The organism is Rickettsia fournieri (genome assembly GCF_900243065.1).
Taxonomy (GTDB): domain Bacteria; phylum Pseudomonadota; class Alphaproteobacteria; order Rickettsiales; family Rickettsiaceae; genus Rickettsia; species Rickettsia rickettsii.
Genome location: NZ_LT978484.1, coordinates 220,515 through 335,857, shown reverse-complemented (window position 1 = coordinate 335,857; position 115,343 = coordinate 220,515). Strand labels below are relative to the sequence as shown.

Here is a 115,343-nt window from a genome sequence, read left to right as displayed (position 1 = left end):
AATTTAATAGAGATTTGTTTACAGAGTTAGGATTTTTATTAACAAATTTCTCTAAGCTATTAAAGTTGTTAAAACCACTAATCGTTTTAAATTAAAACATATGGCATTCATAAATTCAGAGAATTGATTTTTGGCAATTCCTATATATCTAACCCGTTTATTATCTTTTGAAAATACCCTCTCAAAAGGTGCTCTGATTTTCGTATAATATTTATCAAGGTCAAAATTCTTATCTTTCATATTATTTTTCTTTATTGAGCAAAGATGGAACCCCTTTTTAGCTGCTGCATTCTTGGCAGAGATTGTACAATAACCTTTATCAACATATGTAGCACCGGAGCTTGGCATAACATGCTTAAAACCTTTGCTATCAGTAACATTTGCAGGGGTAACTGCAACCTTATTGATCATTCCTGATTGAATATCGACACTCACATGTTTTTTATAACCATACCAAAATTTATTTGCTCCCTTACAGCCAATTTTAGCTTGTTTATCCTTTACAACCTTAGGCAGAGTCTCATTATTCAATTTATCATATTTTTGTGTTCTTAGTTTATCACGTTCCTCCCAAAGATTAGCTTTTGAGATTAAATGAGAAGCATCTACAAAGGTAAATACTTCACCCATATAGCCTTGTGCTCGTAGTTGATCTCGGAATTTTACAAATATTTTTGATAGTAAATTAGTGCCTATTTTTTTACGTATTTTACTAAATACACTATAATCAGGCGTCTTCTCTGTAAGAGCAAAATCACAAAACCATTTTGCCGCTGTGCTATCAGCTAAATAACGTTCCAATTCCCGATCCGATAAGTCTTCCATAAATTGCAGCAGCAAACATTTAAACAGCCTCACTATACCATAGCCTTTATAGTTAGCTTCGCATTCTACTGCTAATAACTCAGCTTCAACTGCTTTAAAATTGAATAAACTTTTGAATTTACGATATTGATGATCCACACTTATTAACTCATCTAAACTTACCATTATCATTTGATACTCAGACATATGAACATATTTTTTGTTTTTTTTAATTATACCTGCTATCCTCTCATCTCGCAACAGTCCCATAATGTAACAGGTGATGAAGATGAAGCTTTAGGCGAACATCTCGTGCGTCCCGTATCCGATGCAATAGTATTATACCAAATAATATAAAGTAAATTTACGTTGCCTTAACATGGAACAATGTCATTCTTGTGAAGACAGGAATTCAGTAACTAAAAGATACAAATATATTTAATTTTTCATATTAAAAGCTTGGATAATGTCGCTTTTTTCTAGATTCCCGCTTTCGCGGGAATGACATACTCAAATTTTAGCTAGAATGATATTTGAGATTTAGAGAACTCTAAGATTTTATATTTTCCTGCTCCATTGCTTTTTTACGCATTTCTAAATATTCTTCTTTAGTCATTATTTTTTTGGGAGCTACATAATCTAAAAATACTTTTCCGTTTAGATGATCGATTTCATGCTGGATAACTCTTGCTAAAAATCCTTCTGCGATACCTTGAATTTGATTGCCATTTATATCATATGCGTGATAATGAATTTTCTTGAATCTTGCTACCGGTCCTGTAGCATTTTCAACAGAAAAGCATCCCTCGTAATCTTCATGTTTATCAATACCTATCGGTTTATATGAGGGGTTAATACAAATAGTTTTAGGCATTGTATCCTTAAGGTCAGGACGCCATTTTTTTAACTCTGCATCTTCATGTACTGCAAATATTATTATACATTTTGATATGCCTATTTGCGGTGCAGCAAGTCCTGCACAATTTTCTTCTTGATCATATTTCTTTTCTAAAATAGATATATCACGTAAATCTTCTGAAGATAAAGGAAAGTTTAAAGTTTTTGCCTTTATTCTAATAGTTTTATCCTCTGAACTATTTAAGGTTTGAATGTTCAAAGTTACATATTGCGGTAATGAAATATTGTTTTCATTTTTCATATTACTTTTACAACCTGTTATAAAAATTATAGCAGTTAATAATAGAGCTGTTTTTAATTTGGACATATATTTTATTATAATATATAAATAGAAAATTATAGATAGAAACTAAAATCAAGTAAATAAATTGTCATATTACTTTTACGCATCCTATAGTTAATAATTTTATTTAATTTCTTTTGAGAAAAAATCAATAGGTTTGACTTTTCTAACATATTCTAGTAGAATATTTATCTTCAAAATAAATAGAAAAATTTAATTTATGAATACTCCCAAAAGTGACAATTATCTCTCGGAACTAAGCAAGGTAATTTGGCCTATAGAAAGATATGAAAATAAGAAGTTTCTTCCTATGGCGTTTATGATGTTCTGTATTTTATTAAACTACTCAACGCTTCGTTCAATTAAAGACGGGTTTGTAGTAACGGATATAGGGGCAGAAGCAATAAGTTTCTTAAAAACATATATAGTACTACCTTCTGCCGTAATCGCTATGGTAATTTATGTTAAGCTCTGCGATATTTTAAAGCAAGAAAACGTGTTTTATGTTATTACTTCATTTTTCTTAGGGTATTTTGCATTATTTGCGTTTGTTCTTTACCCCTACCCTGATTTAGTTCATCCTGATCCTGAAACCATAGAATCTTGGAGTTTAGCTTATCCTAATTTCAAATGGTTTATAAGAATAGTTGGGAAATGGAGTTTTGCATCTTTTTATACTATGGCAGAGCTTTGGGGAACAATTATGCTTAGTTTATTATTTTGGCAATTTGCTAACCAAATTACTAAAACCGATGAAGCTAAACGTTTTTACTCAATGTTTGGTTTACTTGCTAATTTAGCATTGCCTGTAACATCCGTAATTATTGGATATTGCTTGCATGAAAAAACTCAAATAGTTGCAGAACATCTAAAATTTGTGCCTTTATTTGTTATAATGATAACAAGTAGCTTTTTGGTAATATTAACATATAGATGGATGAATAAAAACGTTCTAACCGATCCTAGACTTTATGATCCGGCATTAGTAAAAGAAAAGAAAGCTAAAGCTAAAATGTCATTAATAGACAGTTTTAAAATGATCTTTACTTCTAAGTATGTAGGTTATATTGCATTGTTACTTATTGCTTACGGTGTTTCAGTAAATTTAGTTGAAGGTGTTTGGAAATCCAAAGTAAAAGAATTATATCCGACTAAAGAGGCTTATACTATATATATGGGTAAGTTCCAATTTTATCAGGGTTGGGTTGCAATTGCTTTCATGCTTATAGGTAGTAATATTTTAAGAAAAGTATCATGGTTAACTGCAGCTATGATAACTCCATTAATGATGTTAATTACCGGTGCAGCGTTTTTTGCATTTATCTTTTTTGATAGTGTTATTGCTATGCATTTAACAGGTATTCTTGCTTCAGGTCCTTTAGCACTTGCTGTTATGATCGGTATGATTCAAAATGTTTTAAGTAAAGGTGTAAAATATTCTTTATTTGATGCCACTAAAAACATGGCGTATATTCCGCTTGATAAGGATTTACGAGTAAAAGGGCAAGCTGCTGTTGAAGTTATCGGAGGAAGATTTGGTAAATCAGGCGGTGCTATTATTCAATCTACATTCTTTATTTTATTTCCTGCATTTGGTTTTGTAGAGGCAACTCCTTATTTTGCTTCTATATTCTTTGTAATAGTAATATTATGGATATATGCCGTTAAAGGTTTAAATAAAGAGTATAAAGTTTTGGTAAATAAAACCGAAAAATAGAATTTGTTAAAATTTAATATTATAAAAAAAAACAAGTTTAAGAGTCTAGCAGTAAATAAATTTTCATTAATAATTAAAGAGCTTTTTTGCTACAAATTATAAGATTTTTGAAAGAATATTATTCATATTTCACAAAAATCTTATAATTTGTAGCAAAAAAGCTCTTTAATTATTAATGAAAATTTATTTACTGCTAGACTCTTAAACTTGCTTTTTTTATAGTCGGAGAGTTTATAATATGACAAATACAAGATCCAAAATTAAAACTCCAAGATCGCCATATGTAAAAAAATATAATAGTTGGCGAGTAAGGATTTTGTATTCTATTATTATAGGTTACGCAACTTTTTATTTTTGTCGTCAGAATTTTAATATAGCAACTCCTGCTATAAGAGAATATTTTGGGGTTACTAAAACACAAATTGGCTGGATATTAACTGCTTCATCTATTATGTATGGAGTTAGTAAAGCGTGTAACGGGTTTATTAGCGATAAAGTTAATGCTCGGATATTTATGGTTTTGGGTCTTTTATTTGTCGGGATCATTACTATGCTAATAGGTTTTTCAGATTCTTTATGGCTTATAGGAATTTTATGGATAGCCAGTAACTGGTTTCAATCTATGGGCTGGCCTCCTGCAACAAAGATGCTTACTCACTGGTTCGCTTCAAAAGAACTTGGAACTAAATGGGCTATGGGTGCAACTTCTAATCAAATAGGTGGTGCCCTTGCTATGATAAGCTGCGGTTATTTAATCGATAAATTTGATTGGAGAGCTGCCTTTTTTGTCCCAGGTGTAGTTGCTTGTGTAGTATCGCTTTTTTTATATAATAGGCTTCGTAATTCTCCAAAAGAAGTAGGTTTATCTACTGTAGAGGAATATAAAGAATATCCGCCTGAAGCTATAGGAGATTATGAGAAGCTATTAACTCCACAATTACTTAAAATGGTCTTTTGTAATAAGCTAATATGGTATGTTTGTTTAGCAAACATGTTTGTTTATATAATACGTTCCGGAGTAATTTATTGGGCTCCAACATTTTTAAAAGATTTACGTAATATAAGTCTTGCAAATGCAGGCTTACAAATCGGTTTATATGAAATGATAGGTATCCCAGGGGCATTAATAGCAGGTGTTTTATCTGATAAACTATTTCAAGGTCGTCGAGGTCCTGTTGCATCCATATGTATGGTATTGCTTAGCTTATTGTTAGTCTTGTTTTGGAAACTTCCTATTCACAGTGAATTATTAAGTATAGTAATTCTTTCTTTAATAGGCTTTTTTGTTTCAGGACCTCAGCTCCTTGTAGGTATAGCAGCTGCTGATTTTAGTACCCGTCAGGCTGTTGGTACGGCTAATGGATTATCAGGGTTATTTGGTTATTTAGGAGCGGCTATTGCGGGAGTCGGTGTAGGATGGATTAGCGATAATTATGGTTGGAATGGGGTATTTATATTTTTCAGTATTTCTGCTCTTTTAGGAGGAGGATTATTTGCTTTAATATGGAATCGTTCAGCTAAAAAATACATTTAATAATTATAATAAATAGGTTACAAAATGACAATACAATATACTTTTTCAATGATTAAGCCTGATGCTATCAAAAGGAATAAAATAGGGCAAGTTAATACTTACTTAGAAAATGCCGGTTTAAAAATAGTGGCTCAGAAAATGAAATTTTTAACTAAATATGAAGCTGCATGTTTTTATGATGAGCATAGAGCAAGACCGTTTTTTAATAGCTTAGTTGAATATATTACTTCAGGAGCGGTAGTACTTCAAGTGCTTAAGGGGGAGGATGCTATAACTTTAAACCGCACCGTTATGGGTGCAACTAATCCTGCTGAAGCTGAAGCAGGCACTATTAGAAAAGATTTAGGTGAATCAATTGAGGCTAATAGTATTCATGGTTCAGATAGTGAAAATAGTGCGAAAAGAGAAATCGAATTTTTCTTTAATAAATCTGAAATTATAGAATAATTAATGCTAAAATATGACGTAATAGTTATAGGCGGTGGACATGCAGGCGTAGAAGCAGCCGCTGCCTCTGCACGTCTTGGAGTTCCTACTCTCTTAATTACGTTAAAACCGGAAAATTTAGGCGAAATGTCTTGCAATCCAGCAATCGGTGGCATTGCAAAAGGCACATTAGTTAAAGAAATCGATGCACTTGATGGGTTAATGGGTTATGTTATAGACCAAGCCGGTATACATTATAAAATGCTGAATGAGACTAGAGGACCAGCAGTTTGGGGACCTAGAGCTCAAGCTGATCGAAAGCTTTATAAAAAAGCGATGTATCAAATATTAACAAATTATCCTAATCTAGATATATTATATGGAAAAGTGGAAGATATAGAAATTAAATCTTCTAAAATTGAAGCGGTTATTTTAAATAACGGTAGCAAAATTCTTTGTCAAAAAATTATATTAACTACAGGTACTTTTCTATCAGGTCTTATTCATATTGGACAAAAAAAAATTCCTGCCGGTAGAGTAGATGAAGAGCCTTCGTATGGATTATCAAATACATTAAAACAAATAGGTTTTAAACTGGCTCGTTTAAAAACAGGTACACCGCCTCGCATTGATGGACGTACTATTGATTATAGTAAAACAATTTTACAACCCGGCGATAAAATTCCTCGTCCTTTTTCTGAATTAACAAATATTGTTAATGTTTCTCAGATAAATTGTTTTATCACAAAAACAACCTCAGAAACTCATTATATTATACGTGAGAATCTTGATAAATCCGCAATGTATTCAGGGCAAATAGAAGGAATAGGACCGCGATATTGTCCTTCTATTGAAGATAAAATAGTCAGATTTAGTACAAAATCAGAACATCGTATATTTTTAGAACCTGAAGGGTTAGATGATTATACGATTTATCCAAACGGTATTTCTACTTCTTTGCCTGAAGATGTGCAACATAAATTAATCAAAACAATACCAGGATTAGAAAATGTAAAGATTTTACGTCCAGGTTATGCTATAGAATATGATTATGTTGATCCACGTGAAATAAGTGTTACGCTAGAGACAAAAAAAATAGCTGGATTGTATTTGGCCGGGCAAATTAACGGTACTACAGGATATGAGGAAGCCGCAGGGCAAGGTATAATAGCCGGTATAAATGCTGCTTTAGCAGTAAAAGATCAAGCACCGTTTATGTTAACAAGAGCAAACAGTTATATTGGAGTAATGATTGACGATTTAACAACATTTGGTACTATAGAACCTTATCGTATGTTTACTTCTCGCTCAGAATATAGATTATCTTTAAGAGCAGATAACTCTGATTTACGTTTAACGGAATTAGGTATGAACATTGGAGTCGTATCAGAAAAACGTAAAAAAATATTCACAAAAAAATGTGAAGATATAGAAAAAATAAAATCATTATTAAATACCTTGTCTTTAACTACTAGTAAACTTGCTAAAATGGGTATACAGGTTGCACAGGATGGTACATATAAAACAGTATTAGACTTATTTAAAATACCTAATTTTAATGTTGAACAAGCTATTAAAATTTTTCCTATGCTTAAAGAAACACAAAATAATAACATTTTGCAATTACTCTATATTGAAGCAAAATATGCTTCATATTTAACTAGACAACACGCAGATATTAATTTATTTCAAAGTGAAGAGGCGCAGTTCATACCTAAAAATATTGACTATTTTAAAATACCAAGTATATCATTAGAGATACAGGAAAAACTTTCTTCCTATAAACCTACTACTATTGGTGTAGCACGTCGAATTCCAGGGATTACACCTGCAGCAATTACGGCTATTATAATTTATTTAAAAACTAAATATAGTGATGGAAGTTCCACGTGAAATAATTGAAAAGTTAGAAATTTTTCAAAAGTTAGTTAAAAAATGGAATAAATCAATCAATCTTGTATCGGATAATACTATACATAATTTTTGGCAACGTCATATATTAGACTCATTACAATTAATACAATATATTGATAATAAAGACATACATTTGGTTGATATAGGAAGCGGTTCCGGTTTGCCTGGTATAGTATTATCTATAGCGGGGGTAACGCAAGTAAGTTTAATAGAAGCTGATTTACGTAAATGTATATTTTTAGAAAAAGCATCAAAGATATCAAATAATAACATACAAATAATCAATCAAAGAATAGAAAAAGTAGAAATAGATTGTAGTATATTAACTTGTAGAGCTTTCTCTAACTTAAATACAATATTTAATTGCATAAAAAATATTTCAGTACGAGAAAAATTTTTGTTATTAAAAGGAAAAAATTATTTAACTGAAATAGTAGAAGCTAAAGAGAGATGGTTATTTGGTTATTTAATACATCAAAGTATTACTTGTGAAGAAGGGAAAATTCTAGAAGTTAGTAATTTAACAAAAATGATATGAAAGTAATTGCTATTGTTAATCAAAAAGGAGGGGTAGCTAAAACTACAACTACTGTAAATTTAGCTACAGCTTTTGCTGCTGTAAATAAAAAAATTTTAGTTATAGATCTTGATCCTCAAGGGAATAGTAGTACCGGTTTTGGAATTAGTCAGCAACAACGCAAAAATACTATATACCCAGTATTAACAAATTTAATAGAATTGCAAGATGCAATAATTTCTACAGATATACCAAATTTAGAAATAATTACTTCAAACACTAATCTATCTGCGGCTGAATTAGACTTAACAAAATTAAAGGACCGAGAATATATTTTAATGAAGCTATTGGCAGAAATAAAAATATTATATGATTATATAATTATTGATTGCCCTCCTTCATTAAATTTATTAACGGTAAACGCTTTAGTTGCAAGCGATGAAGTACTGATTCCAATGCAATGTGATTTTTATTCTTTAGAAGGATTAAGTCATTTGTTAAAAACAATTGAAATTGTAGAGAAAAAATTAAATCCTAAGATAAAGATTGCAGGTATATTATTTACAATGTATGATAAGCGTAATCGTTTAACTGAACAAGTAGAAGATGATGTTAGAAAATGCTTAGGAGAATTAGTATTTAAAACCGTTATTCCAAGAAATATTAAACTATCTGAAGCTCCTTCATATGGAAAACCGGCTATTATATATGATTATAAATGTTCGGGAGCAGTTGCATATATAGAACTTACAAAAGAAATCTTAGAAAGATATGGCGAAAAATAAAGGACTAGGAAGAGGATTATCTTCATTACTTGGAGAAGAAGTTATTTCTATAGAATCAGAAATAGTACAAATAATCAATATTGATAAAATAAGACCAAACGAAAATCAGCCTAGAAAAAACTTTGAATATGATAAAATAAAAGAATTAGCAGATTCTATATTGAATAATGGTTTATTACAGCCTATTATTGTTGATAATAATTTCCAAATTATAGCAGGAGAGCGACGTTGGCGTGCATGTAAATTAGCAAAAGTTTTAGAGATACCGGTAATTATAAAAAATTTAGATGCTAGAGAGAGTATGGAAATAGCATTAATTGAGAACATACAAAGAACTGATTTAACAGTGATGGAAGAAGCTCGTGGCTTTAAATATTTAATAGAAAATTTTAATTATACGGCAGAAAAATTAGCTGAAAGGCTTGGTAAAAGTCGTAGTCATATAGCTAATTTAGTAAGGCTTAATAATTTGCCGCAGTCTATTCAAGATAAAGTAAATGAAAATATACTAAGTATGGGTCAAGCTCGGTGTTTAATAAATCATGAACATGCAGAAGTAATAGCCGATCATATTATAAATAATGATTTAAATGTACGTCAAACAGAAGAACTAGTAAGACAATGGTATAAGAATGAGTATACAAAATCCCAGAACAATAATAACAAAATAGGAAAGCGTTTTTTAAAGGACAAAGCTACGGATAATGATTTAGAATTATTAGTAAAAGCTTTATCAGAAAAATTTGGTATAAAAATAACAATAGAAAATTATCCATTAGGCGGAAAATTAATATTTCATTATAAAGATTTGGAAGAATTAGACTTGATATTATTAAAATTAAATTAAAATGCCAGCATTTTATTTCTTAAGATAAATATCTAAACGAGAAAAACAATGATAGAAATTACAATTTCTGATTTTGAATTATATGATCATAGAGCAATAAATTCATACAATACAGTAGTAAATATATATATATCAGTGTAAAATAATAATATAAGGAAATAAGTAATTTATGTCATATCAATATGTTTATGAAATGGTTGGTTTAAGCAAAATTATAAATGGTAAACGAATTTTAAAAGAAACAAATTTATCATTTTTACCAAAAGCTAAGATCGGTATAATAGGTCCAAATGGAGCGGGCAAATCGACTTTATTAAAAATAATGGCAGGTATTGATAAAGAGTTTGAAGGTAAAGCAACAGCTAAAATTGGTATAAAAGTAGGATATTTACCTCAAGAACCGTATCTTGATGCTAGTAAAAATGTTTTTGATAATATCATAGAAGGTCTTCATGAAAAGAAAAAACTTATTGATGAATTTAATTATATAAGTAACAAATTTGCTGCTGAAATCACTGATGAAGAAATGCAAAAGCTTTTTGATAAACAAGCAGAATTGCAAGAAAAAATAGACAATTGTGATGGATGGAATCTAGAACGTGAAATAGAGATCGCAATGCTTGCTTTACGTTGCCCACCAAAAGAAGCAGATATTACAAAAATTTCCGGTGGAGAAAAAAGAAGAGTGGCTTTATGTAAATTGCTTTTAGAGAAACCTGATATGTTGTTACTTGATGAACCTACAAATCATTTGGATGCAGAATCAGTTTCTTGGCTTGAGGATTATTTAAAGCATTATGAAGGTACTGTAATAGTAATTACCCATGATCGTTATTTTTTAGATAATGTTACAGAATGGATATTAGAAATAGATCGTGGAAATTGTATACCGTGGGAATCAAATTATAGTTCTTGGCTTGAGCAGAAGCAAAAAAAATTAGCTTTAGAAAGTAAAGAAGACGATGATAGAAAAAAACAATTGAATCGTGAACTTGAATGGATTCGTCAAACTCCAAAAGCTAGACAATCAAAAAATAAAGCACGTATTACAGCATATCAAGAGTTATTAAATAAACAACAAGAACAAAAAACTGATCCTACTCAAATAATTATACCTAACGGACCTCGTTTAGGTGATCTTGTTATTGAAGCAGAACATATAGCTAAAAAATTTAATAATAAAATATTATTATCAGATTTTAGTTTTAAAGTTCCACGTGGAGCTATTGTAGGAATTATTGGACCGAATGGAGCAGGTAAGTCTACTTTGTTTAATATTATTACAGGTAAAATAATGCCAGATAGTGGTTCTATTAAAATTGGTCAAACGGTAAAATTAGGTTATGTCGATCAATCACGGGATCATTTAGATGATAATAAGACTATATGGGAAGAAATTTCAGAAGGTCTAGATGAATTACAACTTGGTAATAGAATAATTAAAAGTAGAGCTTATTGTGCAGCTTTTAATTTTAGAGGCGGTGATCAACAAAAAAAAGTTGGACAACTTTCAGGTGGAGAACGTAACAGAGTACATTTGGCAAAATTACTAAAAGAAGGAGCAAATGTTATATTATTAGATGAGCCGTCTAATGATTTAGATATTGATACGTTAAGAGCGCTTGAAGATGCTATTTTAGATTTTGCAGGTTGTGTATTAGTGATTAGTCATGATAGATGGTTTTTAGATAGAATAACCACTCATATTATATCATATGATAAAGAAAATAATGCTACATGGTTTGAAGGAAATTATCAAGATTATCATGAATATATGCTAAATACTAACGGGGAAAGTATTTTAAATCCAAAATATAAACATAAGAAATTAATATAAATATGTCTTTAACGCAAATATTATTAATTTTGTTTGTAGGAATATTGGTAACAAAACCGCATGATATTTTTATAATTATTAAAGAATTAAAAAAAATAAAAGCGTATTTAATTAATATTAAGTCATCTATTGTAAAAAATATAGATGAACCGTTAGAAACAGAGCAGGTAAATTTTTATTTAAAAAAAATTATTAACCTAGAAGGTTATTATCATGGTAGTTATGATTTAACAACAATAAAAGAAAAATATTATACACTAATAATTAATAATGACTTAATAGAAAATGAATCAGTACCTGATATAACAGAGAAACACTAATCCGTGCCTCGTTCAATTAATTAAATCTAAGAATTATGCAAAAAGTAGTAAAACTTAACAATATCAAAATAGGAAATGATTTACCGTTTGTTCTAATTACAGGGCCTTGTCAGATTGAAGGAAAAGATCATGCGTTGTTTATGGCAGAAAAACTTGTTAAATTAACTAGCAAGCTTGAGATTCCATTTATTTATAAATCTTCTTTTGATAAAGCTAATAGAACTTCCGTACATGGGATTAGAGGACTTGGTATTGAGAAAGGTTTAGAAATTTTATCAAAAGTAAAATCTGAATTCGATTGCCCTATTGTTACTGATGTTCATTCAGAGAGTCAATGTACCGAAACAGCCGAAGTAGCAGATATTTTACAAATTCCGGCATTTTTATGTAGACAAACCGACTTGCTTCAAGCTGCAGCAAAAACAGGTAAAATAGTAAAAGTAAAAAAAGGACAGTTTCTAGCTCCGTGGGATATGAAAAATGTGCAAACAAAACTAGAAGCTTTTGGAGTAAAGGATATATTATTTACAGAGCGAGGAGCATGTTTTGGCTATAATAACTTGGTATCTGATATGCGTAGTCTTGCAATAATGGCAGAGTTAAATGTACCTGTAGTTTTTGATGCCACACATTCCGTTCAGCAACCGGGCGGGTTAGGAGGCAGTACCGGCGGAGAAAGAAAATATGTAGAGTTACTTGCAAAGGCGGCAACTTCTGTAGGTATCGCCGGTATGTATATGGAAGTACATCAAGACCCCGATAACGCTCCAAGCGACGGTCCATGTATGATGAAGTTGGATAATCTAGAATCCATTCTTATCAAACTAAAAAAATATGATAAAATTACAAAAGAAAAATAACTTCAAATTTTACCTTTAAAAATATATATATAAATATCCCCTATTAATTCAATTTTAAAATAGAAGTAATAATTTTTTACAATATAAAAAATAGAACTTTCTTATCGTTAGAATTTCACAAATTCGCCTTTAAATCTTTGTTGTAAATTTACTTATTTAGAATTTTTTTAAATAGTATTAATATTTATTTATTCAGCTTATAGATCAAAGATGTTTTTATTTGTATAAATGCAAATAATTTGTAGGTATAATTATTATATGGAATCAAATAAAAGCAGTTGGCAGTACACTGCTTGGTAGTCCTAAACAGGAACGAGTAATATAAAATTAAAACCTTATCAAGTAACCGATAATGTAGAATCTAATAAAGAACAAAAAAAATATTATAAAGAAGCATTAGAATGGCTTGATAAACTTACGGGATCGCAAGCTGAGCATATTATTATATCTATAAATGAAATAAAAGCCAATGCTCATTATTATTTAGGTATGATCTATGAAAATAGTAAATCGGAATTAGATTGGTTTAGAGCAATAAGAGAATATATTAGTGCTCTGGAAATTGAGAAAGATTTTAACTTTCTCTATAACCATGATACCGTACATTTTTAGCAATATTTGTAAAAAAATAGGTGGATTATTTTAAATTTAGGGAGATTCTATAAGGACGAAAATAAAAGCGAAATAGTAATTAAATTGCTTCTTGAAGCAATAAAATATTTCAAGGTAAGTTTAAGTATAGACCCGATAGAAGAGTGTAGTTTTATTCTTAGAGAAATTTTTAACATCCCTAAGAATAAAAAAGAAGTAGAGAATTATCTATCTTTAAAAAAAGATCTTTATATATCTTTAGGAGAATTTTTATTTAAATTAAATTTAATACCGCTAGCTGCTTTTGAATATTTAAAGTCTGCAAGTATAGCTAGCCCTCAGGAAGAACAAAAATTATTGTTAAAAGTTCATAAAGTTTATAGTACGGAGATGGAGGAAAATACTGCTTTTATACGCTCAATGCTTGACAAAGGTAAGATGGAAGATCTGAGTATAGTTACTAAAGAGGCTGACAGAACAAAATTTTTAAGTGATACACAGACTATAATAAATGATTTTGTTTCACTGCCGGAGCCGCAAGCCAAGGAGTGGCCAGAAGTACAACAAAATCAAAATGAGCAATTGACTAATGATCAACAAGAAGTAAATAAATGCTGATTAATACAGGACATAGGCATTGGGTAAATATGAGATAATGATACAAATAAGATAATATTTACTTATAATGATCCTTTGGGCAGATCGTTAAATGATCGTCCTGACTTAGTAAAACTTATTACCGAGGTTTGCTCTGATGCAGAAATAATGGATTTAAAAACTCAACAACAAGAAGAAGGAAATACTTCGGACTGCGGAGTTTTGGTATGTGATGAGTTAATAAGACAATTTCAAGGTCTTAAAATTCTCTCTACGGAGCAATGTAAAGGACAAGGACTAAATTTAAGAAAATCTCAAGTTTGAAACATTAAAACAAAGTTTAATAGCTCTCAACAAGTCCAAGAACAACATGTTTATATTAACATTAGATAATAATGCTTCAGATAACGAAGAAGATAAAGATAATAACGTTAATAGTAATGAAGTAGAGCGTCCTCCTTATGATAATAATGACGAAGTTTAGGTAGGTGGAGCAACTATGCAACTTAATGATTAACATTAAAAGTTTGACGTTGCGATGTCATTCTAATAACAATGCCCGAGTCAATCATTTTTTTTGTGTAAGTTCATTTTTTATTTTCCAATAAATCATATTTAAAATTCCCACAAAGTATTTCAAATTGATTTAAAGCTAATGACCAATCTTTTATAGGCATAGTCCATTTTTTAGCCGCATTTTGCAAGGCTAAAAATATTATCTTTTGAATTGATTTATCATCTGGAAATACACCTTTATTTTTAATAATTTTCCTAATTTGACGATTTATAGACTCTATGGTATTCGTGGTATAAATCACCTTTCTAATCTCCTCAGGAAAGGCAAAAAATGGTATTATTCCTGACCAACTACGCTGCCAAATATCAGAAATTACTGGATATTTTTTATCCCATTTTACACTAAATTGTTGCAGTTTTAAACGAGCCATTTCTTCGTTATTTGCCGTGTAAGTTTGTTTTAAATCTGATGTTACCTCTTTTAAATCCTTATGTGACACGTACTTTACTGAATTGCGTACCATATGCACTATACATAGTTGTACTATAGTAGCAGGAAATATGCTACTGATAGCCTCAGAAAAACCTTTTAAACCATCAACGCAAGCAACATAAATTTGTTCTACACCTCGATTCTTTAATTCAGTTATACTTGCATCCAAAATTTAGAGCCTTCATTTTTTCCTATCCAAATGCCCAATAACTCCTTCTTGCCTTCTATATTAACCGCAATTGCCAAATATACAGCTTTATTTATTACTATATGATTATCTCTAGATTTAACATATATGCAATCCAAATACAATATTGGGTATATCCTATCTAAATAGCGATTTTGCCACCTAGTTACCTCCTCTAGTACTCCATCTGTTATGGTTGATATTAAATCACTAGATACTTCAGTTTGATATATTTCTTCTAAGTGACCACGAATCTCACTNATAACTGAATTAAAGAATCGAGGTGTAGAACAAATTTATGTTGCTTGCGTTGATGGTTTAAAAGGTTTTTCTGAGGCTATCAGTAGCATATTTCCTGCTACTATAGTACAACTATGTATAGTGCATATGGTACGCAATTCAGTAAAGTACGTGTCACATAAGGATTTAAAAGAGGTAACATCAGATTTAAAACAAATTTACACGGCAAATAACGAAGAAATGGCTCGTTTAAAACTGCAACAATTTAGTGTAAAATGGGATAAAAAATATCCAGTAATTTCTGATATTTGGCAGCGTAGTTGGTCAGGAATAATACCATTTTTTGCCTTTCCTGAGGAGATTAGAAAGGTGATTTATACCACGAATACCATAGAGTCTATAAATCGTCAAATTAGGAAAATTATTAAAAATAAAGGTGTATTTCCAGATGATAAATCAATTCAAAAGATAATATTTTTAGCCTTGCAAAATGCGGCTAAAAAATGGACTATGCCTATAAAAGATTGGTCATTAGCTTTAAATCAATTTGAAATACTTTGTGGGAATTTTAAATATGATTTATTGGAAAATAAAAAATGAACTTACACAAAAAAAATGATTGACTCTTTAAATCTGATGTTACCTCTTTTAAATCCTTATGTGACACGTACTTTACTGAATTGCGTACCATATGCACTATACATAGTTGTACTATAGTAGCAGGAAATATGCTACTGATAGCCTCAGAAAAACCTTTTAAACCATCAACGCAAGCAACATAAATTTGTTCTACACCTCGATTCTTTAATTCAGTTATTACTTGCATCCAAAATTTAGAGCCTTCATTTTTTCCTATCCAAATGCCCAATAACTCCTTCTTGCCTTCTATATTAACCGCAATTGCCAAATATACAGCTTTATTTATTACTATATGATTATCTCTAGATTTAACATATATGCAATCCAAATACAATATTGGGTATATCCTATCTAAATAGCGATTTTGCCACCTAGTTACCTCCTCTAGTACTCCATCTGTTATGGTTGATATTAAATCACTAGATACTTCAGTTTGATATATTTCTTCTAAGTGACCACGAATCTCACTGACTGTCATACCTCTACCATAAAGTGAAATTACCTTCTCATCAAATCCATTAAATCTCCTCAGCCCTTTTGGTATTAATTGTGGATTATACTCACCTTCCCGGTCTCTTGGTACTTCTAATGTCAACTTACGACCATCATCATCAATTACTGTCTTTTCATAGCTACCATTACGACGATTATTGTCTACTTTTTCTACTTTACTATGCTTTGAGTAGCCCAATTCATGATCTAACTCACTTGCTAATATTTTCTCAACTATTTGTTTCTTTAGCTGTTGAAATAAACCATCTCGACCAAATAACTCTGATGGGTCTGCTTTTGATAATAATTCTTCTACTAGCTGATTACTTATGTTTAATTTTTCTTTATCTTTACCTATTTCTTTAGCCATAATTTCCCTTTGTTTTAGTTACTTCTTTTTACAGTAATCTCTTACTGCTTTTTTTGCAACTTACACAAATTTTATTATAGACTCAAAATAATTTTAGAAATGTCTATAGAATTTAATATAAAAGAAAAAATTTATATCATTTTATGTACGTTTTTTACAGTCCTTATTATAGTAGGGAAACTTAATATATCAAAAATTTGTTTACCTTAATATTTTTAATTTTTATATTCTTGAATTATCTATAGGAGCAATTTTTTACCCGTTAACTTTTTTATTAACGGATTTAATAGCTGAGTTTTACGGTAAAGAAAGAGCCAATTTTTGTGTAAAGCTTGCTATTATTTTTAATATAATAGTAGTTTTAATAATAAGTCTCATGGATAAATTGGAAGCTACTAATATCTTGTTTAGCATCAACTTTTGCCTGTTATATAGCTCAACTTGTTGATATTAATATCTATTTATGGATATGTAAAATTACTAAAGGTAAATATTTATGGATAAGAAATAATTTTAGTACGGCAATTTCTTTATTTATCGATACTTTTATTGTAATTGGGATTATGAGCTTATTTAATATTTTTCCTTTTGACCAATTAGGTCATCTTGTACTTAATAGCTATTCATTTAAACTATTTTTTACTATATTTAGTACTCCAGTATTCTATGCAGGAGTTTGGTTAATAAGCTTATTCATTAAGAAAGGATAAGCTCTTAGGAAAAGCTTATCCTTATTTAAATTTTCTATTGGTGATTTACAAATTGACTTTTAGTTTAATAAGTCCTTGATGGCTTTGATACTTTCTATGCGTATAATAATTATACTCAAGTAGAACATTGATATTTTTTCTACTCATAAGTATATTACTACCGATATTATATCCAAGCTTAGGTTGTTTTAGTGTAATAATTGTTTCTTGTAATGTTTGTCCTTTAAAAGTCGCTTTTGCATTAACTTTTGTATTTTTATTATTGAAGTGATACTCAATATTACCATACAAACTTGGTGTTAATACTATATTGTTTTTGGTCACTATAGGCTTAAACACTATTTTACCGCCAAGGCTACTTTCAAATAATTGATTTGATTTCTTTTGAATCATGAGATTTTCTATATCTACATTATACTCTTTATAGTTGCTAGCTCTTGAATAATCATATTGAAAACCGATATTAGGAATAAAATGTAAATCGTATTTTGTACGATATTGATAATTTAATAAAGTTTGAAAACTTAAATTATTGTTTTGATATTTTCCAATTATATTATTAATACTTTTAGATCTATTCTTAATATAATTATGACCGTAAGATGTTATAGCCTGCAATGAGAAACCTTTAATTAGTTCTTTTAGACCGTAAATGCTTAAAAGATGACCGTTAACTACTGTTTTCCCTAGTTTTTTATTATATTTAATTTGGGATCCCAAACGGCTATAAGCTATTCCTATAACATCATGACTATTGATGAATTCAGCATCAGTCCCGATAGTTATGCCGGTTGTACGATTTTGATATTTTGGAATATTCTTCCAAGTGCTTTGTTTGTTGATGCCGTATAAGCCGCTAATCCATACCCCTCTGTTTATACTAGTTTCTTCATCACCGGCCCCTATTGCAGTAACCTTTAATCTATCACTTATATTATAGTGAACAGGTTTGTGAAGAGTTGAAGTCGCCTTAACTAATATTGCTACTTTCCCACTAGTATCATCAGATACCTGTTGTCTCTGTGTCGCCTCATTTTGTTCTGTAATTGCTTCAGTTTTGAATGACACATCGATAGCTTCATCTTCGCTTTCTAAAACTATATCTTTTTTTAATTCTTCGTCAGTGGTGCTATTGCTTTCTTCTAATTCTTCTTCATCAGTTGCATACCCTTCATCGTCTTCATCACTAGATCTTAATGCTAGAAGTGATTTTTTGTCATCTGATGATTTATCATTTTTGCTATCGTTAGAACTCAATAATCTCGGTGATAAAGCGGTTGTTGAATCAGATTGCTCTGACTTTAAATCAGATTGCTCTGACTTTGAATCAGATTGCTCTGACTTTGAATCAGATTGCTCTGACTTTTTATTGCTATCTTCAGGTTGTGTATCATCCTTTGTTGAGGATTCGTCATTTGTAGCTTTGTTTTCTTGTTGGAATAATCGTAATTTTTTCGAATCTAAACGTCCTATTTTCTTTTTATTGTTACTATTTTCTGATTGAATATCACTACCATATTTTTGTTCTAGTTCAGTAGACTCTGCTAGTACTTGTTTAACAAATAGAAACAATTCTTTATCTTTTGTTAATTCCAAAAGTTTAGAAGTATAAATATTATGTATTTCTTGCCCTATTTCAGTTCTAGGACCTATAAAATCAGAGTGAGCAGTATTAAATACCTCTTTTACCGCTTCTTCTGGATATTTTGTCAATAGCTGTGTATAAATATTATGTACTTCTTGCCCTATTTCAGTTCTAGGACCTATAAAATCAGAGTGAGCGGAAGTAACCGCCTCCGTTAATTTTTTGCTAAGTATAATATTATTTTCAGCATATTTAATAAATTCTTTATCTTTTGTTAATTCCAAAAGTTTAGAAGTATAAATATTATGTACTTCTTGCCCTATTTCAGTTCTAGGACCTATAAATCTAGAGTGCATAGTGTCGACTGCTTCTTGGATTTTTTCAAAATACTTATTATTTTGATGAGCTTTAGATAAATTTTTTGAATGCTCCAATGCTACTGATTCCACTATAGCTTTTTTAAATAAATCGGCATCGGAGTATTTTGCTTTATGTCCTGCTGATTTTTGTCCTGATAAAGTAAATTCTTCATATCTTAAAGCTATATCGGAGCTAAAGTGATAAATTTTTGGAGTTGTTTTAAAAGTAGATGTATTTGTATTGGATTGAGTAATCCCTAAACTTTTTAGATAAGCTAATTCCCAATCTTGTGAATCAGGCAGTGGCGGTGGTGGCATGTTTCCGGTATGGATGGGTTTTTTAGCTTTTTCTTGCGAGCACTCTTTAATAGCTTTTAATATCATAGGCCCCTTTAATTTACTAGCAAGAATGCTTATTTGTTCATTGCTCATGTCTGTAAATGAAGGCAAAGCTGATCTTAATTGATCTAAATTATTATTACCTGTTAGTTTGATAGTAGAAGCTTTTAAAAGCTCTTTTAATAATTCGGGGGCTTTTTCCTTTACTATAGTAATAAACTCATTGTGAGGTAAATTTGCTGTAATTAATTCTTCAAATTTTATTGTGTTTAAAATAGCTGTTCTTAAATCATCAAGTTTAGCCTGTGCTTGATCAGAATTAATTATTTTTCTTAAGTTTGTATCTTCTGTTATTAAAAAATTAGCTTGTTGTACTATAGTTAATATATTAGGGTTGTTAATTAACTCTTCGACTCTATTGCCAAATATATCTTGATCGAAGTTTTTTGCATTAGTATAGGTAAATACTAATTGTTCAAACGGATTTTGTTTGCTCTGTAACTCTCTAATCAATTCTGATTTATTGAATTCAAGTTTAATAGGTCTCTTTAATTCTTCAGATATTTTACATGACGATAATAAAATACGTTTTACTGCATCATCAGTGTCTTCATTGAAAAGATTTTTAATTATCTCTTCGCTTGTTATTGTTTTCTTACCATTTACGGTTATATCTTTTATATACTGGTCTTGAACAAGGGTGTTAAAAGCTTCTTTAGCTTTTTCTGCGATTTCAGGGGTTGAAATGCTAAATAAATTTACAAGAGTTTTCTCGTCAGCTCCTTGGTTGGCGTATGATTCTGTTAATATTTGACGTATAACATTTGTAAGATCAGCTTGTCTTTTTATAAGCTGATCTTGTAAATCATTAGCTTTTGTACCTCCTGTCTCAGTTCTATATTCTGCATATAGTTTGGCATAAGCTGTATCTGGCGTGCTTCTGTCTGTGCTGGTTGCACTAGAAGCTGTAGGTTGAAGTGGTGCTTTTGATTGAACAGTAGTATTGCGAGTAAACTGAATATATAATGAATGTATGTGAGGATATTCTGCTTGTAACTGATTTAAATCAAAATGGTTAGAGTTGCTACTAAAGCCTTGAGAATTTAAGGGAGGTGGTGGGGGTGGCATGCTTCCATTTAGCGGTAGAGGTGGTGGATTCGGAATGCCGCTTTGTGTTTGTTCTAAATTATTTGCATTATTACCTACTGCTAACCCTAAAATTTTATTGGTTTCATTGCTGAGTTTACTATCAGATAATATTACTTTAATTACTGAATTTAATGTGTGGTTATTTACTTCTTTGGCTAGTTTTATCATATCGTCTTTAGTTAAACTATCTCTTATTAGCCCTTTATTTTTTAGTTCTATATTTATTTCTTTTACTATTTCTGGTGTTAAAATATAGAGGCTTTTTACAATATAGGGTTGCATTCTGTTTTTTAACTCTAATTGCAGAGTTAAAAAGTTTTCTACTGAACTCTTATCTTTACTTGCTGCTAGTTTGATAAGATCTAATCGTGCCTTTTCTTCAAATTGACTATTAGATATATTTCGTGTTGCATAGTCTTGAATTCTTTCAGCAAATATAGTTTTTTCTTCAGAAGAACTATTTTCTAATAATTCTTTTAAAATAGGTCTATTTTTAACGTCAATATTGGTATTGAAATCTAATTGTCCCTTATCATTGCTAAATAATACCCTTTGAATAGTATCATCATTAAAATCACTTAAGATAGTCGTTACTGCTTCTTGTTTATAAATACTATCTACTTGAAGAGTTAATGCTGCTATAGGATCTGTTTTAATAAGATTTTTAAAGTCTTCAATATTTTCTTCTTGTTGTATTATTCTATTTAGATTGTGTTGAGAGTGCGTTAATTTACCCTTACTTTCTTTAGTATTAAAGTGCTTTTTAAAAGTACTTATAGGATCAAAAAAATATTGTTGTTTCTTTTTTCTACCCGTGAAAATCCCTGAAGATGTTCCTGTATTATTTATACCTTTATGTGGTCTATAATTATGGTTGTTTTCATTGTTGTTTAGCAACTGGTTTGCTGCTATTCCGGCTCTTATTTGGTCTATATAAGAATTTGCTTTTACTACCCCTATCTTAAATTCATTCATTAATTCGTCAGCGTTAGGGATAATATTATTATCTATATAGTACGATTTTTTACCAAGCATCATCTGAGTTGCTATTGATGCGATATAGTTTGTTGCCTCACCTTTATCAGCACCAAACCTCTTTTTTAACTCTTTTTCTGTAGGAATATGGCTATCGGCTATATATTGTAGCTTTTCTTTGTCCATAACTTTAAGTCTTATTGACTTAATATAGCCGTCTCTATTATCATCACGAGATATACCAAACCTCTTTTTTAACTCTTTTTCTGTAGGAATATGGCTATCGGCTATATATTGTCCCTTTGCGTTTTCCATAATTTCAGTTCTTATTGAAGCAACAAAAGATTCTGCATCATCTTTATTCATGTTAAGAGCAGTCCTTACTTCTTGCATTTCAGGGATAATATCATTATCAACATAATGTTTGTATTTAATATCTCTGTTTATTGAGCTGATATATAGTTCGATTATTGCTTTTTTGTCTTTTTCTGCACGACGTACCTTTTGATTGTGTTCTACATTATTGTCTATTTTGCTAGGGTCATAACTTATTCCAAGATTTGTTGCTGCTTCTATATCTGTAGGAACTACACCTTGATTAATATATTCTTGTTTTTTTGTATCAAAATCTTGTTGTTTTACTCTTTCGATGTATAATAAAATTTCAGCTCTTGCTTGTCTTGCTTTATGTCTAGTATTATATAAAAAACTTGATAAATCTGTTTCCTTATACTTTATTCCTAGATCATCTTGTGCTTGAGTAAAACTAGGAACTAAATCTGCTTCTTGCCATTTTTTGATTTTTTCATTTGGAGTCAAATCTTTCCAAATATTTTGTTGCTGTGTTGAATTGTGCTTTTCCCATGCCGGGATTTTACTAACTAAATCTTTAAAGCTTGCCGCTCTAGCACTTGTACTTAAAAAGCTACTAGTCAACAAACATGTTGACATGAAAAAAGTTAAAACATATTTTTTTGAGTGGGAATTTTGTAAATTCATTCAAACCTCGATTAGTTATTATTTTTAAAATACAAACGAGGCGAGTTATATAATATTTGTTAACCTATGTAAACTATTAATTACTAATTTTTGTTAACCAATGAATTTTCTAGCCAAAATGTGTTTAATATATCACATGCTAATGTATACTCCAAATTTTAAACTTTTTTCAAAAGGAGTATGTAATAATACTTTTGAAAGAAATGTACTTCAGTTTTTGGTAAATAAAATATGCAAATTCAATTTCACTTATATAACACTCTTAGCCGTACTAAGGAGGTTTTTAATCCTCAAGATCAAGCTAACGTAAAAATGTATGTATGTGGACCGACTGTTTATGATAATCCTCATATAGGCAATAGTAGGTCGGGAGTAGTATATGATTTACTTTATCGTATAGTTATAAAAATATTCGGTGAGAAGGCAGTAAAATATGTACGTAACATTACGGATGTTGACGATAAAATTATCGATAGAGCTGCACTACTTGGTGTTACTATTGATGAGTTGACTGATAAAGTTACGAAAGAGTTTCATAAAAATATGGCATATTTAGGTTGTATGCTACCTAGTATTGAGCCGAAAGCTACAAAACATATTGATGTAATGATCGCAATAATAGAACGCTTAATAGCAAAAGATCACGCATATATTGCTGATAATCATGTTTATTTTGATGTTTTATCAGCGCCAAATTATACGGAATTATCTAACCGCAATTTAGAAGAAATGTTTGAGGGAGTGCATGTAGAAAATAGTAAAACCAAAAAAAATCCACAAGATTTTGTATTATGGAAACCGGCAAAGCAAAATGAATCGGCAAATATGAATTTTGAAAGCCCCTGGGGACTTGGTCGCCCTGGATGGCATATTGAATGTTCAGCCATGAGCTACAAATATTTAGGTGAGAATTTTGATATTCACGGCGGCGGAGCAGATTTAATCTTTCCGCATCATACCAATGAGATTGCTCAAAGTAGATGTGCTTTTCCAAATTCTACCTATGCTAAATATTGGGTACATAATGGGTTTCTAACGGTTAACGGTGAGAAAATGAGTAAATCTCTTGGTAATTTTATTACCGTAAGGGATTTAATGGATAAGCAAATTCAAGGAGAAGTAGTAAGGTTATTTTTATTAAGTAGTCACTATAGGCGTCCTCTTGATTATAATGATAAAGCTATAGAAGATGCTAAGAAAACTTTAGATTATTGGTATAGAGCTATAGAAAATATTAATGTGCAGAAAATAGATTTACCTCATGATTTCATGCAAAGCTTACTTGATGATATAAATACGCCGCTTGCTGTTAAAATCATTAATGACTACGCTAAAGTTGTTTTTATTTCTAAAACTGAAGAAGAAAGGCAGCTTAACGCCTCTGCTATTATTACTTGTGCTAATTTTATTGGTTTAATGAATAAGACTCCACACGAGTGGTTTAATAGCGGTGTGGATAAACTCTATATAAATGAGCTTGTAAATAAGCGTTTGGAAGCAAAAAAACAAAAAAATTGGTTATTAGCCGATCAAATTCGTAACCAGTTATTAGAGGAAAAAATAATTCTAGAAGATCAACCTGATGGTACTACTATTTGGCGAAAAGAATAAAAGCTTGTAAATTACGCAATATGCGTATATAATTATAGGCTTGTAAGTCGTCATTGCGAGGAAATTATGTAATAATTGACGAAGCAATCTCACAGGATATTTGATGAGATTGCCACGCAGCCTACGGCTGCTCGCAATGACGATTATCCAAAACTTAAGTAAAAAATTCACACGTAAGATATATGTTAGTTCATTAGAATGGACATCTTACGGAGGTATAAACTAACAATTAGGAGAATTTAAAAATGTCAAAAATACCATCTGTTAACATTAAAGCATTATTAGATGCGGGCGTGCATTTCGGTCACAAGACCTCACGTTGGAATCCTAAAATGGCATCTTACATATATGGTGAACGTGATGATGTTCATATAATCGATTTAAGACAAAGTGTCGCTTTAATGAACGTTGCTTTGAATGCAATATATGAAACCGTAAAAAAAGACGGTAAAATATTATTTGTAAGTACTAAAATACAGGCAAGCGATATTATAGCGGAATATGCCGAAAAATGCGGGCAGTATTACGTAAATCATAGATGGCTTGGTGGTATGCTAACTAACTGGAAAACTATTGCGGGTTCAATAGAAAAGCTAAATAAGTTAGACAAAACCTTAGAAAACGAAGAAGCACTTATGGGTTATACTAAGAAAGAGATACTCGATATGAGCCGTAAGAAAGATAAATTACTTCTATCTCTTGCCGGTATTAGAAATCTTAATTCTAAACCTGATCTTCTAGTAGTTATTGACACTAATAAAGAGCATATCGCAATTAATGAAGCGGTAAAGCTTAATGTTCCTATAGTTGCAGTAGTTGATACTAATTCTAATCCTGATAATGTAGATTATCCGATTCCGGGTAATGATGATTCTATAAGATCAATAAGACTTTATTGTAGTTTATTTGCAGATGCGGCATTACAAGGACTTGAAGAATCAATGAAAGCTTCAGGAGTTGATATGGGTGCTATGCAAGAGCATACAGATAAGGCGTTAACTTCTAAAAATGTTTCTAAATTAAAACAAGCTAAAAAATTCTCTAAAACGAAAAATATTGATGAAGAGACAAATACAGAATTTGAGCAAGCATTAAATGATGCCGATGAAAATAAAAATTCTTATAATGCATAAGTGTTGTTGCATGGATAGGCTTTTCCATTGTTATCCCGCGACTTGATCGCGGGATCCAGCTTAAAATACTAATATTAGTATTTTAAATTGTTTTTATGGACCCCAGGAGCAAGCCACGGGGTGACACCGAGGTCGTTCTTCGAGCTACAACCCAAGCCAAATATAATAATTAAGGAGAAAGTAAGGTATGAGTGAAATAAATATAAGTGCTGCAGCGGTTAAAGAATTAAGAGAAAAAACTGGTGCAGGTATGATGGACTGCAAAAAAGCATTAATAGAAACCAGCGGTAATTTTGAAGAAGCTATTGATTTTCTTCGTAAGAAAGGTTTAGCTGCTGCTGCAAAGAAAGCCGGACGCATTGCTTCTGAAGGTTTAACTGCTGCAAAAGTTGATGGGCTTACCGGAGTGGTAATTGAAGTAAATTCCGAAACGGATTTTGTTGCTAGAAATGAGCAGTTTCAGGATCTAGTTAAGGATATTGCAAATCTTGCAGTAATTGCAAAAACTATAGACACGCTAAAAACATTTAAAATGCAAAGCGGTAAATCAGTTGAAGAAGAAATTATAGAAAATATCGCTACAATCGGTGAAAATTTAACATTACGTCGTATGGATATATTAGAGATATCTGAAGGAGCAATCGGTTCGTACGTGCATAATGAAGTTGTACCGAATTTAGGAAAAATTTCCGTATTAGTAGGTCTTGCGTCTAACGCAAAAGATAAAGCAAAACTAGAAGCTTTAGCTAAACAAATTGCTGTTCATGTAGCAGGAAATAACCCGCAAAGTATAGATGATTCAAGCTTGGATCAAGCACTCGTAGAGCGTGAGAGAAAAGTATTTTTTGAAAAATCTAAAGAAGAAGGAAAGCCTGATAATATTATAGAAAAAATGGTAGAAGGTAGAATACGTAAATTCTTCTCGGAAGTTGTATTGCTTCAGCAAAATTTCTTATTTGAACCTAAACTTACCGTTGCGGAAGTAATTAAAAATGCTGAAAAAGAACTCGGTGCAGAAATTAAAATCGCCAAATTTATTAGATACGAACTTGGTGAAGGTATAGAATATGAAGAAAAAAACTTTGCCGATGAAGTAGCTGCCATTACGCAAGGTTAATGGGCTTGTTTCATAGCTTCAATGTCATTCCCGCGTGGATACCAAATCGTCATTGCAAGCATGTGTTGTTGTGTAGACACAATTCTATCCTGTCATCCCGCGACTTGATCGCAGGATCCAGTAAAAATATAAAAACAACTAGTATTAGTTATTTTTATGAATACCGTGGTCAAACCACGGTATGACACCGAATGCGTTTTTCTATCCACGCAATAATACCTTCCCGTGGTCAATTGAACTAGGTGACAGTAAAAAACTCGTGAATACTTACTCACACCTTTTCAAAGCAAACAAAGGCAAATTTAGGATAAGTGCTTATTCTAAACTCGTATTTATAATATCTCTCTAACTACAATCAACTATCTATTAATAAATAATTTTCGGTTTTTTACTTTATAATAAAAGATTTATATTGACTTAATCATAGAAAATCTTACATTAATTGTTATTATTAGTTTAAATGAAGAGCGTTTTATGTCAAGGACAAAAGAGGAATATGCTGCACAAATTTATGCTGTCAAAGAGCATCGTAGGAGACAAGCTAATTATAGTGATAATGATGCCGAATTACTTGGAGTTATTATAGTATGTGCCGGTTATGCATGTTATAAAGCAGTAGAAGGGGCAGTAAAAGTTACCGTCACAGGAAGTAAAATTATAGAAAACGCCTATAAGATAGGAAGTGGACAAATAGCAGTACTCGGTACTGATGCCGAAAGTAAAATAACTTATATAACAAAGCATCCTTCGTCTCGAGGTAATACGAGTACTCCCACTCAGTCGATGACAACTCATCCTGTAGATCCTTTAGAGCAAAATCCCCCTAATACTCCTACCTCTAAAAGAGAAAAGGCTAAAATATACGGAAAAAAACTGGTAGATAGTACAAAGATTGGAGCTAAAACCCTTTCAAACGCTTATAAAGTGACAACCGGTACAATAGAAGTCGTCGGTCCAGGAAGTGATTTTAACAGTAACGGTAAGGAAAAATTTATATTTTCTGAACCTACTAAGCGTAAAGTTGTTCAAAAAGAATTTAAAACCGAAAACGGTTATAAGTGCGGTATTGTGTTGGAAGAGGCAATTGAAGCTTCCTTAACATTAAGATTGAATAACAAGTGTATAGTTAAGATTAAAGAATTTAGAAGCATGATTGTCCCTGATACTACAGAAGATACAGGAGACACTTTTGATATTTCGCTAATTTTAAAATATTCTGATGGGGCAAACATGCCTAAAGCAGATTCTGCTTTTTTAAAGATACATTACGGTAGAGACGGAAAATTAAATAAGTTATCGTTGCCAAACCCACCTATAATTTTTCATAACCAATGGTATCCGGCCTTAACCGTTTATAAAGGTGAATTATGTTCTTTGCCTATAAGTAGTGGTATTATAGGTATTTGAATAAGAAAATACTAGAAAATAACGGAAGTATAGAAATCAGTCACGTAGATCCTGAATTTACTATAGAGCTTTTAGGAGAATAAGAGTTTTTAGTTAAATTCTATCAAAGAAACTTCGTAATTACTTTTAAATATTCATCTAGGACTTTTTGGTTGTCCTTAACAAATTTTAAAGCATTTTCGCGGTAAGCTGTAAGTTCTAGAGTATTATTAGACCTGAGTAGATATGTTAGTTTAATTAGTAAATCTTCACCGTTTTTGATTTGGATAGCTGCTTCATTTTGCAGTACGCCTTTAGCGATATCGGTGTTTTTGCTCATATCGGGACCGAATATAATACAATTAGAGAAATATGCTGCTTCTAAAATATTATGCCCGCCTTGTTTAAAAGAACCGCCGATAAAAGAAATTGTAGATACAGAAAAAAATAGTCCCATTTCGCCGAACCTATCAACTATATAAAGATCATCGCTTAAAACAGGTAAATCATTTTGCGACTTAGCGGTAGCGGATAAATTATGTGACTTACAATTATCGATAATTGATTTAACTCGCTCAGGATGTCTTGGAATTAAGATAATATAGCAGTCTAAAAACTGCTCTTTTAGGTTTTTGATTATAGGCAAAATCACCTCTTCATCTTCGGGGTGAGTGCTGGCAAATAGCACGACTCGCCTATTGTCTAAATGTAAGCTTAATTTTGATAACTCTTCTTGATTGACCGGAAGTTTTTCGTTGGCAAATTTAATATTGCCTAAATTCACTGCATCTGATACGCCAAGTTCATTGAATTTTTGTAAGTCACGCTCGCTTTGCACGATAATTTTACTGCAATTTTTGAGAATAAGCTGAAAAAAGCTTTTTCTTTTTAGCCAAGCTTTAAACGATTGATCGGAAATACGAGCATTAACTAGTAGTAATTTACACTGCTTTGCTCCCTCATTAATAGTACACGGCCATAATTCCGATTCTATAAAAATGCCTAAATCAGGTTGCCAATTTCTTAAAAATTTTCGAGTAAAAATAATATTATCTATCGGTAAAAATTGGTGAACTGCTATTTTAGGTAATTTGGTAGTTAATATTTTAGCGGAGCTGTTAGTCCAAGAAGTGACTAGAAAACGAACGTCAGGGTAGCGTTTACTTATATTATGTATTAATGTTAAAGCTACCATAGACTCGCCAACGCTTGCTGCATGAATCCATATCAGCCTTCGTGTATAACTTGCTTCTAAAGGTAATTTATACGTCGGTCCTAACCCTTCATCCTCACGTATTAGTGTATACGCTGTGGTTCGCAGTGAAGTGTCTCCTTTAAATTCCTCTTTATTAGCGGACGTTTGCACGAAGTCTAATAAATCGTCTTGTCTGTGTTTGCCAATAGCAAAACGCTCTTGGATGCGTCTTATATCTTCTTTACCTATTAACAAACGTATAAGAATTATGATAAAATAAACAGGTAATAATATAAAGCTTAAAGCATAATATAATAACATCATTGCTTTAAACTCTCTGTTAAGCTTGCTAATTGTTTTTCAAGGCTTATATGGTTTTGTATTTTATCATTTGTGAGTTCTAAAGGCAAGCCAACTATGATTTTAATGGTACCAAACGGTAGGGGTATTATTAATTTATCCCAACTTTTTAATCTGAAACATCTAGAAGTGGAGCTGACTATAGTAATAAGTTTTGTGTTATATCTATAGGCAATTTCGGTAATACCGCTATTTACTTTATATACCGGTCCTTTAGGACCGTCCGGCGTGACTATTATATTTGCACCTTGAGATAACTTACCTATAATATTACGTAAAGCTCCAATTGGATTTTTATTAGTAGAACCTACTATCACTCTGCAACCGAATTTTCCTACTAGATCGTTTAAAATTTTTCCGTCTAAATGCGGTGATATTAAAGCATAGAGATTTCTATGTCCTATAAACATAGCCGGACTTAAGGCAAGCATATTATGCCAAAATGCAAAGATTACCCCTTGTTCGTTTAGGAATTTTTCCTTATTGCCGTTATCGTAAAATATAAATTTCTGCTTTGAAGTAAAGTAAACAAAACGCAAATACCAATATAGTAAAATAGTAATTATACTAAGTACGTATTTATTATTTTTTAAAAATTTTTTAAAAACTTTCCGCATTATTTTTTTGTTGGTTTAGGTGGCTTTTTAACTTTTCCGTCATTGCGAGGAAATTACGAAGTAAGTGACGAAGCAGTCTCAGGATATTTGATGAGATTGTCACGCAGCCTATGGTTGCTCGCAATGACGATGTGGTATCCATGCAAAGCCTTAAGCAGGAATGACATCGATTGTTCTCTCAATTCTAATACAAGCTTTTTCTAGCTCTTCCATAGAAGTAGCATAAGAAATTCTAAAATATCCCTCTAAGCCGAAAGCGATACCAGGTACTACGGCAACTTTTGCTTCTTCAAGTAAATATTCGGCAAAATCATTACTATTTGCAATAATTGTTCCTGATTTAGTTTTATGCCCAAATATTTTATCGCATTTAACAAATAAGTAAAACGCTCCTTCCGGCTTATAGCATTCAAAATATTTTACTCTTTTCAAAATTGATAAAGCAAGATCACGCTTTTTTTGACAATTTAAAGCATTAGGCTTTATATAATCTTGAGGACCGTTTAATGCTTCAATAGCAGCCATTTGACTTATTGAACAAGGGTTTGAAGTACTTTGCGACTGAATAATAGTCATTGCTTTAATCAAAGCTTTAGAGCCTGCACCGTAGCCTATACGCCAACCCGTCATAGAATAAGCTTTAGATACTCCGTTTACGGTAAATATTCTCTTTTTTAAATCAGGTGCTATTTGGGCTAATGTATAAAATTTAAAATCATCAAAAGTAATATGCTCGTAAATATCATCGGACATTACGTTTACATGTGAATATTTTCTTAAAACTTTAGCAATATTTTCTAGTGCTTCAAAATTATAGCTTGCACCTGTTGGATTACTAGGTGAGTTAATAATAAGCCACTTAGTTTTATCCGTAATTGAACGTTCTAAAGCTTCTGCACTTAATTTAAAGTTATTTTCAATTCCGCAATTTACAAAAACAGGTGTTCCTGTGCTAAGTGCAACCATATCAGGATATGAAACCCAATAGGGTGCTGGAATAATTACCTCATCCCCTTGGTCTAAAGATGCCATAAACAAATTATATATAACTTGCTTACCGCCGGTGCTTACTATTATTTCATCAAGTTCGTAATCTATATTATTTTCACGTTTGAATTTGTCTTTTATTGCTTGCTTTAAAAGAGGCATACCCTCAACGTTAGTATATTTAGTAAAGCCGTCTTTAATCGCTTTAATCGCCGCTTCCTTAATATTGTCAGGCGTATCAAAATCAGGCTCACCGGCACCGAGTGTGATAATATCAACTCCCGCTTTTTTAAGTTCAAGAGTTTTTTTAACGACTGCAAGGGTCGGCGACGGTTTTATAGAACTTAGCCTCGTAGAAATAATTGACATAATTTGAGTCCGTATTAAATGAAAGCTATAGTAAAATCGGTAATTTCAAGAAATAAATATTAATTCTTATAATGAAATCTACAATTATATATTATAATTTGTTTAGTATTGACAGAATATATTAGTCTATGTTCGTGGTTAATTCTACGTGACCATAAACCTGATAATATATGTTTTAAAGGTTCGGGCTTACCTATACCTGTAAACGATGCTTCTTGGATATTTTTTATTAGAAGTTTAATACGTTCATATTTTTTAATATCGTATTTTTTCCAATACACTAAATCCTCCGCTGCTTCTAGTGTCCACTCAATCTCAATCATCTAAATTAACTTTAGCAAACTCTCCTCTTTTTGCTTGTTCGATAGATTTTTTTATTCGATTTGCATTAGCCAGATTAGATAATAAATATAATGTTTCTTTTGTAGATTCATATTCTTCTTCGGTTAAAAGAATAATATTCTTATGATTCTTTCTTTTAATAAGATAAGGGACATGATCGTTTTCTACGGTATTTAGTACAGAGCTTAAGTTTTTTCTAAATGAAGTGCCGCTAATTGAGTTCATGAGCTACCTACTGATGTACATATAACATGTACATCCTAGCTTCAATGCCATTAATTTACAAGTAAAATTATTATTTTATTTAAAAATTTATCAATATATGCTTTATTATAGTAAGTAATATTAATTTAGTAATTAAACTATGCTCGGTAAAATAAAAGACAAAATCAAACATTATTGCTTAACTATAATAAATGTACCGAATTTTATTAAGAATAAAATTTTAGAATTTAAAAATTATATAAGTGATTGTAAATATAAATTCTCTCATTTAACCGAAACTAATTATCAACTTGGACTCGATCATTTATATAGAGGTAATTTAAATGATGCATTACTTAGGTTTAAACTAGTCGATAAATTTTTTAATCCTAATGATTCTAAAGTATATTCTCAACTCGGATGGGTTTATTTTTTAAAAAATAATTACAGGCAAGCTATAGAATATTTAGAAAAATCTAATGAAAAATATAAAACTATATTTATAAATTTTTTGAAAAATTATAAGGATATTATTGAAATACCTCAAGAAATTTGTGGAAAATATCGTGATTTAACTGCACAATATTATCCTACTATTTTTAATAACGATAAAAATATCCATCTTCCGTATAGGTTTGTTAATGAAGCACTTAAGCAGATATCTGATTTACCGGATAATTACTCTATTTTGGAACTTGGAAGTAATATAGGGCTTGTAGGTTATGAAATACAAAAACGTTTTCCGGAACGTTTTACTTTAACCGGTGTAGAAGTTTCTGCTTTAATGAATAAGTTACAAGAAACATATTACCCGAACACTAAAATTTACGATCAAATATATAATATTGCTATCGATGAATTTTTAAAACAAAACTCTAATAAATTTGATATTATTTTTAGTTTTTGCGGATTATCGTTTACTAACAATTTAATAGAATATTTTAATTTAATATACTCATCTCTTAATAAACAAGGGTATTTTGCCCTTTGTTTACCGAATGCGACGAAGACACAATTTTCAGTAAAACGCAAAGAATTTATTTTTAACTTGAATGAAATAAATAATTTTTTACAAAAACATAATTTTACCATATTAACTTCGGAAGAAATAATACTAGCGGAAAACAATAAATATAGTATTATTATTTGTAAGAAAACAGCATAAATCAATGAGAATATTAATTATATTATCCATTATTTTATGTTCATTATCGATAAGAGCTGATCTTGAATATGTTGATAATGACATATATAAATATAATGGTGGAAGCAATGAAAACGGTTGCGTGGAAGTTTATGATCCATATGAAAAATTTAACCGTAAAGTGTTTGTATTTAATTCTGTGTTAGATTATATAATATTGCGTCCTTTAGCGATAGGTTATAAGAACATCACGAATGATTACGTAAAAGCACGCGTTAATAGTTTCGTCAGTAATGTCGATACACCGCTTACTGCGGTAAATTACGGGCTTCAGTTAAATTACGATAAAACTATGAAAAGCGTTTGGCGGTTTTTCATTAACACTACGCTTGGCATAGGCGGTTTATTTGACGTGGCAGGTAAAGTAGGTTTGCCGTCTGATCGTCAAACTTTCGGTAGTACCCTCGCACATTATGGAGTTGCCCCAGGTCCTTATTTAGTATTGCCGATAATCGGTAGTACTAACGCAAGAGATATGACGGATTCGGTAATTACTAATTATGCTCTTAATCCATTAATGTACTACACTCATAATGATTTTGACTTAGGAGTACTAGCAGTTAGTAAAATAAACGATCGATATGTTGTATTACCGTTTAGTGATTATGTGATGAAGAATTCTACCGATCCTTATTTGGCTATTAGATCAGCATTACATCGTGCTCGTGAAGCATCGGTTCAATATCCTGAAAATTTTAAATGTCCTAAACCCAAGAATTAATGAAATTAAAGAGGATTATATGCAAAAAATTATTACAGGTTTATTTTTATTAGTGATGACGTTTTCCGCTTATTCTAATGAAAAAGTGCCTGCCGGTTTGAACAGTTACGTTACTAATTTAGTAAATGAAGCTTCTAGTATATTAAACGATAGTAAATTATCTGAGCGAGTAAAAATTGCTAAAGCACGTGAGTTAATGTCTCAGAACCTAGATTTTGATTGGATGGCTAAATATACATTAGGCAGAAATGGGATAAAAACTTTATCAGGTGGGCAGGTTCAGGAATTCATCAAAGTTTACTCTAAATATGTTACTAAATCTTATACTGATTTAATAAAAGATTATAAAGGCAAACAGCCTAAAATAGTAGGAGTTCGTCCTTTAAGCTCAACCGATTTTATGGTTGCTATGAATATCATTAGTAATAAAGAGCAAGACCCTATTAAAGTAGAATATCTTGTACGTGAAATGAAAGGAAACGGAAAAGACGTTTTTAAAGTTTCTGATATAATTACGGAAGGTGTAAGTCTTATTGGAGCTCAACAAGACGAGTTTACCAATACTTTAAAAAATCAAGGCTTTAAGGCACTAATACAAAAATTAGAAAGTCGTTCTTAAGCTTATTTCACTGTCATCTTAAATCGTCATTGTGAGGAGGTATTGTTGTGTAGACACCTCGTCGTCATTGCGAGGAAATTGCATAGCAATTGACGAAGCAATCTCAGGAGTTTGTTATTATTGTATGAGATTGCCACGCAACAAAGCCCGCTCGCTAATAGCGTTAAACAACATAAATCATTCACATGAAAATCTTAGCAGACAGTAGTAATAAGTTACTTGCAACGCGTTTAGCTATAGCATTAAATATTAAATATATTGAGCCGAAAATTACCTATTTCAATGATTCCGAAATAAAAGTAGAAATTCAAAAATCGTTTCATAATGAAGATATAATCATAGTACAATCCATATCAAAACCCGTTAATGATCGCTTAATTGAGTTGTTTTTGCTAGTAGATGCAGCAAAAAAAGCGGGAGCAAATCGAATAATTTTAGTAATGCCTTATTTTTGGTTATGCAAGGCAAGATAATATAAATTCTCAAAATATAATTCCTGCTAAGTTAATAGCAGATTTTTTAGAGAAGCTCGGAGTAAACCATGTAATTACTATTGATTTACACTCCGATAAAATAGAGAAATTTTTTAATATTCCTGTTTCTAATCTTGAACCTATAAATTTATATATCCCGTTTTTAAGAACTTATAGCAATTTCGTTATAGTTACACCTGATAAAGGAAGTATCAATCGAGTTCAAAAAATTAGTAATTTACTAAATATAGATTCAGCTTATATAAACAAAGAAATGGATATAAATAATAATTGCGAGATGATATCAATAACAGGTAGTGTAAAGGGCAAAAATTGCATATTGATGATATTATAGATAGTGGAGAAACAATCGTAAAAGCAGCGAGATTTTTAAAAGAACATTCGACTTTATCGGTTAGTGCTTTTATAACTCATGCAGTGCTTTCTGCCGGTTCTAAAAATTCGATAATAGACCTCTTGGAGAACGAAGCTAATAAAGAGGAATTTGTAGGAAACACGGAACGCAGCACCGCAGCGTACACTTTAGTACGTGAGGATGCGAGTACTGGATTGACGTACAAATTACCTTTAGAAGCAAGTTATGTAAGAGGTCTAATAGACAATATTTTTATCACGGATACTATAGAAACAAGTGACTTATCTACAAAATTTCATATAATATCCGTATTGTCTATCATCGTAAAAGAGTTAATAAATATACTATGAGCTTGTGTACTGTAGAAATAAATCTATCTACAATAAAAAATAATTACCTTTTATTACAAGATATTTGCAAAACCTCATTAGTCGGTGCTGCCGTTAAAGCTAACGGTTACGGTCTTGGAGCAGTACAAATTTCTAAAGCTTTAATAGAAGAAAATTGTAGGCATTTTTTTGTGGCCTCAAGTGAAGAAGGAGTGAATTTACGCAACGCTTTAGGATTAGATGTTAATATTTTAGTTCTTAACGGCGTTTTTGAACATGATGCTTTAGAGCTGATAAAATATAATTTAACACCTGTCCTAAATAACTTAAAACAAATAGAAATTTGGCAAAAATTTAGTAATTTGAAAAACCGATTATTGCCTTGTTATTTACATTTCAATACGGGGATTAATCGTCTTGGCTTAAGCTCTGATGAGATAGAGCAGCTAATTAATGATCGTGATTTGTTAAAAGGGCTAGATTTACAATATATTATAAGCCATCTAGCTATATCCGAGGAAATAGATAATCCTTATAATCTAGAACAATTAAACAGATTTAAAGCTTATTTACAATATTTCCCAAACGTCAAAGCAAGCCTTGCTAATTCCGGCGGCATATTTTTAGGACAGGATTACCATTTTGATTTAGCAAGACCGGGGGCAGCCTTATATGGTCTTAATCCCTTAACAAAGAATCCCGTAACCTTAAAAGCTCCTATAATTCACTTACAGAATTTGACACTAGATAGCCATATCGGTTATAATATGACTTTTACAACTAAGCGTGATAGTGTCATTGCAACGTTACCGCTTGGTTATGCTGATGGGTTTAGTCGTAATTTTAGCAATCAAGGTGAAGTATTTATTAACAGTCGCAGCGTTCCTATAGTAGGGCGGGTATCGATGGATTTAATAAATATCGATGTTACCGATCTACCACCGTCCGAGATTTTTCTAGGGCAGGAAGCGGAAATTATCGGAAATTATTGCACGCCCGATAAAATAGCGAGTATTATAGGTACTATCGGGTATGAGGTATTAACTAACCTTGGTAGTAGATATAAAAGAAAGTATATCGGGTAGATATCTGTGTCATACCATGGCTTGACCACGGTATCCAGAAAAAAATTAAAAAAGACTGGTTCCCGCGATCAAGTCGCGGGATGACATTATAGGTTACTGGATTCCTACTTTCGCAGAAATGACATAGCGTACTTAAATAGAAAAAATACAAATGTTATTCAATATAGCTAATTCGGTCGGTAAACGTACTGTAAAGTTTGCACAAAGTGTAGGTAGTTTCTCTCTATTTAGCTTTGCTGCCGTTAGCAGTATCATAAGACCGCCTTTATATTTGAGTTTAATCATCAGACAATTATTATTTATCGGGTTTCACTCGCTTCCGGTTGTTGCGATGACGACTTTTTTCTCAGGTGCGGTACTTGCATTACAGAGCTATATCGGTTTTTCCCGTTTCTCAGCTGAAAGCTCTATTGCAACGGTAGTAGTATTGTCGCTGACTAGAGAGCTTGGACCTGTCTTAGCTGGACTAATGGTAGCGGGAAGAGTTGGGGCATCAATCGCCGCCGAAATAGCCACAATGAGAGTAACAGAGCAGGTAGATGCTTTATATACTTTATCTACCGATCCTATTAAATATTTAGTTTTTCCAAGAGTAATAACAGCTATTATTACAATGCCTTGTCTTGTTTTAATCGGGGATATAATTGGTGTTATGGGCGGTTATTTGGTAGGGGTATATAAACTTGATTTTAATAGTGCAGCTTATTTAACCAGTACTTTTCAGTATTTAGAACCGATTGACGTAATTTCTGGTCTTGTTAAAGCGGGAGTTTTTGGGTTTATTATTTCTATAATAAGTTGCTATAGCGGCTATTATTCAGGTAAAGGGGCTAAGGGAGTTGGAAGAGCAACTACCTCGGCAGTAGTGAATTCTTCTATCCTGATCTTAATCAGTAATTATTTAATAACTGAATTATTTTTTAAAGTATAGGTATACTCGTTTAATTTGGAAAAGAGCTAGGCGTTTTATATTTTTTGATCCTCACGTACGTTTATGTACGCTGCGGTCAAAAAATATAAAACAACAAAACCAATTTTTCAAATTAAACGAGTATACAGTTTTTTTGTTTATTTGGAGTATGCATGAGTGTAGAAGAATTTAAAATTAAAATTCGGTCATTATATAAATCATTTGCTAATCATAAGGTGTTAGACGGAATAGATTTGGATGTAAAAAAGGGCAGTTCATTAGTTATTTTAGGTGGTTCCGGTAGCGGCAAATCAGTTCTAATTAAAAATATAGTAGGATTGATTAAACCTGATAAAGGTAAAATTTTTATTGATAATGTAGAAATCCAAGATATCTCAAGTAAACAAAAATTTGAGATTATGGATGGTATAGGTTTTTTATTCCAAGGCGGAGCATTATTTGACTCCTTAAATATACGTGATAATATTACTTTCGAGACTAAAAAATTATCTAAGAAAGAAAAAAACGACCTTGCCGGTGCAAAGCTTAATTCCGTTGGTTTATCCCCTAGAATACTCGAGCTTTACCCTGCCGAATTATCGGGAGGAATGCAAAAAAGAGTAGCCCTTGCTAGGGCTATTTGTAGTACACCGTCGATTTTATTTCTTGATGAACCGACCACAGGGCTTGATCCTATCATGGCAAATGTTATCAACGAATTAATTATAAAAATCCAAGAAGAGTTAGAGGCAACTACGATTACTATAACTCATGATATGATTAGTGCCGCAAAAATAGCTAAAGAAGTAGCTATGATTTATCAAGGAAAAATTAAATGGTACGGTAGTAAAGATGAAATGCGTAATAGTGATAATCCTTATTTAAAACAATTTATAAATGGATTAACTACTGGGCCTATAGAGGTATAAAATGTTTAAGAACTTATTATGTATAATAATATTTCTAGGTATAAATCTAAATGTTTATGCTATAAATTCTAGCTCTTATACGACAGATGATATACTAAAAATAGTAATTATTCTTGGAATAGTTATTTTAATTTTTAGTCCTGCAAAATTCCGTATAATCGTTATCGGTACTATGTTAGGCTTGTCTTGTGCCTATTTCACGTATAAATACATCGTACCTATCTTTATTTCTTTACTAAATGGACCATAAAGATAAATATTGCTATTAGTGATGCCCCACATCTCTTCTATTTTCTCTTCTAATAGTATCAATTTAATATTCTACAATTAATCTAAAGCTCTAACTCCCCCGTGATAGCCATCTAATTCAAAAGAATTGGGATGTATATTTTTACATGCATCTAAACCTATTATATTAATCATATTAGTATTATTATCAATACCATTAAGTAGTACGAATATCTTCCAAGTATTTAGATGATTCAGGCGAATCATTACCTCCAATTATTCGCACTTTTATTAAATCTTGTTCTATCAATTCATTCTGATTAAAGTCAGTAATTAATTGCTCTAACTGTTGTGAATTAATATTTCTAGCTAATGCTATTTTATTTAATTTTATGGAAAAGAAACTACAGGCAATCTCTTCATTTAAATCTTTAGTATAAATTACTAAATCATCATTTATATCAAAAATTTTATATTCTTGTGAGTTAATTTCAATTTGCATAGTTTATTTACTTTGTTGATTATTTTTGTGTAAAGCAATATTTTTATTGGGAAGAGTATAGCTAGGTGCAGCTATTTTTGTCTTAGTACTTATATTTTTTTAATATCTTATCACTTGTTAAGTTTAATTTTGGTTCATTTTTTGTTTTATTACTACTAAAAATATTTATGAACAAATCTTTTATTTTTTGTACACTTTTTTGTATCTAGGATTTTTTAATATTACTATCTTGTTGGTAGGTAGAATGAGTAAGTGCTAATGTTTTATTAATTTCTGAACGTACACTTTCCAACGGATTTAAATTGTTAGATAATAAATAATCAGTTTTAGCTATTAAATTATTTACAATTTTTGTTTGTTCTTGATCATTTAGATTCAATTCGTGAACTCGATTACTAATATTTTTAGTTACTACATTTTTTACTAATTTTGGATTAGTTTTTTGAATTTCCTCTGCTACTTTAGTAAGTGGTCTTGATATTTGATTAGATTGCCATTTGTCCATAGAATTAGGATTTTGATTAGATCCTAATAAATATTGCTGAATAATATGTTTTTGTTGGATTTCATTTAAAGAGCGATTAGGTATATTTTTATTTTTAGTTAAATCAAAAGCTTTATAAAGTACAGGAGTATTACTTCCTATACTTAAATGTACTTGTCTAGCAGCGGTTGTTTTATCCTCTCTACCCGGAACAGTTACATGTTATTGGATCAAATATAATTCCTAATGGGGCTCCCTTGTCTTCTATATCTGTAGATTTTATATTTACGTTAAAGTGGTTATTTAATTCTTGTGTTACTTTACGAATATTACCATCTGATACCGCAATTGATACTGCAGATCTATCACACCCTCCTACTAAATAAGCTTCTAATTTAGTATTAGGAGGAAAGTGGCTTATTACATCATGTGTTAAAGAACTAGCATCAGTAAATCTGTCAACATGGGCTAATGCAGTTTTTTTAGTTAATGGATCATGTAAAATTACAGCAACGCATTGTTGAATGTTATCAGTGCCTATCTTTTCTTTATCAGAAAAACCAACTTTATACTGTTCCACACGAACAGCTTCATAATCAACTATACCTTGCTGTAATGAGTAAGCATATGCATACTGCGCTATTGAATTTTCTTTACGGTTTTGAATTTTATAAGCAGCTCCTAAAGCTAATCTTGCCATTAATTCTTTAGCTTGGTCATTATTAGCTTGGCTAATGTTCCTTGTTGTTGATGTGCAGTGACTATAATTCTTTGTATGAATTTTCTACATTATAATATTTCTTTGCTTCAAAAGAATTCTCTATGCTATCTTGAAATTGTTGAATAGCATTATCAAACAGTCCCAGTTGTTGATAGCTACGTCCTATCATAGTATTAGATATAGGAAAGAAAATTACTGTCAGTTTGACCTATAGCAATTTGTTCAGCTTGTTGTAGTGGTTTAAGAGCAACAAGATGATTGTCTTTGCTATATAATTTTAATCCTTCATTATACAAAAAGCTGCTTGATTATGATCAATTTGCTCCTTTATACTTAATGGTTTTGGAGTAAGATTACTAATATATTCAGGAAAACTTGAAGGCAACTCTCCTAATTTTTTAATTAGTCCGGTGATATTACCTTGAACTGGATTCCCATTAATAAGCATAGATTTATAATAGTTTAATTAATTTATATTTTTATATAAAACTCTGTTATTTAATAAAAATCAAGCATTAGCTAATACGTAGCTACAAAATAATTATCTCTTGACACTAGGGGAGTATTGCTTTATATTCTTTATCTATTGTATATACTCGATGAACTTCAAAAATTGGCTACGTCGTTCTACAAGATCTGCGGTGCTCACGTATTAAGTATACGCTCCGCTCCTCGGCTTGTGAACTCTTAGCGCTTTTTGAAGTTCATCTTCGTATATGACTCTTCATTTACTTGAAGTATATTTTATAAGTTTTAAGGTATTTAGCTTATGTCTCGTAAGTGCGAACTCACAGGTGTGGGTGTTTTATACGGCAACAATGTATCACATTCTCAGCGTAAAACTAGAAGACGTTTTGAACCTAATCTAAGGTCGGTTAAGTTTACAAGTGATATAACAGCCGGGGAATATAGATTATCGGTTAATGCTAGATGTATTAGTTCAGTGGAAAAAGCCGGGGGTTTTGATGCATATATTCTAAAAGCCGATGATAATGTTTTATCAAGTAACGCTAGAGCTATTAAGAAAAAAATAATTCAGACTAAAACAGCAAAATCATTATGAAAAGCGGTATACATCCAGAATATAAAAAGTTTTTGATTAAAGTAGGAAGCGATGTTTTTGAAACAATGTCTACTCATCCTACAGGTGAAATTTTAATGGATGTTGATTTTAGAAAGCATCCGGCATGGAATAAAGATTCCGGAAATGTAGTAAATCAATCGAACAAAAGTATTAGTGATTTCAATAAAAGATTCTCAGGTCTTTCTTTCGGTAGTAAGAAAGAAGCTAGCTAGGCTTTGTTTGTGGATAACAAATCGTCATTGCGAGGAAATTGCATAGCAATTGACGAAGCAATCTAGTAAACAATTCTGATTTATAGAATTTTTTTATTATTTTTTCTGGGTTGCCGTGCAGTCTACGACTACTCGGTATCTACGCAAGAATGACACTAACAATATTCACGTAGTATTGGACTAAGTCAAAATATAACATAGATAAATCGTCAATTCAATTATTGCGGGGTGGAGCAGCTCGGTAGCTCGTCAGGCTCATAACCTGAAGGTCGTTGGTTCAAATCCAGCCCCCGCTACCATATTTTTTAATGTCATGCTAGCTCACTTATAGTGTTATTGAAGTCTGCTGATGCCATTCCTAACTCAGTGTTGTTGCATGGTTTGGTTTTTCTGTCATTGCGAGAAGGCATTATTTCGTGGTTCGGTAAAATTCGCTGTGTTACCCCGTGGCTTGCACGGGGTCCATAAAAACAATAAAAAATACTAATAATTTTAGTATTTTTAACTGGATCCCGTGGTCAAGCCACGGGGTAACACAGCGAATTTTACCGAACCACGAAATAATGCCTTCTCGCAATGACGACTTGGTATTCACGCAGGCAATGCCTAATTACATCCAATACGAAAGCAAATTATGACTACTCAGAAAATAGTGCCTACAAAATCAACTGATGGCAGTAAGCTTTTTCGTCATCAAGCTAAATTTGTAGTCGGTGCTATGAATATAAATCAAATCCCCAATTTTTCATTACCGGAAATTGCTTTTGTCGGTAAGTCAAATGTCGGCAAATCAAGCCTAATAAACACGATATGTAATAATAAAAATCTTGCTAAAGTTTCTAATACTCCAGGGCGTACTAGGCAAATCAATTTCTTTAACCTTGCAGATAAACTTATTATAGTTGACCTTCCCGGTTATGGTTTTGCTAATGTTCCTATATCAGTCAAAGAGCAGTGGGGAGTGTTAATTAGTTATTATTTACGAAATAGTTATAATTTAAGGTTAGTTAACTTATTGATTGATTCAAGAAGGGGTATAAAAGAAAATGATAAGAAAGTAGCTGATCTATTATTTGCAAATAAAAGAGAATTTCAAATTATTTTCACAAAATCCGATAAAGTTACGGATCATAAAAACCTTAACGATGAAGCACAGAATTTTCTTGCAACTTTAAACTACTCATGTAATGTTATGTATGTAAGCAGCAGGAGTAAAGAAGGTGCAAGAGAACTTAAAGCTAGTTTGGCAAAATGCATCAAACCTCAAAAATAAAGAGGTAGATAGTATTTCTTCATTAAATAACATTGCTATAATTAAGAATATAATAAAGTGTAGTAGTGAGTTGAAGAATCAAGCAATAGTTCTAAAATTACCTGCTACTATTATTATTGACGATAAATTATTTACGGCTTTTATTGAATCTGTTAGATTGCTTGAGATGTGCGGTGCTAAAATATATATAGTAACAAAGTTAAGTAGTATAGGTTGTTATGCAGTTGGTATTTCAGGTAAGGATGCTAATTTACTGCAAGCAAAAAAATCAAAACTATCTTACCGAAAAATTGTAAATCATGATGTTATAAATATTGGTTTTTTAAGCGAGCCTATTATGATTAATCCAGAAATTTTATTAAATTTTGCTTTTATTAAATTTTGCAGATAATAATATTATACCCGTGATAGCACCGTTTGCGAGCGACGATCAGGAGAAAACGCATTTATTAAATGTTAACTTAACGGTAGCAACAATTACTTCTGCATTAAGTGCAGAACATTTAATATTGCCATATGAGATATTACAGGTATCCGAGACGTTTCCGTATAATATAAAAATACGAGATATTAACTTGTTGAAATCAATGTTAGATGATAGTAATAATTTCATCGAAGAAGCATTAATTAAGATAGCAGTTAATGCCCTTGAAAATAATAATGGTTACGTACATTTTGTGAATAGTGAAGCACCGAATTCAATATTGTCAACTATGTTTGATATTAATATAAATTAATAGAGGTTTTTTATGGCAGGAGCATTAGCATCCGATCTTTTATTTGTAGGGTTAACTAGACCGCCGATGATATTTGGAGTAAGTATTAAGTTTGCTGCATTAAATATGATAATGACGATGATAGTATTTATTTGGAATAACGGCATTATGGTTTTATTCATTGCAGCTGCTTTGCATTTGGTAGCTTATATTATATGTTTTAAAGAACCGAGATTCATAGAGCTATATTTAAATAAAATGTCAAGAACTAGCCAATGTCCTAATAAATTTTACTACGGAGCAAATTCGTATAATATTTGAGTTTTATGTCATTCCCGAGTAGGCGGGAATCCAGTAACATTTAATGTCATATCGCGCCTTGATCGCGGTATCTTAGGACACAGTCTGTGATACAAGATCCCGTGGTCGTAGCCACGGGATGACAACAAAAAATCTGGATTCTGCCTACGCGGGAATGACATGAAAAGAGGTATAACTGACAAAATAAATCAAAATAGTTAAATCAGGTGAGGTAATGAAATTATTTAGAACTAGAGCAGCTAAAGAATTAAGGTCTAAACAAGAAAGACCCACTTCGCATTTTATTCCTTATAAATGTCATTGGGATAGTAATACTATTTTAACAAAAGATAATTCTTTATTACAAGTTATTAAAATAAATGGATTTTCTTTTGAAACTGCTGATGATGAAGATCTAGACATTAAAAAGAATATCAGAAATGCCTTACTTAAAAATATGGCTTCGGGAAATATCATTATGTATTTCCATACTATTAGAAGACGTAAAGCAGTAATATTTGACGATACGGAATTTACTTATGATCCTACCGTAAAAGTCCCTAATGATTTTATTACTTATTTAGGTGCAGAATGGCGTAAGAAACATGCTGGGGCTAGGTCGTTTTTTAACGAATTATATGTTAGTATTTTATATAAGCCTGATACTGGCGGTGTTGCTATAGTTGAGTATTTTCTAAAGAAGCTTAGACAGAAATCTAATAAAACCGCTTGGGAAAACGACATGAAAGAGATGAAAGAAAATCTTCAAGAAATGTCAACTAGAGTGATTAATACATTCAGAAGTTACGGAGCAAGATTACTTGGAGTTCGTCAAACGCAGTCAGGTAGTTATTGTGAAATTTTAGAATTCCTTTCATCTTTAATCAATTGCGGCGATTCACCGGGTCCTATAGCATTACCGCGTGGTACTATTGACGAATATTTACCGACTCATCGCTTATTTTTTGATTCTCGTACTATTGAAGCAAGAAGTCCGCTTGGCAAGAAATATGCCGGAATGATCAGTATACTTGAATACGGTCCTAATACTTCGGCAGGAATTTTTGATGGATTCCTGCAAATGCCTTTTGAATTTGTTATGACGCAAAGCTTTGTTTTTGTTAATAGAACAGTAGCGATCGGTAAAATGCAATTACAGCAAAATAGAATGATACAATCCGGTGATAAAGCGACTTCACAAATTGCTGAAATTAATACGGCCCTTGATATGGCCACTAGCGGTGATATCGCTTTCGGTGAGCATCATTTATCGCTTTTATGTTCCGCAAATAATATTAAAGCTTTGGAAGATATATTGTCAATGGCAGCAGTTGAGCTTTCTAATTCAGGAATTCAGCCGGTTAGAGAAAAAGTTAACATGGAACCTAGCTATTGGGGACAGTTGCCGGGAAATATAGATTATATAGTGCGTAAATCCACTATAAATACTCTTAATATGGCTAGCTTTGCCTCACAACATAATTATCCGCTCGGTAAAATTAGAGATAACCATTGGGGAGAATATGTCACAGTACTTGATACTACTTCAGGTACACCGTTTTATTTTAATTTCCATGTAAGAGATGTTGGACATACTCTCATTATCGGTCCAACCGGTGCCGGTAAAACAGTTCTGATGAATTTCTTATGTGCTGAAGCACAAAAATTCAAACCTCGTATGTTCTTTTTTGATAAAGATCGAGGAGCAGAAATATTTATACGTGCTTTAAACGGAGTTTATACAGTAATTAATCCGGGTTTAAAATGCAACTTTAACCCTTTACAGCTTGAAGATACTAGTGAGAATAGAACGTTTATTTTAGAGTGGCTTCGCGTGCTTGTAACTTCTAACGGTGAAAGTTTAACTGCACAAGATAATAAAATCTTATCTCAAGCGGTAAGCGGTAATTTTAGATTAGCAAAACAAGACAGAAGGCTTAGTAATGTTATAGCATTTCTTGGTATTGATACACCAAATAGTTTGGCAAGTAGGATTGCAATGTGGGTTGGTAAAGGTTCACACGCTAAGATATTTGACAATGAAATAGATGATATTGATTTACAAAAAGCAAGAGTATTCGGTTTTGATATGACTGAATTACTTAAAGATCCTGTAAGCCTTGCACCGGTATTACTATATATTTTCCATCGTATTAATATCTCTTTAGATGGGCAGAAAACTATGATAGTACTTGATGAAGCATGGGCTTTAATCGATAATCCGGTATTTGCACCTAAGATCAAAGATTGGTTAAAAGTGTTGAGAAAATTAAATACTTTTGTTATATTTGCTACGCAGAGTGTCGAAGATGCTGCAAAAAGTAGAATTAGTGATACGTTGATTCAACAAACAGCTACGCAGATTTTTTTACCTAATTTGAAAGCTACGGATATTTATCGTAGTGCATTTATGTTGAGTCAGCGAGAATATATTTTAATTAAAACTACCGACCCTACTACACGTTATTTTTTAATAAAACAAGGAATAGATGCCGTAGTGGCAAAAGTTAGCTTAGATGGTATGGATAACATAATCAGTGTTTTATCCGGTAGAGTTGAGACTGTAATATTGCTCGATCAAATTAGAGAGAAACACGGCAATGATCCGGATAAATGGTTACCTATATTTTATGAAGCAGTTAAAACATTATAAATGCCTGTCCGTCATCCCACGGCTTGACCGCGGGATCTTGTCTCACAGAGTGTATTCTGAGATCCCGTGGACAAGCCACGGGATGACATTTTTACAATGCGAGGCAAGTAACTAGTTATGAAATTATTTCCTAGTAGTATACTTATAACATTAGTATTAAGCTTTGCCCTAAATTTAGGGCTAGTTACTAAAACTCATGCTAAAGATACTCTTGATAGCATTATAGATATTTTGAGTGGCTTAACTTGCGAAACCCAAGGCGTAGGCGATTTGCTGCGTGCTGAATTTTCTCATACATGTATTGTTGCTCCGTTCTTTACTTTTGCGGTAATGAATCTTGTCTCTCCCGTTTTATACATGAATACGTTTTTAAAGCTTAAAATAAACGACAGTGATTTATTTAACGATAGTAACTTTGGGAATTTCCCCGGAGGTCAATGTACTCGTGAAAACAGAATTGATCCTAAAAATCCAGAATTACGCTTTGCTTTATGTAATAATGCTAAATTAATTGTATCTCGGGCAAAATCTGTTGCAGAATCGGCACTTGCTATTGCTAAAGCCGTCTTAACAGGGAGCGACCCTTGGGATGATATAAAGACAGCGTGGGCAAATAAAAAAAAGGAATATCATGTTCCATATAGTGGTAAGCCCGGTGATGACGGTTTTGCATTTGATTTAGGCTTTCCTGTAATATATTGGAAAGTTATTCAAGATAAAGATAGAATATGCGTATCGACAAAAGGATTTACAGGAGACGTTCCCGTCGGCTGTAAATATATGAAAGAGCCGTTTCCAAAATCCATGTATAATAACTTTATGGATGTAGCAGATAAGGATTTTATTGAGGATCCAAATAAAACTCCCACCGATCCTTTAGCTTTAGTTTCCTGTAGTGCAGCGGGTGATGGATGTTATCAAAAAGCTTATAATGCTTCAAAAACTGCAGTAGTCATGACTTCTCCTCTTATAGAATGTATGAGGCAAATGATTGCTAGATTACTAATTAGTAAAGATGTTTGTAGTTTTGATAATGTAAGCCAAGTGGTTAATTTGGTTTCAAGGCAAGATAGTGCATTCTTTCAGTTTCAAGTAGGAATGTATAAAATAGTTACGGCTTTTCTAACTTTATATGTTATGTTTTTTGGCTTTAAACTATTACTTGCAGGTGAAGTGCCGCCAAAAAGTGAGTATATAAATTTTATATTGAAAATGATATTCGTAACTTATTTTTCAATAGGAATTAATATAACCCCTGGTAATGGTTCTCCGTATGACCGGTTAGATGGCATGATTCAGTGGGCGTTTCCTTTCTTACTTGACGGTATAAACGGTTTAGCAAGTTGGGTTATGAATGCTGCTCCGTCCGGTTTATGTAAATTTAACAATCTTTCTTATGATGGTACCGTTTCTTATATTGCATTATGGGATGCATTAGATTGTAGGGTAGCTCATTATTTAGGGCTTGATATATTATCTACGTTACTTGTCGAAAATGCTTATCGCAGTCATGATTTTTTAAATTTTGATTTCTTTAGTTTTAGTGCTCCACCATATATTTATTTGCTAATTCCGGCGATAATCTCCGGTAATATGATGTTGGTGTCACTCGCTCTTTCTTATCCGTTACTTGTGATTTCGGTTGCTGCCTTTATGGTTAATGCAACGATTATGTGTATGATATCTATAGTAATACTCGGTATTTTGGCTCCTCTTTTTGTACCTATGTTTTTATTCTCATATACAAGAAATTATTTTGATAGCTGGGTTAAACTAATGATCTCGTTCTTGCTACAACCTATGGTGGTAGTTACTTTTATGATCACGATGTTTTCGGTATATGATTATGGTTTCTACGGTAAATGTCAATATAAGAGCAAATTAATTCACAATAGTATAGAAGACAAAATTCAAGGTGGCATTACTTCTAAGAGGGATGTTTTAATATTTTACATTAATAATGATTGGGATGATACGTCACAATATCCTGATAAAGATGCCGTAGAAAGCTGTCAAAATAGTTTAGGTTATATGTTAAATAACCCTATTACCACGGCATTTAACTTTGCAAAAGATAGTGTAAGTGAAATTGTCGATAGTAAACCGGGTAATACCCCTACCGATAAATTTCTTGCTAAATTCCAGTTTTTATCAGGAGTAGTTTTGGGTCCCGGAATGTTTTTCATGTCTCCAAAAGTGCTTTTTGAGAAAATTAAAAATATTTTGCTTGCGTTAGTTACGGCATGTTTTACATTGTATTTGATGTATAATTTTAGTAGTCAGCTAGCTGAATTTGCTGCAGATATGACGGAAGGAGTAGCTCTTAATAATGTTGCTATAAAACCGCAAGCAATATTTAAGGCAGCTATGGCAGTACTTGCTACTGCGGGTGCTGCAACTAAGGGGGGTGATCAGATAGCAAGTAGAGGAGGAGTTGGTGATTTAAAAGCTGGTCAAGGTGGAGGAGCAAGTGATTTAGAGGTAGGGAAAGGCGGACTACCAAATGATAATATTGCTGCAAGCGGAGGTACGTCGGCACCTACGGTAACAACGCCGACAGCTTCGTCTTCTGTAGCAACTTCTAGCCCAAAAACTGTAAGTAGTGAAGCAAGATCAGATGTTGTTACTCCTCCTGCTCCTACAGAAGCTGTTTCACCACCGCCTGCTAGTATTAGAACTTCTATTTCTACACCTGCACCACAAAGTAATATTGCAGCTGAAAGTGTTGGAAAAATCATAAGAGATAATAATCAAGAAAGTAAAAAAGAGATTGATAATACTCCGCCTTCACAGGAAAAAGTTGATAATGCAGCTCTACACGAAAAAGTTGACAGCACAAGTAAAGGTACAGGAGTAATTGATTATAGTTTTAACTTAAAGGAACATGATAATCCGATAGGCATAAAACAGATACGGGAAAATGCAGAGATTCGAGATAAACGTGTAAAAGTAGAAAAAGCATGGAATGAACTAGTAGCAAGCGGAGGAGGAAGAGTAAGAGTAAGAGAACAAGAAGAAGGAGAAATATCAGAACGACGTGCAAATGCTGAAAAGGCATGGGATGAGTTAGTAAAAAGCGGCGTAGTAACAGAAAAAAAAGATAATAGTTCTAATGAAAACTCTTAAAACCTTAAAGCTATTTATTATAGTTTGTATAGCGTCTGTAAGCTTAGCTAGCTTTGCCGGCTTTGGAGAATCATGTTCTAGTTTACCGACTACTTCAGATGGGTATTTAGAAACGGACACGGCATATGGCTATATAATTCGTAATATTGATATGAAAGATCCGAGAGGTAATTGTAACTCAGTTGCGTCTAGTATAACGTTTTGTTTTAAAAATGTAGAAGGTAGTAGTAGTCCTTGCACCATGTATACTTTAAATGAAGGTGACTCTAAAAAGATTAGTGATTTAAGTACCGATAATAATCCTGATCTTGGAGCAAATCCTGTATTAAAGAATATCGTTTTAACGGTTCAAAAATGGGATAATGATCTATGTTTAGTTATGCCTACGTCAAGGGGACCGATGCCGGTAGCATGTAAATCTTTGAGTGCTACACCGACTCCACCTCCTTCTGAGGATGAGAATTGTAATATAGGAAAAAGTTGCTATACGGGAGCAAATTATAGTCAATCATTAATTAATTTTTCCGGTCTTGCAGTTCAGTGTTTGAGCGCAACGCTTAATAAAATATTTTTTGCTGGAAAGAGTTGTAGTGCTCAAGATCAAAATTCTAGAATAACTAATCTTGCTGCTTTTTCTACGTTTCAAGGTTATTTAAAGAGAATTATAGGTGCGGCATTAATTCTTTATACTATGTTTTTTGCCTTTAATATGGCTCTAAATACAGAATATGCAAGTACTGAAAAAATAGCTCTTTTTGTAATAAAATTCTTATTTGTTGCTTATTTTTCTATCGGTCTTGGACCTTTAGATTTTAGCGGCGGTCAGCCGACAAAAGAAAACGGTATGTTAAAATATGGATTACCTCTTTTGACAGGAGCAGCACCGGACTTTGCGCAGATGATCTTTAATGCAGCAGGTTCTAGAGGATTATGTCAATTTGATAATTCAAAGTATAAGGACGGTTATAAATTTTACGGTTTATGGGACGCGATTGATTGCCGTATAGGTTATTATCTTGGTTTGGATTTACTTTATAATATAGATAAGAATGGAGTGTTAGGGAATGTGGTAGGCAATGGTCCCCGTGGTAATAATATACCTATACCTAATTTTGATCCTGACGGCAAAAATGACAGACCGAAGGATTTAAGTAAAGCAGGAGCACTTAGATTTTTTACCGTTATGTTTGGATTCTTTATGTCCGGAAACGTTATTATACTTGCAGCAGGTTTAGTATTTTCTGTAATATTTTTATCTATACTTTTATATTTTATTACGCATTATTTAGTTTGCATGATTACTATTTACGTTATGACATATATTTCTCCTATATTCATTCCTATGGCTCTATTTACTCGTACAAAAGCTTATTTTGACGGGTGGCTAAAAGTATGTATTTCATGTGCATTGCAGCCGGCAATAGTAGCAGGTTTTATAGCTTTATTAATAACTATGTATGATTCCGCAATATTTAAAAATTGTGAATTCCTTAGATATGATTATGAAAAAGGGGATATTAGATTTAGTACTTTTGAGTTAAGGCTTCCTGTTAGCGGGGCAGATCAATGTCAGGAAAGTTTTGGATATAAAATGTTAGAATATTATGCAGGTAAAGGTTGGGAAGAGCATTTATTGATACTTTTTCCAATAAAATCAATTGTTAGAGATGTTGTATCTATTTTAGCGGAACTTTTATGCGTATTAGTATTTTCGGTTATTTTTTATTACTTCTCTAAATCTATAGGGCGATTTGCTTCTGATTTAACTAATGGTCCTAATATGGATGCAGTAACGGCAAGTCCCACTAAAATCGTTGGTTTAGTAAAGAAAGGAGCAGCTTTCCTTAAGGATGCTGCTATGGCTTCGCAAGGTAAGCCGCTGGTAGGAGATAAGCCGGGTGTTGGAGGTAAGCGTAAAGAGGGAAAGCAGCAAGGCGGGGATTTAGAAAGCGGCACAGGCGAAGGAGCTGATTTAGCAAGCGGTTCGGGTGGAGGTAAATGATAGAATATGCAGGGTAACTTATTAAAAGTTTTAGGAGTACTTGCTATAGTAGCAACGTTAGTTTGCTTTATTTTTGCAGCACTTGGTATGATAGGAGCAGTAAAAGTCGGTGACAGCTGCTACATGAGATATGCGTCGGACGGTAAAGGAGGGGCGGATTCAATAACCGGTACTATAACCCTTAATGCTAATGCTAATTATGTAAACACTTCTAAGATGTTGCCCGACGGCACGACTCTGCTTATTCCTGATCCTACTCGTTACGGTGAATGGCTAAATACTCAGGTGCTAGTAGAAAACAGCCAACCGGTGAATTTACAAGTGGTCGGTCAGGTTAGTTTGTGTTTAGCTTATATACCGAAAGATAATTTACAACGTACAGGGGCTGGATCTAATTTAGACGATAACGGTCAAATGATTCCGATTCCTCGTATTAACGATACAAATAATCCACCTGTCTCTCTAATAATGGATGCAAAAAATAATGAATGGCGTAATATTGCCGAATTATACGCCAATGATAGAGTTTTAGTTTCCGTATCTCCTAATTTTGCTAATACGGATGCGACAGTTAAGGATGCTTTTAAAGGTGCTGAAGTTACGAAAGATTGTTCAGAGAATAAAACTACTTATAATCCAATTTGTGGAAAATATTCTGTTTATTCAGGTGAGTATGTCAATGCTTGCGAGTTAAAAGAGAATTATTGGAATTGTCAAGTCACATGGAGGTGCCCTACCTGGCGGGAGCAAGCAGGTTGCGATTGGGGAGCATTAGGCTGTAATTATTATTGTGATAAGATACGAGAATGTACAGAGAAATGTATGGCTTGGGTTAATATAACTAGACCAGCACCAGAAAACTACCTAGATGATGAGAGTTTCACATTTTCGTGGTCTGACAACACAGGTAAATTATTTATCGACTATTCAGCCCTTCAATGTTCTTATAATGCTAATATTCCTCCAGATGATAAATGTCCTGATAGTGTTCGCAATCGTAGTCCAAAAGATAAAGATTATATTGGAGGTGTAAATTGTACTTCGGGCATATGTAGCGATGGAGATTTTCAAAAGAATCGGAGATTTTGGTATACGGCGGACGGTAAAGGAGGCAAAGGACCAACTGGATTAATATATCAAATGAATGATGCGGGTTCTGTAAGTCAAGCTCTGCCTTCTAAGCTAGAATTTGCTAAATTTGTTGCAGATACAGATCAACCGCCTGACTATAAAGATAAAGACGGTAAATATTTATATAAAGTTATATATAATATACCTTTTAACAGTAATATTGCAAAAAGTTATTTACAATATAGGCTGTGGTCTCCTACCTCACAAGATAGTAGTAAGAATACGGGAGGATACGTTTTAAATATTAAACAGACTAAATGCTATAGAGAAAACGGTAATAGTTTTAACGATACTTTTGATGATCGAGGACGAGTGCAATACATAATAGTAAAGCCTTCGGAAAACCCGAATACTAGCGGTAAAACCTATTCACCTCAAGGAATTAGCGTTGATAGTGAAGGTAAATATAGCTTTAACGCAAATGAGGCGGGTTATATATGGATGAAAATTCTAAATGATCCTGGTAATAATTTAAGGGACTATAAAGATAGTGAAGGTAGCTATAAAGTACATTTCTCAACATCCTTAACAGTAGGAAGTTTTACTATTAAAGTAATGAATCCGTTACTTCAGTTATTTAAAACTAAAGTGCAAGGGGCTGCTACTTCTATTTTTAAAAATATGGTATGTTATAAAGCTAATGATAGCTCATCCTGTACTAACTTTTTTACCTATATTAAAGCAATTTTAATTCTGTATGTGATGACTTACGGAGCAATGTTTTTGCTTGGTTTTGCTAAGATAAACCAAAAAGAGCTAGTAATTAGAATAGCAAAAATCGGGGTAGTTAGCGGACTTATGAACGGTAATACCTTTGAGTTTTTCAATAACTATCTTTTTGATACAATTACCAATTTTTCAGACTCAATTATTGCTAATATGAGTGGATATAGTTTGTTTACTTCTACTAATACTATTTCTAATCCTTTCATGTTTTTAGATGCAGTAATGAGTAAAATATTTTTTAGTCAAACCTTTATCGCTCAATTACTTGCACTTCTTTCTCTTGGGCTTAGCGGTATTATATATTTTATAATTACTTTTATTGCGGTTGGTATAGTAATTATTACGGTGCTTAGAGCTGTTGCCGTTTATATTATGGCATTTATGGCAACTTGTATATTAATCGGTATAGCCCCTTTATTTATTAGTTTCTTATTATTTGATTTTACTAGGTATTTATTTGATAATTGGGTGAGGTTTACGATCCGCTATATGATAGAACCGGTAGTTATGATGGCAGGTATTATAGTGCTAACACAACTATTTACCATTTATCTAGATTTTGTTTTAGGTTATAGCGTGTGTTGGAAATGTGCTTTACCGATAAAAATTCCGTTTATCGGTACTATTTTACCTATTGCCTTGCTGAATGTACCTATCTTCTGTATTAATTGGTTTGCCCCTTGGGGAATGGATTATATGTCGGGTATGATGGGAGTAAATATGCAAAATATCGTAGCTCTAGTTATTATTGCTTACGGTATGTACGGTTATGTCGAATTTTCAGGACGTATGGTAGTAAAATTAACTAGTGCTGTTGGACCTTCGGCTACTGAAATTGGTGGTAAAATGTCTCATGATGCAGGACAAAAAGCATTAAGTTCAATAGGAATGGATTATAAAACAAGACAAGGTATTACCGGCAGAGCGGAAGCACGATTAAAACAACGCAATAAGACATTAGATCAGGCTGAGAAAAATAGGAAAAATACGCCAAAAGAAGGGGGTGAAAAGACAAATGAAGAACCACCTAAACCTGAAACACCGAAATAGAGGGTGAATCGAAAATCGTCGTTGCGAGGAAATTATGAAATAATTGACAAAGCAATCTCAGGAGTTATTTCATGAGATTGCCGCGCAGCCATACAGCTGCTCGCAATGACGGGTTTACTTTTAATACTATGGACAAGCCACGGTATGACGTGTTGGATAACAATTTAAAATTATGAAAATTCTTAAGAGTTTAGTTTTATTAGTTTTGTTTATGGCGATGCCAGCTAAAGCCGATGATGCTTTTTCATGGATGTCAACCAGTTTTGGCGGGTTAAAAAGCTTATTCGGTTGTTTAGAAGTGCCTAAATTTACAAGTTTTCAAGAGGGTAATATAGGAATTAGTTTATCTACAGCCGGAATTTGGCAATCAACAGGTAATACTGTTCAGAAAGGTAAATTGTTAAAAATAAATTGGTCTACTTCAGGTATTACTCCTGAACCTAGAAAATATCTAGTATTATATAGAATTGATCCAAGGTTTAGTATGCCGCAAGTTTTCATTAAAACTTATAATTATTCTAAATTACAATTTGAAGCTTTAGGATTTCCTCGTTTTGTTACGGACAATAACAGTGAAACACTGGGGACTATACCGCCTGATAAAGACCTTGATGCACTTTCATTTACTAAAATGTCTGATTCTGTTAAATATTTTAACTATTCTAACGGTAATTCGAGAATTGAAGTTAAGGCCGGCGATGTAGTAAATATTAGTTTAGTTGGTAAAGATAATTTTTTTAGCCCTAATACTCTAAAACTTCCTAATACCGTAGATAATATTTTAACACAGGAACTTGATAGCTCGATATTCGCTGCTTCTGCACTTTATACTCAAAGTAACCTTGGAGATTTTGATAATAGAATAATTTATTCTTCTGCAGAGCAGGTGTGTAATATGATAGATGAGGAAAGAAAAAGTGTATGTAGCGGCACGGGTACTGCTACAAAGTATAAAAATACCGATAATGGAGTAATAGTCGGTAAGCCTATGATAACGGGAGCGGTACAGTATTTCATGGGCTTAATTAATGCTTGTCCTGCTAATGCCGGTATAAATACTAGCCCTGCTTGCTATTACGATCAAGGTAGAGGGATGATAATTAAAGTAGGCGGGCAGGTTATTAAGGGACGAGATCAGAGTTTTGTAAATTCAGGCAGTACTCAAAGTAGCTTTATATATTATCAAGCCACCAGCGGTGGTACTATGGATTTTACTAGCGATTGGCAAGTTAGTAACATGTTTAGTAATTCAGCTTTAATGAGTGATTGGAGCCGAAATTTTTCAAATTATGCTAGTTTTGTAGATTATATAAATAAGAATGATTGGTCAGCTAATTTTTTATATTTTGGTCGTTATTCGATGATTGTTGAAATAGGTAATGGGGCAAATTCAATTAATCCTGGTGATCAACAAAATATAAAGTTAGAATATTTAATAACGTCTGATGGTACATTACCTGATCCATCTGTTCGTGGTATGCCGGTAGATTATAACTTTGCGACTGATGCCCCGCAAGATGGATATTTATGGTTAAGGGTGGTAAATCCTAATAGTAATATACAAGGGGTAGTTAGTGTAAATTATGCTAATTATACCGGTACAACTTGGTTTTCTGATATAATATATAACGGTGCTATTAAACCTATTACCTATCAGTTTAGAACTTTTAGTCAAAACTTTTATATTAAGTTAGTTAAAAATTCTGCAGTGCAGAATTTAGCTAAAGCTGCATTAACCCTTTATGTTACTATATTTGGGCTAATGTTCGTTGCAGGAGCATTAAAATTAACTGCCGTAGAAGTAATAACACGTATATGCAAAATAGCTATAGTAGCTTTTTTAATTAGAGAAGAAAGTTGGAGCTTCTTTAATACATACTTCTTTAGTGCATTTACTGACGGTATTGATTTCTTTGTAACTAACGTAGTAGGTGCTACAAGCTCTAGATCTAATATTTTTGGTTTTATTGATCCTATATTTGATAAATATACTAACGGTAGAATTTGGGGATTACTATTTATTGAATTATTACAGATACATAATGGTTTAGCATTTATCGCTATTATAACCATTTATTCACTTATTACTTATTTTAGAGCTATTTTAGAAGTTATAATAGGTTATGTTATTGCATTCATAGGGGTAACTGTTATGATTTCATTGGCACCGTTTTTTATAATATTAATGTTATTTGAAAAAACTAAAAGTTTATTTGATAATTGGATATCGACATTGCTTAGCTATGTAGTGCAGCCGACAATATTATTGATTTTCTTTTTATTGATAGATCAGGTTTTATCTGAGCAGCTTTTAAAAGTGGTAGTTAGAGCCTGTTGGGATACTCTTATACCAATAAAAATAGGGCTTGATTTAACAAATCTTGGTATTCCGATTCATTTCTCTTTTACATTACCGTTCCTACCCGGAATACCTTTCTATGTACCGGATGTTCCAGAAATTAGTAGCTCGAATATTCTAACGAACAATGCTAATACTTTCTTAGTATTATTTACTACGGCTTTATTATTTTATTCATATTGCTTGATGTCATATAGTTTAGTAACTTTTGTAAATATAGTAGTTGGAATGCTTACAAATGTTACACCGGCACGAATATCAGGAAATTATCAAGAACGTTCTGATCCTGTGGGAGCCGTTATGCAGGATATAGATTCAGTAACAAAACCGATTAAAAAGGCTGCAATGGCTCCGGCTAGAGTTTTCAAAGACAAGATAATTGATCAAAATTATAAAGCTAGAAAACCGGAAGGAGGTGGTGAATTTACAAATAAATTTCTTGCTGAGCGTAATGATGTGAAGAAAGAGGAAGGAGAGAAGAAAGAATAATTGTAAATATTTTCACCGTCATTGCGAGGAAATTGCATAGCAATTGACGAAGCAATCTCAGGAAATTAGTACTGCTTCATGAGATTGCCACGCTCCCTATGGTCGCTCGCAATGACATTGAAATTAAGACATATGGAAATAACACATAATAAATGAACAAAAATATTTTTATTACATTATTAATATCGCTATTGCTGCTTTCCGGTTGTACCGGCGATACTTGTATTGACCCTGATGATTTCGGTTTTATCAAAGTCAATGTCTCTGCTAGATATGATCCGGAAGAAATTACTTCAAGACAGGAAGGTGATCAGGTAGCACCATGGCGTGATAGTGCTTATAAAGTAAACGGCTATCCTTTAACCATTATGGTAAGACCGTGGAGTTATATACTTGGCGATAAAAATACTTCAGGTCAGTTATCTGCATGGTGTCCATGGTATGGTCAAAAAAATAACACAACTACTTTGGCTGCTTTTTGCGTTAAGCTACAACCGTGTACTTTTTGGGATAATACTAGACTTGATATGTGTACTCCTAATCCCGCAAATCAAAATGATGCAATGATTAGTAATGCTCCATGTATAATGACAGACGGTGTCGGGCTTTATTTTCTTATTGCCGCTAAAAATACCGATCCCAATATTTCACCGGACTCACAGCGTAAACCGCAAGGTATAACTCAGCATTTAGGAGAGGAGCTTACTTCGGGCTATGAATTTTATAGTATTAGTAGTACAGGACAATTCTTGGAAGCCGGCGGTATAAATTATCAATATAAAGGTGAAGATAAGTCAAAATATGCTCAATCTCCTCTTTATTTTAAGATTATAGATAAATTTTATAATGATAATAGCGGGCAATATAGATTAGTAATAAAGTCCGGAGTTACTGATACTAGACCCGATCCGCTACAATTTTTAACGGATTTAATAAAAGGAGTATTATTTGGTAAGGATGGGATTATAAAGAAAACTTATCAACAAATAATTGATACGTCGGGTTATAGGATGAGTCTCTCGGCTATTTTAACTCTATATATAATGTTTACAGGCTTTTCCTTTTTAATAGGTAATATAAACCTTACTCATGTCGAACTTATAGTTAGAATATTAAAAGTTAGTATAGTCTCAATATTATTAAGTACGGATAAAGCTTGGACATTTTTTCATGATTATTTATTCGTATTTTTTATTGATGGGGTTCAGCAAATACTGCAAATAATTAATGAAGCTTCGGCTACTGGTCCCGGTTCTCAAAGCTTGCTTGGGTTACTTATTTCTCCTCAAACTTTATCTAAATTATTTTCTTTACTATTTGTTGATTGGCTTGGTTTTATATATATCATTCTATATTTAATAGCCTTATATTTTATTTTCTTTCTTATATTTAAAGCCACTATTATCTATCTAACCGCTCTTATAACTATCGGTATGATTATAATTATGGGACCGATATTTATTTGTTTCATGTTGTTTAATATAACTCGTTCGTTATTTGAGAATTGGTTAAGACAATTAATATCATATGCATTACAGCCTATAATTTTATTTGCCGGTATCGCTTTTATTTCAATGATCATCAGAACCGAAATATATTCAACGCTTGGTTTTGCGGTATGTAAACATGATTTTCCTAATTTAGGTCCGATAAATGAAATATTCGGTAGCTTCCTTGAGGATATAGATCCAAGCCTGGGTCATTCAATATTTTATTGGTGGTTCCCAGTACCGATGAAAGGCGGTATAAATAATTTCCACAAAGCAAATATATTAGTTCCTAAAGATCATATAATAGTAGATGATTCTTGTAAGAATGACCCTGATAAATGTAAGCATTGTGCTGCGTATGAGTGTATAGATGAACGCTATATTGAATTACCGTTTTTAGATTTAGTTAAAGATGCAAAAAGAATTAGTAATTTTATAAATGGGAAATTTGTCCAACTTGACGGGATATTACTAATTTTTGTGTCTATTTATTTGCTAAGTAAATTTAACGATACTGCTATATCGACGGCACAATTTATTGCCGGTACTTCAGGTAATTTAACAGACATACAAAAAGTTAATCAGCAATCTTATGAATCTGCAGCGAAACAAATGAATAGACCGCTAAATTATGTGGCTAAGACGGTAAGTGCACCTGTAACTAGCCGTGTAAGTGCAGGGAAAGAGCAAGCTCGTATGTTTTTTGCTGAGAAATTTGAAAATATGATGATGGGAAGGCTTGAAAAGCAAGCTCTCGGTTCTTCAGCAAATAAAACCGTACAAAATGAGGTTAAGAGAAAATACGGTATAGATTCTAAAGATGTAAAAATGAATGCTATTACGGATTATGAAAACGGTATTGCAGGATTATTAAAGAATTTACCTAAGGGGAATGAATTAAAAGCAAAAGAACTATCGCAAATGAAGTTTACTCAGCTTCGAGATAAAATTGCTGCAAATAAATATGGAGTGAAAGATTACGCTGCTTTAAGTAAAGAACAAAAAGCTGAGCTTGATAAGTCATTAAAAGATGCTAACTTACGTGAACTCGCTAGCGATGCAAACTTTACTAGAGATTATCAAGATGCTTATAAAAATGCTCACCAAGAAATGTCTGGGCGAGGTGTTGGTCTGTTCGGTAAGAATATAGGAGTTCTTAGAAGCTGGCAAGAGATAGAGCATCGTGTTGATACAAAACGTAAATTAAAAGAAGAAAAGCGTGTAGGTATAGGCGAAAAAATATATGCAGGTTATACAGGAATAAAAAGAGGAGCTTTAACTGCAATAGTCGGTAAAGATTTACGTGATGCTTATGAGGGTAATCTAACCAGTGCCGAATGGCATGATTTTGAATATAACGATCCAAGGCTTAGAACTTATAGCGAAAAATTAAAAGATGATGAAAAAGCACGAGAACATGAAGAGCTCCAAATGCATATTAATAAGGAGGCGCTAGCTGCTCAAGCAGATATATTATCACCGGAATATCTAGCAAGACTAGAAAAAGCAGGTAGACACAGTGATGTGGAATATTATCAAGAATTAGCTAAAAGAAAGCTTATTTATGAGGTGCATGGTAGGTTATTTGAGGAAGGTGAACCGGTAATGATGGGCGACAGATTTATGCGTGAGAAAGCTACTGATTCTCAGATGCGCGATATGATAGATAACGCTCATAGAAAACATGCAGAATTTATAGATGGAGATCGATATATTCGTCGCCAAGAGCATTATGATATTATGCACGAGAAAGCCCAGGAAAATTTAGAGCAAACTTATAAAGAGCTTAAAGATCATTTCAAGAGAGATGATATCAAGATCGAAGAAATGCCGGCATTAATAGCACAAAAAGTTAAAGATACCGCCGAGGGAGCTGAAATAGACCAAAAGATTACTGAAGAGCTTAATAACTTTAATGCTGATGTTAAAAATTATGAATATAGTACTGAAATATTAAATAAAATAGAGGATAGAAAGCAAGCCATTACCGATGAAGTCAATGCTCAGATCGATCAGATTAATAAATATAGAGAAAATGCCAAAATGCAAACCTATGTAAAGCCTATAGTAAACGAGGGTAGAAAGCTAAGAAAATTAGAAGATCATTTAAGAAATATGAAGTAGAATAACTAATAATTGTTTTTTAAACAATTATAGTATATATAAAAAACAAGTTTTTTTATGCTTTACTGGATTCTCGTTTCCGCGGGAATGACATTAAGGGTATTTTTCAAACTACGCAACAATGCCTACACGGAATACGAATATACACTGTTGCGTTAATAGCATTTAAGAAATGCCCGCTAAAAACAATAATTAGTTTTCCCTTTATTAATTAACTTATATACTATCTAATTAAGTTAGTGATTATTTATTAAGGGGTTTATGAAGAAGCAACATATAATAAACGAGACTTTTTTAGATGCCATTCTAGCTAAGAAATTAGGTACTACTTATACTCCTCCAAAAGAAATCAACGATCCTGACTTTGATGAAGCAGCAAAGCATTTCATCGATCTATTACTTAGAGCCGACGGCTTTAAGCCTGTTAAAACTGCAGTAGTTCATCCGATCGATAAAGAATCATTACTCGGTGCAGTTAGAGCGGCACAATTTAATGTAATAAAACCGGTCTTGATTGGTCCGCAACATAAAATTGAATCAGTAGCAAAAGTTAATAATGTCGATCTTGAGGATTATCAAGTAATTAATGTTGAGCATAGCCACGAAGCAGCAAAAAAAGCCGTAGAGCTTGCGAAGAAAAGGGAAGTTGCGGCTATTATGCAAGGGGCTCTTCATACTGATGAGCTTATGTCTGCGGTAGTTCATAAGAAGAATGGACTACGTACTGAACGTCGTATAAGCCATGCTTTCTTAATGGCAGTTGCTACCTTTCCAAAACCGTTTATTATTACCGATGCTGCTATTAATATTCGTCCTACTCTAGAAGATAAGCGTGATATAGTGCAGAATGCTATTGATTTAATGCATATGATCAAAGAAGACAAGCAGGTTAGAGTTGCGGTATTATCGGCAGTTGAGACGGTAACTTCTGCAATCCCTACAACCCTTGATGCTGCTGCTTTATCGAAAATGGTAGATAGAGGGCAAATTACGAATGCTATAGTTGACGGACCGCTTGCGTTTGATAATGCTATTTCTTTATTTGCTGCAGAAGCAAAAGGCATTAGCTCTTCAGTTTCAGGAAATGCTGATATATTAGTAGTACCTGATCTTGAATCAGGCAATATGCTTGCAAAGCAGCTAAAATATTTGGGTCAAGCGGTTATGGCGGGTATCGTTCTTGGAGCCCGTGTGCCTATTATTTTAACAAGTAGAGCTGATCCTATGGATATGCGTATTATTTCCTGTGTACTTGCTGCATTTATTTATAATCACACTAAGGCGAAGCTACATATCCAAGCAGGTAAATAATGAAAAATGTTATTTTAATAGCTAATGTCGGCTCATCTAGTTTGAAAATTTCTATTTTTGAAATTCAGAATAAAAAAGTTAAGGATAAAATTTATAATATTTTTTTAGAAAAAATGATAATAAAATATTATTTCATATAAATAAAAAACAGGCATCTGCTACCGACATTAAAGATGATGCTATTGCAATGATTATTGATCTTTTTGAAGATTGGTGGAAAAAACAAGAAAATCTCAAGTTAATTGCAACCGGTCGCCGTATTGTCCATGGCGGGAAAAATTTTAATAAACCGGTTATTGTTAATGAAAAAGTTAGTGAAGATTTAAGAGCATTAATACCTCTAAGCCCCTTACATCAACCTTATAATTTGCAGGTACTGGCTTTATTTCTTCAAAAATATAAAGAAATCTCACATATAGCTTGTTTTGATACGTCGTTTCATTTTACCAATCCTCCTATTACAAAAGCTTTCGGTTTACCGAAAAAATATTATGATAAAGGGATAATTCGTTACGGTTTTCATGGGTTATCATATAAATATATTAGCAGCCATTTTAACGAAATGACAAAGGAAGATTTACCTACAAAGAATTATAGCTCATTTAGGACGCGGTAGTAGTCTAGGTGCTATTAAAAACGGTCTTAGTTTAACAAGTTCCATGGGCTTTAGCGTACTTGACGGTGTTATGATGGGTACAAGGACAGGTAACCTTGATCCTGGAGTGGTGTTCTTATTGATCATGAGCAAATGACTACGAAAGAAGTAACCGAGTTACTATATAAGAAATCAGGATTACTCGGTATGTCCAGTGAAAGCTCCGATATGCGTACTTTGCTTGCCAGTAACTCACCTGATGCTAAATTTGCTATAGATTTATTTGTGTATCGCATTGTACTTGAAATAGGTAAGCTAACTGCTGCACTTGAGGGAGTTGATTGTCTAATTTTTACTGCCGGTGTTGGATAGAATTCCGCTGTAATACGAGAAATGATTACTGAAAAACTTTTATGGCTAGGCATTAAAATAGATGATGCAAAAAACCAAAAAAATGAGCATCTAATAAGCGCTGAAAGCAGTAAGGTTAAAGTTTTCGCTGTGCCGACAAACGAAGAGCTAATCATCGCTGAGGAAATGATGAAGTTTTTATAACACAAATTGGTTAATTTTTAATTACTTATACCTCTATTTTTCTTTATTAACTTTTTTGAAATATATACAGCTATAGATATATTTTTAACTTAAATTTGGGGGGAAGTTATGCCAGAAGATTTTGATAAAAAGAAAGCAGAAAAACAAATAAAGGATATTAAAAATAATAAGATAAATCCATATAATGATGCAATGAAGAAAGATTCTAGAGTGGATTGATGCAGAGGCAAGTTATAGCTAAAAACGCAGCAGCAGGTTATAAGACAGCATTAAAAATAGAGCAGCAAGCAAAAGAAGCAGGTATTAGTTTAGATAAAGATGCTATGAGACGCTTAGAGAAAATAACAAGTCCGTTATATAGCATCTGCTAAGAAAGCAGAATTTCAAAAATTTCAAAGTGATCAAGCTCATAAAACGCATCAACAAAAAACTGAAGCATTTAGGAGTGGTACAACAGCTGCTGCTAAAAAACAAAGAAAAGAGATTATAGGACAGGTGGGTGGGGTAAATAATTAAATTATAATTTTATTGCGTTAATTGGTACTGTCTACTATTTTAAACGTATGTCTATACTTCATGCCACAATCTTAACCGTTTTTCCTGAAATGTTTCCTGGAACTCTAGGACATTCTTTAGCAGGACAAGCACTAAATAAAAATATTTGGTCATATGACGTTATTAATATTCGAGATTTCGGTTTAACTAAGCATAAAAATATTGATGATGAGGCTTATGGCGGTGGTAACGGGCTTATAATGCGTCCTGATGTTCTAGGCAGTAGCATAGATCATGCTCTTGCTTTAAATCCTAATGCTGAAATGTACTATCCTTCACCTCGCGGTAGAGTCTTTACCCAAAGCTTTGCTAAAGAGATGTTAAAAAATAAAAACCTCATATTCTTATGTGGACGTTACGAAGGGATTGACGAACGTGTAATTGAAGAGTATAATGTTCAAGAAATTAGTGTAGGCGACTACATTTTGTCCGGCGGAGAAATACCTACCCTCACCATTCTCGATTGCTTAATTAGACTACTGCCAGGTGTTTTAATGAACCAAAATACCTTATCTTCTGAGTCTTTTGAAGAAGACGGGGAATTTAAGGGCGGGCTTGAATGCAGCCTATATACAAGACCTGCAATTTGGCGTGATCGAGCTGTACCGAGTGTTTTGTTATCCGGTAACCACAGGCTAATTAATGAATGGAAAAAAGAGCAATCACATATGATTACTAAATTACGCCGTCCGGAGTTACTTAAAGATTTATAGAGTTAAGGAGTGAAAAAATGAATATTATTGACCGCTTTGAACAGGAAAATATTTCAAAGCGTACTGCAAATAAAAAAATTCCTGATTTTGAAGCCGGCGATACAGTTAAGGTAACTGTTAAAATTATTGATAGATCGATTGAGAAAGACGGTAAGGAAAAATTAACGGAAAGATTTCAAGCCTATGAAGGTGTAGTTATCGCAAAAAGAAATCGCGGTATTACTTCATCTTTCTTAGTACGTAAAATTAGCCACGGTGAAGGGGTCGAAAGACGCTTTATGATTTACTCGTCGATAGTACACTCTATTGATGTAGTAAAATACGGAGTAGTTCGTCGTGCTAAACTTTATTATTTAAGAAATAGAAGCGGTAAGTCGGCTAGAATTAAAGAGCGACATATCCCTATTGCTAAAACTAAGGCAGCAAAATCTTAAATATATTTGTATCTCTTATGTCATTACTGCGAAAGAGTGCATTGCTACGTGAATACTAAATACGTCATTGCAAGCAGCCGTAGGCTGCGTGGCAATCTCATGAAATAATAACAAACTCCTTAGATTGCTTCACCAATTACTTCGTAATTTCCTCGCAATGACGTATGCCTCAAATCCCTAAAGTATCTCTATAAAGCTCAAGCATAGCGTCCTGCTCGGCAAGTTTATCTTTATCCAATTTCTTTAGTTTCAATATAGATTTCATAGCTTTAACATCAAATCCATGTGAAGAAGCATCTTGGAAGATATCTTTTACTTCTTGAGATAAATCAGCTTTTTCTTGTTCTAATCTTTCTATTTTGCTTATATATTGCTCTAATTGTTCTTTTACTACTACTTCTGACATAAAAAATCATTTAACCTTTTTGAATTTACTATATAATACAAATATAATCCTTATTCAACAAAATATATAATAATGCAAATTTATCCTTTAAGACTTTTACCTAATAAAATCGATTTTGATTTTATGAATTTTAAAAAAGTTAGCTACACTTTCTCAATTATTTTATCACTCATTAGCTTTATTTGGATCGGTATATATAAATTTAATTTCGGTATTGATTTTGCCGGCGGTATAGTTATTGAAGTAAGGCTTGATCAAGCTCCTGATTTGCCAAAAATGCGTGGGGTTCTAGGCAAGCTTGGAATAGGTGAGGTGGTCTTACAGAATTTCGGTAGTGAGCGTGATTTATCAATTAGATTCGGTAGTAGTAGTGAAGAAAATCTCATGAAAAATATTGAGTTAATTAAAGCATCTTTGCAAAGTAATTTTCCGTGTAAGTTTGAATATCGTAAGGTAGATTTTGTCGGTCCGCAAGTCGGTAGGCAGCTAATAGAAGCGGGAGCTATGGCGATGCTATTCTCTTTCTTAGCGATTATGGTTTATATTTGGGTGCGTTTTGAGTGGTATTTCGGTCTTGGTATACTTATCGCCTTAGTGCATGACGTAATACTCGCTCTTGGGTTTATGAGTATGACAAAGCTTGATTTTAACTTAAGTACTATTGCTGCAGTGTTAACTATTATAGGTTATTCCGTTAATGATTCGGTAGTAATATATGATAGGATTAGAGAAAATTTACGTAAATATCATAAAAAAAATATCACGGAAATTATAAATTTAAGTATTAATGAGACTTTATCAAGAACTATTTTAACTGTCATTACCACGCTACTTGCCAATTTAGCCCTTATTCTTTTTGGCGGTGAGGCAATCCGTAGTTTTAGTGTACTTGTATTTTTTGGGATAATAGCCGGTACTTATTCCTCAATTTTTATCTCTGCTCCGATACTTACAATGTTTGTTAATAGGAAGTTTAATAAAAAAGTAATAGAAAGGTAAAGAATCGTCATTGCGAGCAGGCATTGTTGCGTGGACTGGCTTCATTGTCATTGCGAATGGCCGTAGGCTGCATGACAATCTCAGGATTTTGGCACGAGATTGTTTTGTCAAAATTTTCAATTTTTCCTCGCAATGACGTTTTTAAGCCATAACGAGAATAGTTTATGCTAAAAGAAGAAGACAAAATTTTTACTAACCTGCATGGGCAGCAAAGCCATGATTTGAAATCTAGCAAGAAGCGAGGCGATTGGGAGAATACTAAAGCTTTGCTTGATAAAGGTAGAGATTTCATCGTTGAAGAGGTTAAGAAATCAGGGCTTAGAGGGCGAGGAGGTGCGGGATTTTCTACCGGTATGAAATGGTCATTTATGCCTAAAAATTTAGAGAAATCTTGCTATTTAGTAGTAAATGCCGACGAGTCTGAGCCTGGCACTTGTAAGGATCGTGATATATTAAGGTTTGAGCCGCACAAATTAATAGAAGGTTGCTTGCTTGCAAGCTTTGCTATAGGAGCGAATAATTGTTATATCTATATTAGAGGTGAGTTTTATAATGAAGCATCTAATATTCAGCGTGCCTTAGATGAAGCCTATAAAGAAGGGTTAATAGGAAAGAATGCTTGCGGTTCGGGCTTTGATTGTAATATTTATTTACATCGTGGGGCGGGTGCTTATATTTGTGGCGAAGAAACGGCATTGCTTGAAAGCTTAGAGGGCAAAAAAGGTATGCCTCGTTTAAAGCCGCCTTTTCCTGCCGGCTTTGGGTTATATGGCTGCCCGACTACTATAAATAATGTTGAGTCTATTGCAGTAGTGCCAACCATTTTAAGACGAGGAGCTAGCTGGTTTGCTGGTATAGGTAAACCTAACAATACGGGAACTAAGATTTTCTGCATATCAGGGCATGTTAACAAGCCTTGTAATGTTGAGGAAGCAATGGGCATTTCGTTAAAAGAATTGATTGAGAAATATGCGGGTGGTGTTCGTGGTGGATGGGATAATCTTAAAGCCGTAATCCCGGGCGGTTCTTCCGTGCCTTTACTTCCTAAGTCATTATGTGAAGTGGATATGGATTTTGATAGTTTAAGAACCGCAGGTTCTGGATTTGGTACAGGCGGTATTATAGTGATGGATAAATCTACCGATATTATTTATGCAATAGCAAGGCTTAGTAAATTTTACATGCATGAATCTTGCGGGCAATGTACTCCTTGCCGTGAGGGTACGGGCTGGATGTGGCGAGTCATGATGCGGCTAGTTAAAGGTAATGCCAAAAAATCTGAGATAGACGAACTCCTTAACGTTACGAAAGAAATAGAGGGGCATACTATCTGTGCTTTAGGTGATGCGGCAGCTTGGCCGATTCAAGGGCTGATACGCCATTTTAGAAGCGAGATTGAGGCGAGGATAAAGAGTTATAGCGTGGTTTGACTTTATCGTCATTGCGAGGAGATATTGCCTGCGTGGATACTAAGCTGTCATTGCGAGCGACTGAAAGGAGAAAGGAGCGTGGCAATCTCATGAAATAATAACAAACTCCTGAGATTGCTTAGTCAATTACTTTGTAATTTCCTCGCAATGACGATTCCAATTTATAAATAATTAAGAGATTATGCAAACAGATAATACAAAATCAAACACTAATAAAACAGCTAAGCAAGAGTGGGGGTCTTTTGCTTTTGTAATATGTATTGCTTTACTTATTAGAATACTTATTATGGAGCCGTTTACAGTTCCGACCGGGTCTATGAAAGCAACCATACTTGAGAATGACTATATATTTTCTACGAAATATAGTTATGGTTATAGTAATTATTCTTTATCTTTTTTTGATTTTATTCCTCTTTTTCAAGGGCGAATATTTGCTCATGAACCGGAGCGTGGCGATATTGTAGTTTTTCGTCCGCCTAACGATATGAGTGTTAGATATATAAAGCGTTTAATAGGGCTACCCGGCGATAAAATTCAATTGATTGATGACGTAATATATATTAACGACAAAAAAATAGAACGCACGGAAGTTGGAACTTATATAAGCGAAGAGGGAATAAAATATTTAAAGTTTAAAGAAACACTGCCAAACGGTAGAACATATTTTTCTTATAAGCTTGCTCCTATTTATGGCGTTATATATAATGATAGATACGGTAATACGGATGTTTTTTATATACCTGAAGGGAAATATTTCTTTTTAGGGGATAATAGAGATCAGTCAAATGATAGTAGAGTAAATCTTGGATTTGTACCGTTTGAAAATTTTATTGCTAAAGCACAATTTATTTGGTTCTCAACAAAAATAACTTGGTGGGATAATGATATAGGAGTTATTAATCTAGTACTAAAGTTAAAGCCATGGATTGAATCTGTTAGGTTAAATCGAATTTTCAGAAATCTTTATAACACGGATGCGTAATGGAATCATTTGAGAAGTTAGAAAAGCTACTTAGCTATAGTTTCAAAAATAAAGAGCTTTTAATAGAGGCGTTGAGTCACCCGTCTTTAAGACAACATCACGAGTACAAGGATGATAAAGATTATGAACGATTAGAATTTCTAGGTGATGCCGTATTAAATTTAGTAATCACAGAAATTTTATTTAGAAATTTTGCAAATTATAATGAGGGGAATTTAGCTAAAATTAGATCATATTTGGTTTGCAAAGAAACAATATGCATGGTTGGAGCTAAACTTACTTTAAAAAATTATATAATTATGACTTATGGCGAAGAAGTAGCAGGCGGGCGTGATAATCTTAATAATATAGAAAATGCCACGGAAGCTTTAATTGCAGCTATATATCTTGATAGCAATATTGAAACAATCCATGATATTATCGAGAAGTTATGGGCAGAATTTATAAAAGTTCAGAATTTAACGGATTATGACCCAAAAACTGCTTTACAAGAATGGGCTCAAGCTAGTGATCATCACCTACCTATATATCGTCTGATAAAAAGAGAAGGAGCCTCCCATTCATCGACTTTTACGGTTCTTGTAAAAGTAAAAGATTATGAACAAACAGGCACTGGTCACACAATAAAAGAAGCAGAGAAAAACGCAGCACGAAGCTTATTGCATAGACTTAAAAATGACTAATAGACATCTTGCCAAACCAGCTTATAGAGAGGAATTTAAAGGAGACACGGAAGCACCCGCAGCAGCGTACACACTAGTACGCGAGGAGGCGAGTACTGGATCGACGTCTAAATTACCTCTAGAAGTGAAGTTTGGGAAGATATCTAATCAGAAAACGGTATCGGTTTGTATAATCGGGCGACCTAATAGCGGAAAATCAACTTTATTAAACAGAATAATCGGTGAGAAGCTTTCAATCGTTACCCAAAAAGTTCAAACTACTAGGTCAATTATTACCGGTATTATTACCTTAAAAGATACGCAGGTAATTTTATACGATACGCCCGGTATATTTGAGCCGAAAGGGAGCTTAGAGAAAGCAATGGTAAGATGTGCGTGGTCTAGTTTGCATAGTGCAGATTTAGTTCTGTTAATTATTGATAGTCTAAAGTCGTTTGATGATATAACGCATAATATTTTAGATAAGCTTCGCTCACTTAATATTGTTCCGATATTTTTATTGAACAAAATAGACATCGAATCAAAATATCTAAATGACATTAAAGCTTTTTTAACAGAAAATCATCCTGATAGCTTGCTTTTTCCTATATCTGCTTTATCAGGCAAAAATATTGATGGATTACTTGAATATATAACAAGTAAGGCCAAAATTTCTCCTTGGCTTTATGCGGAAGACGACATAACGGATTTACCTATGCGTTTTATTGCAGCAGAAATTACAAGAGAGCAGTTATTTTTAAATTTGCAGAAAGAACTCCCGTATAAATTAACCGTACAAACCGAAAAATGGGAAGAGCTTAAAGACAAATCCGTAAAGATTAATCAAGTTATAGTAGTTTCAAGAGAGAGCTATAAAACTATAATACTCGGTAAAAACGGCTCTAAAATCAAAGAAATAGGAGCAAAATCCCGAATGCAAATGGAGAGGTTTTTTGGATTTCCTGTTCATTTATTTTTATTCGTTAAGGTGCGTGAGCTGTGGGAGAATAATCAAGAATTTTATCAGTATATGAAGATATAAAGCTGTCACCCTGTGGCTTGACAGGCTTTGTTGGATGGTTTTCGATGTCATTCCCGCTTTCGCGAGAATGACATAAAAGCCATATAATAATGCCAATAAAAATAACATTAAATAATCATGATAATACTTGGGATTGATCCGGCACTTGGGAGTCTTGGATGGGCAGTAGTGGCAAAGGAGACCGCACAGTTGAAATATTTAGCTAGTGGTATTATTAGAACAAATAGTAAGGATGCAATTCATCATAGACTTGCTTTTATTAATAGTACATTAGAAAAAGTAATATTAGAATATCAACCAAATATGGCAGCGATTGAAGAAACATTTGTTAATACTAATAGCGTGACTTCTTTAAAGCTTGGATATGCTAGAGGGGCGATAATGTCGCTGATCGGTAGATATAATTTGGACATGCGAGAGTTTAAGCCAAATACGGTAAAAAAAAACGTAACAGGATATGGGCATGCAGAGAAAGACCAAATTTTGCATATGATAAAGCTTTTGCTGCCTGGCACTGCCTTAATTACCAATTCTGATGAAGCTGACGCCGTAGCGATTGCCTATACCTGCTTAGTTACAAAAAATTATTAAAATGAATCCAATAATAATATTAGTTGCCCCGCAAATGGGTGCGAATATCGGTGCTACTGCAAGAGCAATGAAGAATTTTGGTTTAAATGAGCTTAGAATCGTGGCTCCAAGAGACGGCTGGCCTAATGAGCAAGCACGTAGTAATGCAGTCGGAGCGGTTAATATTATAGATCATGCAAAAATTTTTGATAGCCTAGAGGATAGCATTAAAGACCTCGAATATTTATATGCTACTACTTGCATTAAAAGGGCTATGAATAAAGATTATGTATTTTCACAAAATTTACCTTTAGATTATCCAAATTCTGAAAAAGTCGGGATAATGTTCGGGCGGGAAAATAATGGGCTTAGCAACGAAGAAATCGCATTTGCTAATAAGATTATCACTATTAATACAACCGAATTTAGCTCATTAAACATTGCTCAAGCGGTTATTATTATATGCTATGAGTTGTTTCGTAATTCTACGCCCAGAGAGGATGTACATAACATTCAAAAATTAGCTACTAAAGAAGAAATAGAGCATTTTTTAGTAAATTTATTCGGCAAACTCGATAAAGCCGGATTCTTCAAGGCTCCCGACAAAAAAACTGCTATGCAACAAAATATCACTAATATATTTACACGTATAAATAGTTTCTCTTCCCCTGAAGTCCAAACTCTGCAAGGTATTATTAAATCTTTAAATCAATGATATTTAGTAATTTCTTAAGTTCAGGAACATAATTTCTTATTCGGTTATATATTTCATCAGCAAGCTTTTTATCGTAAGTATGAGAGGTCATATTACGATCAGTAAGCATATAAATCCATAAACTCTCATCATTTATAATACCGGCAACAAAAGCTTCCTTTATCACTTCTTTAGGATAGTGAAGAACTGTGCCTTTTTGAGAAAAATATTCTTTTAAAAACTTCCAAGCGAGTTCAAAAGTCAATTCAAATCTTTGTATAGTGGCATCAATATAAGCCCTATCTTCTGTTGTCGGTTTTAAATAAATATCTTCAAGCGTCATAAAAGCTTTACGAAATTTTTCAAGTTTAAGGTTTATTTTTGATATATATAATTTTTTTTTCTTTTAATATATTTTTATAAAGTTCAGAGCTTATTTTAGTACTTTCAAACCTTACACAATCTATTTTTAAAAGCGTGTCAGCATTCTCTATAATAGACATAACTTCTAGCCATTCTTGATCTGTAATATTAGGGCAGATAATTGCAATATCAATATCGGAACGCTCATCGTTATCCCCTCTAGCACGAGAGCCAAAAAACCATATTTCGTTGACAAACAGTAAAGATTTTAGCTTATTAATGAATATATATGATTGTATATCTTTATCCATATAATTACCAGCTTTTGATTAAAGATTTAATAATTTCAGCTACTCTTTCTGCTTCATTTAAGGGTTTGTAGCTATATTCTTCTAGATCAATAGCCGACTTATCAAAAATTCTTGCTATCTTCTGTTCTACTAACTGCTTTATAAAAATCTTATGCTTTGAAGAATTAAAGTTTGGTGGGCAGAATATATAAAGAGGCTTGCCGCTTGAAGCTGCTTCACTGCACATTGAGATTGAGTCGGCCGTAGAGATTATATATTTTGCCTTGGAGAGCATAGCTATATAAGGATTATAGCCTGCGTCTTCGTTCGGGTCATAAATAATTGTGGAGGACGGCATATTATTTTTAATAATTGATTTTACAGTGTGTGGTGTACGTCTACTAAAGCTAATGAAAAAAGGTATTTTTTGATTAGTATATATTTTATTTAATAATGAAGCAAATAAAACTGCTTCATCTTTATGGAAATTAAATTTTTTATTATTTCCACCAATTATCACTGCAATAAACTGTTTAAGATTAGGATAATGTTTTTGGAGTTCCAAGCTCGCTGCGGCGAACTGTTCGGTTACGTTGTTGATAGCTCCGTTGATGGGGATGATGTTTTTAAAGTCGTCATTGCGAGGAAATACGAAGTATTGACGAAGCAATCTAGTAAAAAAGCCCTGAGATTGCTTCAGCCACTTTGTGGTTTCGCAATGACGTTGGTCATGATAAGGCAGAATAACGGCATCAAATGCATTGTAAGGAAGATGAGGCTGCATTATTTGTATTAACTTGATATCTTTAAATTTCTTTTTTAAATAAAATGCTAGTACTGCCGTTCTTCTTCCAGCGGTAATTATCATATCAGGCGGGGACTTATCCAAAAGATACTGCAATAGCTCACTTTTTATATGAATAGGATAATATTTTAGTAAAAAGTTCGGTAGCTTAGCTAAGCAATTATATTCAAGCTTAATTGTTGTATATTCTTCCGTTAATTTTTCAGCAAGTGCAATAGCCTGATGGGTATTGCCTGTTCTATCATCCGCTAATACGTGTATTTTCATTGTAAATACTTCTCTAAAGGTAATGTTAATAAGTTTGTTAGAGGTAGTGATTTATCGCAAGCCTTGGCTATTTGCGGTGTGATAGGAATTTGAGCGATTAGTGGTATATTATATTTTTGTGATAAATGTCCGCCACTATTATTTTTAAGCATATAGCTCATATTCTCAATTATTCCCAAAATAGGTAAATTTAGTTTTTGATATAAATCTATAGAACGTATTACGTCTATTTCTGATATTTTTTGTGGTGTAGTTACGATTATTACGCCGTCTAAATGATAATTTTCTAGTATACTTAAATGAATATCACCTGTCCCCGGCGGCATATCGATAATTAAATAATCTAAATTATCCCATTTTGTTACCGATAATAATTGATAAATAGTCTTACTCGCCATAGGACCACGCCAAATAATTGCCGAGTGGTCTTTAACGAAGAAGCCTATAGATATAATTTCGATACTTTGAGCAAGTACCGGTATTATTCGTCCATCTTTCGTTTGCGGTACTTCGTTAATGCCGAATATATGCGGAATTGACGGACCGTAAATATCTGCATCTACTATCCCGACTCGGTAATTTGCTAGACTTAACTGCTGAGCGATAAGAGCCGATATTGTAGATTTCCCGACTCCGCCTTTACCTGACGCTACTAAGATAATTTTTTTTACATTTTCTACAAAATGTTTTGGTTTTTGAACTTTTTCCTCCATCGGTTTACTTTCGGTAAAAACAATTGTTATTTTATTTACTTCCGAAATCTCGTTAAGTTTATTAATTGCCTTAAGTCTAATTTCTTCGGCTTCTAACTTGTTTTTACCTGATATATCTATTGAGAAACCGATATTATTACCTTTAATTATAATATCCGATATAACTTCATTTAAAAAAGTACCGTCTTTAAAGGTAATATGCTGAATTTTATCTATAATTTGTCGTTGGTGTAAATTCGCCATAATTAAATTTCCTTTTTAAAGCTGTTTAAGCTCGTAACTTGACGTTATATACTATAATATATATAATTATCTCATCTTTAAAATAATATAAAACAACAAAGCAAATGCTTAATAAAAAATATATCTCAATTTTAAAAAAATCCCCATGGAAAGATTTTGATTCTGATAAAGAAGATAACATATTTACAAGACCGCGTAAAAATCAATTTAATTTTGATCAATTTCAATGCCCGTTTAATTTCAATGCTAAAACAATAATTTTAGCTGTTGTCGCAGTGGTTGCTTTATGGCTCGCTTCGGGTATTTATGAAATAAAAGAAGGTGAAGAAGCAGCGGTAATAAGATTTGGGCGTTTTGTGCGTAAGGGCTACCCCGGGCTTAATTATCATTTACCGGCGCCTTTTGAAAAGATAATAGTTGAGAAAGTTAAACAATCACGTCGGATTGAGATTGGTTATCGTACAAATAGCTCTCTGCGTAGCGGTGGCGATAATACTAAAAATATTGCCGGTGAAAGTATAATGCTCACCGGTGATGAAAATATCATTGCTTTAAATTGTGACGTAATGTGGCATATTAATAATCTTGAAGATTTTATTTTTAACGTACAAAGACCTGCAGAAACAGTAAAAGCAATAGTCGAGAGTGCCGTTAGGGAAGTCATAGGCAATACTCCTATTTCTTGGGTATTATCCGATCAAAAACAGGAGATTACTTATAAAATAGAGAAATTAGCACAGAAGATATTGGATAGTTATAATGCTGGCGTTATGATTGAGAAAGTACAATTATTAAAAGCCGAGCCTCCTGCCGAAGTAATAGACGCTTATAGAGACGTGCAAACTTCAAAAGCAGATAAAGAAAAAGAAATAAATCAAGCTCAAGCCTATAATAATAAGATTTTGCCGGAAGCTAGAGGAGCGGCTGCAAAGATTATACAAGAAGCAGAAGGTTATAGAGCAGAAGTTATATCGAAAGCAGAAGGTGATAGCCAAAGATTTAATGCTATTTATAAACAATATGCTACAGGTAGGCAAGTAACTAGAGATAGATTATATTTAGAAGTAGTCGAAGAGATATTAGGCGGTTCAAATAAAACGATTATTAATAATGCACTACTGCCGCACATGGCTATTAAACCATAGGGGTGCTATGTCATTCCCGCGAAAGCGGGAATGACATCAAGAGTGTTTTTCACGCTATACACAAATGACATCTAAACAACAAGGAATATTAAATGCAACAAAAGATTTATTATATAATTTTTACAATTGTTTTTGGGCTGATACTGATTTCTAGCTCCTTATTTTCAGTTGACCAACGCCAATCTGCAGTAGTATTCCAGTTTGGTGAGGCAGTTAGAACTATAGAAAATCCAGGACTGAATATTAAAATCCCGTTTATTCAAAATGTTGAATTTTTTGATAAGCGTCTTTTAGATGTTGAGGTTGAGGCAAAAGAATTAACGGCTGCTGACGGTAAACGAGTTATTGTTGATGCCTACGCCAAATTCCAAATTAATAATCCCGTAATGTTTTATAAAACGGTACATGATTATCAAGGTGTGAAAATTAGGCTGACTCGTAATCTTGAATCGTCAATGCGTAAGGTGATAGGTAAAATCTCGCTAAGTAGCCTTTTAAGTCAGGAACGTAGTAACGTAATGTTAAATATCTTAAATCAAGTGGACGGTGAAGCTAAAAGCTTCGGTATTGATGTTGTAGATGTTAGAATTTTAAGAGCAGACTTACCAAAAGAAAATAGTGCGGCTATTTATCGTCGTATGCAAACGGCACGTGAAAAAGAAGCAACCCAAATTAGAGCGGAAGGACAAGAAGAAAGCGTGCGTATTCGTTCAAAAGCAGATAAAGAAAGTAAAATAATACTTGCTAAAGCTTATAGAGATGCACAAATTATTAAAGGTGACGGCGATGAGAAAGCAGCAAAAATATATAATTCTGCTTATTCAGTTGACCCGGAATTTTATAAATTTTATAGATCACTTTTAGTATATAAAAATTCTTTAAAGAAAGAGAATACTAATTTTGTAATTTCACCGGATGCTGAAGTTTTAAAATATCTAAATCTAACTAAGTAGTATACTAGTCTATCTACTTTTTATTTACTTGGAGTATATGGTTAATCTGAAAATAGTTCTTGTTATAATAGTTTTAATATCAAGTAACGTTGTTCTAGCAAAAGAAAATAGTAAGTCTTTAAAAGTAGCAGCTCAAGAAGAGAATGAATTTACGGAAATAAATTCTGCTCCTTTAAAAGTAAGTGAAGCCGCCCGTTATAGCTTTGCCGATATAGTTGAACCGTTAATTCCTGCAGTCGTTAATATTTCAACAATAGAATATGTTAATAGTAAATCAGAAAATGCCGAGAAAGATCCTCTGCAAGAAAAAGTTAATGATTTTTTAGAAAAGCTTAATATACCGCTGAATTTGGAAGAGGTTGATCAAACTCCGAAAAGTGTCCCGCTTGGTTCAGGATTTATTATTGAACCTAACGGCTTAATAGTGACAAACTATCATGTAATTGCAAATGTTGATAAAATTAATATAAAACTTGCAGATAATACCGAATTATCGGCTAAATTAATAGGTAACGATACTAAAACCGATTTAGCTCTCTTAAAAATAGATAGCGAGGAACCTCTACCTTTTGTTGAGTTTGGAGATTCAAATGATGCAAGAGTAGGAGATTGGGTTATTGCGATCGGTAATCCGTTCGGTAATCTAGGCGGTACGGTGACAAGCGGTATTATTTCTTCTAAAGGGCGGGATATCGATATAGATACGGACAATATAGTCGATAATTTTATTCAAACGGATGCTGCAATTAATAACGGTAATTCCGGTGGTCCTATGTTTAATTTGGATCAGAAAGTAATCGGCGTAAATACGGCAATTTTTTCACCGCTCGGTACTAATATAGGTATCGGTTTTGCAATACCGTCAAATACTGCAAAGCCTATAATCGAACGTCTTAAGAAAGATGGAAAAGTAAGTAGAGGACGCCTTGGAGTAACAATACAAGATTTAACCGAGGAAATTTCTGAAGGGCTAGGACTTAAAAATACTAGGGGGGTGTTAGTAGCTAAAGTACAAGAAGATGGTCCAGGTGATAAAGCGGGAATTAAAACAGGTGATATAATAATAGAGTTTGCAGATATACCGGTTAAAAATACTAAAAAATTACGTGTAATTATTGCAGATGCTCCTATTGATCAGGAAGTAAAAGTAAAAATACTTCGCGATAAAAAGGAGCTTGAATTACCTATTAAAATTACTTCGGATAATGAAGAGGTTACCAAAGATTCTACAGAAGAGACCAATAAGAAAGAAATAACAAATAAAGAAGAAAATAATTTATCTATTACTAAAAATAATATTACTTTTGGTAATTTGACTGAAGAACTAAGACAAAAATATACTATTCCTCAAGATAAAATGGGAATAGTTATAACCAATATTGATGAAGAAGAAAGTAGCTTCAAAATTGGTGATCTGATAACCAATATTAATCAGGAAAGCATAGACGATATAAGTAAGCTAGAAGAATTATATGAAAATGCTAAAAAATCAGATAAGCAAAATATTTTGCTCCTGATTGAAAGGGGTAGTAGTAATATGTTCGTACCATTGCAGGTTATGTAAGATATAGTTTTCTATGTCATTCCCGCGAAGGCGGGAATGAAAAATAACCTTAACATTGATACAAAAATTACATATTTAATAAAATAAAGCTATAAAAATAAGTTTTTTATAGCTTTTGCTGGATTCCCGCATTCGCGGGAATGACATAGAATGTAAAAATAATACCTAAATAATTTATGAATGAAAAAATAGCAATTTTAAGTGCATATAGTTTTGTTAATATAGAAGAACCGGCGAATTTGATACCGAAACTTTTGCTTATCGGTAAAAGAAAATATGTTAGAGGTACTATTTTATTAGCTAATGAAGGTTTTAATGGTTCTTTTTCAGGTTCATATGAAAATGTAAATCTTGTACTTGAAGAATTGATAAAGCTGACCGGTCCCAAAGATGTTAACGTTAAAATAAATTATAGTGATGTTCATCCTTTTCAGAAATTGAAAGTCAGACTTAAGAAAGAGATCGTAGCAATGAACGTTGATGATTTAAATGTTGATTTGTTTAAAGGCGAATATATAGAGCCGAAAGATTGGGATGAATTTATCACAAAACAAGATGTTATAGTAATAGATACTCGAAATGATTATGAAATAGAGGTTGGTACATTTAAATCAGCAATTAATCCTAATACCAAAACATTTAAACAATTTCCTGCTTGGGTTCAGCAGAATCAAGAATTGCTCAAAGGTAAGAAAATTGCTATGGTTTGTACAGGTGGTATCAGGTGTGAAAAATCCACCAGCTTACTTAAAAGCATAGGTTATGATGAGGTATATCATTTAAAGGGTGGAATACTGCAATATCTAGAAGATACACAAAATAAGAACAATTTATGGCAAGGTAAATGTTTTGTCTTCGATGATAGGAGAGCAGTGACAGATGATTTATCGCCCGTAGAAAGACATTGGTTGCAGAGATAGATGTCGTTGACCGATTGAAACGTGTAGTATGTCATTCCCGCGAAAGCGGGAATCCAGAAAAAAGAGAGCTTTTAATTTTAAAAATTCAGTATATGTGTATTTTTTAATTACTGGATTCCCGCTTCCGCGGGAATGACATAACCCTTTTTTATTTATTAGAAATATATGACTAAAACCAAACAAGAAATTTATAATAAGCGTCCAACTTCACCGCATTTAACTATATATAAGACGCAAATAAGTTCTACATTATCAATTTTGTATCGTATGACCGGCGTAGCTTTGTTTTTTGCGGTGTCAATCTTGGTGTGGTGGTTGATTCTTAGTAAATATGACAATAATTATTTACAGCTTGCTGAATGCTGTATTATAAAAATATGCTTAGTAGCTGTTAGCTACGCTTGGTTTTATCATTTATGTAACGGCATTCGGCATTTATTTTGGGATATCGGTTACGGTTTTTCTATAAAATTGGTTAATATCACCGGTGGGTGTGTAGTGGTAGGATCTGTATTATTAACGGTATTGTTATGGGTGTAGTAATTAAAAACGTCATTGCGAGGAGATGCGTAGCATCGACGTGGCAATCTCAGAAATAATAACAAATGCCTGAGATTGTTTGGTCAATTGCTATGCAATTTCCTCGCAATGACGAAAAGCTAAAACAAATAATAGAGAAAATTAATGGTATATGATTTTAAAGCAGAAATTGTAAAAGCAAAAAATAGCGGTTCTGCTAAAAGCGGTTCTCATCATTGGTTATTGCAAAGAGTAACGGGGATTATATTAGCTTTATGTTCTGTGTGGCTAATATATTTTACGTTAACCAACAAAAATAATGATATAAATATTATTATGTGGGAACTTAAAAAGCCTTTTAATGTAGTAGCTTTGTTAATTACGGTGGTTATTTCGTTGTATCATGCGATGCTTGGTATGCGTGTAGTAATTGAGGATTATATCAGTTGTTACAAATTACGTAATACATTGATTATAATAGTGCAATTATTTTGCATTGTTACTATTGTAGCTTTTGTAGTAGCGCTGTTTTATAAAGGGTAAAAATTGTCATACCGCGGCTTGACTGCGGTATCCAGAAAACAATTTATAGCATTATTGTGTATTGAATTACTGGACCCCGTGGTCAAGCCATGGGGTGAAAGAGGTAGACAATTCACGTATCAAAATAATAAAAAATTAATTTAATGACCAAAGCGTATAATATCATTCATCATAAATTTGATGTAGTAGTTGTAGGTGCAGGCGGAGCAGGTCTTCGTTCTGCATTCGGTATGGCTAAAGAAGGGCTAAATACCGCTTGTATAACTAAGCTGTTCCCAACCCGTAGTCATACTGTGGCTGCTCAGGGTGGAATTAGTGCGGCTCTTGGGAATATGGGCGAAGATGATTGGCGTTGGCATATGTATGATACGGTAAAAGGTTCTGATTGGTTAGGCGATCAGGATGCCATTGAGTATATGTGCAAAAACGCTCCCGATGCGATTTTAGAGCTAGAGCATTACGGCGTACCTTTCTCAAGAACTGAAGAGGGAAAAATTTATCAGCGTCCTTTTGGAGGAATGACAACAGAGTACGGCAAAGGAAAAGCAGCTCAGCGTACATGTGCTGCGGCAGATCGTACGGGGCATGCCATACTTCATACTTTATATCAACAGTCACTAAAACATAAAGTACAGTTTTTCGTTGAGTATTTTGCTATTGATTTATTGATGGAAGATGGTGAATGTAGAGGCGTAGTTGCGTGGAATTTAGATGATGGTAGTCTGCATTGTTTTAGAGCTCATAATGTAGTGCTTGCAACGGGCGGATACGGGCGTGCTTATTTTTCGGCGACGTCTGCTCATACTTGTACGGGTGATGGGGGCGGCATGGCGATTAGAGCCGGTCTTCCACTGCAAGATATGGAATTTGTACAGTTCCATCCGACAGGTATATATTCGGCAGGCTGTCTTATTACCGAGGGGGCAAGAGGTGAAGGGGGATATCTCGTTAATGCAAACGGTGAGCGTTTTATGGAGCGTTATGCTCCTGCTGCAAAGGATTTAGCTTCAAGAGATGTAGTTTCAAGAGCAATGACTATAGAAATCAGAGAGGGGCGAGGAGTCGGCGAGCATAAAGATCATGTATTTTTACATTTAAATCATTTATCGCCTGAGATTTTACATAGTCGTTTGCCCGGTATCTCTGAGACGGCTAAAATTTTTGCCGGTGTTGACGTGACTAAAGAGCCGATACCGGTGCTTCCTACGGTACATTATAATATGGGTGGGATACCGACGAATTATCACGGTCAAGTCATAATCAAAGACGGTAAAAATCATAATAGCGTAGTAAAAGGGCTTATGGCAATCGGTGAAGCGGCTTGCGTATCGGTACACGGTGCTAACCGATTAGGATCAAATTCTTTGCTTGATTTAGTAGTATTTGGTAGAAGTTCTGCATTAAAAGCAACCGAGCTTATTAAGCCTGTGAGTCCCCACAAGTCTATAAAAGAAGCAAGCCTTGAAAAAATTATAAATAGATTTGATAAAGTCCGTCACGCTAACGGTAATATTTTAGTTGCAGAGTTAAGGCTTAAAATGCAAAGAACTATGCAAAGCCATGCTTCGGTATTTAGAACTCAAGAGGTACTAGATGAAGGAGCAGGAATGATTAGTGAAATAAGAAGCGGCTATAAAGATATAAAAATTAACGATAAATCTTTAATTTGGAATAGCGATTTAGTGGAAGCCTTAGAGCTAGATAATCTACTTGATCAAGCTTTAGTAACGGTATATTCGGCAGCTGCAAGAAAAGAAAGCAGAGGAGCTCATGCACGTGAAGATTATCCTGATCGTAATGATGGGGATTGGATGAAGCATACTCTTAGCTCTATCGATGAAGCAGGTAAAGTAGTTCTTGATTATAAACCTGTGACTTTAACTACTTTAACCGATGAAGTAACAGCAGTCCCGCCGGTGAAGAGAGTTTACTGATTAATGTTCTTATGTCATTCCTGCGAAAGCAGGAATCTAGAAACCTTTAATGTTATCCCGCGATTTAATCGTGGGATCCAAAAATGCTTATTTTTTAGATATCGCGGTTAAGCCGCGGTATGACAAGAAAAAAATATATATAAAATATGTTTGAGTATTTAATAAAATTCTATCCAAAAATCTTTTTTATTGTAGAGGGAACTTTGGTAACTTTAAAATATAGCGTTATTGCCGTTATATTCGGTTTAGTAATAGGGATGCTGCTCGCTATTTGTAAGGTAAATAAAAATCGTGCTTTAAGACTTTTTGCAAATTTCTATACTTCTATTTTCAGAGGAACGCCTTTATTAATTCAATTAAGTATTATTTATTTTGCTTCACCTTATATCATAGGCATTAAATTTAGTGTGTTTATGGCGGGAGCTATTTCTTTTTCTCTTAATTCGGGAGCATATGTTTCCGAAGTAATCAGGGCAGGGATTAATGCAGTTGATAAAGGGCAGTTTGAAGCGGCTGAAGCTCTTGCTATTCCAAAGTTTTTAATAACGAAAGATATAATTCTGCCGCAAGCAGTTAAAAATATTTTTCCGTCATTAGTAAATGAGCTTGTAAATTTGATTAAAGAATCAGCCATTATTTCTATGCTTGGAGAAATGGATTTAATGCGTAGAGCACAAATTGTATCAATTGAAACATATAATTATTTTTTTCCAATGCTTATTGCTGCGTGCTGTTACTATATTTTAGTGATGTTAATCAGCTTTATAGCAAAAATAATTGAGAAAAAAATGATTGTTAATTAAAACATACTTGCTTTTATGGAAAAAGTAATTATAATTTAAATTTAGTGTAATTTACAAATTCTTATAATTTGTATTTAGAAATGATGGAAAATAAAGGGTGGAAGTATTTTTCACCCTTTAATTATCGTATATATAAGTTTTTTTTGGAGTATTTTTTTAATGCCGACATATAATCAATTAGTACGTTTTGGGAGAAAGTCAAAAACTCGTAAGACCAAATCTCCTGCCTTAGAATCTAATCCTTTTAAAAGCGGTGTTTGCCTAGTTGTAAAAACCGTTACCCCTAAAAAGCCTAACTCTGCACTTCGTAAGATTGCAACGGTGCGTTTAAGTAATAAAAGAACCGTAAATGCATATATTCCTGGTGAAAAGCATAGTGTAAAGGAACATGATAAGGTGTTAGTAAGAGGCGGTCAGGTTCCTGATCTTCCGGGGGTGAAATATCATATCGTACTTGGTGCTTATGATATTGCCGGAGTTAAAGGACGTAAGCAAGGTCGATCACGTTACGGTGCTCCTCGTAAACAAGTTGCAGTTACAAAAAAATAAATTATTAGTTAGAGAGAAAAAATAAAATGTCACGTCGTCATGCCGCGGAAAAGCGAGTAATTTTACCTGATATGAAATATAACAGTATTTTACTGTCAAGATTTATCAATAATATTATGAAAGAAGGGAAGAAAGCCCTTGCAGAGAAAATTGTTTATTCAGCCTTTAATAAAATTGAAAAGAAGCATAGAGTTGATCCGTATCAAACCTTTAATAATGCTATGCATAACGTGAAGCCGCATTTAGAAGTAACTTCGGTTAGGGTTGGAGGAGCTAATTATCAAGTTCCGACGCATGTTGATGAAAGAAGAGGATATGCCCTTGCTAGCCGTTGGATTATTAATGCTGCGTCAAAACGTTCTGAAAAAATGATGATTGATAAACTTGCTGAAGAGCTATTTGAAGCTTCTAATAATAGAGGCGTTGCCATTAAGAAGAAAGAAGATACTCATAAAATGGCCGAAGCTAATAAAGCTTTCTCTCATTTTAGCCCTAAAAAAATGAAATAAGGTAGGGTATAATGAGTAAAATAAATAAACTTGAGCATATTCGTAATATCGGTATATGTGCTCACATTGATGCCGGTAAAACCACAACTACCGAACGTATTTTATATTATACCGGTAAATCGCATAAAATAGGTGAAGTTCATGAGGGCGGTGCTACCATGGATTGGATGGAACAAGAACAAGAACGCGGTATAACCATTACCTCAGCTGCTACTACTTGTAGATGGCAAGATAAAATAATTAATATTATCGATACTCCTGGACACGTTGACTTTACTATCGAAGTAGAGCGTTCGCTTCGTGTGCTTGACGGTGCGGTTGCAGTATTTGACGGTGTAGCAGGTGTTGAACCGCAGTCAGAAACGGTTTGGAGGCAAGCAGATAAATATAATGTTCCTAGAATGTGTTTTGTCAATAAAATGGACAGAATGGGAGCAGATTTTTATAGATGCGTTGAAATGCTCAAAGATCGTTTAGGAGCAAAACCGCTTGTTATTCAGTTGCCTGTAGGGATTGAAGAAAATTTTAAAGGTATAATTGATCTTGTTAAAATGAAAGCAGTGATTTGGAAAGATGAAGCACTTGGAGCTGAGTATTTTGAAGAAGATATACCTGCCGATATGAAAGATAAAGCTGAAGAATATCGTGCTAAATTACTTGATATGGTTGTTGAGTTAGATGATCATGTTATGGAAAAATATTTATCAGGTGAAGAAGTAACAGCAGAAGAGATTAAAAGATTAATCAGAAAAGGTACTATTTCAGCAGCATTTTATCCGGTTTTATGTGGTAGTGCTTTTAAAAATAAAGGGGTACAGCCTTTACTTGATGCCGTAGTAGATTTCCTACCTTCGCCTATTGATATAGGTATAGTAAAAGGTATGGAAGTAAGTACTGGTGAAGAAAAAGATTTCCCTATTTCGGTAACTGAGCCTTTTGCAGCTTTAGCATTTAAAATTATGAATGACCCGTTTGTCGGTTCATTAACTTTTATTAGAATATATTCAGGTAAAATTACTTCAGGAACAACTGTTATTAATACCGTAAGGAATAAAAGAGAAAAAATCGGTAGAATGCTATTAATGCATGCTAATAATCGTGAAGACGTAAAAGAAGCATCAGCAGGTGATATAGTAGCTTTAGCAGGTCTTAAAGATACTACCACAGGTGATACGTTATCCGATATTGATCAGCAAGTAATCTTAGAAAGAATGGAATTTCCAGAGCCGGTAATTGAGCTTGCGGTAGAACCTAAATCAACAGCCGATCAAGAAAAAATGGGCCTCGCACTTTCTCGTTTAGCAGCTGAAGATCCATCATTTAGAGTGTCAACTGATCATGAAACAGGACAAACAGTGATAAAAGGAATGGGAGAACTCCATTTAGAAATTATCATTGATCGTATGAGAAGAGAGTTTAAGGTCGAAGCAAATATTGGAGCTCCTCAAGTAGCATATCGTGAAACTATAACAAAAGCTTGTGAAATTGATTATACCCATAAGAAACAATCCGGCGGTGCAGGACAATTTGCTCGTGTAAAAATTATTTTTGAGCCTCTAAAAGAGGTAAAAGATCTAAAAGATGAAGATAAAAATAAAATTTTTGTCTTTGAAAGTAAAATCATCGGCGGTGCCGTGCCTAAAGAATATATACCAGGTGTTGAAAAAGGATTAAATAATATTAGAGAAACCGGTGTTATTGCCGGTTATCCTATGATTGATTTTAAAGCAACTTTAGTTGACGGTGCGTTTCATGATGTAGATTCTAGTGTACTTGCGTTTGAAATTGCTGCAAAGGCAGCATTTAGAGAAGGGATGCCGAAATGTAATCCTAAATTACTTGAGCCGATTATGCAAGTTGAAGTTATCACTCCTGATGAATATATGGGTGATATTATAGGCGATTTAAATAGTCGTAGAGGACAAATTCAAAGCATGGATCCAAGAGGGAATGCTCAAGTAGTCACTGCGAATGTTCCTTTAGCGGAAATGTTTGGTTATGTTAATACGCTTAGGTCTTTATCGCAAGGTAGAGCTCAGTTTAGTATGATATTCTCTCATTATGATCAAGTGCCGCGTCAAGTAGCTGATCTTATTAAGGCTAAAAAATAATTTAGGGGTGAGGTGTCACGTCTTACAGAAATAAATGTTGTTTTACCGTGGCAGCTTATAAATTAGAAGTACTGTTTATTATAGTAATTTTTTAATAAATTTTATTGATTTTTTATTAAAAATATGATAGGAGTGTAGCTCAATTGGTAGAGCGCCGGTCTCCAAAACCGGAGGTTGCGGGTTCGATACCTGTCGCTCCTGCCATTATAGGCTTAGAGCTTTTTTGCTATAAAATATAGAATTTTACAAAATTTGCTTATAGAGAGAAATTTGAAAGAGGTACTTCACCTCGAATCGCAGAGTACATACTAGTATGTGAGAATTCCAGTGCTGGATCATCGTCTCAATTGCCTCTAGAAGTAGAATTTTGTAAGAAGTCTAATAAATTACCTAACAAGAATATGTTTAAAGAATATAAAATTTATAAGTTTTTTGAACAAGTTAAACAAGAAACTTATAAGGTAGTTTGGCCAACTAGAAAAGAGCTTGTTGCTTCAACATTAGTAGTGGTAGTAGCAGTTTTTATTTTTAGCCTAATTTGTTTGGTACTTGATTATAGTATACATAACATAATGCAGCTTTTGCTTAATATCGGCAAATAGTATAAGGAATAAATTGTGACGAGTATAGATAATATATTGCCTTCTTCTGAAAAAAATGTAAAGCAGTGGTATGTAGTACATACGGCATCAGGAGCAGAGAAACGCATTAAAGAAGATATGCTTAGAAAAATCGCTAAACAGAACATGACGGATTTTTTTGAAGACATATTAATACCTGTTTTTGGAGTTTCTGAAGTTAAACGCGGTAAAAATGTCAAGGTAGAAAAAAAACTAATGCCGAGTTATATCTTGATAAAGATGAATATGACTGATAAATCTTGGCATTTAGTAAAAAATATATCTGGAGTAACCGGCTTTTTAGGAAGCAAAACCACGCCAAAAGCTCTTACAGAAAGTGAAATACAAAATGTTTTTAATAATTTGGAAGCAGAAGCTAAAGAAGCAAAGAATTCTAAATTGTATGAAGTTGGTGAAATAGTGACTGTTATAGACGGTCCTTTTGAAACTTTCATGGGTACAGTAGAAGAAATAGATCAAGAAAAAAATAGGTTAAAAGTTTCAGTTGCAATATTTGGTAAAGCAACTCCAATAGAACTAAATTTTAATCAAGTAAAGAAAAATGATTAAAAGTTGGACTAAATACGGTTTATAAATTACTTAAGCTGTATTGTGCTAATGTTCAGGATGTCATTGTTGCGGGATAATGCGTCGTCATTGCAAGCAGCCGTAGGCTGCGTGGCAATCTAGAAGAAATAATACAAAACTTCTGATTTACAGAATTTTTTTTCTTCCTTGTTTTGTCAAAACTTACAGTTTTGCCTTGCAATGATGGGAAACAAGATCCATGCAATTGTTACAAAGTAATATTAATTTAAGAGAAAAATAAGGATATTTATAAATGTCTCAGAAAGCAATAAAAGGTTATATTAACTTGATAATTCCGGCTGCTGGAGCCACTCCTGCACCTCCTATAGGACCGGCCCTAGGACAAAGAAAAGTTAATATTGCAGCATTTTGTAAAGATTTTAATGATGCTACGCAAGGTATGGAAAAAGGAATACCTCTGCCAACCGTAATTACCGTTTATGAAGATAGTAGTTTTTCTTTTAAAATAAAAACTCCTCCTGCTTCGTACTTTTTAAAGAAGTATGCTAAAATTACTAAAGGTTCTAGTGCTACTAAAAAAGAAGCAGTAGTAGGTAAAGTTACTATGGATGATTGTCGTGAAATTGCAAAGTTAAAAATGCCTGATTTAAATACAAAAAATATTGAAGCAGCAACAAAAATTATTTGTGGTAGTGCTGCATCTATGGGACTTGAAGTAGTAGGGAATTAATTATTATGTCAAATAAGAAAGATGTCGCTGTAAAAATTAGCGGCGGTAAAAACATAAGAGAAGCTAGAGAAAAAGTAAAATCAGATACTTTATATAATTTAACAAATGCAGTTGAACGATTAAAATCAGCATCATATGTTAAATTTGATCCAACCTTAGAAATAGTTATGAAGCTTGGAATTGATCCTAGGCATTCCGATCAAATGGTACGTGGTGTAGTTAATTTACCTGCCGGTACAGGCAAAACCGTAAGAGTTGCCGTTATTTGTAAAGAAGAAAGAGAAGAAGAAGCTAAAAGTGCCGGAGCAGATTTAGTAGGTTCAACAAATATTATTGATGAAATTAAAGCAGGGAAAATTAATTTTGATGTATGTATAGCTACTCCCGATATGATGGCAGCTATAGGTTCAGTTGCAAGAATTTTAGGACCAAAAGGTTTAATGCCTAACCCTAAACTTGGTACCGTAACTTTAGATATTAAAAATGCTATTAAAAATGCTAAAAGCGGTCAGGTAGAATATAGAGCAGAGAAAGCAGGTATAATTCATGCAGGGCTTGGAAAATTATCTTTTTCAGACCAAGCTTTATTAAAAAATTTAAATGCGTTTATTGAGGCAGTAATTAAAGCAAAACCTGCCGGATTAAAAGGAAGTTATTTAAAAGCAATGTATTTATCTTCTACTATGGGAGCATCGGTACAAATAGATTTAACTAGTATAGCATAATTTTTATAGCCGTTTAACGGTAGTATAGTAATAATAAAAAAATTTTGTTATTTTAAGCATTTGTATCAGTTTAAATATATTAAACTGTATGATAAAAGGAGAATTAAAAGGTGTTAAGATCAGAAAAATCGGTAGCAGTAGAGGATATTGTAAATATTTATAAAGAATCGCCCTCTATAATTATTACTCATTATCACGGGTTAACCGTTAGTCAAATGAGTTCGCTTAGAGAATCACTTAAATCTAAAGAAGCAGGTTTTAAAGTAGTTAAAAATACTTTAGCAAAAATAGCTGCAAATCAAACAGGGCTTGATAGTATTGCTAATTTATTTGCGGGTCCTACTGCTATTGTTTATTCTAAAGAACCGGTTGAGATGGCAAAATTAGTAGTTAATTTTGCTAAGGCTAATGATAATCTTAATATTATCGGTGGAATAGTCGATAATCACGTATTAGATGAACATTCAATAAAAGAACTTTCTAAGCTACCTGCACTTAATGAGCTTAGGGGTAAAATTGTTGGGTTATTACAAGCACCGGCTACTAAGGTTGTAGGTGTTTTACAAGCCCCGTCTTCGAGTATGGCGAGAGTAATACAAGCACATGCTAGTAAAAATTAACTTAAAGGTTACTGCATCAGGTATTTTAATTGATAATTAAAGAGCTTTTATAGTTTTAAAAAAGTCTTATAATTTGAAGCACAAAAGAATTTAATTAACTTTAAAATGCCTGATGTAGTAATCTCTCAATATAAAAAAAGTAAAAAGGAAAAAATTATGGCAGATTTAGCTAAAATTGAAGAACAATTATCATCATTAACGTTAATGCAAGCAGCTGAGCTTGTGAAAATGTTAGAAGAAAAATGGGGTGTATCTGCAGCAGCTCCTGTAGCTGTAGCAGCTGCCGGTGCTGCAGCTCCTGCAGCTGAAGCAGTAGCTGAAAAAACTGAGTTTGAAGTAGTTTTAACAGCTGCTGGTGACAAGAAAGTTGAAGTAATTAAAGTTGTGAAAGATATCACAGGTCTTGGTTTAATTGAAGCTAAGAAATTAGTTGATGAAGCTCCAAAGCCGATTAAAAGCAATGTGAAAAAAGCAGAAGCAGACGAAATCAAAGGTAAGTTAGAAGCTGCTGGAGCAAAAGTTGAATTATTCGTATTTTAGATGTTTGTAAGTAAAAATTAATAAGATTTTTGTTGAGACAGTTGTTTTTATTCAAAGAAAAATCTTATAATTTTCAATCAAAAACAACTAAGTATATATTAATTTTTTTTACAGGACCTAATGTTTTTGCATTACAGATGAAATATTTTATAGCTTTAAATTAACTTCTTAAAATCCAAAAAGCCTTATTTTAGTAATTAAATTTGAATAAGGCTTTTTGGATTTTAAGAAGTTAATTTAAAGCTAATTTAAGTTATTTTTTTGAAATAGGATAAAGCTATTACATTAAAAATCTTATTGATTAAAATAATTTTGTTAACGTACCATAGTCTAGAAATTTAAATTATTAAAATTTTCTAGGTTCTGTGAACATTTATAATTGATTTTTAGTGAAAATTAATGAGGTTTTTGAAGGAATAGCTACCTATTTTTAAAAAATATTATAATTTGTTGCAACAAATAAATAACCAAAATCAAATCTTTTTGGAAATGTTCGTAGAGCCTACACAAGATCTAAATAAGAAACTTACTAGGTTTCTTTAATTTGAGTTCTATGTGAAAAATTTTAAAACAATATATTTTATTTTACTGCAAATTATAAGCATTTTATTGAAATAGGTATCTATTCCAATAAAAACTTTATTGTTTAAAATATAAATAATTTAAATTTTATATACAGAACCTAGGTTCTGAACACTTTTGATTAATGATTATAATTAGGAGATATTTTTAAGCGAAAATTAATAAGATTTTTGAGAGGAGAGTTTATTACTATTTCAAAAAAATCTTATGATTTACAGCTAAAAAGAGTCATAATTATGATTATTCTATTAAAAGTGCATAGGACCTAATCACTGTAATACGTGCAGTAATTTTATCAGTCAGGAGATTATATGGTTTCATTAAGGGATAATATAGAAGCACAACCCTTGTCACATAATAGAAGAATAAGAAAAAATTTCGGTCACATAAATTTAGTAGCAGATATACCGAATTTGATTGAAATTCAAAAAAATTCATATGAGAAAAACTTTCTACAGTTAAATATTAAAGATTCTGAAAGAAAAAACAAAGGTTTACAATCTATATTAAACTCAATTTTTCCTATTTCAGATTCCTCCAATATTGCTAATTTAGAATTTGTAAAATATGAATTCGATACTCCAAAATATGATGTAGAAGAGTGCAGTCAAAGAAGTTTAAGTTATGCTGCTCCTCTTAAAGTTACTTTAAGATTAAGTATTTGGGATATAGATGAGGATACTGGTACTAGAGAAATTAAAGGGATTAAAGAGCAAGAAGTATATATGGGTGATATCCCATTAATGACTAAAAACGGTACTTTTATTATCAACGGTACGGAAAGAGTAGTTGTATCACAAATGCATCGCTCACCTGGTGTATTCTTTTATCATGATGAAGGAAAAGTCCACTCTTCTGGCAAGCTTTTATATTCTGCTCGTGTTATTCCATATAGAGGATCTTGGCTTGATTTAGAATTCGACGCTAAGGATGTTATTTATTTCAGGATTGATAGAAAAAGAAAGCTTTATACTACTACTTTGCTTAGAGCTATAGGTATGAGTACTGAAGAAATTATAAAATTTTATTATAATTCAGTAACTTATAAGCTTGTTAAAAATAAAGGTTGGGCGGTTAAATTTATACCTCAGCATATTACTGTTCATCGTTTAACAAGTGATTTAGTAGATGCAGATACCGGAAATATTCTACTGAAAGCAGGACAAAAAATTACTCCGCGTTTGGCTAAAAAATATTTTGGGGAAGGGCTTAATAATATTTTAGTAGCTCATGAAACTTTAATCGGCAAATATCTATCCGAAGATTTAAGAGATCCTGCAAGCGATGAAGTATTAGCAAAAATCGGTGAAATGATTACTGCTGATATGCTAAATGTTATTAATGATCTTAAAATTAAAAATGTTAACGTATTAGTAATCAATCCTCAATCCGGTCCATATATAAGGAACACCTTATTTGCTGATAAAAATCAGGATCGTGAGGCAGCATTATGTGAGATTTTCAGAGTTCTAAGACCAGGCGAACCTGCTAATATCGAAGCGGCTGAAAGTCTGTTTTATAATTTATTCTTTGATACGGAAAGATATGATCTTTCAGAAGTCGGGCGAATAAAAATGAATTCTAGGTTAGAGCTGAATATTTCTGAAGAAGTTACGGTTTTAACAATTGATGATATTAAAAATATCGTAAGAGTTTTAGTAGAGCTTAAAGACGGTAAAGGTATCATAGACGATATTGATCATTTAGGTAATAGAAGGGTTAGATCGGTAGGTGAATTGATAGAAAATCAATTTAGAATAGGTTTAGTCCGAATGGAAAAATCTGTAATTGAAAGGATGTCGGCAGGTGATGTTGATACCGTAATGCCTCATGATTTAGTAAATTCTAAAATTTTAGTTTCAGTAGTAAAAGAATTTTTTAGTACCTCCCAATTATCCCAATTTATGGATCAAACAAATCCATTATCGGAAATAACTCATAAAAGAAGGCTATCGGCACTCGGTCCCGGAGGTCTTAGTCGAGATCGGGCAGGTTTTGAGGTGCGTGATGTACATCCGACTCATTACGGTCGTATTTGTCCTATTGAAACACCTGAAGGTCAGAATATCGGGTTAATTAACTCTATGGCTACTTATGCTAGAATAAATAAACACGGTTTTATAGAGAGTCCGTATAGAAGAGTTAAAGATGGATGTGTAACCGATGAAGTGGTATATCTTTCTGCTATTGAAGAAGGTAAATACAAAATCGGACAAGCAAATTCTAAAGTTAATAAAGACGGAAAGCTGCAAGGAGAGTTTATTAATTGCCGTGTTGAAGGCGGTAATTTTGTAATGGTAGAACCGTATGAGGTAGACTTCATTGATGTGACTCCTATGCAGGTAGTATCGGTTGCGGCTTCTCTTATACCTTTCTTAGAAAACGATGATGCTAACCGTGCTTTGATGGGTTCAAACATGCAAAGACAAGCCGTTCCTTTAATTAAAACGGATGCACCTTTTGTAGGTACCGGAGTTGAAGGGGTAGTAGCTAAAGATTCCGGAGCGTCAGTGCTTGCATTACATGATGGTATTGTTGAGCAGGTAGATTCAAATAGAATCGTGATTAGAACTCTAGAACAAAAAGTTGACGGTTCTCCTTCGGTTGATATTTATAACTTACTAAAATTCCAAAAATCCAATCATAATACTTGTATAAATCAAAAGCCTTTAGTTAAGGTCGGTCATTACGTTAAGAAAAACGATATTATAGCTGACGGTCCTAGTACGGATAATGGTGAAATTGCTTTAGGTCGAAACGTGCTTGTGGCTTTCTTACCTTGGAACGGTTATAATTTTGAAGATTCCATTTTAATATCCGAACGTATAGTAAAAGAGGATGTATTTACATCTATTCATATTGAAGAGTTTGAAGTAATAGCTAGAGATACACGCCTTGGTCCTGAAGAAATTACCCGTGATATACCGAATGTAAGTGAAGAAGCGTTGCGTCATCTTGATGAGGTCGGAATAATTTATATAGGTGCAGAAGTAAAAGCCGGTGATATTTTAGTTGGAAAAGTAACACCAAAAAGTGAATCGCCTATTACTCCTGAAGAGAAGCTACTACGTGCTATTTTCGGGGAAAAAGCTTTTGATGTAAAAGATTCATCGCTGCATGTACCTTCCGGAGTTAGTGGAACTGTAGTAGAAGTAAGGGTATTTTCTCGTAGAGGTGTAGAAAAAGACCAGCGCGCTATTGCTATTGAAAAACAACAAATTGAAAAATTTGCAAAAGACAGAGACGATGAATTAGAAATTATTGAGCATTTTGTGTTTAGTTGGCTTGAAAAGCTTTTAGTAGGGCAGGTGATTATTAACGGTCCTAAGCAAGTAAAAGTAGGACAAACTATTACTACTGAAATGCTAAAAGGCTTATATAAAGGGCAATTTTGGCAGATTACCGTGGAAGATGCAAATGTAATGAATGAAATAGAGCAGATAAAGACTCATTATGATGAGAAAAAAGAGGCTCTTGATAAAAGATTTGCTACTAAGGTAGAGAAATTGCAAAGTGGTGATGATTTACCTCAGGGAGCTTTAAAAGTAGTAAAAGTATTTATTGCAACTAAGCATAAATTACAACCCGGGGATAAAATGGCAGGAAGACACGGAAATAAAGGTGTTATTTCACGTATCGTACCTGAAGAAGATATGCCGTTTTTAGAAGATGGAACTGTGGTAGATATCGTTCTTAACCCTCTAGGTCTTCCGTCTCGTATGAATATAGGACAGATTTTAGAAACGCATCTTGGGTGGGCATCAATAAATTTAGCAAAAAAAATATCTACCTTAGTAAAGAAATATAAAAATAAACATATAGGTATTGAGCAGATTAAGAAATTCTTAATTGAACTGTATGGAGAAAATATTAATTCTATACTTGAAAGACCGGAAGAAGAGATTATTTCTTTTTGTAAGAAAGTAAGTAAAGGCGTACATTTTGCAACTCCTGTATTTGACGGAGCAAAAGTTCAGGACGTTAAAGATATGCTAAAGCTTGCCGGTCAAGACCCTTCAGGACAAGTGAAATTAATTGATGGTAGAACCGGTGAATATTTTGATCGTCTAGTAACCGTCGGACAGAAATATTTGCTGAAATTGCATCATTTAGTCGATAATAAAATTCACTCCCGTTCTATAGGACCTTATAGCTTAGTAACGCAGCAACCGCTTGGAGGTAAGTCTCATTTCGGCGGACAGCGTTTCGGGGAAATGGAATGCTGGGCATTACAAGCTTACGGTGCAGCTTATACGTTACAGGAAATGTTAACGGTTAAGTCGGATGACGTAAACGGTAGGATCAAAACTTATGATTCTATAGTACGTGGTGAAAATAATTTTGAATCAGGCATTCCTGAATCATTTAATGTTATGATAAAAGAATTTAGATCTTTATGTCTTAACGTAAAGCTTGAAGTAACTTCAAGTTAAGAAAGACAGGTCATTTAAACAGATAAAAAACTTGTTTTTTATCTGTTTTACTAGATTCCCGCTTTTGCGGGAATGACATATAGGGTGCAATAAGAACTCTGGGTAGACGAAGGTCAATTTCAAAAAGAGCTAGGAGTTCACAAGGCGAGGAGCGGAGCGTATACTTAATACGTGAGCACCGCAGAACTTGTAGAACGACAACGCCAATTTTTGAAATTCACCGAGTATATACGAGTAATTTTTAAGGAAAAGTATTTTTATGAGCGTAGTAAATTTTTACGGACAATTAAGTAATACTCAACAATTTGATCAGATAAGGATTAATATAGCAAGTCCCGATCAGGTACGTTCGTGGTCTTTCGGTGAAGTAACAAAACCTGAAACAATTAACTATCGAACTTTTAAACCTGAGAAAGATGGTTTATTTTGTGCAAGAATTTTTGGTCCGGTAAAAGATTATGAATGTCTCTGCGGTAAATATAAGCGGATGAAAAACCGTGGAATTACGTGTGAGAAATGCGGCGTTGAAGTTACGGTTTCTAGAGTCAGACGTGAAAGAATGGGGCATATTGAACTTGCAGCTCCCGTTGCTCATATTTGGTTTTTAAAGTCGCTACCTTCAAGAATTAGTACACTTCTTGATATGACAATGCGAGATGTAGAAAAGATTCTTTATTTTGAAAATTATGTAGTAGTTGACCCAGGGCTATCGATTTTACAAAAAGGCGAACTCTTAACAGAGGAAGAATTACAGAAAGCAAAAGATAAGTACGGTGAAGATGCATTTACTGCCTCTATAGGTGCAGAAGTAATACAACAAATGCTTAAAGAGCTTGATTTTTCAAAGTTAAAGCAAGAATTATACGAGGAATTACAAACCACTTTTTCAGAAGTCAAAAAGAAAAAATTAGTAAAGCGTTTAAAATTAGTAGAGGATTTTTTAGAGTCGGAAAACAAGCCGGAATGGATGATTATGGATGTTTTACCGGTTATTCCTCCTGAAATTAGACCGCTTGTTATGCTTGACGGCGGAAGATTTGCTACTTCAGACTTAAATGAACTTTATAGAAGAGTAATTAATAGAAATAATCGTTTAAAGAAATTAATAGAGTCAAAAGCTCCTGATATAATAGTCAGAAACGAAAAAAGAATGTTACAAGAAGCAGTGGATGCGTTATTTGATAACGGTCGTCGCGGTAGAGCAGCGAAAAATGCTAATAAGCGTCCATTTAAGTCATTAAGTGATATGCTTAAAGGTAAGCAGGGGCGTTTCCGTCAGAACTTGCTAGGTAAGAGGGTTGATTACTCAGGACGTTCGGTTATCGTGGTAGGACCTGAGCTTAAACTTCACCAGTGCGGTTTGCCTAAAAAAATGGCTCTGGAGTTATTTAAGCCGTTTATTTATTCTAAGCTTGAGTTGTACGGCATCGCTACAACTATTAAAGCCGCTAAAAGAATGGTGGAAGCTGAAAAATCCGAAGTGTGGGACGTGCTTGAAGAGGTAATTAGAGAGCATCCGGTTTTACTTAATAGGGCTCCGACGTTACATAGGCTTGGTATTCAAGCATTTGAACCGCTATTAATTGAAGGTAAAGCGATCCAGCTTCATCCGCTTGTGTGTGCTGCGTTCAATGCGGATTTTGATGGTGATCAGATGGCAGTACATATCCCGTTATCGATTGAAGCACAGCTTGAAGCTAGGGTATTTATGATGTCTACAAATAATATCTTAAGCCCCGCAAACGGTCGTCCTATAATTGTACCGGATAAAGATATAGTGCTTGGTTTATATTATCTAACCCTTGCATTTGATAATGAAGTAGGCGCAGGGATGATGTTCTCAGATTTAGCTGAGATGGAACATGCTTTATATAATAAATTTATAACTATTCATACAAAGATAAAATATCGCAGAAATCAGTTAAATGCCGAAGGTAAAATGGTCCCTGTTATCATTGATACTACTTACGGTAGGTTGATGGTCGGTGAGTTATTGCCTTCTAACCCTAATATAGAATTCAAGTTTATTAATAAACAACTAACTAAAAAAGACATATCATTAGTTATAGATTTAGTTTATCGTCACTGCGGTCAAAAAGCTACAGTAATTTTTGCCGATCAGCTAATGAAACTAGGTTTTAAATATGCTTGTTCTTCAGGTATTTCTTTTGGAATGGACGATATGGTAGTACCGGAATCTAAGAGTACTCATATCAACGAAACTCAGCTTGAAATAAAAGAATTTGAACAACAATATTCAAACGGTTTAATTACTTACGGAGAGAAATATAATAAAGTAGTCGATGCTTGGTCAAGATGTACCGATAGAGTAGCAAACGACATGATGAAAGAGATTGCTACGCCGCCGGTTAATGATGCTCCAAATCATCAGAAAATAAATGCTATATATATGATGGCTATTTCCGGAGCAAGAGGTTCTTTCCAGCAAATTAAGCAGCTAGGCGGTATGCGAGGTTTAATGACCAAATCAAACGGTCAAATTATACAAACTCCTATTATCTCTAACTTTAAGGAAGGATTAACTGAATTTGAGTGTTTTAATTCTGCTAACGGAATGCGTAAAGGGCAAATAGATACGGCTTTAAAAACGGCAAGCTCAGGTTACTTAACAAGAAAATTAGTAGATGTTGCACAAGATTGTATTATTACTGAAAAAGATTGTGGAACTGATAAAGGAATTGAAGTTAAGAGTGTTATTGAAGGTGGAGAAGTTATAGTACCTTTAGCTGAAAAGATTTTAGGTCGTACTGCTGCTATTGATATATTTCATCCGGTAACTAATGATCTAATTCTCAATAAAGGCGAGCTTATTAATGAATCAAAGTTAGAGCAGATTGAGTCGGCAGGACTCGACAGAATTATGATAAAATCCGTATTAACCTGTGAAAGTACTACCGGTATATGTAGCATATGTTACGGTAGGGATCTTGCTACCGGTACATTAGTATCGGAGGGTGAAGCAATCGGGATTATTGCTGCTCAATCTATCGGTGAACCGGGTACGCAGCTTACAATGAGAACTTTCCATATCGGAGGAGCGGCAACAAAAGGTGCTGAGGTTTCTTCCGTAGACGCTTCCTATGACGCAAAAGTGAAAATTATAAGTCGTAACATTGTTATTAATTCTGAAGAACGCAAAATTGTTATGAGCCGAAATTGTGAATTATTATTGCTTGATAATAACGGTAATGAAAAGGCTCGTCATAAAATTCCATACGGTGCTAGATTACTTGTTGATGACGGTGATATGGTGATTAAAACTCAAAAACTAGCAGAGTGGGATCCTTATACTATACCGATTATCACGGAGAAGTCAGGTAAAGTTTTATTCAAAGATATGGTTGAGGGTATTTCTATTCGTGACGTAACTGACGAAGCTACCGGAATACCGAGTAAAGTTATTATTGAATCAAAGCAATATTCACGCGGTGCAGAATTACGCCCGCGTATACAGCTTTTAGATGCTAAAGGTGAAGTTATCACCTTATCAAACGGTTTAGAAGCTAGATATTACTTGCCGGTTGGAGCAGTTTTAAGCGTAGAAGACGGAGTACAAATATCAGTAGGTGATATCATTGCACGTATACCAAAAGAATCAACCACTACTAAAGATATTACCGGTGGTTTACCAAGAGTTGCCGAGCTTGTAGAAGCAAGACGCCCTAAAGATCATGCAGTTATTGCCGAAATTGACGGTAGAGTAGAATTCGGTAAAGACTATAAATCTAAAAGACGTATTATTATACATCCGATTGATGAAACAATGTCTATTGAGTATATGGTACCAAAAGGCAAGCATGTTGTAGTTAACGAAGGTGACTTTGTTAAAAAAGGTGATTTATTGATTGACGGTAATCCGGTACTTCAAGATATTTTAAAAGTAATGGGCGTAGAGGTTCTTGCAAATTATATTGTTAAGGAGGTTCAAGCCGTTTATCGTCTACAAGGTGTAAAGATTGATGATAAGCACATAGAAGTTATTATCCGTCAGATGTTACAAAAAGTAGAGGTTACGGATTCAGGCGGAACTACGTTATTAGCAGGTGAAAAAATAGATAGATATGAATTTGATGAGATAAATGCAAAAGCTATGAAAAACGGTTTAAAACCTGCTGAAGCACAATTAATATTACAAGGTATTACTAAAGCTTCTCTGCAAACTAGATCGTTTATCTCTGCGGCATCATTCCAAGAGACTACTAGAGTTTTAACTGAAGCAGCTATTGCCGGTAAAGTAGATAAGTTGCGAGGACTAAAAGAAAACGTGATAGTTGGACGATTAGTACCTGCTGGAACCGGTTACTTTATGGATAAAATGCGTAAAGCAGCCGTAAAGCTTGATGAAGAGAATGTATAAATATACTAAGATAGAACTTGAAAAATTGGCTGTGTCGTCTTTGTAAGTCCTAGGATGCTGAACGTTTAATATACGCTCTGCTCCTCGACTTACAGACCCTTTGCTCTTTTCCAAGCTGATCTTCGTATGTATCGGATAGTTTATAAAAAACCCGTCATTGCGAGCCAGCATTTATGCTGGCGTGGCAATCTCATGAAATAATAACAAACTCCTAAGCTGGCTTCGTCAATTACTTTTTAATGTCCTTGCAATGACGGGGTGGTATCCACGCAACAATGCATTCCTAGCTAGAAGCAGGAATCCAGAAAAATAACCTTACTACGCATTATTGAAAAAAAAGCCTATAAAAAACTTGGTTTTTTATAGGCTTTTTCTTATTTCCCGCTTGCAGAAATGACGCTTTAATAACAAGCAATCGGTGCTGTTAAATGCTCGTAGGTTTTACCTAAATAAGATACTGGTTGTTCAAAGATATACGTATTATTGTTATCATAATTATAATTACCGTATAATTGTAATCTTGCTAAAGAATCGTCATATTGGAAGTTTTCAAGTGTTTCTTGATTTTTAGATATCTGAATTTCTGCTAAACAATGTTCAACATAAGTTTTCAGTACTTCTTGACGAATTGCATCATGTAAAGCTTTTAACATGAGTAAGTTTACTAATGGGTTAATACTATTATTTGCATTAGTAGTAATCGTAGCTTCTTCGTGTTTTTGATCAATAGACATCTTTCCAAACTTCGCTTCTAGAGGTAATTTAGACGTCGATCCGGTACTCGCATCCTCACGTATGTCTATATACGCTGCGGTGCTATGTTCCGTATCTCTTTTAAATTCCTCTCTATAAGCTGGTTTAGAAAGATGTCTAACAGGCAATTCAGAAATTAAAGACTCTTCATTGCTTACTTCTACCTTCTCTATTGCAAGATTTGCTGATGCAGCATTGACTTTTTCTTCAAAATTTATCTCTGGGAAAAGTGCTGTCACATCCGTTATTTCAAGTTTTCCTCCTTTTTTACCTACTTCATAAGCTTTAGCAATAATTTGTTTATAAATAACGTCAATTAATGCTCGTTTTGTTTGCATTTCATCAGAATAGTTAATTCCTCCTTCATTCCAAAACTTTACTATTTTAGACAAAGCAGGAATATATTTACCGGCCTTTGCTAAAAATTTTTGTATAAATGTAGGCTCAATAAGAGGGGTTAATGTAGGATTTTCTTCATATTTTCTAAATACATACTCGACAATTTTAGGTATAGTTTGATCTGATTCTGCTTCGTCAGGTAAGCCGTGTAATATTTTTTTGGCTGTTGCTTGACCCATCTTCTCATACAAAATATTAACCCCGATCCATGTCCATACCGGATTAGCCGTAAAACAAAGCTTTGTTATATAAAATGCTAGCGATATAGGTAGAGATAATAACTTTAAATAGTTAAGGCAAGTATACCGTATTGGATGAGGAGTGAGACTATAAATCTCACCCATATCTTGGTTTAACTCACATGATGTTTTAATCATTTTATACTTCTGCTCAATTAAATGAGAAGTGATGTCATATACTGGCATATTATTACTTAAATTTAACTAAATTCGTCAGTAAGATATAAAAAACGTTAACATTTGTCAAATGCTATTTAATGAGATTTTGTTTTAAATCAATTATATAATACTTGCAAAGTTTTATCAAGATAAATAGAATGATCCAAAGTCAAAAATAATATAAGGAGTAAGTATGCTTAATATAAATTTTGTGAATGAAGAATCATCTACTAATCAAGGTCTAGTAGTTTTTATTGATGAACAGTTAAAGCTTGATAGTAATTTAATATTACTTGATCAACAACATCATGGATTAATTTCTAAAACTATTCAGAATAAACTGCAATTTACCGGTAAATATGGACAGATCAAGGTTATTCCGTCCGTCATTAAATCAGGCGAGGTTAGATATTTGATAATAGCAGGTCTTGGGAATGAAGAAAAATTAACTGAAGCAAAAATTGAAGAGTTAGGCGGCAAAATCTTACAGCATGCAACCGGTTGTAAAATTTCTACTATCGGCTTAAAACTTACAAATAGAATTAGCAGGTTTACATCTCAAACATTTGCATCTTTAGTTGCTAGCGGTGCGTTTCTTGCTTCTTACAGATTTGATAAATATAGAACTACCTTAAAAGAAGCAGAGAAGTTCGCAGTAGAGTCAATTGAAATTTTTACCGATAATAGCACTGAAACGGCAAAATTATTTGAAATCAAAAAATTAATTGCTGAAGCAGTATTTTTTACAAGAGATATAAGTAATGAACCGTCAAATATTAAAACTCCTCAAGTTTATGCCGAAAGAATAGTTGATATACTTGAACCGCTAGGGGTAGATGTTGATGTTATCGGTGAACGTGAGATGAAAAACCTTGGTATGGGAGCATTACTTGGTGTGGGGCAAGGTTCACAAAACGAGTCAAAGTTAGTGGTGATGGAATATAAAGGTGGCAGTAAAGATGCTCCTACTATTGCTTTGGTCGGTAAAGGAGTGATTTTTGATACAGGCGGTATTTCATTAAAACCGTCAAGTGATATGCACTTAATGCGATACGATATGGGAGGTTCTGCAGCAGTTGTGGGTACCATCATTGCGGTTGCCGGTCAAAAATTACCTATAAATATAGTCGGTGTTGTAGGGCTTGTCGAAAATATGCCATCCGGTAATGCACAACGTCCAGGGGATGTAGTAACTACCATGTCAGGGCAAACTGTCGAAGTTTTAAATACCGATGCAGAAGGGCGTTTAGTACTTGCTGATGCTGTTTGGTATGCACAAGAAAAATTTAAGCCTAAATGCGTGATTGACGTTGCAACTCTAACAGGAGCAATAACCGTAGCACTTGGTAATACATATGCTGGTTGTTTTTCCAATAATGATGAGTTAGCTGATAAGTTAATAAAAGTAGGGGAAGAAGTTAATGAAAAACTTTGGAGAATGCCGCTGCATGATGAGTACGATACAATGATTAACTCCGACATAGCCGATATGGCAAATATCGGGAACGTACCGAGAGCTGCCGGAAGCTGCATAGCTGCAAATTTCATTAAACGTTTCATTAAAGATGGAGTAGATTGGGCTCATTTAGATATAGCAGGCGTTGCAAATAGTAATAAAGTTTCAGCACTCGGTCCTAAGGGGGCAGTAGGATACGGCGTGAGATTACTAGAGAAATTTATCAAAGAATATACTTAAATGCTATTCTTGCGTTGCATTGCCTGCATGGATACCGAGTCGTCATTGCGAGCAGCCTTAGGCTGCGTGGCAATCTCGTCAAATATCCTGAGATTGCTTCGTCAATTTACTTACGTCATTTTCTCGCAATGACAGAAAAAACTATCCACATGGGTAATACTGAGCTAAGAATGACATTAAACTTCGTCTATTTACTATTCGTTTATTCTGAATATAATTATGAACACAATAAATAAACCTTATATATTTGTTATAGGTAATGAGAAAGGCGGAGCAGGTAAAACTACCTGTTCTATGCATCTAATAATCGCTCTGCTTTATCAAAATTATTCGGTAGTAAGTATAGATACCGATTCACGTCAAAGTTCGTTAACGAATTATTTAAAAAATCGAGATTTATATAATAAACACAATCCTGATAAACCTGTATTAGTACCGAAACATTTTCATATATCGGAAAGCAAAGTAGAAGAGCAAGCAAAGAGTTTTGAGCCGATACTCAAAAATAATCAGGATGTCGATTATATAGTGATTGATACCCCAGGCAGTCATACTCCTTTATCAAGGGTTGTTCATTCTTACGCCGATACAATTATTACACCGATTAATGATAGCTTTCTAGATTTAGACGTAATAGCAAAAGTCGATAGCAAGGATGAAATTATTAGCCCATCAATATATAGTCAAATGATTTGGGAACAGAAAATGGAACGTGCTAGTCGTGATAGAATTAGTATAGATTGGGTAATACTTCGTAATCGTTTAAGTAATCTTGATGCATTAAATAAAAGACGCGTAGGAAATGTATTAGCTAAACTTGCTAAAAGAATTAACTTTAAACTCGCAGAAGGATTTAGTGAACGTGTAATATATAGAGAGTTATTTTTACAAGGTCTAACATTACTTGATCTAAAAACTGCAAAATATGATAGAGAATTTAATAGCTCACACGTGCTTGCACGTCAAGAATTACGAAATTTTTTAGACTTTCTAGGTATTAAGGCTGCGTTCAAAGGTTAATTTCTATTAAAGTTTTTCTTGTATAAAGTTAAAATATATATATAATGTAAATTAATATGTTTTAACTTTATAAGAGAAACAAATGCCAAATATTGCTGAAAATATTTCAAAACTACCGGAAGAACAAGAAAAAGTTAATAAGCTTGTTGATCAATATAAAAATTTAACTCCGGAAGAACAAAAAATTGTTGATAGAAAACTTAAGTCACATTTTACAAAAGAAGAGCTAGAACAAGATGAGCTTAAATCAAGAATGAATAGGATACGTAGTAATTTGTCTAAGCAAGACCAAGAAAAACTACAAGCAGGTAATAATTCTATAGGTGAAATAGCAAAAGATGTATTATCGTTAGTTAAAGGAATAATAAAGCTAGTCGAAAATGTTGCAGAGATAATTAAAAATCCTAAGAAAGCAATATATGAATGGATTAAAGGTGAGTTAAATCAAGTAAAACCTCAACAACAAAATTATCAGCAACACCCATCAAAGCCAAAAGCTGCTGCAATATCAAGATAAAACTTTGGCAAGATAAATTTTTAGTTTTTATTTGCGAAAATTTGCGATTTTATGTATATAATATAGGGGAAATCGTATAATAAAAAAATAAAAATGCATAAATACAGAACTCATAATTGTAACGCATTACAAATATCCGATGTAGAAAAAGAAGTTAAGCTATCCGGTTGGGTACATAGAAGAAGAGATCACGGGAATCTAGTTTTTATAGATTTACGTGATCATTACGGTATAACTCAAATCGTGTTTACCGATCAAAACCCTCAGCTTATGGAGGATGCAAGTCGTTTGCGTTATGAGTCGGTAATTACGGTAAGGGGTATAGTTGTAGCAAGATCAGAGGACACGATTAATAATACGCTTCCGACAGGTCATGTTGAAGTGCTAGCTGTGGAATTTAGTGTTGAGTCAGCTGCGGACACTCTACCTTTTGTTATTAATACCGAAAAAGACGCTTCCGAAGAGTCTAGGCTTAAACATCGCTTTTTAGATCTTAGACGTGAGAAATTACATAATAATATAATACTCCGCTCACAAATTATTTCTCATATTCGTCATTTGATGACGGCAAGCGGTTTTACCGAATTTCAAACTCCGATTTTAACAGCAAGCTCACCTGAGGGGGCTAGGGATTTTTTAGTACCTAGTAGAATGCATCCGGGTAAGTTCTATGCATTACCGCAAGCACCTCAGCAATTCAAGCAGTTATTGATGGTATCAGGCTTTGATCGTTATTTCCAAATTGCTCCTTGTTTTCGGGATGAAGATGCAAGAGCCGATAGATCACCCGGCGAGTTTTATCAGCTAGATGTAGAAATGTCGTTTGTTACACAGGAAGACGTATTTAGTACTATTGAGCCTGTGATGTATGATTTATTCACTAAATTCACGGATAAGAAAGTATCAGAGACTCCTTTCGTTTGTATTCCATATAATGAATCTATGCTAAAATACGGCTCTGATAAGCCTGATTTGCGTAACCCTATTATAATTGCCGATGTAACTGAGATATTTAGAGATTCCGATTTTACAATCTTTAGAGAGAATATTAAAAAAGGTAGCATAGTTCGTGCAATTCCTGCACCTAAGGCAGCTGCACTGCCTCGTAGTTTCTTCGATAAAATGATAGAGTTTGCGATATCAGAAGGAGCAGGTGGACTTGGCTATATTCAGTTTAGTGAAACCGGTGAAGCAAAGGGACCGGTAGTAAAATTCTTAAGCCCGCAGCAATTAGAGAGTCTAAAAGCTACAGCTAGTATTAGTAACGGTGATGCTGTATTTTTCGCTAGCGATAAGAAAGAGAAAGCTGCTAAACTTGCCGGTAAGGTTAGAATAAGACTTGGTGAAGAGCTTGATTTACTTGAAAAAGATTGTTTTAAATTCTGCTGGATTACCGATTTTCCATTCTATGAGTTAAATGAAGAAACAGGAAAAATTGATTTTAGCCATAATCCGTTTTCTATGCCGCAGGGCGGAATAGATGCTTTAGAGCAAGCTAAAACCACTGAAGAGTTATTAGAACTTACCGCATACCAATATGATATTGTTTGTAACGGTATTGAACTGTCCAGCGGTGCTATTAGAAACCATAAGCCGGAAATTATGTATAAAGCATTTTCCATAGCAGGTTATAGTGAAGAGGAAGTTGATAAGAGATTTGGAGGGATGATTAGAGCATTTAAGTTTGGAGCTCCACCACATGGTGGAATAGCCCCCGGTATTGACCGAATCGTTATGCTGCTTGCGGAAGCAACAAATATAAGGGAAATAATAGCGTTTCCTTTAAACCAGCAGGCTGAAGATTTACTAATGAACGCCCCAAGCTATGTAGAGGATAAAGCTCTAAAAGAGCTAAGCATTATGCTCTCACCGTCTGCTAGAAAAAATGCAGAAAAAGAATAAGAATTTATAGTTGTTGTATGTTATTATGTCATACCGCAACTTGGCCTATAGTATGTCATTTCTAGCTAAAAGCGGAAATCCAGTACTTGAAAAAAATTTAAAAAAGACTAGATCCTGCGATCAAGTCGCAGGATGAGATTAATAGTTACTGGATTTCCGCTTTTAGCTAAGAAATGACATGTAATAGTTGAGATTAAATCTTACATTTAGTAAAATAAATTAATTATTAAATGGAGATGAAAAATGAACTTAAATCAAAAAATAATAAAGCCAAAAATAGGGTTACTAGAACTAGCTAAGAGTCTTGGTAGCATATAGTCAGCATGTAAAGCGATGGGCTATAGTAGAGATAGTTATTACAGATTTAAAGAACTGTATGAAACTGGTGGCGAAGAGGCATTGTATGAAATTAGTCGAAGAAAGCCAATAATAGCGAATAGAGTTGATCCAGCGATAGAGAAAGCAGTAATGGATATGGCAATAGAATATCCAGCATATGGACAGCTAAGAGTATAAAATGAGCTTAAGAAGAGCGGTATACTTGTATCGCCTGGAGGAGTGAGATCAATTTGGTTACGTAATGATTTAAACAATATCAGTAAAAGGCTTAAAGCATTAGAAGCAAAGATGGCTCAGGATGGTATTGTTCTTACTGAATCGAGTCTATAATAAAATTTGTGTAAGTTGCAAAAAAAGCAGTAAGAGATTACTGTAAAAAGAAGTAACTAAAACAAAGGGAAATTATGGCTAAAGAAATAGGTAAAGATAAAGAAAAATTAAACATAAGTAATCAGCTAGTAGAAGAATTATTATCAAAAGCAGACCCATCAGAGTTATTTGGTCGAGATGGTTTATTTCAACAGCTAAAGAAACAAATAGTTGAGAAAATATTAGCAAGTGAGTTAGATCATGAATTGGGCTACTCAAAGCATAGTAAAGTAGAAAAAGTAGACAATAATCGTCGTAATGGTAGCTATGAAAAGACAGTAATTGATGATGATGGTCGTAAGTTGACATTAGAAGTACCAAGAGACCGGGAAGGTGAGTATAATCCACAATTAATACCAAAAGGGCTGAGGAGATTTAATGGATTTGATGAGAAGGTAATTTCACTTTATGGTAGAGGTATGACAGTCAGTGAGATTCGTGGTCACTTAGAAGAAATATATCAAACTGAAGTATCTAGTGATTTAATATCAACCATAACAGATGGAGTACTAGAGGAGGTAACTAGGTGGCAAAATCGCTATTTAGATAGGATATACCCAATATTGTATTTGGATTGCATATATGTTAAATCTAGAGATAATCATATAGTAATAAATAAAGCTGTATATTTGGCAATTGCGGTTAATATAGAAGGCAAGAAGGAGTTATTGGGCATTTGGATAGGAAAAAATGAAGGCTCTAAATTTTGGATGCAAGTATAACTGAATTAAAGAATCGAGGTGTAGAACAAATTTATGTTGCTTGCGTTGATGGTTTAAAAGGTTTTTCTGAGGCTATCAGTAGCATATTTCCTGCTACTATAGTACAACTATGTATAGTGCATATGGTACGCAATTCAGTAAAGTACGTGTCACATAAGGATTTAAAAGAGGTAACATCAGATTTAAAACAAATTTACACGGCAAATAACGAAGAAATGGCTCGTTTAAAACTGCAACAATTTAGTGTAAAATGGGATAAAAAATATCCAGTAATTTCTGATATTTGGCAGCGTAGTTGGTCAGGAATAATACTATTTTTTGCCTTTCCTGAGGAGATTAGAAAGGTGATTTATACCACGAATACCATAGAGTCTATAAATCGTCAAATTAGGAAAATTATTAAAAATAAAGGTGTATTTCCAGATGATAAATCAATTCAAAAGATAATATTTTTAGCCTTGCAAAATGCGGCTAAAAAATGGACTATGCCTATAAAAGATTGGTCATTAGCTTTAAATCAATTTGAAATACTTTGTGGGAATTTTAAATATGATTTATTGGAAAATAAAAAATGAACTTACACAAAAAAAATGATTGACTCCTAGTTGATTAATTATTTGCTCTTTAACTCTGCTAATTCTTTCTTGAGTTTTATTACTAAAGTTTGTAATTTTTCAAATTCTTCGCGAGTGACGTAATTCCCTTTAAGTATTTTATCCTCAATTATGCCACAGCTTTTATCCGTTATACTATTTAAGGCTTTTTGTGCTACGCTGCTAGCTCCAACGGCTACTTTTAAAATATTATTTGTTTTCATAGTACCTCTATCGATAAAGCATGCAAGCCGCTATTAAATTCATCGGCAAGTAAGTTATTAATAGTGCGATGATTGGCAATGAGGCTTTTCCCCTGTAATGTTTCTGCAGAAATTCTTATTTTTATATGGCTGTGAATTCCGTTATAATGACTAGCATGTTTATAGCTTTCATCTATTATTTCTTGAAAATGTGGTTTTAACACACTTAATTTTTCTTGTATCCTTTCTATGCGGTTCATATTTTTATTTCATTTACAGTAAAAATGTCCTAATATTCTTAAGTATATAATTTTATGATACACATGGCAATGTCGGAATTAATAACGGATTATAAAGATTTACAAGATGCGATAGATAAATTGGAAAAAGGCGTATGTTTTGCTTGTAGATTAGTTAATTATGATGAAATAGAATTTATAGAGCAGGGTAAGCATTTTATAATTGAAGATTTAGATCAAATCATTGAAGATGTAAGCAAAGAACTTAATATTTTTTCAAAGTTTAAGAAAATAAAGAAAGATAGAATATTATTTATCCTAAATACTACTGATTCTGACTTAATTAAAAATTTTGCTAGAAAATTATATTTATTTTTGCAGCTTTATATTAATGAACAGAAGCCGGCAATTTATATGAATTGTTATATTGCTAGTATTAAATTTCCAAAAGTAAGTAATAATGCTAAAGAAATTGAAAAAACATTAAATATGTTACTTTCACAAAATAATAATTATTATTACCGTGAATATAGCAGTACAGAACATGATTTGGAAAATATAAGAAAATCTAATCTTCAGCTTAACTTACTACGACAAGCCTTAGCAAAAAAGACTATGCGATTTGCTTATCAGCCTATAATAGATCGCAATACTATGAAGATTCATTATTATGAATGTCTGCTTCGTATACCTGACGAGAACGGTGTTTATGTTTCCGTAGGTCCTATAATCCCTATTGCTGAAAATAAAGGATTAATTTTTATAATTGATCAAATTGTTTTAGAAATGACTGTTAATGAACTTGCCCGCAACCCAAACTTAATGTTAGCCGTTAATATTTCAAATATAGGAACAGGCGATGAAGCTTTATGGGAAATAGCAGAAAACTTATTAAAAGCTCATAATGTTCGGGATCGTTTAATTATTGAAATTACGGAAACTTCTTTCAATGAGCATTACGATAAAATAACTTTATTTATTAATAAACTACGTAAGTACGGATGTAAATTTGCATTAGACGATTTTGGTGCGGGTTTTACTTCTTTTAAACAACTTCAAAGCTTACCAATTGATATTATCAAAATTGACAGTAAATATGTGCGTAGTATTACAAGTGATGTACAAAGTAGGTATTTCGTAGAAAGATTAATTAAAATTTCAGAAGATTTAGGTATTGCAACGGTAGCTGAATTCGTAGAAAACGGAGAAATAGCTAAATTTTTAATTGATCTAAAAGTCGGTGGGCTACAAGGAAACTTCTATTCCGAAGCAAAATTTGATAGGGTGGATGAGGTTTAATGATTGTCATACTGAACCGGTTTTGTTGCCTGGCTCTTGAAAAAGACTCCGATGTCATGCCGTGACTTGATCACGGTATCCATAAAAATAACTTTTAATATCAATGATTTTAATATTTTAAACTGGATACCGCGATCAAGTCGCGGTATGACACAGTTAGTGCTTGACAATGTTACTTAAAACCTATATGCAGAACTCAATTTTAAATGATTAAACTTAAATGCTGTTACTTGAATTAAAAAAAACTAATCAAACCTTAGAAACTATACATTTTATAGGTATCGGCGGCGTTGGCATGAGCGGTATTGCCGAGATATTACATAATCTAGGTTATAAAGTACAAGGTTCCGATTTAGTAGAAAATTATAATACTAAAAGGCTTGAGTCATACGGCATTAAAATATTTTTAGGACACGCCGAGCAGAACATTACCAATGTGTCGTATGTTGTTATTTCATCGGCAATTAATCCAAAGAATCCTGAAATAAAAGAAGCTTTGGAGCGTAAAATTCCAATTATTAGACGTGCGGACATGCTTGCTGAACTTATGAGATTAAAATGTTCAGTAGCAGTTTCGGGATCGCACGGTAAAACCACTACTACTTCTTTAGTTGCTTGTTTATTTGAGGCAGCCGGTTTATGTCCTACGGTTATTAACGGTGGGATCATCAATAATAAATCGACTAATGCATATCTTGGTTCAAGTAATTATTTAATTGCGGAGGCCGATGAATCGGATGCAACGTTTATTCATATTCCATCAACTATTGCGATAATAACTAACATTGATCCTGAACATTTAGATTATTATAGAGATTTTGAAACATTAATTGGTGCTTTTAGAAGCTTTATTAATAATTTGCCGTTTTACGGTTTTGCCGTTTGTTGTGTCGATCATAAAATAGTTCGTAAGTTAGTAGACGATATTACTGAAAGGAAGATTGTTACTTACGGCATCGATTCGGAAGATGCTCATATTATAGCGTTTAATATTAACACTGATATTGCCTCCTCTACTTTTGACGTAAAAATTAGTCTACCAAATGTACTAGGTACAACGATTATTGAAAAAATTACTATTCCAACGCCCGGAAGACATAATATTTTAAATAGTCTTGCTGCAATTGCCGTTGGGATAGAATTAGATTTCGGTATTAAAGCTATTAAAAACGGTTTTAATAATTTTAAAGGAGTGAAGAGGAGATTTACTAAAGTAGCTGAATATAATAAGGCTTCAATTATCGATGATTACGCTCATCACCCTGAGGAAATCAAAGCAACGCTTGCGACGGCTAAAAATATAGCAAATAAACAAAACGGTAAAGTTATTGCTATTTTTCAGCCTCACAGATATTCAAGAATGCAGTATTTATTTGATGATTTTATGCTTTGCTTTGCTGATGCCGATATACTCTATATTACCGATATATATGCTGCAGGTGAAAACCCTATAGAAGGAATTACAGGACAAAGTTTAGTTGATAAGATTACTAAGCATAAACATCACGATAAAGCAAATTTTCTAGCAGAGCTAGATGATGCGGTTGGAGTTATTATAGATAATGCAGCTTCCGGTGATATGATAATTATGATGGGAGCAGGTAATATTTCAAGTTTTGCTAATGAATTAGATGGGAGATTGTCATCCCGTGGCTTTAGCTGTCATACCGTGGTTTGACTGGTATTGTTGCATAGCTCTTATGTCATTCCCGCGAAAGCGGGAATCCAGAAAAAAATGATAAAAACAAAGAAAATTATATACTAAATTTTTATATAATTTATTTAAAAAACTGGATTCCCGCTTTCGCGGGAATGACATCTGTTCGTATAACATAGGGTCAAGCGAACTAGGGGACAAAAGAGTGAAGATAACAGTAAAGCGAATAGCAGGACTAAATATGTTAATTTTACCGATAGTAAAAGGCGAGTATAAAAAAGATTATAATTTAAAACACTTAACATGGTTTAAAGTAGGCGGTAATGCTGAAATTTTCTTTAAACCTTTAGATAGCGAAGATTTAAAAAGTTTCTTAATACAAAATAAGCAAAAATTACCTATAAAGACTTTTGGAGCAGGCTCAAATATTATTATAAGAGACGGCGGCATAGAAGGGGTCGTTATAAAACTTGGTCAGAATTTTAGCAATATTGAGTTTATAGATAATCATTTAATAGTAGGTAGCAGCTGCCTTAATTATAATTTAGCAAAATTTTGTCAAGCAAATGCTATTTCCGGTTTTGAGTTTTTAGTAGGTATTCCAGGGACTATCGGCGGCGGTGTTGCTATGAATGCTGGTGCTTACGACTCTGAATTTAAAGATATTGTAGTGCAGATTGAAGCGATTGACTTTGCAGGAAACTTTTTAACATTAACAAATGAAGAAATCGGTTTTAAATATCGCAGTAATAATTTACCAAAGAATTTAATTATTCTCAAAGCTGTTTTTAAAATAAATAAAGGCGATAGTGAAAATATATTATTACGGATGAATGAAATAAATAACGCAAGATCATCTACACAGCCTATTAAAGAGCGTACGGGCGGTAGTACTTTTGCAAATCCTGAAGGGCGTAAATCTTGGGAACTTATTGACAAAGCGGGGCTTAGAGGCTATAGAATAGGCGGTGCTTCGATGTCAGAACTTCATTGTAATTTTATGATAAATAACGGTGATGCTACCGCTAAGGATTTAGAAGATTTAGGTGATTTCGTCCGGCAGAAAGTATTTGAAGATAGCGGGGTTAAGTTAGAGTGGGAGATTAAGAGAATCGGACGTCATCCCTAATTAAAAATGGCGTTGTTGCAGCTAGTTTTATGTCATTCCCGCGAAGGCGGGGATGACATCGAGTAGGTTTTTCGAGCTATGCAACAAGGCCGCTTTTAGTTAGGAATTACAATGGATTTAATAAGAAAGAAAAAAACATGCATAAATATCAAACACATTGGGTAGAACACTCTATAGTTAAAATATTAAGTAGTACCGGTAAAAAGCATATAGCATTAATGGCGGGCGGTATGTCTGCTGAGCGTGAAGTATCGTTAGTGTCAAGCGAAGGAGTTAGTAAAGCTTTAATTGAATTAGGATATAGAGTTACCTTTATTGATATGGGAGCGGATATTGCAGTTAGATTACAAGAAATAAAACCTGATATCGTTTTTAATTGTCTGCACGGTACATATGGTGAAGACGGTTGTTTACCAGGATTACTTAATATAATGCGGATTCCTTATACTCATAGCGGCGTGTTATCTTCAGCTTTAGCATTCAATAAAATACATTCTAGGAGCTGGTTTTTAACGAATAATATTGCAGAAAGCATTGTTGTAAATAAAAGCGATAATATAAAAAATGATCCTATGAAACGACCGTACGTTATTAAGCCTCTTACGCAAGGTTCAAGTATTGGTGTTGAGGTGATATTTGCAGAAGATGATTTTAACTTTGCCGATTATGATTTTCCTTACGGTGATCAGGTAATAATAGAACAATATATAAAAGGGCGAGAATTACAAGTAGCGGTATTAAACGGCAAAGCTCTTGGAGCTTTAGAGATTAAATTACTAAAGAATCGTTTCTATGATTATGAAACTAAATATACCGAAGGATTTGCTGATCATCTTTGTCCTGTTCCGCTACCTGCTAATTTATATGAGAAATTACTTATAGAATCAGAAAAAATTTATAAAACAATGAATTGTAAAGGTCCTGCTAGAGCAGAGTTTATTTTAGAAGAGCAAACAAACAAGTTATATGCTTTGGAGATAAATACTCACCCAGGTATGACGCCTTTATCAATAGTGCCGGAAATTGCAGCTTATGCAGGGATAAATTTTACTAACTTAATTGAAGAAATTATAAAGACTGCAAGCTTTGAATCATGAGAAAAAAAACAAGCTCCAATAAAAAAAAACAAACAAAAAAAACTAATAATATCTCATTACGCCGAAAATTAGGACTAATTTACAAAAAAGCAATATTAGGGCTTAAGATTGCTTTAATTATCTTTGTATGTCTATTTGTTTTTACAAAATATTTTGCCGGCATAAAAACCTACTTAACAACAAATATATACCAAACAACAACAAAACTTGGGTTTAAACTTGAGAATGTTATCATTGAAGGACAGCAAAATGTCGATGAGCCTACAATATTAAAGGTTTTAAATGCGAATAAGGGCAGTCCTATTTTTGCTCTTAAATTAGACGAAATTAGAAATAATTTAAAGAAAAATAAATGGATCAAGGAAGTATATGTCAGTAGAAGATTACCAAATACGGTATATATAAAATTATTTGAAAGAGAACCTATTGCTATTTGGCAAATTAATAACCAGCTTTTCTTAGTCGATGAAGAAGGTTACGAAATTAGTAAAAATATTCAACCTTTTCCTCATTTATTACATGTTGTAGGGGAAGGGGCGAATATCTATGCAGGTACATTAGTATTAGAGCTGCAGAAATATCCGGCATTAATGAATAAAACTTCAGCTGCTGTAAGACTCGGAGATAGAAGGTGGGATTTAAATCTTAAAGGTAATATAAGTATTAAGTTACCTGAAAAAGAGTTTGAAGAAGCATTAAAATATGTCGATGCACTAAATAAAGCTAATAAGCTATTTAACCAAAATTATAAGGTTTTGGATTTAAGGGATAAGCATAAGTATTATATAGAGAAGTACTGAGAATCGTCATTGCGAAGAGAAACGTAGTTGCGACGTGGCACTCTTATCAAGCATCCTGAGATTGCTTCGTCGCATTACTTTGTAATTCTTCGCGCAATGACGTTTTTGGAATAACAAGCATAAAAAAATGAAAGAGAAAATATCAAATTTTGTTACACTTGATTTCGGTAGTAGTAAGATTGCCGTAATTGCTGCCTATATTAGTAAAAAAGGTG

At 33.2% G+C, this 115,343-nt stretch carries 97 protein-coding genes, 2 tRNA genes and 8 pseudogenes (1 of these 107 only partly in view); 84 read left to right on the top strand and 23 right to left on the bottom strand.

The genetic code is table 11. From position 1 onward, the window contains the following. Window positions 1-51: 51 nt before the first annotated feature. Both C4Q30_RS04640 and C4Q30_RS04635 read right to left on the bottom strand, forming a co-directional pair. The gene (locus tag C4Q30_RS04640) at window positions 52-1,074 is read right to left on the bottom strand and encodes a transposase (RefSeq protein WP_209445172.1); all 1,023 of its coding nucleotides are present in this window, start codon (window positions 1,072-1,074) and stop codon (window positions 52-54) included. Window positions 1,075-1,354: 280 nt separating this feature from the next. After that, window positions 1,355-2,029: a peptide deformylase gene (locus C4Q30_RS04635; RefSeq protein WP_103897353.1), complete on the bottom strand. Its 675-nt coding sequence runs from the start codon at window positions 2,027-2,029 to the stop codon at window positions 1,355-1,357. Window positions 2,030-2,225: 196 nt separating this feature from the next. On the opposite strand from C4Q30_RS04635, the gene tlc1 reads away from it, so the two are divergent. The 12 genes from tlc1 (at window position 2,226) to C4Q30_RS04575 (ending at window position 14,274) form a co-directional block, all read left to right on the top strand. Continuing rightward, entirely contained in the window at window positions 2,226-3,722 is a 1,497-nt protein-coding gene (tlc1, locus tag C4Q30_RS04630; RefSeq protein ID WP_103897352.1) for an ATP/ADP exchange transporter Tlc1, read from the top strand. Window positions 3,723-3,960: 238 nt separating this feature from the next. Then, window positions 3,961-5,256, top strand: a complete 1,296-nt coding sequence (locus C4Q30_RS04625) for an MFS transporter (protein ID WP_103897351.1) — start codon at window positions 3,961-3,963, stop codon at window positions 5,254-5,256. Between the two features lie 24 nt (window positions 5,257-5,280). Then, a complete protein-coding gene (gene ndk, locus C4Q30_RS04620; RefSeq protein WP_010976767.1) occupies window positions 5,281-5,703 on the top strand; it encodes a nucleoside-diphosphate kinase in 423 nt (140 codons plus the stop codon). A gap of 3 nt (window positions 5,704-5,706) precedes the next feature. Next, the gene (mnmG, locus tag C4Q30_RS04615) at window positions 5,707-7,575 is read left to right on the top strand and encodes a tRNA uridine-5-carboxymethylaminomethyl(34) synthesis enzyme MnmG (protein ID WP_103897350.1); all 1,869 of its coding nucleotides are present in this window, start codon (window positions 5,707-5,709) and stop codon (window positions 7,573-7,575) included. Beyond that, on the top strand, window positions 7,559-8,134 hold the full coding sequence (gene rsmG, locus C4Q30_RS04610; protein ID WP_103897349.1) for a 16S rRNA (guanine(527)-N(7))-methyltransferase RsmG: 576 nt from the start codon (window positions 7,559-7,561) through the stop codon (window positions 8,132-8,134). Before mnmG ends, rsmG begins: the two co-directional genes overlap by 17 nt. Further along, window positions 8,131-8,898 (top strand): ParA family protein, encoded by a 768-nt coding sequence (locus tag C4Q30_RS04605; RefSeq protein WP_103897348.1) that lies wholly within the window; start codon window positions 8,131-8,133, stop codon window positions 8,896-8,898. Before rsmG ends, C4Q30_RS04605 begins: the two co-directional genes overlap by 4 nt. Continuing rightward, complete coding sequence (locus tag C4Q30_RS04600; RefSeq protein ID WP_103897347.1) at window positions 8,885-9,745, top strand: ParB/RepB/Spo0J family partition protein; 861 nt, start codon at window positions 8,885-8,887, stop codon at window positions 9,743-9,745. The genes C4Q30_RS04605 and C4Q30_RS04600 overlap by 14 nt, the downstream gene beginning before the upstream one ends. Before the next feature lie 169 nt (window positions 9,746-9,914). Then, window positions 9,915-11,582 (top strand): energy-dependent translational throttle protein EttA, encoded by a 1,668-nt coding sequence (ettA, locus tag C4Q30_RS04595; RefSeq protein ID WP_103897346.1) that lies wholly within the window; start codon window positions 9,915-9,917, stop codon window positions 11,580-11,582. A gap of 2 nt (window positions 11,583-11,584) precedes the next feature. After that, entirely contained in the window at window positions 11,585-11,902 is a 318-nt protein-coding gene (locus C4Q30_RS04590; RefSeq protein WP_004996813.1) for a DUF2672 domain-containing protein, read from the top strand. A gap of 35 nt (window positions 11,903-11,937) precedes the next feature. Then, window positions 11,938-12,762, top strand: coding sequence for a 3-deoxy-8-phosphooctulonate synthase (gene kdsA / locus C4Q30_RS04585; protein ID WP_017443394.1), 825 nt, complete (start codon window positions 11,938-11,940; stop codon window positions 12,760-12,762). A 696-nt stretch (window positions 12,763-13,458) separates the two neighbouring features. Beyond that, window positions 13,459-13,971, top strand: a complete 513-nt coding sequence (locus C4Q30_RS09035; protein WP_209445206.1) for a hypothetical protein — start codon at window positions 13,459-13,461, stop codon at window positions 13,969-13,971. Between the two features lie 75 nt (window positions 13,972-14,046). Then, complete coding sequence (locus C4Q30_RS04575; protein ID WP_103897345.1) at window positions 14,047-14,274, top strand: PLC family EF-hand domain-containing protein; 228 nt, start codon at window positions 14,047-14,049, stop codon at window positions 14,272-14,274. Between the two features lie 263 nt (window positions 14,275-14,537). Here the strand turns inward: C4Q30_RS04575 and C4Q30_RS04570 are convergent. After that, window positions 14,538-15,349 (bottom strand): annotated as a pseudogene (locus tag C4Q30_RS04570) (IS256 family transposase). A 49-nt stretch (window positions 15,350-15,398) separates the two neighbouring features. On the opposite strand from C4Q30_RS04570, the gene C4Q30_RS04560 reads away from it, so the two are divergent. Then, window positions 15,399-15,986 (top strand): IS256 family transposase, encoded by a 588-nt coding sequence (locus C4Q30_RS04560; RefSeq protein WP_103897342.1) that lies wholly within the window; start codon window positions 15,399-15,401, stop codon window positions 15,984-15,986. On the opposite strand, the gene C4Q30_RS04555 is transcribed toward C4Q30_RS04560, so the two are convergent. Next, the gene (locus C4Q30_RS04555; protein ID WP_103897341.1) at window positions 15,955-16,887 is read right to left on the bottom strand and encodes an IS256 family transposase; all 933 of its coding nucleotides are present in this window, start codon (window positions 16,885-16,887) and stop codon (window positions 15,955-15,957) included. The two genes, C4Q30_RS04560 and C4Q30_RS04555, sit on opposite strands and share 32 nt — an antisense overlap. Window positions 16,888-16,986: 99 nt before the next feature. Here C4Q30_RS04555 and C4Q30_RS04550 point away from each other — a divergent pair. Beyond that, window positions 16,987-17,597, top strand: a pseudogene (locus C4Q30_RS04550) (queuosine precursor transporter). 45 nt (window positions 17,598-17,642) lie between these two features. Here C4Q30_RS04550 and C4Q30_RS04545 read toward each other — a convergent pair. Beyond that, the gene (locus tag C4Q30_RS04545) at window positions 17,643-23,003 is read right to left on the bottom strand and encodes an autotransporter outer membrane beta-barrel domain-containing protein (RefSeq protein WP_209445205.1); all 5,361 of its coding nucleotides are present in this window, start codon (window positions 23,001-23,003) and stop codon (window positions 17,643-17,645) included. Between the two features lie 231 nt (window positions 23,004-23,234). On the opposite strand from C4Q30_RS04545, the gene cysS reads away from it, so the two are divergent. From cysS to C4Q30_RS09680, 4 genes are all read left to right on the top strand, one after another. Next, window positions 23,235-24,614 carry a cysteine--tRNA ligase gene (gene cysS / locus C4Q30_RS04540; RefSeq protein ID WP_103897339.1) on the top strand — a complete coding sequence of 460 codons (1,380 nt, stop codon included), beginning with the start codon at window positions 23,235-23,237 and terminating at the stop codon, window positions 24,612-24,614. 245 nt (window positions 24,615-24,859) lie between these two features. After that, window positions 24,860-25,747: a 30S ribosomal protein S2 gene (gene rpsB / locus C4Q30_RS04535; protein WP_103897338.1), complete on the top strand. Its 888-nt coding sequence runs from the start codon at window positions 24,860-24,862 to the stop codon at window positions 25,745-25,747. 187 nt (window positions 25,748-25,934) lie between these two features. Continuing rightward, window positions 25,935-26,864 carry a translation elongation factor Ts gene (gene tsf, locus C4Q30_RS04530; protein ID WP_103897337.1) on the top strand — a complete coding sequence of 310 codons (930 nt, stop codon included), beginning with the start codon at window positions 25,935-25,937 and terminating at the stop codon, window positions 26,862-26,864. Window positions 26,865-27,338: 474 nt separating this feature from the next. Continuing rightward, window positions 27,339-28,271, top strand: a complete 933-nt coding sequence (locus C4Q30_RS09680) for a hypothetical protein (protein WP_245207476.1) — start codon at window positions 27,339-27,341, stop codon at window positions 28,269-28,271. 103 nt (window positions 28,272-28,374) lie between these two features. On the opposite strand, the gene waaA is transcribed toward C4Q30_RS09680, so the two are convergent. The 5 genes from waaA to C4Q30_RS04500 form a co-directional block, all read right to left on the bottom strand. Next, complete coding sequence (gene waaA, locus C4Q30_RS04520; protein WP_103897336.1) at window positions 28,375-29,769, bottom strand: lipid IV(A) 3-deoxy-D-manno-octulosonic acid transferase; 1,395 nt, start codon at window positions 29,767-29,769, stop codon at window positions 28,375-28,377. Then, window positions 29,766-30,422, bottom strand: a complete 657-nt coding sequence (locus tag C4Q30_RS04515) for a lysophospholipid acyltransferase family protein (RefSeq protein ID WP_014013835.1) — start codon at window positions 30,420-30,422, stop codon at window positions 29,766-29,768. The genes waaA and C4Q30_RS04515 overlap by 4 nt, the downstream gene beginning before the upstream one ends. A gap of 150 nt (window positions 30,423-30,572) precedes the next feature. Next, a complete protein-coding gene (locus tag C4Q30_RS04510; protein ID WP_103897335.1) occupies window positions 30,573-31,778 on the bottom strand; it encodes a pyridoxal phosphate-dependent aminotransferase in 1,206 nt (401 codons plus the stop codon). Between the two features lie 59 nt (window positions 31,779-31,837). Continuing rightward, entirely contained in the window at window positions 31,838-32,101 is a 264-nt protein-coding gene (locus C4Q30_RS04505) for a Txe/YoeB family addiction module toxin (RefSeq protein WP_014013837.1), read from the bottom strand. After that, window positions 32,094-32,345, bottom strand: a complete 252-nt coding sequence (locus tag C4Q30_RS04500; RefSeq protein WP_014013838.1) for a type II toxin-antitoxin system Phd/YefM family antitoxin — start codon at window positions 32,343-32,345, stop codon at window positions 32,094-32,096. Before C4Q30_RS04500 ends, C4Q30_RS04505 begins: the two co-directional genes overlap by 8 nt. Window positions 32,346-32,484: 139 nt before the next feature. On the opposite strand from C4Q30_RS04500, the gene C4Q30_RS04495 reads away from it, so the two are divergent. The 10 genes and pseudogenes from C4Q30_RS04495 to C4Q30_RS04450 all read left to right on the top strand — a co-directional run bounded on the left by C4Q30_RS04495 (window position 32,485) and on the right by C4Q30_RS04450 (window position 39,220). Further along, complete coding sequence (locus C4Q30_RS04495; RefSeq protein WP_103897334.1) at window positions 32,485-33,489, top strand: methyltransferase domain-containing protein; 1,005 nt, start codon at window positions 32,485-32,487, stop codon at window positions 33,487-33,489. A 4-nt stretch (window positions 33,490-33,493) separates the two neighbouring features. Then, window positions 33,494-34,249 (top strand): MlaA family lipoprotein, encoded by a 756-nt coding sequence (locus tag C4Q30_RS04490; RefSeq protein WP_103897333.1) that lies wholly within the window; start codon window positions 33,494-33,496, stop codon window positions 34,247-34,249. Window positions 34,250-34,268: 19 nt separating this feature from the next. Continuing rightward, window positions 34,269-34,868 (top strand): MlaC/ttg2D family ABC transporter substrate-binding protein, encoded by a 600-nt coding sequence (locus tag C4Q30_RS04485; protein WP_103897332.1) that lies wholly within the window; start codon window positions 34,269-34,271, stop codon window positions 34,866-34,868. A 185-nt stretch (window positions 34,869-35,053) separates the two neighbouring features. Beyond that, window positions 35,054-35,341 (top strand): ribose-phosphate pyrophosphokinase-like domain-containing protein, encoded by a 288-nt coding sequence (locus C4Q30_RS09675; RefSeq protein WP_245207475.1) that lies wholly within the window; start codon window positions 35,054-35,056, stop codon window positions 35,339-35,341. Further along, the gene (gene prs / locus C4Q30_RS09670; RefSeq protein ID WP_342447540.1) at window positions 35,316-35,696 is read left to right on the top strand and encodes a ribose-phosphate diphosphokinase; all 381 of its coding nucleotides are present in this window, start codon (window positions 35,316-35,318) and stop codon (window positions 35,694-35,696) included. The genes C4Q30_RS09675 and prs overlap by 26 nt, the downstream gene beginning before the upstream one ends. Window positions 35,697-35,815: 119 nt before the next feature. Beyond that, window positions 35,816-36,061: pseudogene (locus C4Q30_RS09665) on the top strand (palindromic element RPE1 domain-containing protein); the annotation flags it as partial. A gap of 2 nt (window positions 36,062-36,063) precedes the next feature. Then, window positions 36,064-37,131 carry an alanine racemase gene (locus tag C4Q30_RS04470; RefSeq protein ID WP_103897331.1) on the top strand — a complete coding sequence of 356 codons (1,068 nt, stop codon included), beginning with the start codon at window positions 36,064-36,066 and terminating at the stop codon, window positions 37,129-37,131. A gap of 151 nt (window positions 37,132-37,282) precedes the next feature. Then, window positions 37,283-38,062, top strand: coding sequence for an MlaE family ABC transporter permease (locus C4Q30_RS04460; protein WP_012150352.1), 780 nt, complete (start codon window positions 37,283-37,285; stop codon window positions 38,060-38,062). A 152-nt stretch (window positions 38,063-38,214) separates the two neighbouring features. Continuing rightward, window positions 38,215-38,970 (top strand): ABC transporter ATP-binding protein, encoded by a 756-nt coding sequence (locus C4Q30_RS04455; protein ID WP_014013843.1) that lies wholly within the window; start codon window positions 38,215-38,217, stop codon window positions 38,968-38,970. A 1-nt stretch (window position 38,971) separates the two neighbouring features. Beyond that, a complete protein-coding gene (locus C4Q30_RS04450; protein WP_103897329.1) occupies window positions 38,972-39,220 on the top strand; it encodes a DUF5510 family protein in 249 nt (82 codons plus the stop codon). 77 nt (window positions 39,221-39,297) lie between these two features. Here the strand turns inward: C4Q30_RS04450 and C4Q30_RS10480 are convergent. From C4Q30_RS10480 to C4Q30_RS08800, 5 genes and pseudogenes are all read right to left on the bottom strand, one after another. Continuing rightward, window positions 39,298-39,508: pseudogene (locus tag C4Q30_RS10480) on the bottom strand (hypothetical protein). A 397-nt stretch (window positions 39,509-39,905) separates the two neighbouring features. Continuing rightward, a complete protein-coding gene (locus C4Q30_RS04440) occupies window positions 39,906-40,205 on the bottom strand; it encodes a hypothetical protein (RefSeq protein ID WP_103897328.1) in 300 nt (99 codons plus the stop codon). Window positions 40,206-40,386: 181 nt separating this feature from the next. Further along, window positions 40,387-40,884, bottom strand: a complete 498-nt coding sequence (locus tag C4Q30_RS04435) for a hypothetical protein (protein ID WP_103897327.1) — start codon at window positions 40,882-40,884, stop codon at window positions 40,387-40,389. Window positions 40,885-40,945: 61 nt separating this feature from the next. Then, complete coding sequence (locus tag C4Q30_RS10245; RefSeq protein WP_280641671.1) at window positions 40,946-41,074, bottom strand: hypothetical protein; 129 nt, start codon at window positions 41,072-41,074, stop codon at window positions 40,946-40,948. 108 nt (window positions 41,075-41,182) lie between these two features. Next, window positions 41,183-41,353: a hypothetical protein gene (locus C4Q30_RS08800; RefSeq protein ID WP_167310024.1), complete on the bottom strand. Its 171-nt coding sequence runs from the start codon at window positions 41,351-41,353 to the stop codon at window positions 41,183-41,185. A 321-nt stretch (window positions 41,354-41,674) separates the two neighbouring features. Between C4Q30_RS08800 and rpmB the strand changes: the two genes are divergently transcribed. The 17 genes and pseudogenes from rpmB (at window position 41,675) to rplS (ending at window position 65,803) form a co-directional block, all read left to right on the top strand. Further along, window positions 41,675-41,968 carry a 50S ribosomal protein L28 gene (rpmB, locus tag C4Q30_RS04430; RefSeq protein ID WP_004996729.1) on the top strand — a complete coding sequence of 98 codons (294 nt, stop codon included), beginning with the start codon at window positions 41,675-41,677 and terminating at the stop codon, window positions 41,966-41,968. Beyond that, a complete protein-coding gene (gene rpmE, locus C4Q30_RS04425) occupies window positions 41,965-42,201 on the top strand; it encodes a 50S ribosomal protein L31 (protein WP_103897326.1) in 237 nt (78 codons plus the stop codon). The genes rpmB and rpmE overlap by 4 nt, the downstream gene beginning before the upstream one ends. Before the next feature lie 222 nt (window positions 42,202-42,423). Beyond that, window positions 42,424-42,500, top strand: a tRNA-Met gene (locus C4Q30_RS04420). Window positions 42,501-42,835: 335 nt separating this feature from the next. Beyond that, window positions 42,836-43,474, top strand: coding sequence for a ribosome biogenesis GTP-binding protein YihA/YsxC (yihA, locus tag C4Q30_RS04415; protein ID WP_103897325.1), 639 nt, complete (start codon window positions 42,836-42,838; stop codon window positions 43,472-43,474). Beyond that, a pseudogene (locus C4Q30_RS04410) lies at window positions 43,422-44,211 on the top strand (amino acid kinase family protein). Before yihA ends, C4Q30_RS04410 begins: the two are co-directional and overlap by 53 nt. Before the next feature lie 12 nt (window positions 44,212-44,223). Then, window positions 44,224-44,511 (top strand): type IV secretion system protein VirB3, encoded by a 288-nt coding sequence (locus C4Q30_RS04405; RefSeq protein ID WP_045812724.1) that lies wholly within the window; start codon window positions 44,224-44,226, stop codon window positions 44,509-44,511. Between the two features lie 214 nt (window positions 44,512-44,725). Next, window positions 44,726-47,143 carry a VirB4 family type IV secretion/conjugal transfer ATPase gene (locus tag C4Q30_RS04400; protein ID WP_103897324.1) on the top strand — a complete coding sequence of 806 codons (2,418 nt, stop codon included), beginning with the start codon at window positions 44,726-44,728 and terminating at the stop codon, window positions 47,141-47,143. A gap of 117 nt (window positions 47,144-47,260) precedes the next feature. Beyond that, window positions 47,261-50,269: a TrbL/VirB6 family protein gene (locus tag C4Q30_RS04395; protein ID WP_103897323.1), complete on the top strand. Its 3,009-nt coding sequence runs from the start codon at window positions 47,261-47,263 to the stop codon at window positions 50,267-50,269. Then, window positions 50,256-52,271 carry a TrbL/VirB6 family protein gene (locus C4Q30_RS04390; RefSeq protein WP_103897322.1) on the top strand — a complete coding sequence of 672 codons (2,016 nt, stop codon included), beginning with the start codon at window positions 50,256-50,258 and terminating at the stop codon, window positions 52,269-52,271. Before C4Q30_RS04395 ends, C4Q30_RS04390 begins: the two co-directional genes overlap by 14 nt. Before the next feature lie 6 nt (window positions 52,272-52,277). Next, window positions 52,278-55,178, top strand: coding sequence for a TrbL/VirB6 family protein (locus tag C4Q30_RS04385; protein WP_103897321.1), 2,901 nt, complete (start codon window positions 52,278-52,280; stop codon window positions 55,176-55,178). Window positions 55,179-55,350: 172 nt separating this feature from the next. Then, a complete protein-coding gene (locus tag C4Q30_RS04380; RefSeq protein ID WP_103897320.1) occupies window positions 55,351-58,026 on the top strand; it encodes a TrbL/VirB6 family protein in 2,676 nt (891 codons plus the stop codon). A 152-nt stretch (window positions 58,027-58,178) separates the two neighbouring features. Beyond that, complete coding sequence (locus C4Q30_RS04375) at window positions 58,179-61,640, top strand: type IV secretion system protein (protein ID WP_103897319.1); 3,462 nt, start codon at window positions 58,179-58,181, stop codon at window positions 61,638-61,640. Between the two features lie 261 nt (window positions 61,641-61,901). Continuing rightward, on the top strand, window positions 61,902-62,951 hold the full coding sequence (locus tag C4Q30_RS04370) for a phosphate acetyltransferase (RefSeq protein WP_103897318.1): 1,050 nt from the start codon (window positions 61,902-61,904) through the stop codon (window positions 62,949-62,951). Further along, window positions 62,951-64,101: pseudogene (locus tag C4Q30_RS04365) on the top strand (acetate/propionate family kinase). The gene C4Q30_RS04370 and the pseudogene C4Q30_RS04365 overlap by 1 nt, the downstream one beginning before the upstream one ends. Window positions 64,102-64,319: 218 nt before the next feature. Next, the gene (locus C4Q30_RS09030) at window positions 64,320-64,472 is read left to right on the top strand and encodes a hypothetical protein (RefSeq protein ID WP_014013860.1); all 153 of its coding nucleotides are present in this window, start codon (window positions 64,320-64,322) and stop codon (window positions 64,470-64,472) included. A gap of 192 nt (window positions 64,473-64,664) precedes the next feature. Then, the gene (gene trmD / locus C4Q30_RS04350; RefSeq protein ID WP_103897316.1) at window positions 64,665-65,369 is read left to right on the top strand and encodes a tRNA (guanosine(37)-N1)-methyltransferase TrmD; all 705 of its coding nucleotides are present in this window, start codon (window positions 64,665-64,667) and stop codon (window positions 65,367-65,369) included. Window positions 65,370-65,386: 17 nt separating this feature from the next. Next, the gene (rplS, locus tag C4Q30_RS04345; RefSeq protein ID WP_103897315.1) at window positions 65,387-65,803 is read left to right on the top strand and encodes a 50S ribosomal protein L19; all 417 of its coding nucleotides are present in this window, start codon (window positions 65,387-65,389) and stop codon (window positions 65,801-65,803) included. Window positions 65,804-65,972: 169 nt separating this feature from the next. Here the strand turns inward: rplS and C4Q30_RS04335 are convergent, their stop codons facing one another. Then, window positions 65,973-66,209 (bottom strand): DUF2312 domain-containing protein, encoded by a 237-nt coding sequence (locus C4Q30_RS04335; RefSeq protein ID WP_004996682.1) that lies wholly within the window; start codon window positions 66,207-66,209, stop codon window positions 65,973-65,975. A gap of 72 nt (window positions 66,210-66,281) precedes the next feature. Between C4Q30_RS04335 and secF the strand changes: the two genes are divergently transcribed. The 7 genes from secF (at window position 66,282) to C4Q30_RS04295 (ending at window position 72,609) form a co-directional block, all read left to right on the top strand. Continuing rightward, window positions 66,282-67,208, top strand: coding sequence for a protein translocase subunit SecF (gene secF, locus C4Q30_RS04330; RefSeq protein WP_103897314.1), 927 nt, complete (start codon window positions 66,282-66,284; stop codon window positions 67,206-67,208). Window positions 67,209-67,372: 164 nt separating this feature from the next. After that, window positions 67,373-68,638, top strand: a complete 1,266-nt coding sequence (gene nuoF, locus C4Q30_RS04320) for an NADH-quinone oxidoreductase subunit NuoF (protein WP_103897312.1) — start codon at window positions 67,373-67,375, stop codon at window positions 68,636-68,638. Window positions 68,639-68,819: 181 nt separating this feature from the next. Continuing rightward, a complete protein-coding gene (gene lepB / locus C4Q30_RS04315; protein WP_103897311.1) occupies window positions 68,820-69,620 on the top strand; it encodes a signal peptidase I in 801 nt (266 codons plus the stop codon). Then, complete coding sequence (rnc, locus tag C4Q30_RS04310; protein WP_103897310.1) at window positions 69,620-70,303, top strand: ribonuclease III; 684 nt, start codon at window positions 69,620-69,622, stop codon at window positions 70,301-70,303. The genes lepB and rnc overlap by 1 nt, the downstream gene beginning before the upstream one ends. Beyond that, complete coding sequence (gene era, locus C4Q30_RS04305; RefSeq protein WP_103897309.1) at window positions 70,296-71,324, top strand: GTPase Era; 1,029 nt, start codon at window positions 70,296-70,298, stop codon at window positions 71,322-71,324. Before rnc ends, era begins: the two co-directional genes overlap by 8 nt. 117 nt (window positions 71,325-71,441) lie before the next feature. After that, window positions 71,442-71,915 (top strand): crossover junction endodeoxyribonuclease RuvC, encoded by a 474-nt coding sequence (ruvC, locus tag C4Q30_RS04300; protein ID WP_103897308.1) that lies wholly within the window; start codon window positions 71,442-71,444, stop codon window positions 71,913-71,915. A 1-nt stretch (window position 71,916) separates the two neighbouring features. Continuing rightward, on the top strand, window positions 71,917-72,609 hold the full coding sequence (locus tag C4Q30_RS04295) for an RNA methyltransferase (protein ID WP_103897307.1): 693 nt from the start codon (window positions 71,917-71,919) through the stop codon (window positions 72,607-72,609). Here C4Q30_RS04295 and C4Q30_RS04290 read toward each other — a convergent pair. Genes C4Q30_RS04290 through C4Q30_RS04275 form a run of 4 tightly spaced genes read right to left on the bottom strand, consistent with a single transcriptional unit; the run spans window position 72,590 to window position 75,269 of the window. Beyond that, window positions 72,590-72,931, bottom strand: a complete 342-nt coding sequence (locus C4Q30_RS04290) for a nucleotidyltransferase substrate binding protein (protein WP_245207473.1) — start codon at window positions 72,929-72,931, stop codon at window positions 72,590-72,592. The genes C4Q30_RS04295 and C4Q30_RS04290 overlap by 20 nt on opposite strands. A gap of 25 nt (window positions 72,932-72,956) precedes the next feature. Then, on the bottom strand, window positions 72,957-73,262 hold the full coding sequence (locus tag C4Q30_RS04285; RefSeq protein WP_103897305.1) for a nucleotidyltransferase domain-containing protein: 306 nt from the start codon (window positions 73,260-73,262) through the stop codon (window positions 72,957-72,959). Window positions 73,263-73,266: 4 nt separating this feature from the next. Then, window positions 73,267-74,313, bottom strand: coding sequence for a mitochondrial fission ELM1 family protein (locus C4Q30_RS04280; protein ID WP_103897304.1), 1,047 nt, complete (start codon window positions 74,311-74,313; stop codon window positions 73,267-73,269). Next, entirely contained in the window at window positions 74,310-75,269 is a 960-nt protein-coding gene (locus C4Q30_RS04275; protein WP_103897303.1) for an Mrp/NBP35 family ATP-binding protein, read from the bottom strand. The genes C4Q30_RS04280 and C4Q30_RS04275 overlap by 4 nt, the downstream gene beginning before the upstream one ends. A gap of 104 nt (window positions 75,270-75,373) precedes the next feature. On the opposite strand from C4Q30_RS04275, the gene hflK reads away from it, so the two are divergent. From hflK to rpoC, 20 genes are all read left to right on the top strand, one after another. After that, window positions 75,374-76,414: an FtsH protease activity modulator HflK gene (gene hflK, locus C4Q30_RS04270; RefSeq protein WP_103897302.1), complete on the top strand. Its 1,041-nt coding sequence runs from the start codon at window positions 75,374-75,376 to the stop codon at window positions 76,412-76,414. 92 nt (window positions 76,415-76,506) lie between these two features. Then, entirely contained in the window at window positions 76,507-77,367 is an 861-nt protein-coding gene (hflC, locus tag C4Q30_RS04265) for a protease modulator HflC (protein WP_004996654.1), read from the top strand. 37 nt (window positions 77,368-77,404) lie between these two features. Then, entirely contained in the window at window positions 77,405-78,931 is a 1,527-nt protein-coding gene (locus tag C4Q30_RS04260) for a Do family serine endopeptidase (RefSeq protein WP_103897301.1), read from the top strand. 176 nt (window positions 78,932-79,107) lie between these two features. Beyond that, the gene (trhO, locus tag C4Q30_RS04255) at window positions 79,108-79,851 is read left to right on the top strand and encodes an oxygen-dependent tRNA uridine(34) hydroxylase TrhO (protein ID WP_103897300.1); all 744 of its coding nucleotides are present in this window, start codon (window positions 79,108-79,110) and stop codon (window positions 79,849-79,851) included. 165 nt (window positions 79,852-80,016) lie between these two features. Then, on the top strand, window positions 80,017-80,391 hold the full coding sequence (sdhC, locus tag C4Q30_RS04245; RefSeq protein WP_103897298.1) for a succinate dehydrogenase, cytochrome b556 subunit: 375 nt from the start codon (window positions 80,017-80,019) through the stop codon (window positions 80,389-80,391). 144 nt (window positions 80,392-80,535) lie between these two features. After that, window positions 80,536-80,913, top strand: coding sequence for a succinate dehydrogenase, hydrophobic membrane anchor protein (gene sdhD, locus C4Q30_RS04240; protein WP_014013881.1), 378 nt, complete (start codon window positions 80,536-80,538; stop codon window positions 80,911-80,913). Between the two features lie 143 nt (window positions 80,914-81,056). Then, the gene (gene sdhA / locus C4Q30_RS04230) at window positions 81,057-82,847 is read left to right on the top strand and encodes a succinate dehydrogenase flavoprotein subunit (RefSeq protein ID WP_103897296.1); all 1,791 of its coding nucleotides are present in this window, start codon (window positions 81,057-81,059) and stop codon (window positions 82,845-82,847) included. A 146-nt stretch (window positions 82,848-82,993) separates the two neighbouring features. Next, window positions 82,994-83,650, top strand: a complete 657-nt coding sequence (locus tag C4Q30_RS04220; protein ID WP_014013883.1) for an amino acid ABC transporter permease — start codon at window positions 82,994-82,996, stop codon at window positions 83,648-83,650. A 159-nt stretch (window positions 83,651-83,809) separates the two neighbouring features. Beyond that, window positions 83,810-84,199 (top strand): 30S ribosomal protein S12, encoded by a 390-nt coding sequence (gene rpsL / locus C4Q30_RS04215; RefSeq protein WP_023507505.1) that lies wholly within the window; start codon window positions 83,810-83,812, stop codon window positions 84,197-84,199. 26 nt (window positions 84,200-84,225) lie between these two features. Continuing rightward, a complete protein-coding gene (gene rpsG / locus C4Q30_RS04210; protein WP_004996646.1) occupies window positions 84,226-84,708 on the top strand; it encodes a 30S ribosomal protein S7 in 483 nt (160 codons plus the stop codon). An 11-nt stretch (window positions 84,709-84,719) separates the two neighbouring features. Continuing rightward, a complete protein-coding gene (gene fusA / locus C4Q30_RS04205; RefSeq protein ID WP_103897294.1) occupies window positions 84,720-86,819 on the top strand; it encodes an elongation factor G in 2,100 nt (699 codons plus the stop codon). Window positions 86,820-86,947: 128 nt separating this feature from the next. Further along, window positions 86,948-87,023, top strand: a tRNA-Trp gene (locus C4Q30_RS04200). A 197-nt stretch (window positions 87,024-87,220) separates the two neighbouring features. After that, a complete protein-coding gene (gene secE, locus C4Q30_RS04190; protein WP_004996644.1) occupies window positions 87,221-87,421 on the top strand; it encodes a preprotein translocase subunit SecE in 201 nt (66 codons plus the stop codon). A 12-nt stretch (window positions 87,422-87,433) separates the two neighbouring features. Then, a complete protein-coding gene (gene nusG / locus C4Q30_RS04185; RefSeq protein ID WP_410525782.1) occupies window positions 87,434-88,009 on the top strand; it encodes a transcription termination/antitermination protein NusG in 576 nt (191 codons plus the stop codon). 271 nt (window positions 88,010-88,280) lie between these two features. Continuing rightward, on the top strand, window positions 88,281-88,718 hold the full coding sequence (gene rplK / locus C4Q30_RS04180; RefSeq protein ID WP_004996639.1) for a 50S ribosomal protein L11: 438 nt from the start codon (window positions 88,281-88,283) through the stop codon (window positions 88,716-88,718). A 5-nt stretch (window positions 88,719-88,723) separates the two neighbouring features. Beyond that, window positions 88,724-89,443, top strand: coding sequence for a 50S ribosomal protein L1 (rplA, locus tag C4Q30_RS04175; protein WP_014013888.1), 720 nt, complete (start codon window positions 88,724-88,726; stop codon window positions 89,441-89,443). 110 nt (window positions 89,444-89,553) lie between these two features. Continuing rightward, window positions 89,554-90,063, top strand: coding sequence for a 50S ribosomal protein L10 (gene rplJ / locus C4Q30_RS04170; RefSeq protein ID WP_103897292.1), 510 nt, complete (start codon window positions 89,554-89,556; stop codon window positions 90,061-90,063). Window positions 90,064-90,219: 156 nt separating this feature from the next. Beyond that, on the top strand, window positions 90,220-90,603 hold the full coding sequence (gene rplL, locus C4Q30_RS04165) for a 50S ribosomal protein L7/L12 (RefSeq protein WP_045805497.1): 384 nt from the start codon (window positions 90,220-90,222) through the stop codon (window positions 90,601-90,603). Between the two features lie 893 nt (window positions 90,604-91,496). Beyond that, window positions 91,497-95,618: a DNA-directed RNA polymerase subunit beta gene (rpoB, locus tag C4Q30_RS04160; protein WP_103897291.1), complete on the top strand. Its 4,122-nt coding sequence runs from the start codon at window positions 91,497-91,499 to the stop codon at window positions 95,616-95,618. Window positions 95,619-95,877: 259 nt separating this feature from the next. Beyond that, the gene (gene rpoC, locus C4Q30_RS04155) at window positions 95,878-99,996 is read left to right on the top strand and encodes a DNA-directed RNA polymerase subunit beta' (protein ID WP_103897290.1); all 4,119 of its coding nucleotides are present in this window, start codon (window positions 95,878-95,880) and stop codon (window positions 99,994-99,996) included. A gap of 401 nt (window positions 99,997-100,397) precedes the next feature. Here the strand turns inward: rpoC and C4Q30_RS04145 are convergent, their stop codons facing one another. Then, a complete protein-coding gene (locus C4Q30_RS04145; RefSeq protein WP_103897289.1) occupies window positions 100,398-101,573 on the bottom strand; it encodes a palindromic element RPE1 domain-containing protein in 1,176 nt (391 codons plus the stop codon). 166 nt (window positions 101,574-101,739) lie between these two features. On the opposite strand from C4Q30_RS04145, the gene C4Q30_RS04140 reads away from it, so the two are divergent. The 6 genes and pseudogenes from C4Q30_RS04140 (at window position 101,740) to C4Q30_RS04115 (ending at window position 108,686) form a co-directional block, all read left to right on the top strand. Then, the gene (locus C4Q30_RS04140) at window positions 101,740-103,242 is read left to right on the top strand and encodes a leucyl aminopeptidase (RefSeq protein WP_103897288.1); all 1,503 of its coding nucleotides are present in this window, start codon (window positions 101,740-101,742) and stop codon (window positions 103,240-103,242) included. Between the two features lie 219 nt (window positions 103,243-103,461). Continuing rightward, window positions 103,462-104,262 carry a division plane positioning ATPase MipZ gene (locus C4Q30_RS04135; RefSeq protein WP_103897287.1) on the top strand — a complete coding sequence of 267 codons (801 nt, stop codon included), beginning with the start codon at window positions 103,462-103,464 and terminating at the stop codon, window positions 104,260-104,262. A gap of 82 nt (window positions 104,263-104,344) precedes the next feature. Next, a complete protein-coding gene (locus C4Q30_RS04130; RefSeq protein ID WP_045805313.1) occupies window positions 104,345-104,779 on the top strand; it encodes a DUF3106 domain-containing protein in 435 nt (144 codons plus the stop codon). A 93-nt stretch (window positions 104,780-104,872) separates the two neighbouring features. Beyond that, window positions 104,873-106,681: an aspartate--tRNA ligase gene (gene aspS / locus C4Q30_RS04125; RefSeq protein ID WP_103897286.1), complete on the top strand. Its 1,809-nt coding sequence runs from the start codon at window positions 104,873-104,875 to the stop codon at window positions 106,679-106,681. Window positions 106,682-106,924: 243 nt separating this feature from the next. After that, a pseudogene (locus C4Q30_RS04120) lies at window positions 106,925-107,347 on the top strand (helix-turn-helix domain-containing protein); the annotation flags it as partial. A 77-nt stretch (window positions 107,348-107,424) separates the two neighbouring features. After that, a pseudogene (locus C4Q30_RS04115) lies at window positions 107,425-108,686 on the top strand (IS256 family transposase). Between the two features lie 38 nt (window positions 108,687-108,724). On the opposite strand, the gene C4Q30_RS04110 reads toward C4Q30_RS04115, so the two are convergent. Further along, window positions 108,725-108,928 (bottom strand): hypothetical protein, encoded by a 204-nt coding sequence (locus C4Q30_RS04110; RefSeq protein WP_004996338.1) that lies wholly within the window; start codon window positions 108,926-108,928, stop codon window positions 108,725-108,727. Then, a complete protein-coding gene (locus tag C4Q30_RS04105; protein WP_012736546.1) occupies window positions 108,925-109,167 on the bottom strand; it encodes a BolA family protein in 243 nt (80 codons plus the stop codon). The genes C4Q30_RS04110 and C4Q30_RS04105 overlap by 4 nt, the downstream gene beginning before the upstream one ends. A gap of 54 nt (window positions 109,168-109,221) precedes the next feature. Here C4Q30_RS04105 and C4Q30_RS04100 point away from each other — a divergent pair, with 54 nt between their 5' ends. The 6 genes from C4Q30_RS04100 to ftsA all read left to right on the top strand — a co-directional run. Further along, window positions 109,222-110,445 carry an EAL domain-containing protein gene (locus C4Q30_RS04100; RefSeq protein ID WP_103897285.1) on the top strand — a complete coding sequence of 408 codons (1,224 nt, stop codon included), beginning with the start codon at window positions 109,222-109,224 and terminating at the stop codon, window positions 110,443-110,445. Between the two features lie 220 nt (window positions 110,446-110,665). Continuing rightward, window positions 110,666-112,123, top strand: a complete 1,458-nt coding sequence (gene murC, locus C4Q30_RS04095; RefSeq protein ID WP_103897284.1) for a UDP-N-acetylmuramate--L-alanine ligase — start codon at window positions 110,666-110,668, stop codon at window positions 112,121-112,123. Window positions 112,124-112,343: 220 nt separating this feature from the next. Further along, on the top strand, window positions 112,344-113,231 hold the full coding sequence (gene murB / locus C4Q30_RS04085) for a UDP-N-acetylmuramate dehydrogenase (RefSeq protein WP_103897283.1): 888 nt from the start codon (window positions 112,344-112,346) through the stop codon (window positions 113,229-113,231). Between the two features lie 137 nt (window positions 113,232-113,368). Continuing rightward, window positions 113,369-114,328, top strand: coding sequence for a D-alanine--D-alanine ligase (locus C4Q30_RS04080; protein WP_103897282.1), 960 nt, complete (start codon window positions 113,369-113,371; stop codon window positions 114,326-114,328). Then, window positions 114,325-115,128: a cell division protein FtsQ/DivIB gene (locus tag C4Q30_RS04075; protein WP_014014038.1), complete on the top strand. Its 804-nt coding sequence runs from the start codon at window positions 114,325-114,327 to the stop codon at window positions 115,126-115,128. Before C4Q30_RS04080 ends, C4Q30_RS04075 begins: the two co-directional genes overlap by 4 nt. Window positions 115,129-115,255: 127 nt before the next feature. Next, window positions 115,256-115,343: the 5' end (the start) of a cell division protein FtsA gene (ftsA, locus tag C4Q30_RS04070; RefSeq protein ID WP_014120616.1), read on the top strand. 1,148 nt of this gene lie beyond the right edge of the window; the window shows 88 of its 1,236 coding nt (coding positions 1-88); its start codon is at window positions 115,256-115,258; its stop codon lies beyond the right edge, outside the window.

Coding starts and splice junctions, on each gene's coding strand:
- C4Q30_RS04080 (WP_103897282.1), top strand. CDS start 113,369: ATGCATAAATATCAAACACATTGGGTAGAACACTCTATAGTTAAAATA.
- tsf (WP_103897337.1), top strand. CDS start 25,935: ATGAGTGAAATAAATATAAGTGCTGCAGCGGTTAAAGAATTAAGAGAA.
- mnmG (WP_103897350.1), top strand. CDS start 5,707: ATGCTAAAATATGACGTAATAGTTATAGGCGGTGGACATGCAGGCGTA.
- C4Q30_RS04290 (WP_245207473.1), bottom strand. CDS start 72,931: ATGACGCTTGAAGATATTTATTTAAAACCGACAACAGAAGATAGGGCT.
- C4Q30_RS04100 (WP_103897285.1), top strand. CDS start 109,222: ATGATACACATGGCAATGTCGGAATTAATAACGGATTATAAAGATTTA.
- rplL (WP_045805497.1), top strand. CDS start 90,220: ATGGCAGATTTAGCTAAAATTGAAGAACAATTATCATCATTAACGTTA.
- waaA (WP_103897336.1), bottom strand. CDS start 29,769: ATGATGTTATTATATTATGCTTTAAGCTTTATATTATTACCTGTTTAT.
- tlc1 (WP_103897352.1), top strand. CDS start 2,226: ATGAATACTCCCAAAAGTGACAATTATCTCTCGGAACTAAGCAAGGTA.
- sdhA (WP_103897296.1), top strand. CDS start 81,057: ATGACCAAAGCGTATAATATCATTCATCATAAATTTGATGTAGTAGTT.
- C4Q30_RS04400 (WP_103897324.1), top strand. CDS start 44,726: ATGAAATTATTTAGAACTAGAGCAGCTAAAGAATTAAGGTCTAAACAA.
- C4Q30_RS04495 (WP_103897334.1), top strand. CDS start 32,485: ATGCTCGGTAAAATAAAAGACAAAATCAAACATTATTGCTTAACTATA.
- rpsB (WP_103897338.1), top strand. CDS start 24,860: ATGTCAAAAATACCATCTGTTAACATTAAAGCATTATTAGATGCGGGC.
- C4Q30_RS04105 (WP_012736546.1), bottom strand. CDS start 109,167: ATGAACCGCATAGAAAGGATACAAGAAAAATTAAGTGTGTTAAAACCA.
- yihA (WP_103897325.1), top strand. CDS start 42,836: ATGACTACTCAGAAAATAGTGCCTACAAAATCAACTGATGGCAGTAAG.
- rpoB (WP_103897291.1), top strand. CDS start 91,497: ATGGTTTCATTAAGGGATAATATAGAAGCACAACCCTTGTCACATAAT.
- C4Q30_RS04380 (WP_103897320.1), top strand. CDS start 55,351: ATGAAAATTCTTAAGAGTTTAGTTTTATTAGTTTTGTTTATGGCGATG.
- rnc (WP_103897310.1), top strand. CDS start 69,620: ATGGAATCATTTGAGAAGTTAGAAAAGCTACTTAGCTATAGTTTCAAA.
- C4Q30_RS04440 (WP_103897328.1), bottom strand. CDS start 40,205: ATGGACAAATGGCAATCTAATCAAATATCAAGACCACTTACTAAAGTA.
- C4Q30_RS04385 (WP_103897321.1), top strand. CDS start 52,278: ATGCAGGGTAACTTATTAAAAGTTTTAGGAGTACTTGCTATAGTAGCA.
- C4Q30_RS04110 (WP_004996338.1), bottom strand. CDS start 108,928: ATGAAAACAAATAATATTTTAAAAGTAGCCGTTGGAGCTAGCAGCGTA.
- C4Q30_RS04515 (WP_014013835.1), bottom strand. CDS start 30,422: ATGCGGAAAGTTTTTAAAAAATTTTTAAAAAATAATAAATACGTACTT.
- rpsG (WP_004996646.1), top strand. CDS start 84,226: ATGTCACGTCGTCATGCCGCGGAAAAGCGAGTAATTTTACCTGATATG.
- C4Q30_RS04450 (WP_103897329.1), top strand. CDS start 38,972: ATGTTTAAGAACTTATTATGTATAATAATATTTCTAGGTATAAATCTA.
- C4Q30_RS04500 (WP_014013838.1), bottom strand. CDS start 32,345: ATGAACTCAATTAGCGGCACTTCATTTAGAAAAAACTTAAGCTCTGTA.
- C4Q30_RS04485 (WP_103897332.1), top strand. CDS start 34,269: ATGCAAAAAATTATTACAGGTTTATTTTTATTAGTGATGACGTTTTCC.
- C4Q30_RS04395 (WP_103897323.1), top strand. CDS start 47,261: ATGAAATTATTTCCTAGTAGTATACTTATAACATTAGTATTAAGCTTT.
- C4Q30_RS04140 (WP_103897288.1), top strand. CDS start 101,740: ATGCTTAATATAAATTTTGTGAATGAAGAATCATCTACTAATCAAGGT.
- rpmE (WP_103897326.1), top strand. CDS start 41,965: ATGAAAAGCGGTATACATCCAGAATATAAAAAGTTTTTGATTAAAGTA.
- rpoC (WP_103897290.1), top strand. CDS start 95,878: ATGAGCGTAGTAAATTTTTACGGACAATTAAGTAATACTCAACAATTT.
- nuoF (WP_103897312.1), top strand. CDS start 67,373: ATGCTAAAAGAAGAAGACAAAATTTTTACTAACCTGCATGGGCAGCAA.
- hflC (WP_004996654.1), top strand. CDS start 76,507: ATGCAACAAAAGATTTATTATATAATTTTTACAATTGTTTTTGGGCTG.
- C4Q30_RS04335 (WP_004996682.1), bottom strand. CDS start 66,209: ATGTCAGAAGTAGTAGTAAAAGAACAATTAGAGCAATATATAAGCAAA.
- lepB (WP_103897311.1), top strand. CDS start 68,820: ATGCAAACAGATAATACAAAATCAAACACTAATAAAACAGCTAAGCAA.
- secF (WP_103897314.1), top strand. CDS start 66,282: ATGCAAATTTATCCTTTAAGACTTTTACCTAATAAAATCGATTTTGAT.
- C4Q30_RS09675 (WP_245207475.1), top strand. CDS start 35,054: ATGAAAATCTTAGCAGACAGTAGTAATAAGTTACTTGCAACGCGTTTA.
- C4Q30_RS04275 (WP_103897303.1), bottom strand. CDS start 75,269: ATGGCGAATTTACACCAACGACAAATTATAGATAAAATTCAGCATATT.
- ruvC (WP_103897308.1), top strand. CDS start 71,442: ATGATAATACTTGGGATTGATCCGGCACTTGGGAGTCTTGGATGGGCA.
- trmD (WP_103897316.1), top strand. CDS start 64,665: ATGTCTATACTTCATGCCACAATCTTAACCGTTTTTCCTGAAATGTTT.
- rplS (WP_103897315.1), top strand. CDS start 65,387: ATGAATATTATTGACCGCTTTGAACAGGAAAATATTTCAAAGCGTACT.
- hflK (WP_103897302.1), top strand. CDS start 75,374: ATGCTTAATAAAAAATATATCTCAATTTTAAAAAAATCCCCATGGAAA.
- C4Q30_RS04555 (WP_103897341.1), bottom strand. CDS start 16,887: ATGGCTAAAGAAATAGGTAAAGATAAAGAAAAATTAAACATAAGTAAT.
- C4Q30_RS04625 (WP_103897351.1), top strand. CDS start 3,961: ATGACAAATACAAGATCCAAAATTAAAACTCCAAGATCGCCATATGTA.
- C4Q30_RS04505 (WP_014013837.1), bottom strand. CDS start 32,101: ATGATTGAGATTGAGTGGACACTAGAAGCAGCGGAGGATTTAGTGTAT.
- C4Q30_RS04590 (WP_004996813.1), top strand. CDS start 11,585: ATGTCTTTAACGCAAATATTATTAATTTTGTTTGTAGGAATATTGGTA.
- rpmB (WP_004996729.1), top strand. CDS start 41,675: ATGTCTCGTAAGTGCGAACTCACAGGTGTGGGTGTTTTATACGGCAAC.
- C4Q30_RS04370 (WP_103897318.1), top strand. CDS start 61,902: ATGAAGAAGCAACATATAATAAACGAGACTTTTTTAGATGCCATTCTA.
- C4Q30_RS04285 (WP_103897305.1), bottom strand. CDS start 73,262: ATGGATAAAGATATACAATCATATATATTCATTAATAAGCTAAAATCT.
- murB (WP_103897283.1), top strand. CDS start 112,344: ATGTTAATTTTACCGATAGTAAAAGGCGAGTATAAAAAAGATTATAAT.
- C4Q30_RS04600 (WP_103897347.1), top strand. CDS start 8,885: ATGGCGAAAAATAAAGGACTAGGAAGAGGATTATCTTCATTACTTGGA.
- C4Q30_RS04075 (WP_014014038.1), top strand. CDS start 114,325: ATGAGAAAAAAAACAAGCTCCAATAAAAAAAAACAAACAAAAAAAACT.
- trhO (WP_103897300.1), top strand. CDS start 79,108: ATGAATGAAAAAATAGCAATTTTAAGTGCATATAGTTTTGTTAATATA.
- cysS (WP_103897339.1), top strand. CDS start 23,235: ATGCAAATTCAATTTCACTTATATAACACTCTTAGCCGTACTAAGGAG.
- rsmG (WP_103897349.1), top strand. CDS start 7,559: ATGGAAGTTCCACGTGAAATAATTGAAAAGTTAGAAATTTTTCAAAAG.
- C4Q30_RS04605 (WP_103897348.1), top strand. CDS start 8,131: ATGAAAGTAATTGCTATTGTTAATCAAAAAGGAGGGGTAGCTAAAACT.
- C4Q30_RS10245 (WP_280641671.1), bottom strand. CDS start 41,074: ATGATAGGACGTAGCTATCAACAACTGGGACTGTTTGATAATGCTATT.
- C4Q30_RS04470 (WP_103897331.1), top strand. CDS start 36,064: ATGAGCTTGTGTACTGTAGAAATAAATCTATCTACAATAAAAAATAAT.
- C4Q30_RS04375 (WP_103897319.1), top strand. CDS start 58,179: ATGAACAAAAATATTTTTATTACATTATTAATATCGCTATTGCTGCTT.
- C4Q30_RS04455 (WP_014013843.1), top strand. CDS start 38,215: ATGAGTGTAGAAGAATTTAAAATTAAAATTCGGTCATTATATAAATCA.
- fusA (WP_103897294.1), top strand. CDS start 84,720: ATGAGTAAAATAAATAAACTTGAGCATATTCGTAATATCGGTATATGT.
- C4Q30_RS04405 (WP_045812724.1), top strand. CDS start 44,224: ATGGCAGGAGCATTAGCATCCGATCTTTTATTTGTAGGGTTAACTAGA.
- aspS (WP_103897286.1), top strand. CDS start 104,873: ATGCATAAATACAGAACTCATAATTGTAACGCATTACAAATATCCGAT.
- C4Q30_RS04640 (WP_209445172.1), bottom strand. CDS start 1,074: ATGGGACTGTTGCGAGATGAGAGGATAGCAGGTATAATTAAAAAAAAC.
- rpsL (WP_023507505.1), top strand. CDS start 83,810: ATGCCGACATATAATCAATTAGTACGTTTTGGGAGAAAGTCAAAAACT.
- C4Q30_RS04295 (WP_103897307.1), top strand. CDS start 71,917: ATGAATCCAATAATAATATTAGTTGCCCCGCAAATGGGTGCGAATATC.
- C4Q30_RS04510 (WP_103897335.1), bottom strand. CDS start 31,778: ATGTCAATTATTTCTACGAGGCTAAGTTCTATAAAACCGTCGCCGACC.
- C4Q30_RS04460 (WP_012150352.1), top strand. CDS start 37,283: ATGTTATTCAATATAGCTAATTCGGTCGGTAAACGTACTGTAAAGTTT.
- era (WP_103897309.1), top strand. CDS start 70,296: ATGACTAATAGACATCTTGCCAAACCAGCTTATAGAGAGGAATTTAAA.
- murC (WP_103897284.1), top strand. CDS start 110,666: ATGCTGTTACTTGAATTAAAAAAAACTAATCAAACCTTAGAAACTATA.
- C4Q30_RS04220 (WP_014013883.1), top strand. CDS start 82,994: ATGTTTGAGTATTTAATAAAATTCTATCCAAAAATCTTTTTTATTGTA.
- C4Q30_RS04280 (WP_103897304.1), bottom strand. CDS start 74,313: ATGAAAATACACGTATTAGCGGATGATAGAACAGGCAATACCCATCAG.
- kdsA (WP_017443394.1), top strand. CDS start 11,938: ATGCAAAAAGTAGTAAAACTTAACAATATCAAAATAGGAAATGATTTA.
- rplK (WP_004996639.1), top strand. CDS start 88,281: ATGTCTCAGAAAGCAATAAAAGGTTATATTAACTTGATAATTCCGGCT.
- C4Q30_RS04135 (WP_103897287.1), top strand. CDS start 103,462: ATGAACACAATAAATAAACCTTATATATTTGTTATAGGTAATGAGAAA.
- ettA (WP_103897346.1), top strand. CDS start 9,915: ATGTCATATCAATATGTTTATGAAATGGTTGGTTTAAGCAAAATTATA.
- secE (WP_004996644.1), top strand. CDS start 87,221: ATGTTTAAAGAATATAAAATTTATAAGTTTTTTGAACAAGTTAAACAA.
- C4Q30_RS04435 (WP_103897327.1), bottom strand. CDS start 40,884: ATGGCAAGATTAGCTTTAGGAGCTGCTTATAAAATTCAAAACCGTAAA.
- C4Q30_RS04130 (WP_045805313.1), top strand. CDS start 104,345: ATGCCAAATATTGCTGAAAATATTTCAAAACTACCGGAAGAACAAGAA.
- C4Q30_RS08800 (WP_167310024.1), bottom strand. CDS start 41,353: ATGCTTATTAATGGGAATCCAGTTCAAGGTAATATCACCGGACTAATT.
- sdhD (WP_014013881.1), top strand. CDS start 80,536: ATGGTATATGATTTTAAAGCAGAAATTGTAAAAGCAAAAAATAGCGGT.
- C4Q30_RS04390 (WP_103897322.1), top strand. CDS start 50,256: ATGAAAACTCTTAAAACCTTAAAGCTATTTATTATAGTTTGTATAGCG.
- C4Q30_RS04635 (WP_103897353.1), bottom strand. CDS start 2,029: ATGTCCAAATTAAAAACAGCTCTATTATTAACTGCTATAATTTTTATA.
- C4Q30_RS09030 (WP_014013860.1), top strand. CDS start 64,320: ATGCAGAGGCAAGTTATAGCTAAAAACGCAGCAGCAGGTTATAAGACA.
- C4Q30_RS04145 (WP_103897289.1), bottom strand. CDS start 101,573: ATGCCAGTATATGACATCACTTCTCATTTAATTGAGCAGAAGTATAAA.
- C4Q30_RS04545 (WP_209445205.1), bottom strand. CDS start 23,003: ATGAATTTACAAAATTCCCACTCAAAAAAATATGTTTTAACTTTTTTC.
- C4Q30_RS09680 (WP_245207476.1), top strand. CDS start 27,339: ATGTCAAGGACAAAAGAGGAATATGCTGCACAAATTTATGCTGTCAAA.
- C4Q30_RS04260 (WP_103897301.1), top strand. CDS start 77,405: ATGGTTAATCTGAAAATAGTTCTTGTTATAATAGTTTTAATATCAAGT.
- C4Q30_RS04490 (WP_103897333.1), top strand. CDS start 33,494: ATGAGAATATTAATTATATTATCCATTATTTTATGTTCATTATCGATA.
- ndk (WP_010976767.1), top strand. CDS start 5,281: ATGACAATACAATATACTTTTTCAATGATTAAGCCTGATGCTATCAAA.
- sdhC (WP_103897298.1), top strand. CDS start 80,017: ATGACTAAAACCAAACAAGAAATTTATAATAAGCGTCCAACTTCACCG.
- rplA (WP_014013888.1), top strand. CDS start 88,724: ATGTCAAATAAGAAAGATGTCGCTGTAAAAATTAGCGGCGGTAAAAAC.